Origin of the sequence: Phocaeicola coprocola, assembly GCF_041333015.1 — a bacterium.
GTDB classification, from domain to species: Bacteria; Bacteroidota; Bacteroidia; order Bacteroidales; family Bacteroidaceae; genus Phocaeicola; species Phocaeicola coprocola.
This window is the reverse complement of sequence record NZ_JBGKGM010000001.1, coordinates 1,384,114-1,499,456: the sequence shown is the minus strand read 5'-3', so window position 1 is coordinate 1,499,456 and position 115,343 is coordinate 1,384,114. Positions and strand designations below refer to the sequence as shown.

At 40.4% G+C, this 115,343-nt stretch carries 83 protein-coding genes, 6 tRNA genes and 3 pseudogenes (2 of these 92 only partly in view); 42 read left to right on the top strand and 50 right to left on the bottom strand.

Annotated features, from left to right (window positions below):
• The 3 genes in view from ACDG22_RS06235 to ACDG22_RS06225 are tightly spaced (at most 47 nt apart) and all read right to left on the bottom strand, a layout consistent with a single transcriptional unit that may run on beyond the window.
• Positions 1-225 carry the beginning of a TolC family protein gene (locus ACDG22_RS06235; RefSeq protein ID WP_177593106.1) on the bottom strand. It extends 1,158 nt beyond the left edge of the window, so the window shows 225 of its 1,383 coding nt (coding positions 1-225); the start codon lies at positions 223-225; the stop codon falls past the left edge of the window.
• Between the two features lie 11 nt (positions 226-236).
• The gene (locus ACDG22_RS06230; RefSeq protein ID WP_270230565.1) at positions 237-3,470 is read right to left on the bottom strand and encodes an efflux RND transporter permease subunit; all 3,234 of its coding nucleotides are present in this window, start codon (positions 3,468-3,470) and stop codon (positions 237-239) included.
• Positions 3,471-3,517: 47 nt separating this feature from the next.
• Positions 3,518-4,675 carry an efflux RND transporter periplasmic adaptor subunit gene (locus ACDG22_RS06225; protein ID WP_007565375.1) on the bottom strand — a complete coding sequence of 386 codons (1,158 nt, stop codon included), beginning with the start codon at positions 4,673-4,675 and terminating at the stop codon, positions 3,518-3,520.
• A gap of 373 nt (positions 4,676-5,048) precedes the next feature.
• Here ACDG22_RS06225 and ACDG22_RS06220 point away from each other — a divergent pair, with 373 nt between their 5' ends.
• The 3 genes from ACDG22_RS06220 (at position 5,049) to ACDG22_RS06210 (ending at position 9,122) form a co-directional block, all read left to right on the top strand.
• Positions 5,049-7,334, top strand: coding sequence for an NADP-dependent malic enzyme (locus tag ACDG22_RS06220; protein ID WP_007565373.1), 2,286 nt, complete (start codon positions 5,049-5,051; stop codon positions 7,332-7,334).
• Between the two features lie 112 nt (positions 7,335-7,446).
• On the top strand, positions 7,447-7,623 hold the full coding sequence (locus tag ACDG22_RS06215) for a hypothetical protein (RefSeq protein ID WP_007565371.1): 177 nt from the start codon (positions 7,447-7,449) through the stop codon (positions 7,621-7,623).
• A gap of 164 nt (positions 7,624-7,787) precedes the next feature.
• The gene (locus ACDG22_RS06210; RefSeq protein ID WP_007565369.1) at positions 7,788-9,122 is read left to right on the top strand and encodes an NADP-specific glutamate dehydrogenase; all 1,335 of its coding nucleotides are present in this window, start codon (positions 7,788-7,790) and stop codon (positions 9,120-9,122) included.
• Between the two features lie 149 nt (positions 9,123-9,271).
• Here ACDG22_RS06210 and ACDG22_RS06205 read toward each other — a convergent pair whose 3' ends face one another.
• From ACDG22_RS06205 to ACDG22_RS06175, 7 genes are read right to left on the bottom strand one after another with little or no spacing between them, the layout of a single operon-like run.
• Positions 9,272-9,967, bottom strand: coding sequence for a DUF4493 domain-containing protein (locus tag ACDG22_RS06205; protein ID WP_270230566.1), 696 nt, complete (start codon positions 9,965-9,967; stop codon positions 9,272-9,274).
• Between the two features lie 11 nt (positions 9,968-9,978).
• Positions 9,979-12,174: a DUF4493 domain-containing protein gene (locus tag ACDG22_RS06200; RefSeq protein ID WP_270230567.1), complete on the bottom strand. Its 2,196-nt coding sequence runs from the start codon at positions 12,172-12,174 to the stop codon at positions 9,979-9,981.
• Positions 12,167-13,786 carry a PCMD domain-containing protein gene (locus ACDG22_RS06195; RefSeq protein WP_270230568.1) on the bottom strand — a complete coding sequence of 540 codons (1,620 nt, stop codon included), beginning with the start codon at positions 13,784-13,786 and terminating at the stop codon, positions 12,167-12,169. The genes ACDG22_RS06200 and ACDG22_RS06195 overlap by 8 nt, the downstream gene beginning before the upstream one ends.
• A gap of 11 nt (positions 13,787-13,797) precedes the next feature.
• Positions 13,798-14,526, bottom strand: coding sequence for a hypothetical protein (locus ACDG22_RS06190; RefSeq protein ID WP_177593100.1), 729 nt, complete (start codon positions 14,524-14,526; stop codon positions 13,798-13,800).
• A gap of 7 nt (positions 14,527-14,533) precedes the next feature.
• The gene (locus ACDG22_RS06185; RefSeq protein WP_270230569.1) at positions 14,534-16,198 is read right to left on the bottom strand and encodes a DUF4493 domain-containing protein; all 1,665 of its coding nucleotides are present in this window, start codon (positions 16,196-16,198) and stop codon (positions 14,534-14,536) included.
• A gap of 41 nt (positions 16,199-16,239) precedes the next feature.
• Positions 16,240-17,592 (bottom strand): DUF4493 domain-containing protein, encoded by a 1,353-nt coding sequence (locus ACDG22_RS06180; protein WP_270230570.1) that lies wholly within the window; start codon positions 17,590-17,592, stop codon positions 16,240-16,242.
• Positions 17,593-17,609: 17 nt separating this feature from the next.
• Positions 17,610-18,416 carry a DUF4493 domain-containing protein gene (locus tag ACDG22_RS06175; RefSeq protein WP_270211948.1) on the bottom strand — a complete coding sequence of 269 codons (807 nt, stop codon included), beginning with the start codon at positions 18,414-18,416 and terminating at the stop codon, positions 17,610-17,612.
• 265 nt (positions 18,417-18,681) lie between these two features.
• Here ACDG22_RS06175 and ACDG22_RS06170 point away from each other — a divergent pair, with 265 nt between their 5' ends.
• A complete protein-coding gene (locus ACDG22_RS06170; RefSeq protein WP_302558955.1) occupies positions 18,682-19,797 on the top strand; it encodes a PCMD domain-containing protein in 1,116 nt (371 codons plus the stop codon).
• Positions 19,798-19,832: 35 nt separating this feature from the next.
• Entirely contained in the window at positions 19,833-20,615 is a 783-nt protein-coding gene (locus tag ACDG22_RS06165; RefSeq protein ID WP_022125249.1) for a porin family protein, read from the top strand.
• A gap of 435 nt (positions 20,616-21,050) precedes the next feature.
• Here the strand turns inward: ACDG22_RS06165 and ACDG22_RS06160 are convergent, their stop codons facing one another.
• Complete coding sequence (locus ACDG22_RS06160) at positions 21,051-22,634, bottom strand: PCMD domain-containing protein (RefSeq protein WP_270244599.1); 1,584 nt, start codon at positions 22,632-22,634, stop codon at positions 21,051-21,053.
• A gap of 218 nt (positions 22,635-22,852) precedes the next feature.
• On the opposite strand from ACDG22_RS06160, the gene ACDG22_RS06155 reads away from it, so the two are divergent.
• On the top strand, positions 22,853-23,701 hold the full coding sequence (locus ACDG22_RS06155) for a helix-turn-helix domain-containing protein (protein WP_270230572.1): 849 nt from the start codon (positions 22,853-22,855) through the stop codon (positions 23,699-23,701).
• 177 nt (positions 23,702-23,878) lie between these two features.
• Positions 23,879-24,167, top strand: a pseudogene (locus ACDG22_RS06150) (DDE transposase); the annotation flags it as partial.
• A 376-nt stretch (positions 24,168-24,543) separates the two neighbouring features.
• On the opposite strand, the gene ACDG22_RS06145 reads toward ACDG22_RS06150, so the two are convergent.
• Both ACDG22_RS06145 and ACDG22_RS06140 read right to left on the bottom strand, forming a co-directional pair.
• Entirely contained in the window at positions 24,544-25,299 is a 756-nt protein-coding gene (locus tag ACDG22_RS06145; protein WP_177593018.1) for a hypothetical protein, read from the bottom strand.
• 524 nt (positions 25,300-25,823) lie between these two features.
• Positions 25,824-26,681, bottom strand: coding sequence for a hypothetical protein (locus ACDG22_RS06140; RefSeq protein WP_177593019.1), 858 nt, complete (start codon positions 26,679-26,681; stop codon positions 25,824-25,826).
• Between the two features lie 159 nt (positions 26,682-26,840).
• Between ACDG22_RS06140 and ACDG22_RS06135 the strand changes: the two are divergent.
• Positions 26,841-27,710 (top strand): annotated as a pseudogene (locus ACDG22_RS06135) (IS982 family transposase).
• A 126-nt stretch (positions 27,711-27,836) separates the two neighbouring features.
• Here the strand turns inward: ACDG22_RS06135 and ACDG22_RS06130 are convergent.
• On the bottom strand, positions 27,837-30,791 hold the full coding sequence (locus tag ACDG22_RS06130) for a PEP/pyruvate-binding domain-containing protein (RefSeq protein ID WP_177593020.1): 2,955 nt from the start codon (positions 30,789-30,791) through the stop codon (positions 27,837-27,839).
• A gap of 232 nt (positions 30,792-31,023) precedes the next feature.
• Between ACDG22_RS06130 and gdhA the strand changes: the two genes are divergently transcribed.
• The 8 genes from gdhA (at position 31,024) to ACDG22_RS06090 (ending at position 41,715) form a co-directional block, all read left to right on the top strand.
• Positions 31,024-32,361, top strand: coding sequence for an NADP-specific glutamate dehydrogenase (gene gdhA, locus ACDG22_RS06125; RefSeq protein ID WP_007565341.1), 1,338 nt, complete (start codon positions 31,024-31,026; stop codon positions 32,359-32,361).
• Between the two features lie 232 nt (positions 32,362-32,593).
• Positions 32,594-34,330, top strand: coding sequence for a fimbrillin family protein (locus tag ACDG22_RS06120; protein WP_270668810.1), 1,737 nt, complete (start codon positions 32,594-32,596; stop codon positions 34,328-34,330).
• Between the two features lie 73 nt (positions 34,331-34,403).
• Positions 34,404-35,273, top strand: coding sequence for a hypothetical protein (locus ACDG22_RS06115; RefSeq protein WP_007565337.1), 870 nt, complete (start codon positions 34,404-34,406; stop codon positions 35,271-35,273).
• Positions 35,274-35,279: 6 nt separating this feature from the next.
• Positions 35,280-36,656, top strand: coding sequence for a S41 family peptidase (locus tag ACDG22_RS06110; protein WP_270230163.1), 1,377 nt, complete (start codon positions 35,280-35,282; stop codon positions 36,654-36,656).
• 143 nt (positions 36,657-36,799) lie between these two features.
• Positions 36,800-38,272: a TolC family protein gene (locus tag ACDG22_RS06105; RefSeq protein ID WP_007565334.1), complete on the top strand. Its 1,473-nt coding sequence runs from the start codon at positions 36,800-36,802 to the stop codon at positions 38,270-38,272.
• Between the two features lie 9 nt (positions 38,273-38,281).
• Complete coding sequence (locus tag ACDG22_RS06100; RefSeq protein WP_007565332.1) at positions 38,282-39,268, top strand: HlyD family secretion protein; 987 nt, start codon at positions 38,282-38,284, stop codon at positions 39,266-39,268.
• A 10-nt stretch (positions 39,269-39,278) separates the two neighbouring features.
• Entirely contained in the window at positions 39,279-40,454 is a 1,176-nt protein-coding gene (locus tag ACDG22_RS06095) for an ABC transporter permease (RefSeq protein WP_022124946.1), read from the top strand.
• A gap of 10 nt (positions 40,455-40,464) precedes the next feature.
• Positions 40,465-41,715 carry an ABC transporter permease gene (locus ACDG22_RS06090; RefSeq protein ID WP_007565328.1) on the top strand — a complete coding sequence of 417 codons (1,251 nt, stop codon included), beginning with the start codon at positions 40,465-40,467 and terminating at the stop codon, positions 41,713-41,715.
• A 117-nt stretch (positions 41,716-41,832) separates the two neighbouring features.
• Here ACDG22_RS06090 and ACDG22_RS06085 read toward each other — a convergent pair whose 3' ends face one another.
• Complete coding sequence (locus tag ACDG22_RS06085; RefSeq protein ID WP_177593023.1) at positions 41,833-43,722, bottom strand: AAA domain-containing protein; 1,890 nt, start codon at positions 43,720-43,722, stop codon at positions 41,833-41,835.
• A gap of 11 nt (positions 43,723-43,733) precedes the next feature.
• Positions 43,734-44,666 carry a DMT family transporter gene (locus ACDG22_RS06080; protein WP_007565325.1) on the bottom strand — a complete coding sequence of 311 codons (933 nt, stop codon included), beginning with the start codon at positions 44,664-44,666 and terminating at the stop codon, positions 43,734-43,736.
• A gap of 109 nt (positions 44,667-44,775) precedes the next feature.
• On the opposite strand from ACDG22_RS06080, the gene ACDG22_RS06075 reads away from it, so the two are divergent.
• Both ACDG22_RS06075 and ACDG22_RS06070 read left to right on the top strand, forming a co-directional pair.
• Positions 44,776-45,600, top strand: a complete 825-nt coding sequence (locus ACDG22_RS06075) for an AAA family ATPase (protein ID WP_270212483.1) — start codon at positions 44,776-44,778, stop codon at positions 45,598-45,600.
• 12 nt (positions 45,601-45,612) lie between these two features.
• Entirely contained in the window at positions 45,613-46,611 is a 999-nt protein-coding gene (locus ACDG22_RS06070) for a DUF4435 domain-containing protein (RefSeq protein WP_007565321.1), read from the top strand.
• A 50-nt stretch (positions 46,612-46,661) separates the two neighbouring features.
• On the opposite strand, the gene ACDG22_RS06065 is transcribed toward ACDG22_RS06070, so the two are convergent.
• Both ACDG22_RS06065 and ACDG22_RS06060 read right to left on the bottom strand, forming a co-directional pair.
• The gene (locus tag ACDG22_RS06065) at positions 46,662-47,699 is read right to left on the bottom strand and encodes a hypothetical protein (RefSeq protein WP_270230162.1); all 1,038 of its coding nucleotides are present in this window, start codon (positions 47,697-47,699) and stop codon (positions 46,662-46,664) included.
• A 3-nt stretch (positions 47,700-47,702) separates the two neighbouring features.
• A pseudogene (locus tag ACDG22_RS06060) lies at positions 47,703-48,553 on the bottom strand (HAD-IC family P-type ATPase); the annotation flags it as partial.
• Positions 48,554-48,660: 107 nt separating this feature from the next.
• Here ACDG22_RS06060 and ACDG22_RS06055 point away from each other — a divergent pair.
• Both ACDG22_RS06055 and ACDG22_RS06050 read left to right on the top strand, forming a co-directional pair.
• Positions 48,661-49,803 (top strand): outer membrane beta-barrel protein, encoded by a 1,143-nt coding sequence (locus tag ACDG22_RS06055; protein ID WP_270230161.1) that lies wholly within the window; start codon positions 48,661-48,663, stop codon positions 49,801-49,803.
• A gap of 23 nt (positions 49,804-49,826) precedes the next feature.
• Positions 49,827-50,201 carry an outer membrane beta-barrel protein gene (locus ACDG22_RS06050; protein WP_270230160.1) on the top strand — a complete coding sequence of 125 codons (375 nt, stop codon included), beginning with the start codon at positions 49,827-49,829 and terminating at the stop codon, positions 50,199-50,201.
• A gap of 348 nt (positions 50,202-50,549) precedes the next feature.
• Here the strand turns inward: ACDG22_RS06050 and ACDG22_RS06045 are convergent, their stop codons facing one another.
• Together ACDG22_RS06045 and ACDG22_RS06040 are read right to left on the bottom strand one after the other, a co-directional pair.
• The gene (locus tag ACDG22_RS06045) at positions 50,550-52,007 is read right to left on the bottom strand and encodes an aminoacyl-histidine dipeptidase (protein ID WP_270230159.1); all 1,458 of its coding nucleotides are present in this window, start codon (positions 52,005-52,007) and stop codon (positions 50,550-50,552) included.
• Positions 52,000-53,013, bottom strand: a complete 1,014-nt coding sequence (locus tag ACDG22_RS06040) for a lysylphosphatidylglycerol synthase transmembrane domain-containing protein (protein WP_118483913.1) — start codon at positions 53,011-53,013, stop codon at positions 52,000-52,002. Before ACDG22_RS06040 ends, ACDG22_RS06045 begins: the two co-directional genes overlap by 8 nt.
• 101 nt (positions 53,014-53,114) lie before the next feature.
• Here ACDG22_RS06040 and rsmA point away from each other — a divergent pair, with 101 nt between their 5' ends.
• From rsmA to ACDG22_RS06025, 3 genes are all read left to right on the top strand, one after another.
• A complete protein-coding gene (gene rsmA, locus ACDG22_RS06035; protein WP_007565308.1) occupies positions 53,115-53,903 on the top strand; it encodes a 16S rRNA (adenine(1518)-N(6)/adenine(1519)-N(6))-dimethyltransferase RsmA in 789 nt (262 codons plus the stop codon).
• A gap of 3 nt (positions 53,904-53,906) precedes the next feature.
• Positions 53,907-55,247, top strand: coding sequence for a magnesium transporter (gene mgtE, locus ACDG22_RS06030; RefSeq protein WP_007565306.1), 1,341 nt, complete (start codon positions 53,907-53,909; stop codon positions 55,245-55,247).
• A 194-nt stretch (positions 55,248-55,441) separates the two neighbouring features.
• A complete protein-coding gene (locus ACDG22_RS06025) occupies positions 55,442-57,244 on the top strand; it encodes a DUF349 domain-containing protein (protein ID WP_007565304.1) in 1,803 nt (600 codons plus the stop codon).
• 175 nt (positions 57,245-57,419) lie between these two features.
• Here the strand turns inward: ACDG22_RS06025 and ACDG22_RS06020 are convergent, their stop codons facing one another.
• From ACDG22_RS06020 to ACDG22_RS06010, 3 genes are read right to left on the bottom strand one after another with little or no spacing between them, the layout of a single operon-like run.
• Entirely contained in the window at positions 57,420-57,731 is a 312-nt protein-coding gene (locus tag ACDG22_RS06020) for a hypothetical protein (protein WP_007565303.1), read from the bottom strand.
• 22 nt (positions 57,732-57,753) lie between these two features.
• On the bottom strand, positions 57,754-58,662 hold the full coding sequence (locus tag ACDG22_RS06015; RefSeq protein ID WP_270230156.1) for an outer membrane beta-barrel protein: 909 nt from the start codon (positions 58,660-58,662) through the stop codon (positions 57,754-57,756).
• Positions 58,565-60,409, bottom strand: coding sequence for a carboxypeptidase-like regulatory domain-containing protein (locus tag ACDG22_RS06010; protein ID WP_270230155.1), 1,845 nt, complete (start codon positions 60,407-60,409; stop codon positions 58,565-58,567). Before ACDG22_RS06010 ends, ACDG22_RS06015 begins: the two co-directional genes overlap by 98 nt.
• A 266-nt stretch (positions 60,410-60,675) precedes the next feature.
• Here ACDG22_RS06010 and ACDG22_RS06005 point away from each other — a divergent pair, with 266 nt between their 5' ends.
• The 7 genes from ACDG22_RS06005 (at position 60,676) to ACDG22_RS05975 (ending at position 68,018) form a co-directional block, all read left to right on the top strand.
• Positions 60,676-61,707 carry a sensor histidine kinase gene (locus ACDG22_RS06005; RefSeq protein WP_270230154.1) on the top strand — a complete coding sequence of 344 codons (1,032 nt, stop codon included), beginning with the start codon at positions 60,676-60,678 and terminating at the stop codon, positions 61,705-61,707.
• A complete protein-coding gene (locus ACDG22_RS06000) occupies positions 61,704-62,411 on the top strand; it encodes a LytR/AlgR family response regulator transcription factor (protein ID WP_007565297.1) in 708 nt (235 codons plus the stop codon). Before ACDG22_RS06005 ends, ACDG22_RS06000 begins: the two co-directional genes overlap by 4 nt.
• Positions 62,412-62,575: 164 nt before the next feature.
• Positions 62,576-63,871 (top strand): cardiolipin synthase, encoded by a 1,296-nt coding sequence (gene cls, locus ACDG22_RS05995; protein WP_270230153.1) that lies wholly within the window; start codon positions 62,576-62,578, stop codon positions 63,869-63,871.
• A 110-nt stretch (positions 63,872-63,981) separates the two neighbouring features.
• On the top strand, positions 63,982-64,935 hold the full coding sequence (gene metF, locus ACDG22_RS05990) for a methylenetetrahydrofolate reductase [NAD(P)H] (protein WP_007565293.1): 954 nt from the start codon (positions 63,982-63,984) through the stop codon (positions 64,933-64,935).
• 2 nt (positions 64,936-64,937) lie between these two features.
• Complete coding sequence (locus ACDG22_RS05985) at positions 64,938-66,062, top strand: DNA polymerase III subunit (RefSeq protein WP_007565291.1); 1,125 nt, start codon at positions 64,938-64,940, stop codon at positions 66,060-66,062.
• A 4-nt stretch (positions 66,063-66,066) separates the two neighbouring features.
• Complete coding sequence (locus ACDG22_RS05980; RefSeq protein ID WP_007565290.1) at positions 66,067-67,512, top strand: PSP1 domain-containing protein; 1,446 nt, start codon at positions 66,067-66,069, stop codon at positions 67,510-67,512.
• A complete protein-coding gene (locus tag ACDG22_RS05975) occupies positions 67,509-68,018 on the top strand; it encodes a gliding motility lipoprotein GldH (protein ID WP_007565288.1) in 510 nt (169 codons plus the stop codon). The genes ACDG22_RS05980 and ACDG22_RS05975 overlap by 4 nt, the downstream gene beginning before the upstream one ends.
• Here ACDG22_RS05975 and rodA read toward each other — a convergent pair.
• The 6 genes from rodA to purH all read right to left on the bottom strand — a co-directional run bounded on the left by rodA (position 67,977) and on the right by purH (position 75,403).
• Positions 67,977-69,431, bottom strand: a complete 1,455-nt coding sequence (rodA, locus tag ACDG22_RS05970) for a rod shape-determining protein RodA (RefSeq protein WP_007565287.1) — start codon at positions 69,429-69,431, stop codon at positions 67,977-67,979. The genes ACDG22_RS05975 and rodA overlap by 42 nt on opposite strands.
• Positions 69,412-71,262 (bottom strand): penicillin-binding protein 2, encoded by a 1,851-nt coding sequence (gene mrdA, locus ACDG22_RS05965; protein ID WP_270230151.1) that lies wholly within the window; start codon positions 71,260-71,262, stop codon positions 69,412-69,414. The genes rodA and mrdA overlap by 20 nt, the downstream gene beginning before the upstream one ends.
• Positions 71,262-71,762 carry a rod shape-determining protein MreD gene (mreD, locus tag ACDG22_RS05960; protein ID WP_007565282.1) on the bottom strand — a complete coding sequence of 167 codons (501 nt, stop codon included), beginning with the start codon at positions 71,760-71,762 and terminating at the stop codon, positions 71,262-71,264. The genes mrdA and mreD overlap by 1 nt, the downstream gene beginning before the upstream one ends.
• Before the next feature lie 5 nt (positions 71,763-71,767).
• Positions 71,768-72,607 (bottom strand): rod shape-determining protein MreC, encoded by an 840-nt coding sequence (mreC, locus tag ACDG22_RS05955; RefSeq protein WP_270230150.1) that lies wholly within the window; start codon positions 72,605-72,607, stop codon positions 71,768-71,770.
• Between the two features lie 98 nt (positions 72,608-72,705).
• Positions 72,706-73,728, bottom strand: a complete 1,023-nt coding sequence (locus ACDG22_RS05950) for a rod shape-determining protein (RefSeq protein WP_007565278.1) — start codon at positions 73,726-73,728, stop codon at positions 72,706-72,708.
• A gap of 148 nt (positions 73,729-73,876) precedes the next feature.
• Positions 73,877-75,403, bottom strand: coding sequence for a bifunctional phosphoribosylaminoimidazolecarboxamide formyltransferase/IMP cyclohydrolase (purH, locus tag ACDG22_RS05945; protein WP_007565276.1), 1,527 nt, complete (start codon positions 75,401-75,403; stop codon positions 73,877-73,879).
• Positions 75,404-75,601: 198 nt separating this feature from the next.
• On the opposite strand from purH, the gene ACDG22_RS05940 reads away from it, so the two are divergent.
• The gene (locus ACDG22_RS05940) at positions 75,602-77,890 is read left to right on the top strand and encodes an inorganic phosphate transporter (RefSeq protein ID WP_270230149.1); all 2,289 of its coding nucleotides are present in this window, start codon (positions 75,602-75,604) and stop codon (positions 77,888-77,890) included.
• A 1,288-nt stretch (positions 77,891-79,178) separates the two neighbouring features.
• On the opposite strand, the gene ACDG22_RS05935 is transcribed toward ACDG22_RS05940, so the two are convergent.
• The 5 genes from ACDG22_RS05935 to ACDG22_RS05915 form a co-directional block, all read right to left on the bottom strand.
• Entirely contained in the window at positions 79,179-80,633 is a 1,455-nt protein-coding gene (locus tag ACDG22_RS05935) for a hypothetical protein (protein WP_370858807.1), read from the bottom strand.
• A 1,114-nt stretch (positions 80,634-81,747) separates the two neighbouring features.
• The gene (locus ACDG22_RS05930; protein WP_370858806.1) at positions 81,748-82,122 is read right to left on the bottom strand and encodes a hypothetical protein; all 375 of its coding nucleotides are present in this window, start codon (positions 82,120-82,122) and stop codon (positions 81,748-81,750) included.
• 198 nt (positions 82,123-82,320) lie between these two features.
• Entirely contained in the window at positions 82,321-84,129 is a 1,809-nt protein-coding gene (ltrA, locus tag ACDG22_RS05925) for a group II intron reverse transcriptase/maturase (protein ID WP_118047455.1), read from the bottom strand.
• Between the two features lie 686 nt (positions 84,130-84,815).
• A complete protein-coding gene (ltrA, locus tag ACDG22_RS05920; RefSeq protein ID WP_118047455.1) occupies positions 84,816-86,624 on the bottom strand; it encodes a group II intron reverse transcriptase/maturase in 1,809 nt (602 codons plus the stop codon).
• A 550-nt stretch (positions 86,625-87,174) separates the two neighbouring features.
• Positions 87,175-88,344 (bottom strand): site-specific integrase, encoded by a 1,170-nt coding sequence (locus ACDG22_RS05915; RefSeq protein WP_004336895.1) that lies wholly within the window; start codon positions 88,342-88,344, stop codon positions 87,175-87,177.
• Positions 88,345-88,691: 347 nt separating this feature from the next.
• Here ACDG22_RS05915 and ACDG22_RS05910 point away from each other — a divergent pair, with 347 nt between their 5' ends.
• From ACDG22_RS05910 to ACDG22_RS05890, 5 genes are all read left to right on the top strand, one after another.
• Positions 88,692-89,549, top strand: a complete 858-nt coding sequence (locus tag ACDG22_RS05910; protein WP_040311692.1) for a peptidylprolyl isomerase — start codon at positions 88,692-88,694, stop codon at positions 89,547-89,549.
• Positions 89,546-90,784, top strand: a complete 1,239-nt coding sequence (locus ACDG22_RS05905; protein WP_007565267.1) for a M16 family metallopeptidase — start codon at positions 89,546-89,548, stop codon at positions 90,782-90,784. Before ACDG22_RS05910 ends, ACDG22_RS05905 begins: the two co-directional genes overlap by 4 nt.
• Positions 90,781-92,106 (top strand): MATE family efflux transporter, encoded by a 1,326-nt coding sequence (locus tag ACDG22_RS05900; protein ID WP_022125183.1) that lies wholly within the window; start codon positions 90,781-90,783, stop codon positions 92,104-92,106. Before ACDG22_RS05905 ends, ACDG22_RS05900 begins: the two co-directional genes overlap by 4 nt.
• A gap of 2 nt (positions 92,107-92,108) precedes the next feature.
• Positions 92,109-94,613, top strand: a complete 2,505-nt coding sequence (locus tag ACDG22_RS05895; protein ID WP_177593032.1) for a hybrid sensor histidine kinase/response regulator — start codon at positions 92,109-92,111, stop codon at positions 94,611-94,613.
• Positions 94,614-94,920: 307 nt separating this feature from the next.
• Entirely contained in the window at positions 94,921-96,258 is a 1,338-nt protein-coding gene (locus ACDG22_RS05890) for a sigma-54-dependent transcriptional regulator (RefSeq protein ID WP_177593033.1), read from the top strand.
• 379 nt (positions 96,259-96,637) lie between these two features.
• Here ACDG22_RS05890 and ACDG22_RS05885 read toward each other — a convergent pair whose 3' ends face one another.
• The 3 genes from ACDG22_RS05885 to ACDG22_RS05875 all read right to left on the bottom strand — a co-directional run bounded on the left by ACDG22_RS05885 (position 96,638) and on the right by ACDG22_RS05875 (position 98,784).
• Positions 96,638-97,312: an RluA family pseudouridine synthase gene (locus ACDG22_RS05885; RefSeq protein ID WP_007565255.1), complete on the bottom strand. Its 675-nt coding sequence runs from the start codon at positions 97,310-97,312 to the stop codon at positions 96,638-96,640.
• Positions 97,313-97,417: 105 nt separating this feature from the next.
• Positions 97,418-98,164: a 3-oxoacyl-[acyl-carrier-protein] reductase gene (gene fabG / locus ACDG22_RS05880; protein WP_007565253.1), complete on the bottom strand. Its 747-nt coding sequence runs from the start codon at positions 98,162-98,164 to the stop codon at positions 97,418-97,420.
• A gap of 26 nt (positions 98,165-98,190) precedes the next feature.
• Complete coding sequence (locus ACDG22_RS05875) at positions 98,191-98,784, bottom strand: TetR/AcrR family transcriptional regulator (RefSeq protein WP_022125187.1); 594 nt, start codon at positions 98,782-98,784, stop codon at positions 98,191-98,193.
• A 439-nt stretch (positions 98,785-99,223) separates the two neighbouring features.
• Here ACDG22_RS05875 and ACDG22_RS05870 point away from each other — a divergent pair.
• From ACDG22_RS05870 to ACDG22_RS05855, 4 genes are all read left to right on the top strand, one after another.
• A tRNA-Met gene (locus tag ACDG22_RS05870) sits at positions 99,224-99,296 on the top strand.
• A 17-nt stretch (positions 99,297-99,313) separates the two neighbouring features.
• Positions 99,314-99,386: transfer RNA gene (locus ACDG22_RS05865), tRNA-Met, on the top strand.
• A 131-nt stretch (positions 99,387-99,517) separates the two neighbouring features.
• Positions 99,518-100,465, top strand: coding sequence for a cysteine synthase A (cysK, locus tag ACDG22_RS05860; protein ID WP_177593034.1), 948 nt, complete (start codon positions 99,518-99,520; stop codon positions 100,463-100,465).
• Positions 100,466-100,501: 36 nt separating this feature from the next.
• Complete coding sequence (locus ACDG22_RS05855; RefSeq protein WP_007565247.1) at positions 100,502-101,788, top strand: O-acetylhomoserine aminocarboxypropyltransferase/cysteine synthase family protein; 1,287 nt, start codon at positions 100,502-100,504, stop codon at positions 101,786-101,788.
• Between the two features lie 210 nt (positions 101,789-101,998).
• On the opposite strand, the gene ACDG22_RS05850 is transcribed toward ACDG22_RS05855, so the two are convergent.
• The 7 genes from ACDG22_RS05850 to trpS form a co-directional block, all read right to left on the bottom strand.
• Positions 101,999-102,646, bottom strand: a complete 648-nt coding sequence (locus tag ACDG22_RS05850) for a helix-turn-helix transcriptional regulator (protein WP_177593035.1) — start codon at positions 102,644-102,646, stop codon at positions 101,999-102,001.
• 103 nt (positions 102,647-102,749) lie between these two features.
• Positions 102,750-102,824: transfer RNA gene (locus ACDG22_RS05845), tRNA-Val, on the bottom strand.
• A 20-nt stretch (positions 102,825-102,844) separates the two neighbouring features.
• A tRNA-Val gene (locus ACDG22_RS05840) sits at positions 102,845-102,919 on the bottom strand.
• A gap of 37 nt (positions 102,920-102,956) precedes the next feature.
• Positions 102,957-103,031, bottom strand: a tRNA-Val gene (locus ACDG22_RS05835).
• A 35-nt stretch (positions 103,032-103,066) separates the two neighbouring features.
• A tRNA-Val gene (locus ACDG22_RS05830) sits at positions 103,067-103,141 on the bottom strand.
• 149 nt (positions 103,142-103,290) lie between these two features.
• Positions 103,291-103,701 (bottom strand): hydroxyisourate hydrolase, encoded by a 411-nt coding sequence (gene uraH / locus ACDG22_RS05825; RefSeq protein ID WP_007570069.1) that lies wholly within the window; start codon positions 103,699-103,701, stop codon positions 103,291-103,293.
• A 166-nt stretch (positions 103,702-103,867) separates the two neighbouring features.
• The gene (gene trpS, locus ACDG22_RS05820; RefSeq protein ID WP_022125987.1) at positions 103,868-104,962 is read right to left on the bottom strand and encodes a tryptophan--tRNA ligase; all 1,095 of its coding nucleotides are present in this window, start codon (positions 104,960-104,962) and stop codon (positions 103,868-103,870) included.
• Between the two features lie 128 nt (positions 104,963-105,090).
• Here trpS and carB point away from each other — a divergent pair, with 128 nt between their 5' ends.
• Complete coding sequence (carB, locus tag ACDG22_RS05815; RefSeq protein WP_270230148.1) at positions 105,091-108,315, top strand: carbamoyl-phosphate synthase (glutamine-hydrolyzing) large subunit; 3,225 nt, start codon at positions 105,091-105,093, stop codon at positions 108,313-108,315.
• Positions 108,316-108,444: 129 nt separating this feature from the next.
• Here carB and ACDG22_RS05810 read toward each other — a convergent pair whose 3' ends face one another.
• Complete coding sequence (locus ACDG22_RS05810) at positions 108,445-109,005, bottom strand: sugar O-acetyltransferase (RefSeq protein ID WP_007570062.1); 561 nt, start codon at positions 109,003-109,005, stop codon at positions 108,445-108,447.
• 18 nt (positions 109,006-109,023) lie between these two features.
• Positions 109,024-109,539 carry a TlpA family protein disulfide reductase gene (locus ACDG22_RS05805; RefSeq protein WP_177593673.1) on the bottom strand — a complete coding sequence of 172 codons (516 nt, stop codon included), beginning with the start codon at positions 109,537-109,539 and terminating at the stop codon, positions 109,024-109,026.
• A gap of 124 nt (positions 109,540-109,663) precedes the next feature.
• Here ACDG22_RS05805 and yaaA point away from each other — a divergent pair, with 124 nt between their 5' ends.
• Entirely contained in the window at positions 109,664-110,428 is a 765-nt protein-coding gene (yaaA, locus tag ACDG22_RS05800; protein ID WP_007570059.1) for a peroxide stress protein YaaA, read from the top strand.
• An 85-nt stretch (positions 110,429-110,513) separates the two neighbouring features.
• Here the strand turns inward: yaaA and mutL are convergent, their stop codons facing one another.
• The 4 genes in view from mutL to ACDG22_RS05780 are tightly spaced (at most 15 nt apart) and all read right to left on the bottom strand, a layout consistent with a single transcriptional unit that may run on beyond the window.
• On the bottom strand, positions 110,514-112,400 hold the full coding sequence (gene mutL / locus ACDG22_RS05795) for a DNA mismatch repair endonuclease MutL (RefSeq protein WP_022125990.1): 1,887 nt from the start codon (positions 112,398-112,400) through the stop codon (positions 110,514-110,516).
• 12 nt (positions 112,401-112,412) lie between these two features.
• A complete protein-coding gene (locus ACDG22_RS05790; RefSeq protein ID WP_007570054.1) occupies positions 112,413-112,709 on the bottom strand; it encodes a hypothetical protein in 297 nt (98 codons plus the stop codon).
• Positions 112,710-112,713: 4 nt separating this feature from the next.
• On the bottom strand, positions 112,714-114,429 hold the full coding sequence (locus ACDG22_RS05785) for an OstA-like protein (protein WP_007570052.1): 1,716 nt from the start codon (positions 114,427-114,429) through the stop codon (positions 112,714-112,716).
• A 15-nt stretch (positions 114,430-114,444) separates the two neighbouring features.
• On the bottom strand, positions 114,445-115,343 hold the 3' portion of the coding sequence (locus ACDG22_RS05780) for a peptidylprolyl isomerase (RefSeq protein ID WP_270230147.1). It continues 475 nt past the right edge of the window; 899 of the gene's 1,374 nt are visible here — the last part of the coding sequence; the start codon falls outside the window, past its right edge — the gene reads right to left on this strand; the stop codon is at positions 114,445-114,447.

The following is a 115,343-nucleotide window of genomic DNA, read 5'->3' as shown; positions in this document are numbered from 1 at the left end:
CAATCCCTCTTCAATTAAAGCCTGCAATTTTGCATCGCGAAAGACTTCTTTCCATGGCAAGTTTCCCATATTTGAAGTATCGGCAACCAACGTATCGGTAGCCGACGCCGGGTCACGATAGATGCCTGAGGCATCTATCGATTCCGGACGATCGTAAGCTTTATAGATGTGACAACTACTCATCATGGCAGCCAGACACATCGCACCTAATATTTGTTTTTTCATTATCGTCTTTATCATTTATGAGTTTTAGCAGTAGGAGAATATTGTTCGATTTCAGCCTCTACTTCACTTTCGTCAAGGCTATCCCATTCCATCGGCTTAATCTTCTCCTGTAGCCATTGGAATATAACAAACAGTACCGGAACAATGAAGATTTGCAGAATCATACCAATCAACATACCACCGATAGCTGAAGAACCCAGAGTACGGTTACCGTGAGCACCTACGCCAAACGCAAACATCAACGGAAGCAATCCGACAATCATAGCCAAAGAGGTCATCAAGATCGGTCGCAAACGAGCTGCCGCACCCAGCACAGCTGCCCAGGAAATACTCATACCTTGCTTACGACGGTCGAGGGCAAACTCTACAATCAAAATTGCATTCTTAGCCAACAGACCCATCAACATAATCAATGCAATCTGCATGTAGATGTCATTTGACATAGTTCCCAGAATCATCTTCAATGCTGGTATATTTCCTAATGCACCGAATCCGTTAACGAAAATAAAGCTACCCATCAAACCGAACGGAACTGAAAGCAATACAGCCAACGGAAGAATATAACTTTCGTACTGAGCACTCAGCAACAAGTAAACGAATACAAAACACAACACAAAGATAATACCTGTTGTACTACCACTTGTAGATGCCTCTTCACGTGCCATACCTCCTAATTCGTAACCAAATCCAGCAGGTAAGTTTTCCTTAGCAACTTCGGCAATAGCCTGCAATGCCTGACCTGAAGTGTATCCTGAAGCCGGAGCAACCATGACTTTCATAGAAGTATACAGGTTGAAACGGTTGATGATATCCGGACCATACACTTTCTTCATGCTGACAAACTGTGTAATAGGAGCCATTTCGTTACCACTACGAACTTTGATACTGTTCAGAGATTCCATGTTTTTAGTAGCATCCGGCTCAGCCTGAATCATTACACGGTACATCTTACCGAAACGGTTGAAGTTTGATGCATATAAACCTCCGAAGTATCCCTGCATAGTAGAAAGAATATCGCTCGGGCTGATACCTGCTTTCTTACAAGCTGCGGCATCGATATCCAGCTGATACTGCGGAAAGCTAGGGTTAAATGTTGTTTTTGCTGAGTTAATTTCAGGACGTGCTTCAAGCGCAGCTCTATAGTTATTGACTACTTCGAAGAAGTGATCCAAACTACCACCGGTCTTATCCTGCATATTTAACTCGATATCACTTGATACAGAGTAACCCGGAATCATAGGAGGAGCGAAGAACAATACCTGTGCATCTTTGATGATTTTCTGCGCACGCATGAACAATGTTGCATAAATAATATCAGAGTTCTGCATCATAGAACGTTCTTCCCAGTCTTTCAACTTGATAATGACAGAACCGTAAGAAGGTCCCTGACCACCAATGAAGCTATATCCGGAAATAATAGTACGAGATTCAACAGCAGGTTCGGCTGCAACCAAACTATCTACTTTAGCCAAAACTTCCATTGCACGTTCCTGAGATGTTCCAGGAGGTAAAGTTACAGCACCCATGATAGTACCTGTATCTTCATTAGGAACCATACCTGTAGGAGTGATCTTCATAAAGAATACCAGCAAAACAATAGAAGCAGCTACCAAACCTAATGATAACCATTTCTTATGGATAAAGAATACAACACGTTTCTTGTAACTCTTCAACAATGAATCGTAAGCAGCGTTGAATGAAGTATGGAAACGATCGATAACACTCATTTTCTTTGGCTTGTGTTCTGAATCATGTGGTTTCAGGAAGATAGCACACAAAGCCGGAGACAGTGTCAACGCGTTCAGTGCAGAGAATGCAATAGAGATAGCCATGGTAATACCGAACTGACGGTAGAATGTACCTGCTGTACCTCCCATGAAACTTACCGGAATGAACACAGACATCATGACCAATGTAATTGAAACCAATGCTCCACCCAGTTCGCTCATGGCATCAATAGAAGCCTCACGAGATGATTTATATCCCTGATCCAATTTTGCATGGACACCTTCTACCACCACTATGGCATCATCGACCACAATCGCAATGGCAAGCACCATCGCCGACAGAGTCAACAAGTTCACACTAAATCCAATCAGCTTCAATACGAAGAATGTAGCAATCAAAGCTACCGGGATAGCAATAGCCGGAATCAATGTAGAACGCATATCCTGCAAGAATACATATACAACAATGAACACCAGGATAAATGCTTCGATCAAAGTCTTGATTACTTCATGGATTGATGCATACAAGAAGTCGTTTGCATTTTGAGCAACGTTGATCTTCAGACCGGCAGGCAAACTTTCTTCTGCCTTGCTGATAACATCAAGCAGGTTATTAATAGTTTCAGTAGCATTAGTACCTGCCATCTGGAACACAATACAAGTTACAGCCTTATGTCCGTTTACTGTATTATTAAAGGTATAAGCCAAACGTCCGAGTTCGATACGAGCAACATCACCTAAACGAAGAACTTCTCCATTTGGCAATGCTTTAATAACGATATCTTCAAATTCTTCTGTCTGCTGCAAACGTCCCTTATAACGAATAGTATATTGGAATGTCTGATTTCCACGTTCACCAAACTGTCCGGGAGCAGCTTCAATATTCTGTTCGGCCAATACACCAGAAATATCAGATGGGACCAAATTATATTGCGCCATTACATCCGGCTTCAGCCAAATACGCATAGAGTAGTCCTGACCCATCACGTTGGCATCACCCACACCCTTTACACGCTGAACTTCCGGAATCAAGTTAATCTTGGCATAGTTTTCAATAAACTCGATGTTATACTTATCTTCTGCATCGTACAAAGAGAAAATCAACAACATAGAGTTCTGACGCTTCTGAGTTGTCACACCGACTCTTGTTACTTCGGCTGGCAGCAAACCCTGCGCCATAGAAACACGGTTCTGTACATTGACCGCAGCCATATCCGGGTCAGTACCCTGGTTAAAATAAATACTGATATCGGCCGAGCCGTTGTTTGACGCACTAGACTGAATATACATCATGTTTTCTACACCATTGATCTGGTCTTCCAGCGGTGCAATAACTGAGTTCAATACAGTTTGCGCATTGGCACCCGTATAGGCAGCTTCTACCGATACGGTAGGAGGCGCAATATCCGGATACTGTGTTACCGGCAATGTAGCAAGGCCGATTATACCCAGGATAACCATCAAGATAGATATTACCGTTGACAGTACCGGACGATTAATAAATTTATCTAGTTTCATTCTATTCCTTAATAATATTATACGAATACATTATTCTCCCCACACAATCAATTGAAAGCAGTCTGGATATTTCCATCACGCTGATCCTGGAGGGCTTTTTGATATTTAGCTTCTTTTTGAGCAACAGTAATAGGAACGATCTTCTGTCCATCCTGTAAAGTTTGAACACCTTCCACTACTACCTTATCTCCTTCCTTCAAACCGCCGGTTACGATATAATTCTTACCGTCGTTCAAGTTAGAAACCTGTATTTCCGTATGTTTCAGTGTACTGTCTGCCTGCAATACATAAACGAATTTCTTATCCTGAATTTCCTGTGTAGCTGTCTGAGGTATCAAAATAATATTATCCATTGCATAAGGGAATACAACATTTGCCATACCTCCACTACGTAAAATATTTTGCTTGTTCGGGAAAATAGCACGCATGCTAACAGAACCTGTAGTCTGATCGATAACTCCACTTACAGCATCAATTTTACCTTCTGCATCATACATAGTACCATCAGAAAGTTGCAGTTTTACTGCCGGCATTTTTTCCAGCTGTTCTTTCAATGTACCACCAGCTTTTGTCAAAGCCAACAACTGTTTTTCTGTCATAGAGAAATATACATACATATCACCAATCTGAGAAACAGTTGTCAATGGTTGAGCTACCGATGCACTAACCAAAGCACCTACACGGTACGGGAAAGTTCCGATAACACCATCAGACGGACTTGTAACTGTACAGAAGCCAAAATTTTGTTTTGCAGCAGCATAAGCAGCTTCAGCCTGCGCCAGATTAGCCTTAGCTGTCAGCAAATTATTTACAGCTGTCTGATATTCAAAATCGCTGATAATCTTCTGTTCATGCAGCATTTTCTTATTTGCTTCTGTTTCTGTAACAGTCTTTAAATTAGCTTTAGCAGATTCTACACCAGCCTTAGCCTGGTCGTAAGCAGCTTTATACTGAGTTGGGTCTATCTGAAATAGAGCCTGACCCTTACGAACTGTAGCTCCTTCATCTACGCATAATTTCACTATGAATCCTGACACCTGAGGACGAATTTCAATATCCTGCAAACCTTTGATTGTAGCCGGATACTGAGTGGTCTGGCTACTAGAAGTTACTGTAACCGATTGCACAGCAAACTCGTTGTCACCCATTTTCATGCCGCCTTGGCCCCCACCACAGGCAGTCAAAACCGATAACCCTAAAGCCATAAGGGAAATTCGGCTAGAAAAAAAACTTCTGTTTCTTTTTACACTCATATTCATATTATAAAAAAATTAATGTTTTTCTTACCCTCGTTTTATCGTTTTAATAGAAAACTTTTTCAACCCGATTAGTTTTTAACCGTGCAAATATAATGAAAAAATCACTCACAAAACCAACTGTTTAACTAACAATAACCATAAAACTAGGATAGTTATTACATATAGCCAAATTAAAACGACTAATTGACAAATATTATCGACAGAAACTTCTGCATATTATACAAATTACAGTTTTTTAAAAGAAAAAATCTTCCATTTGTTATTTTATTCCTACATTTGCGCTACACATTAATTGATAATTCATAAAACCAATAAAATTATGGTCAAAATAACAAAAGAAGCCGCTTTGCTCTATCACTCACAGGGCAAACCGGGTAAAATTGAGGTCGTTCCGACCAAACCTTATCAAACACAAAGAGACTTGTCATTAGCATATTCGCCGGGAGTTGCAGAACCATGTCTTGAAATCCAGAAAAGTCCTGAAACAGCATACGACTATACTGCTAAAGGTAATTTGGTTGCTGTCATTTCAAACGGAACAGCTGTTCTGGGATTGGGTGACATAGGTGCCATGAGCGGAAAACCCGTAATGGAAGGAAAAGGATTATTGTTTAAAATATATGCCGGCATCGATGTATTCGACATAGAAGTAAACGAAAAGGATCCTGACAAATTTATCGAAGCTGTAAAAGCTATCGCTCCTACATTTGGAGGTATTAACCTGGAAGATATCAAAGCACCCGAATGCTTTAAGATAGAACAACGCCTGAAAGAAGAACTTGACATTCCTGTCATGCATGATGACCAGCACGGAACAGCAATCATCTCAAGTGCCGGTCTGATCAATGCTCTGGAAGTAGCAGGAAAGAAAATAGAAGATGTAAAAATCGTCGTAAACGGTGCTGGAGCTTCTGCTGTATCATGTACCAAGCTGTATGTATCGCTGGGTGCACGCCTGGAAAATATCGTCATGTTGGATAGTAAAGGGGTTATTTCCAAGCAGCGTACCGACCTGAACGAACAAAAGAAATATTTCGCTACCGATCGTACTGACGTACATACATTGGAAGAAGCGATCAAGGGAGCTGATGTTTTCCTCGGGCTGTCAAAAGGAAACGTGCTTACTCAAGATATGGTAAGAAGCATGGCAGACCATCCGATTGTTTTTGCTTTGGCAAACCCAACTCCAGAAATATCTTACGAAGATGCTATGGCATCACGCCCTGATGTACTGATGTCAACCGGACGTTCAGACTATCCTAACCAGATTAATAACGTTATCGGATTCCCGTATATATTCCGTGGAGCATTGGATACACGTGCTACTGCTATCAACGAAGAAATGAAACTGGCAGCTGTACGAGCTATCGCCGGCCTTGCTAAAAAGCCTGTACCCGATGTAGTAAATGAAGCATATCATGTCAACAACCTGACATTTGGTCCCGAATATTTTATACCGAAGCCAGTAGACCCACGACTGATAACAGAAGTTTCCATGGCTGTAGCTAAGGCTGCAATGGAATCGGGAGTCGCACGTAAGCAGATTACCGACTGGGAAGCATACAAGAATCACCTGCGTGAACTGATGGGTCAGGAAAACAAACTGACTCGCCAGTTATATGAAACAGCACGTCGCTGCCCGCAACGCGTTGTATTTGCCGAAGGAACTCACCCCAACATGCTGAAAGCTGCAGTAGAAGCCAAGGCCGAAGGTATCTGTAACCCAATCCTATTAGGTAATGAAGAAAGAATAGCTAAGCTTGCCAAAGAACTCGACCTGAATCTGGATGGAATAGAAATCGTAAATCTCCGTCACGACCGTGAAGCAGAACGCCGCGAACGTTACGCACGCATACTGTGTGAAAAACGTGCCCGCGAAGGAGCAAACTTTGCCGAAGCAAACGACAAGATGTTCGAACGTAACTATTTCGGTATGATGATGGTGGAAACAGGAGAAGCCGATGCATTTGTTACAGGTCTGTACACCAAATATTCAAATACTATCAAAGTAGCCAAGGAAGTTATCGGTATACAGCCGGGATACAACCATTTCGGAACAATGCACATCCTGAATTCCAAGAAAGGAACATATTTCATCGCTGATACATTGATCAACCGTCATCCGGATACCGATACACTCATCGACATAGCAAAATTGTCAGTAAAGGCAGTACGTTTCTTCAATCAGGAACCGGTTATGGCCATGCTTTCATACTCCAACTTCGGTTCAGATACTGAAGGAAGTCCGGCAAAAGTACACGAAGCAATAAACTACATGCACAACGAATATCCGGAACTAGCTATCGACGGAGAAATGCAGGTAAAATTTGCCTTGAACAATGCATTGCGTGATGAAAAATATCCTTTCACACGCCTGAAAGGAAAAGAAGTCAATACGCTTGTATTCCCTAACTTAAGTTCGGCAAATGCAACTTATCAGCTTATACAAAATATGAGTGAGACAGAGGTTATCGGTCCGATTCAGATGGGATTGAACAAACCTATCCACTTTACCGATATAGAAAGTTCTGTACGTGATATCGTGAATATCACCGCTATTGCCTGTATCGATGCAATAGTAGATAAGAAAAAGAAACAATGTTAAACCCTTTATAAAAGGAAAAGCTGAAATCGGGAAAATGACGAATTAAAATTCACAGAAGAATTACTTCATTTTCTGATTTCAGCTTTTCCTTTTTTATCCATAAACAAAAGCTATGAGAAAACCACTAACAAAAACCCAAAGTGTCATACTTACCCTGTTTTGGGCAGCTCTTTGTTTTGTAGTCCTGACTTCTTCTCCACGTATTGACGGACCGCTTATCACAATGCTTCTCATTTCAGGAGCTTTGGTATTTATTCCTATCGCTAAATCTATGAAAGACAATAAATAATAAGCATTTACACATATTTAATTCACAAAATCAAATATTTTGATATTTTTTCTTTGATTTTATTTATCAAATGTTGCACAAATAAATTTTTATCTATATTTTTGTCACATCAAAAATTGATCAATTTAGAAAATCAAATAATCCAACAACTAAATAGATAATTTATGAATGCAGCTAAAGTATTGGAAGATCTGAAAAGAAGATTTCCTAATGAGCCTGAATATCACCAGGCAGTAGAAGAAGTGTTAGGCACTATCGAAGAGGAATACAACAAACACCCAGAATTCGACAAAGTAAATTTGATTGAACGCTTGTGCATTCCTGATAGAGTTTATCAGTTCCGTGTAACTTGGATGGATGATAAAGGCAATATCCAGACTAATATGGGTTATCGCGTTCAGCACAACAATGCAATCGGCCCGTACAAAGGCGGTATCCGTTTCCATAGTTCTGTAAACTTAGGTATCTTGAAATTCCTTGCTTTCGAGCAGACATTCAAAAACTCTCTGACAACACTTCCTATGGGTGGTGGTAAGGGTGGTTCTGACTTCTCTCCACGTGGTAAGTCAAATGCAGAAGTAATGCGTTTCTGCCAGGCGTTTATGTTGGAGTTATGGCGTCATATCGGTCCTGAAACAGACGTTCCAGCCGGAGATATCGGTGTTGGTGGTCGTGAAGTAGGTTTCATGTTCGGTATGTACAAAAAGCTGGCTCACGAATTTACCGGTGTATTGACAGGTAAAGGTCGTGAATTTGGTGGCTCATTGATTCGTCCTGAAGCAACTGGTTACGGAAATATTTATTTCTTGCTGGAAATGCTTAAGACACGTAACATAGATATTAAAGGTAAAACTTGTCTTGTATCAGGTTCAGGTAACGTAGCTCAGTACACAGTAGAAAAACTGATCCAACTGGGAGCAAAAGTTGTTACAATGTCTGATTCAGACGGTTATATTTATGATCCGGACGGTATCGACCGTGAAAAGCTGGATTACATCATGGAACTGAAGAACTTGTACCGTGGCCGTATCCGCGAATACGCTGAAAAGTATGGCTGTAAATATGTAGCAGGTGCTCGTCCATGGAACGAAAAAGCAGATATCGCTCTTCCTTCTGCAACTCAGAATGAAATCAATGGCGATGATGCAAAAGCATTGGTTGCAAACGGTGTAATCGCTGTTTCGGAAGGAGCAAACATGCCTTCTACTCCAGAAGCTATCCGTGTATTCCAGGAAGCTAAAATTCTTTATGCTCCGGGTAAAGCTGCTAATGCTGGTGGTGTTTCTGTTTCTGGTTTGGAAATGACTCAGAATTCTATCAAACTGAGCTGGAGTCAGGAAGAAGTAGACGAAAAACTGAAGAGCATCATGAAGAACATTCACGAAGCTTGTGTACAGTATGGTACAGAACCAGACGGTTATATCAACTACGTGAAAGGTGCAAACGTTGCCGGCTTCATGAAAGTTGCCAAAGCTATGATGGCTCAGGGTATTGTATAAACAGATTATCCCTAACATAAAAACAGAAACGGGTGGAATGCAAATAACGTTCCACCCGTTTTTTATATCAGTAAATACTGTTCACAACAACAAAAAATCCTCCTTTATTCATGAAGAACAAGAAGGATTTTGTGAATGTTATCAATCCTTTACTCTTTCAAAGACAAAGAATGAGTATCCCAGTTGTAAACAACAGTATATATCGTATTTGTGTTTATGACTTCTCCTTCATCTTTTCCCCAATCACCATTTAATGTATTCGTTTCTGAATCAGAGTTTGTCAAAGTCAACTGATAACTGAAAGAAACACCTTCAGAATAGGGAAAATAAACAATATCTCCATTGTCTAAAGCTACAGTTCTATCTCCAGCAGTCACTGTAAAATCATATCCCTGTAACCAATCCCCGATCACCTCCGACAGATTTAGGCTTACAGCAAATGTAATCGTAGTAACCTTAACTTTCAATCCAGTAGTTTCTCCCAGTTTTACGACAAAAGGAACTTCCGTATAATAAACAGGCTCGCCTTTCTCATCGTTAGTCCAGCCTTTTTCCACTCCATAATTCGGACTATACACTTTCAACATATAATCATCTGCAGCATCCAATTCGATTTTATTCTGCATTTCTTCAGTAGAAAGTGTGCGAAGCTTCTCACCCCCCTTCCACAATTCAACAGTCCAGATTATATCATCAGTTGAACGCGAAGCGACTTCTGCCACAGTTTGCGATTGGACTTCTATACCAGAAACAGACATATAACCTGCCCCAGATAAAACTTCTTTTTGCTGACAACCAATCAGCAAAAAGATTCCACACAATATATAAAGTATATTTCGTTTCATGACTTCATCTTTTATTTATCAAATGCCAAGGAAATATCATCTATCTTCAAAATACTTCCCATATGCACAGTCCAATCGCCAATCACTGGATAAGTTATAGTTGTTCCTAAATCAAAATCACTCTGAGAAAGTGAAGTTTTATTCGAGGCCAAAAACTGCACACATATAGAAGTTGCTTTCTCAAAAGGTTCAGTATAATTAAAATCAACTGTGGCGTGTCCATATTCACCATTTTCTTCCGAAGAGGCAGCAGGTTCATACGTTCCAGTTGCAATTTCCCGATCTCCATTCTTTAAAGACACAACAACCTTGAAAGCATCAGAATTATAGGGCTTATATTTATACCAAAAAGACATCGAAGTTGGACGAGAACCAAAATCATGCCCTTGTATAATACCAGAGTCATAAGTTCCAATAAACAAGCTACCTACCATAGCACCACCGACATAAGTACCCGCAGTATTGGCATAGCCATCACCACATCCCGAAAGATACATCAACGCAGCTTTTGTGCCTCCATGAGCATCTTCTGTATAACTGACACAGGATGCAAAGCAACCTTCATACCAAATTCCAAAAGCATACGTTCCTCCTTGAGCTTTATCGTTGTTTGTTGCCCACCAAGACGAGCTGGCATTACCTTCTGCATAAGGATGGAAAGTGTAATAAGTTTTATCCTTAGAGGGCCATGTACCCGATTTTTTCTTTTCCTCAATATACCATTCTTCCATATCCGAATTCGGTAACTGTTGCGGAGTTTCCAGCACCACATCCACTGGCTCTGTTTCGATACCCTCACGATAAACAGCACGTATCTGATATTGCTTATCCACAGGATAGTCGTCAAACTGTACCAAGCGATCACAGTCTATCCATTGCTCGTCGCCTTTCTTACGATATTGATATTGAATTTTCTGCGAAATCGTTTCGATATCTCCAGTCTTTATATCACAGCTGTCTACACTAAATTCCTTACACCAGAAGTTTCCCGGATTAGTTACGATAGAGAACTCCGGCTTATTACACTTAAGTGTATAAACCCGATTTACTGTTGCATCTTCACTAGCCCAGCGGTTATTGGCCTTCACATCCACTTCTATTGTTGACGTAACAGTTGCTCCCTTATTCGTCATCAGCTGTGGTAATAAAGAAGTAAAATCCAAAACAGCCTCCGTTGCTCCAACTTCCGGTAAGGAAATACCTAATGCATTTTCAATCGCAGACTTATCTTCAGCACTAGACAACAAATATTCTTTTCCTTGTTCCAATCCAGCAAACTTAGTATCTGCCGAATTAAATTTCAACTTCAACTCCTGCAAGGCAGATGAAAGTTTCAAACGAATAGTTGCCGATTTTTTTTCTGTTTCAGCGAACGAGAGCTCGTTATTCAGAAAACCATCCGATTCCAATTTCGGCTTAGGCATAAACTCTGAAGGTATCGTTTCAGCAATAGAAACCGTTTCCGTTTCAAGTTTCTCAATAGAAATACCTACTCCCGATGAAATTTCTGAATCATCCAGACCTAATGTAACCTTTACATGAGTCTTTACTGCAATATTTGCAAACTGCTCCTGATCCGGAATATCATATACGACCTCTTTTCCCGTACCAGATAAACGGCCATGGAAAACCAGCTTCACTGACGAACCTGCACGAAAATAAGCACTCTTTCCTGAATCAGCATCCAGATCGACAGACTCACTGCCTACAGATACTGTTACGAAATAGGATTCATACATCTTGTTCAGACTCTCTCTGTTATAAATGACAGACAACAGAGAATTGGCTACAGAGCAAGATATAGAAGCTGAAGTCATTTCTCCTTTTATCACTTCCCGTGCATTCAAACTTCCTACATAATAGGGAGCATCCAATGCAATCACTGGATTATCACCATACGTAGCAGTCAAATCGTACAGGCCTTCCTGTAATAAAACATATTCCTTACAAGTTCCCTTATAGGCAGATTTATCGGTACCACTATATAGAATCTTCAACTGAAACATTTCTGTCAGCGGATCTTCCAACTCAGAAGGAGCTTTACGTGAATATGCTTTATTATCCTCATCAGTCAAGGTAACAAGCAATCCCGTTTTGCCAGATAAATCAGTTTCCTCATTCTCCTGACACCCTCCCAGTAGCATACATAGCAGCAGCGAGCACAAGCCTCCTATCCACTTCATATATTCAATAACTAATTTATTCATAACCTAATTCAAATTCATCTACCCACAACGTACTGCCGTCGCCAACCTGTCCGATTACTTTCTTTCCATTCTCATCAAAATCACCGCCATACTTACTGGAAGTAGCAACAATCGCGATTTTCGCAGGTTTCGATTCAGTATTACTATACTTAATATCAAACTCAAATTTCGTATATTCAGTAACAGTCTCTGTACCAATAAACTCACCATAAGCTATTTCCTGTCCGGCATCATCCCATAATCTTAAATAAATATGGCATTGATCTGTTTTCAGATTTCCGGGAACAGTACCAGCGTATGTAACAGGCATTGATTTATATTTATAATACCCACTCAGTTTTGTAGGACGGGCTCCAGAATAAGCACGTCCAAACGACGGACTCGACTCAGGTTTTCCTACATTCGTTTTATAAGTCCCGATAAACAAATTACCGGCAGCAGCACCGACCAATAAAATATCTCCGTACGTATACATTTTGGCAGACTTTCCTTTATAAGCATCACTACCTGTAACAGGTACGGTACTCGACTCCTTATAAATAGTCACTCCCTCATTACCTGTAGCCCAATAAGCCTGTGGATCATCCAGATTATCGGCAACAGGGTTCGGATACCATGTTTTTCCATCTTGTGTCCAAGTTTCGAAATTCATGTTGGGAAGAGTCACAATCGTTTCTGTCTGGAAAGAATATACATCGCCTTCACTACCTCCGGCCAGTGCCCGTACTTCATAATCCGTACCACTCTGCAACCCCGTAAGTTCAGCAGAATAAGAAGTGCTTCCTGTTTCAGTAATAGCCGAATTATCCAATTTCGTCCATTCCTCATTACCTTTCACACGATATTCCACAGAAATATCAGTTCCAGCACGAAAACTTCCACTGATATAAGCCTTAGTAGCCCATGCATTTACTTTTTCTACAGAAGCGGCTACCGATGATTTCTGTACATCCACCGTCCAGTCGCATATATATCTGCCATTACGGTAAGCCTTAAACACACGTGGACGAGTAAAATCCGTTACTGTTGCCGGATCTGGATCTAATACTGTTTTTGAGCCCTCCAGATTTAATTTTTTAATCTTGATATTCCGGTAATCAGCATCTTCCGTGACATAAATAATAGCAACATGATTATATAAGTCCAATGAAGGAGCAGTACCCGACTGATTCTCCACCTCAATCACACGTTCAATTTCTTGCTTTACAGTCACCCTCCACTGATAATCCTGATAAGTTTTCAACAAGATTCTAACTGGATTCGTAAAATCAATAGCCGTATTGGCATTAGCAGGAAGTTCTGACAGCGAACTAAAACTGAAATTAGGAAAACCATTCGGTTTAATACATGCTGCAACATCCGGATAGATTGAAGCTTCCGTATTGGCAATCAGTTTCGTAACAGGTAAACTGTCAATAAAAGCATCCTCCCCTATAGTAAGCTCAATAGTACGAGCCTGATTATTGAACACAGCCTCCCCTTGCATTCCTTCCACCTGAAATTCCTGAATTACTCCCTCAATATAAGGGTAAGGAATATCATTTTCTATACACGAAGACATGTTCAGCAATAAAAGAAAAGCAAAGCTATATTTCAAAGCCTTCATTATCATAATCCATCAGTTTAAAAATAGGTACAGATACCTATATTTATCGAAAATATATTAATCTTAAAATCAGCCGAGCTCTGACGGTACGAACCATGTTCTACCTGATTGGTAGTCTGTTCAATCCACTTGAAGTCCAGACCAACGACATTAATCGACACCTCGACTGCCATATTGTTCGTAACGAAAGCCGTCAAGCCCGGCGCCGCACCAATCTGTAAACGATGAGAGGTCTGATAGGTACCCGTAGCTTTCTCATCCGACCCGGACAACGTTTTTCCCTGACCATATCCATACGTCAGACGAAGCTCATTGAAAAAGCCAAAAACTTTACTGTTTCCCAGCCCCATATATGTGCGTAAAAATCCGGCAGCAGTATATTCATGCTCCAGATATTTATAATCGCTGATATCGAATGTCAGGTCATCTCCCAAATCCAGATTAATACTACCTATATCCGCATAGGTACGGTTATAATTCAAACGCACACCGGCAGCCATATTATCACGGAAAAAATATCCGGCATATGGACTTACCTTAAAGGTATACCCTTCACCGTTTACATCATCCAATATCAGAAGCTTATAATTATCACCGGTCAATTCTGTATAAGAGAATGTGACACCTCCCATCCACGATCCTTTCGGAACAAATAAGGAGGGCTTTATATTACGATCATAACCTTTTCGTGCGTAGACCGAAGTTACGCACAAAAAGGTTAATAATAAAATGAAATATTTCTTCATGCAAACATTAATAGTATGACAATTCAAAATCATCTACCCAAAGGGTACTGCCGGCTCCAATCTGACCAACTACTTTCTTACCACTAAAATTACCACCATAACGACTGGAAGTAGCAACGATTGTTAACTTAGCAGGACGTTTCTGAGTATTACTATAATTAATAGTAACTTCAAACGGAGTATATGTACCAACAGATTCAGAACTCACGAACTCACCAAAACCTATTTCTGCCCCACTTGCATCCCATAAGCGAATATAAATATTACATTCATCAGTTGTAAGTGTACCTGGTTGAGAACCATAATTGATTGCACAAGAAGTATATTTATAATAACCTGAAAGTTTTACAGGACGAGCCCCTGCATAATCACGACCAAAATTTACACTCGTTGATGGATTCGTCATATTGGTTTTGTAAGTTCCAATAAACAAATTACCAGCAGCAGCTCCAACCAGCATTACACCATCAACAGTAGTCATCTTAGCAGCTTTTCCGCTATGCGCTTCACTCCCCTCAACAGGAACAGTTGTAGCATCCTTGATAAGAGTCACTCCAGAATTACCGGTAGCCCAATAACTATCTGAAGCATCAGCATTGGCATACCAGTTCTTTCCGTTCTGACTCCAAGTATCAAAGTTCAGATTCGGAATTTCCACATACGATTCTGTAGTAAACGTACAAGTTTCGCCTGTTTTATCTCCACATACAATATAATATTCGTACTCCGTACCGAAATCTAGCGGGGCAACCTTTACAGAGTAGTTCTTAGTGCCTTCTTCCTGAACAGCTTCAATTGTAGTCCATTCAGCATCGGCTTTCTTCTTGTAACGGAACTGTACCGGAGAAGTAATTTCCGCTAAATTACAAGAACCCGACAAATAAGCAAACTGTCCCCAAACCTTAGAAGCATCGTTCTTAATATCGCTGGTTACCATATCAGCACTTTCCTGCTTGGTAGGTACTTTTACTGTTACGTCGTACTGATGAATAGTCTGGTCTACAGATATATCGAATCCGGCATTACCTTCCGTAATATCCAGATTTACTTTATAGTGATAAGCAGCTTCCGCTTTCGAAGTGATTTCCTGAGAGAAAGACTTTCCATTACCGAAATCAACTTTTACAGTCAAAGGCTGACCAGCTTTTACATAAGCAGCACGTGCTTCATCTTCTACAAATGGAATGCTCAGCGCATCAGCACCTTCTATATAACATGTATAACCAGCAAAAGTAGATTTAAAAGTTTCCGAACAATTTACAGAAACCATTGTCTGAGCCAGTTTACAAGCTACCTTCACACTTTTTGCCTTATTAGCCTCAATAAGCACACTGCTTTGTCCTTCATAATATGGCAATGCATCAAACCCTTGAGTTTCCACAACCTTATCGGCTGAGTATGCCTTGATGGTATAAGTTGCTACTCGCAGTAATACATCATCCAAGTTTCTCCAGTCATCGGCATGCTGTACAACAGTATTCGATTCATCCAATATATCAACAGCTATTGCTTCCGATTCGGTTATATCGGCACGAGTAGTTACACTCTTATTGATATCAACAGCAGACAGCTGGAGATAGCCATATCCTTTGGTCTCATCTATTTCTGACTGACAGGAAGAAATCAATCCTGCCAAAAGAAATAAACTAGTAACTAATATATTTGTTTTCATTTACCTCTATGTTTTATTATTATCCTTTTAAAGCAGGATTATTATTCTGTTACATTCACGGTTAAAGCTCCCTCCTTAGTTTCGTTACCATCAGAAATGGTCAAATTAAACACATGAGAACCTGTAAGATTACTTGCAGGTAACATCCCTACTAATGAAGTTACCTCAAATTTATAAGATGTTAATGTTCCAGCATGCAACTGGGTATAAACTTTTTCTGATATTAATCCTAAGTTAAGTAAATTATCCTTAGCAGTAGGTCTTTCTTCTAAATTACATAAATCAAAAGGTTCCGCCAGGTCCAAACCCTCCAATAAAACAGGAAACTCTTTATTATCACTGCTTATTGAAACAACTAATGACTTAATGCCTTTCTCCGATGCCATATCGACTTTAACCGTAGGAACTTCTCCTGTAAGAGTCAAATCATATATCTTTGGGATACCTGTAACAGACAAAGTTCCGGTAGTCGGTTCTTCCGGTTCTTCACCACCACCTTCACCCGGGTTTTCCGGACCTTCATAAATAATATTACCTACAGGGATTTTAATTGTTTCACCCACTTCAGTGAATGTCAGGTCAACTATAATACCGATAGAAATATAAGAATCTGTAGAACCGTCTTCTGTCAGTTGAATATTAAAAGAATCTCCACCAGCCAAATAAGATTCGCTACCCTCTGCATCAGAAGGCTTCTGAATAGTTACTTTCAATTCAATAAAATTACCTTCTACAGAAGTTGCCTTGATAGAAGCATTCAGGCTGTTCTGGCGTTCAGGAACCTGAAAATAATATTTCTTACCAAGAGAACTCTTATCGAATATTCGGGTGGCACCATCTCTATTATCAACTATTACTGAATAATCATCTTTAAAAGCTTCTTCAAACGAGCTTGTCAAACCTATTGATACTTCAACACATGCCAACTTACAAGTCAGATCAACATTTGTAGCAATACCCTTCTTTACAGAGAAAGTCTGTTCCCCTTTAAAATAAGGACGCTCGGATACTGTTACATTTTCACCTTCGTAATTGTAAGCAGTTACAGCATAGCTTCCTTCACCCAAAGGAAGAACTACCTTACCGTTTTCGTTCTTCAATTCACTGACTTTACCTCTGGCTGCTTCTTCCTGAGTTTCAGTATTCGTAACAACCAGTGTATAATTGTCTACATTTACATCTTCTTCATTAAAACTTCCGGTAGTAGTTCCGCCGTCTACAGTTTCTCCGGCACGACTTATTGTTACTCCGTTATAAATAGATGCCAGGTCAAGCTCCAGTGTACCGGCATTTTCTCCGGCTCCTCCTTTACCCAAAAGTTCGTCACGCATTTCGCAAGATGACAAACTTACAATAAGGCCTAAAAGCCATATTAAACTCTTATATTTTTTCATTTTATTCGTATTTTATCTTAATTTGGAATGTAATCACCCGGGATATTAACAGTAACATCTTCTTCTGTTACCCCACCATCAACAGTAATAGTCAAGCCCAGCTTACCTCCTGCAATAGCTGCTTTATTCGGCTTGATAGTCAAAGTATAAGAATAGCAAGGTTTCAAATCGATTACCTTAGAAGTATCGAAACCATCAACAGATACAGGTTCACCATTTTTATCGATTAAAGAGAAGGACAAAGTAGCATTTGTACCTTCATCACCGGTTTTCAGATAAAGCTGCTGACCTTCATTCGACTTGTTCATAGTCCAAGCCTCATCCATATAGTCGGTCTTTACAGTAACGGTACAATCCTGGAAGTAATCTTCGAATGCATCGTTATCACCATTTCCTTTATAAACCAAAGTAATTCTGGCATTGGCAGGTTTACAAAGAATAGAAACAGTTTTTTTATCACCTTGAGATACCGTAAATGTCTGACTACCCTTTACGTACAGTTTGTCGTAACCAGCAGCAACATCCTCTCCATAATAAGCGGTCAGTGTATAAGAAACACCAAAATCAACTTTCTGTTCTACATCCAAATCTCCATAAAGCTGATCTGTATAAACAGGTTCTTCTCCTTTATATAGAGATACCTTATAATTGTTTACGTTACGGTAAGCGCTCTCATCTACAGCGCGACTATAAGACAGATTGGTCGACAAATCAACCATGATACTGCCTTGCCCTGAAACACTCTCTTTTCCTTCTTCACCCGAGCAACTGCCTAAAAAAGCCAGTAACATTACAGAAGAAAGAACTTTTAAATAGTTTTTCATTTTCAGTCAATTAGTAATTTTATTTTTTCGGAGCACAAAGTAATAGAATTTTCAGCTTATCGAAAAGGTCTGTTTTTTCTATTTTTGTTCTATTTTTTATCTTTCCATACTTATACCATATCATAAAGTATCGAAACTCATATATTTTACTAATATTGTTTTAGTCTATTTTTCATAAATATAGTATAAAAATTAAGATGGAATTAGCTTCCAGCCTGCTTTTTTTGTTGTATATTTGCCACGTCAACGATAATTAAAAAGAAACATGAATTTTAAAAACATTTTAATCGGAATCACCTTATCCTTATCCACAATATCCTGCATTCAGGATGAAGCATTAAATGTAGAAGCGGCAATAGACGGATGCAGTGGAGCAAATATCCAATTAATAAACATCAATGAAATAAGCAGAGAAATCGAGATTTTCGTTTTCGAAGGCTCTAATATAGCAGCTCAGGAATTGAATTTCACTCTCCCTGACGGAGCTACCATCAGTCCAGACCAATCTCAAAGCAAGGACAATCCACCTTACTACGATTTCAGCACTGAAAAAGAGCGTACCTTCACTGTCACATCCGAAGATGGAAGTAACAAGGCAACTTACACAGTTAATCTATACACAATAGAGCTGCCTTTAAAATATTCATTCGAAAACTTAAGAGAAATCAATCCATATCATGTATTATACCTGACTGATGTAAATGGTATCATGCAATGGGCAAGTGGTAATCAGGGATATAATTTATGCGGCATGGCAACCAATGCCATACAATATCCGACATCACAGGCTGACGGAGGAGTAGAAGGCAAATGTGTAAAACTAGTTACTCAGTCAACAGGAACCTTCGGTATGAATACCAATCCTAAAATGCCGATTGCAGCCGGAAATCTCTTTATCGGCTCTTTCAACATGACTTATGCTATCATTGCTCCACGACAAGCAACTCAGTTCGGCTTCCCCTTCACACGGAAACCTCTGAAAATGTCGGGATACTACAAATATAAACCGGGAGCAACATTGACAGACCAGAACGGAAATGTCATTTCAGGAAAAACCGATACCGGTGATATCTATGCCGTGCTTTATGAAGCACCCAACAGTGACTTCTCGCTGGATGGTGACTTATTTACAGAAGGCAACGAGAAGGCAAAGAACATTGTTTCAATGGCACGTATAGACAAAACAGAAGCAACCGACCAGTGGGCCAGATTTGATCTGGACTTCAAGCTCCAAAATGGTAAAACCATTAATGAAGATAATCTGAAAGCTGGTAAATATAAACTTGCCATTGTCTTCTCTTCCAGCATTCAGGGAGCCTATTTCGAAGGGGCTATAGGAAGTGAGCTTTGCATTGACGAAGTAGAAATAACTTGTGAATAATACAATTCAATCATCTAGATATTCGAAACAGGAATATGAAAAAATATATATTTATATTAGCCGCGGCACTTACCGCAGGAGCAAATTTGTTACATGCACAGTCTACCGAACATAAAGGTTTGCTATGGTCATCCCTACATGGACTGGATTACGAATTCAAGGCAGGAGTAAATATCGGAGGAACTTCACCGCTTCCTCTTCCAAAAGAGATCAGAAGTTTGGACAGTTACTCACCGGGACTTGCCATAACAATTGAAGGAAACGCAACAAAATGGGTTGATGCTGCCCAGAAATGGGGAATAAGTCTTGGAGTAAGACTTGACAGCAAAGACATGACCACACGTGCTACAGTAAAAAATTACGGAATGGCTATCTTCAACGAGGTAGGCGGAAAAGTAGAAGGACTCTGGACCGGAGGTGTCAAAACCAAAGTCAAGATGTCGTATATCACTATTCCATTGTTGGCAAACTATAAAATCAATAACCGCTGGAAAGTTGTAGCCGGCCCTTATTTCTCATACATGATGGATGGAGATTTTTCAGGAGAAGTTTATGAAGGACATTTGCGCACTCCCGATGCAACGGGAAGCCGCATTGATTTTGAAGGTGACAACTCAGCTGCATATGACTTTTCTGATGAATTACGTCGTTTCCAATGGGGTATTCAGGCTGGAGGAAGTTGGAAAGCTTACAAACACCTCACTGTACACGCCGATTTGACATGGGGACTCAATGACATATTCAAGAAAGACTTCAATACTATTTCTTTTGCCATGTACCCCATTTATCTGAATTTCGGATTTGGCTACGAGTTTTAACCTCGCATAATGGAAATGCATATTTTTCAAGCCTCTCATCAAGTTTTCAGCTATTGAAGAAAACGTGAGGGCAAACCAAAGATCAGGCTCTTCCCAAAAGAGTTTATTACATTAAGAATCAACCACTTTACTTACTATAAAAAAGGCTCTGTCATTCTCCCAAATACGATTGATAGAGCCTTTTTAGTTTATATCAGATATCTATATTTTAGGAATCACTGCATACTAAAAAAAACATGAGCATAAATTCAAGAAAACTTGCCCAAGAATTGGATAAAACATCAGCATGTTTTTTTATAATTTGTACAAATTCTTTTTGTACAAAAAAGTTATATATTCTATCAGATAAATACATAAAAAAATAAAAGACAAGTATCAAAACATAACACTGATACTCGTCTTTTATTTTTATAAAAACAAGAATTAATCTCTATTTCATTCAGCGACCAATTCAAAGTCGTCTACAATCAGCGTACTTCCCGGAGCTCCCCAAAATTTATCACCATCTTTACTAGCAGAACAGATAATAGCCATACGATATTTTGTATCAGCATTGTATTCTTTCTTCCAGTCAAGAGTCAAATTAAATTCTTTCCATTCTGTCTGTTCACCACCAGTCAACTGCGCAATAGCAGCAACACGACTAGAAGTATAAATATTCTTTTCAGTATCAGCAACTCCTGTTAAACAATCTGACCAATTCTTTGTATCATACTCCTCAGTTTCATACAAAACAACACTAATCATAAATTCATCAGTTTTTGTTTTGTCCAAAACAGCCTCATGACAATGCTGATCGTATGGTTGTTCATTTACCACGTAAAAGTCCGGTCCCGGAGTATACTTATACCAGCCTTTCAATGAAACTGGTTTTGCAGAATAGGGAATACCAAACTTAGTACTATTCAATGTATTAAATATATCTGTAATAAAAGTACCCAAGAACAAAGATCCGGTTGTAACTTTAGGTGCTTTAGCAAAATACATATCTTTTCCTTTAGTATCAACAGAAGTTATTAAAGCAGCTTTCTCACCAGAATGTGCATCATTGGTAGCTTCAACAGCATAATGATCTGCCAGTTCCATTCCCTTTAGCATCTGAACTCCAGCATTACTTGAACACCATCCATCCGGATTATAGAAAGTCATATCAGGTTCCTGACCTTCTACACCAGCAACCCAAGTTTCAAAACCATAAACTGTAACCTGAGAAGAAACAGAAGCCACATATTCTGCAGTTGAACCGTTTTCAGCAGTAACTATGTAAGTTACAGTCTTACCATTCGAAAAGTCTCCAACTTCACCACTTGCAGGAGTAACCGTTGCTTTTTCAGAAACTTCAATAGTCGGAACTAAAGCAGCCAGTTCTTCTGCTGTAGCTTCTGAATTTACAGTAAATTTAATAGTCTTAGACGTTTCATCGATAACAGGTTCTCCCATTACTACAGCATTAGCAGCTGCAACTTCTTTGTCGAAAACAAAAGAAAGGATCTTAGCTTCACTGCTTTCTGTACCAGAAAGTTTAGTACCAGAATAAGCTACTTTTACAGTATAAGGTACTGGAGATCCCATCAGTTTGACATCATCTATATCCAAATCGAGTGTAAGAGTTTTATCTTCAAAAACTCCATTTGCTTTGATTCCAGCAGACAGCAGCCCTGTTACGTCCATCGAAGAAGTTGCTGTAAAAGTATATTTACCATTTCCAGCATCAGTCAACTGGCAACCACTTACTTCAATATCACCTAGTTGCATTCCACTGAAAGAAAAGTTACTGATTTTTAAATCTACAGTATTTTCTCCAGCATTAGTCACAGAAACAAGCTGAGCAGGAACATTACCAGCAGGAACATCTCCAGTTTCCATTTTCAACGTAACATTCAATGCTCCTTTATAATTACCTGCAACATTAGCACTGACCGGTACTGTTACAGCAGGTTCATCATTATCACTACAAGAAGTGAACAAGCTCACTGTACACAATACAGCAAACAAGTAAAAAAACAAATTCTTTTTCATTTGATACCTTAAAATTTTATTTTTATTAATCGATGCAAAGTAATAACCTTTCAGACGAACTGACAAGGTCTAATTTTATTATTTTTGTTCTATTTTTTAATATCACATTGATAGCTCACATGTAAATCATTAATTTATAAAGTAAAACAGATTATTTAGTCTGCTTATGAATAGTCTATATTTCAAAAAACATATAACTTTGTAGAAAGTTTTAAACGATGGAAAAAGAATTACCCAAAATAGATTTACCGGAAGAATGGATTGTAGGAACAGGCATAAGCAAGGAACTTTTAAGCTTATACACCAATTTTCCCTGCCGGATAAAATCGGAAATTTTCGTTCTGTGTATGAGCGGTGAGGTAGAAGCATCGGTCAACCTGAACCGTATAATTGTACGCGCCAACGATTTTGTGACAATCATGCCCGGAACAATTCTTCAGATACATAGTGTAAAAGGAGAAATGGAGCTATACTTCGGAGGGTTTTCATCGAAATATGTAGAACAGGCTAACTTAAACCGTTCTACAATGAATACTTTATACATCACTTTAGGACGCCCGCTCATTACCCTCCGTCAGGAAGGTGCTGCACTGCTGAAAGATTATCTCTGTTTTTTGATAAAGCTGTATGAATTCTTTAACGAGAATACCCGAAAGTTCATAACTCCACACCTCTATAATAATATACATATAGGTATAGCAGCCATGTACAGCAACCGGGCAAATGAAAACAAAAGTAATTTGTCGAAGAGCGAAATATTATGCAAAAACTTCACTCAGCTGGTCATGCAGAATTACAATAAAACACGTAATGTAGCATGGTATGCCGAAAAGTTAGGAATAACTCAAACACACCTCTGCACTACGGTAAAACAGGCAACGGGAAATACCTGCATGGAAATTATTTCGCGCATGGTTATCATGGATGCAAAGTCGCAACTAAAATCAACAAATCTTTCGATTCAGGAGATTTCAGACTCGCTCAACTTTGCTAACATGTCCTTTTTCGGAAAATATTTTAAAAGATATGTGGGGATGAGCCCGCTGGATTACCGGAATAACGGATAAAATCAAGTAAACTTCTAACTCATTTAATATAAGAAGGGACATTCAGTAAATAGTATAAAATTAGCCAACTAATTCATACACAAAGTGTTGCAAATTAGTTGGCTTTTTTGTATCTTTAGGTATTCCCCCGAAAATAAGGTTTGACGGCCAAAACAGGGGAAATCCTCCAACAAAGATATGGCTAAGATACAAAATATTTCGGATATTCACCCTACCTTGGGTTTTACAGAATTTGATATTCTGGAAAAATATCGCAAGAGTTTTAATGAGAGTGAACTGGGCAGGCTTCATTCAGTGTTTCCTTTTGAAGTTATGGCAAAAAACATGGGGCTGTCTGAAAATCGTCGGCCGCAGGAACATATTCAGTCCTTCCGCAAAGATTGCCATTATGGTCCTAAAAGCCTATACCGGACTCTCTGACAGACATCTTGTGGAACATCTTAACGGCAACCTACATTACTGTGGATTTTTTTCGGAATACATACGGCAAATGCCGTACTGATGATAGACAAAATCAGGACCAGAACAGCTAAAACGGCATGACATGATTTTCATAACCAGAATCTGAAGAGGGCATCAGACTTCTTCCGGAGAGCCATGTCTTAACGGTTAGAATCAAGAGAGAAAATACAGAAAAACTACAAGAAAAATGGCATATGGAGGATTATGTTATATCATCTTCATATGCCATCATATATTTTAAGGACATTTACTGAATATCCCTAAGAAATAATACTTTTTAATGCCTCAGGAATCACTGGAACTTTAATACTTAATATCTAATTAATAGTGTTCCTGAAGCAAAAACTATTATATCTTATAATGATAAATTACAGAGTTTATTATTTTGAATTAAAAAACTCAACAAAATCAGATCCAGCTTGAACGGCATACTTTTGCAAAACTTCAGATATTTCAAAATCATCACCACAATACAATTTTATATCTTTCTTAAAATTTATATCCACCAGACTCTTCTTGGATTCTGCTGAGAGAATCTCCCAATCTGCCACATAAGTAACTGTGACATCACCCGAATAGGTTTTAGGCAAGTTATCTAAAGCCGCTTGACTAACATCATTCATTAAATAATCCCTACGAGTAGAATTTGAAGCAATTCGAATATCTCTAGATCCTTCTACATACATCGTCAAACTTTTCAAATTCACAATATAATCTCCCTCAGTACAAGGAAATTTCTCGTTTTTCAAGCCATTAACTTCATCACTCAAAACGCATACATTATTCTTTCCTTTTTTTATTCCTCGGAAAACCTGAGAGATTGCAGCATCCGACAAAATACTACTTGTAACCAACGTATCAACCTTAAAAAGACTTCCACCTGCTCCCTGATATTGCTCACCCTGTTTTAAATTAATCAACTTCCGACTTTCTGCTTTCAAAAAGACCCCATTATCCGGCAAATAGTTCGGATATTGTGTTGTACTTATGAAATAAGACTTTCCTTTTTCCATCAAAGTCTTTATTTCAGACAAAGATTGTCCAGATTCATGTACCAATGCAGGTTGTTGTTTTGCAGTTTTACATCCCAATAAACATACAGAAACTAAAATAGACAAATAAAGTGGCACTTTCATACGCATAGACTTTTAGTTTAACTATAAATATTTTTCAATCTTATTCTGTGTAATAAACACAAAATTACAATTTTGTCCTGCTCCGTCAATAAAATAAAGAGTTCCTTAATATTAATTGAAATACAACCTTTTTATGAGTTTTAAATAAGATAATTTGATTTTCAATAAATTGATAAACAAAGACAAGTAATTTTTTCCAATAAATTAGAATACTTCAATAAAATAAACTAAACACCCAGTTGATAAATATGATAAAAAACAAAATGTTAGCCACTCCATCCACTGACTAAAAATCAATTGTCGACTTTTATGTTTAATTAATTCTGATAAAAGTAGTTTGTAGGATATTATAAAACTTTAGAAATATCAATAAATAGAACATATCAAATAATAAAAGCTATCTTAGAAGTCTATTTGAAAAGATTAATTTCAACAATAACAAAAAAATTTCCTTTTCTCTATTTTAACAATACACTAATGATGTAATACAATTAAGAATAAAGAAGCCATTTCAATAAAATTGTTTAATAGACAAAATCTTCCAAAGTAAAATTTACATAGATATGTTTTGTACTTTTATTATATTCACCCGTTTTTTCTGCACTTCTATACTCCGTACTTCCACCTTGGTGTATTTGCATAAAAGCTGAAACCGTATAAGTTCCATTTTCCTTCTTTCGCTCATAAACGTAAATATTATTCGTATTTTTATAAATTTGATTATCATCAATAAAAACAGAACAAGTAAACATAGCCATTGTTTGAGGAAATGAAACATGAATAAACAATTGCTCCACAAATGAACCACCCTCATTCATGATAACCATTCCAGAACGTGATACCATAGTCCATTCTGTATACATAATATTATCATAACCAGGATCATAATATTGACCTGGGTATGCCATATGTAATAATCTATACCGTATTCCAATTTTACCTTTAGGTAAACAAGCCGCATCAATATCCACACATCGACTCGGTGATTTTTCTTCTATTATACCATTTTGATATTTCCCTTTTCCATCCCCTAGCCACTTCCACTCAGATTCCGGTATAAACTGAAGATATTCATCCCCATCAGAAATTTTTCTATATTGAACTTGCAATCTATGGTAATACTGCCAATCATAAGAAAATCCCCATGAGTAAACCAAACTAACATATCCTGCACATGTATCAATCGTAGCTACATCATATGGAGTATCTCTATATCCACTCCAATATTCACTGGGGGCAGGCAATCGCTCTGTAGAATTCCACCAAGTTGGTTCATAACCAATGGACCTTGATTTGGGTATACTTTGTACCTCCTCTAAAATATTAGAGGAACAAGAAGAAATAAAAGCAAATAAGCACAAATAGATAAACGATTTTTTCATAATATATATAATTAACGTGAATTCGAAATAACAATAAATATATTTCACTGATAATTAAAAATATATCAATAAAAGCATTAAATTTATAGTGCTGAATCATTACATTTAAACGATTGCCGTCATGTTTCTAAGTGACTTAAATTTACAAAAAATTATTGTATATCCAAAGATTTTTATAAGGAATTTACATTGCAACAGGAAAAATATATGATTTAAGGATAATAAGACCAATCACCGTAATAAGCCCAACCGTATAGTAATGTTGATATTATGGTTATTCTTATCCTATTTCATTCTGGTAGTTTCCGCTGTTTCAAGCATTACTACAAGGAATATGTGTGCAAATATCTGAAAAAACTTTTTCCACGTTTGGTATCCTATAACCGTTTAGTAGAATTAGAGAAGGAGGTATGCTTTCCTTGACCATTTTTATCAAGAAAGCATTGCTGGGACCTGTACAGGCATCAGTTTTGTTGATTCAACTCTCTTACATGTGTGTCGTAACCCAAAAATCTTGATTCATAAGATATTTGAAGGGCTTGCCGAGCGTGAAAAATGTTCTATGGAATGGTTCTTCGGATTCAAACTGCATCTAATAATCAATGATAAAGGAGAGTCCTCAATTTCATGTTCACTCTTGGAAACGTGGATGACCGAGAACCTTTGAGGCTGGGAAAGCTCCTAGAGAACATCAAAGGAAAATTATGTGCTGACAAAGGATATATCGGTCAGGCTCTGTTTGAGAACCTTTTCCTTAATGGCATACAGCTTGTCACTAAAGTTAAAAAACAATAGTATGAAGAATTCACTGATGAGTATTGCCGACAAAATTCTACTCAGAAAAAGAACCTTGATTGAAACAGTCAATGATGAACTGAAGAACATAGCACAGATAGAACACTCCAAACATCGTTCATTCAATAACTTTATAGCCAACTCCTTTCGGCTATAGCAACATACTGCTTGTTTGAAAAGAAGCCCGCCATTGAAGTAAACTTTGTTAATGACAGGCAACTGTCTATTTTCTAATTTTATTTCACGTTATATTAGTTATTAAATCTAGAAATAGCCGTATCACAGACTTTGTTTTTAAGTTATGATACGGCTATTATTTTTATTACGTCACAGAACACCTGTATTACACTTCTCGTCCGATCAGTCAAAACTAACCACTCCTATTTTCTTCTTACCATTCATCTTGACAGCAAGCGGCTTATCGAAATGTACCCAGCGTAAATACTTGGTTTCTTCCACAGCCGGCATACTGTTCAGCAATTCCTGATTATACAGTCCGTCGTTCATATAAGCATTTATCGTAAAATAACCGACACCGAAGGATGTCAGATTCTGGAAGAAATGAGTACCCTGACTCGGATCGACACGATAATTGGTGAGTCCAGCCTCTACAATGACACGTGCAGCCGATATATTAGGCCATTTTACCGGAATACCCAGCCATGTATCACTGCTTCCCCAGCGTCCCGGACCAATAAGAATATAATGCTTTCCTTCATCCAGGAAGCGTTTGTTAAGTTTCTCTATATCATAGGCAATCAGCTGATTATTGGAAGCGGAATATCCTTCGGTCTTTACATATATTACGTCTTGAATATCGTCCATAATACCTTGTCCGAGAGAATTTACACTCTTCAGCAGGAGCTGGTCTTCGGGGATAGCATCCAAATCTTCATTCAAATCGGCTTTCATATCTACCATCGGACGTATCTGTAACAAATAGAATACTCCTTTCTTCTCTGCTGCATTCAGATTTACGGCAAACTCAATCTCTACGGGACGACGCATTTCTCCCTGTCCATATTTTTGAACCAATTGAAGAATACGTGCCAATGGAAAGACATCGTGCTGAAGAATATTGGCAAAAGTTATCACTTTACGTCCACCCGGATAGATTCCGTCGCGTATTACCATATCATACGGATCGTATGTTGAAGCTATATAATTCAAAGAGCCATCGTTTTCGGCTTCCTTCACAGGAAGCTTTAACAGGTTAAAACCATCATCGAGTGAAAAATTTTGCCCCATATTTTTCAAATCGAGGGCATAAAAACGCGTCTGAGTTTCACGCAAAGCCATTTCCATCTCACTTGTCTGGAGCACTTTATCGGGATGGTAAGGACAAACTCTCAACGTAAGTCCTCCATCGACAATATATTTTCCTAATCCCAGAGCAAGACTTACAGTTCCCTCTTCTGCCAGTTCATCGTTAATCGGATAATAATTGATAGAACGTGCTACTCCTGAAATAGAAGGATAAAAACGGTCACCGTATTGAGTACCTACCACTTCCTGTAAAATAACAGCCATCTTTTCCTGATCGATAACGTTGCTGGTAGCTTGCATATATGACTTACTGTCTTTGTAGTAAACCGATGCATAAACACCTTTTATCGCATCACTCAGCATGCGCAGCATCTCATATTTATCTGTAAGGTAAGGAATCATATAAGTAGAATAGATTCCAGCAAATGGCTGATAATGAGAATCCTCTAGCAAGCTGGACGAACGGATAGCAATAGGTGACTTCACAACATCGAAGAAGGCGAAAAAGTCTTCAACCAGTTTGTCGGGCAACTTGGCTCTTAAAAAAGCACGTAATATGGTTTCATCATCAGCATCACTCAGTGCCACCTGATACAGCTGGTTCATATCCATGAATTCATCGAATATATCTGTACAAAGTACCACCGTCTTGGGAATCACAACCGAAGCATTTTCAAACTCTTCGAATTCGGCATGCCTCTTTACCATATTATCAATAAAGGCAAGTCCTCGTCCCTTTCCTCCCAGCGAACCGTCACCGATACGGGCAAAGTTAGAATAACGGTCAAAACGGTCACGCTGGAAAACAGCTACAACTCCCTGATTTTTCATTTTGCGGTACTTCACAATCGCCTCGAATATAATCTGGCGATGAGCATCGATGTCTTGCAAAGACTCCCAGGTTATTTGTTTCAAGAACTCTGCAACGGGGAATATGGCGCGCGAATATAACCAACGCGATATATGATTACGACTGATGTGATAAAGGAATGATTCGGCCGGTATAGAGAAAATGGCATTTTGAAGTTCCTTCAAATTATGCACACGTACCACTTCCTCCATCGTATTCGGATTGCGGAAAATGAAATCACCAAAACCAAAATTTTCGGAAACAGCTTCGCGCAGGTCGATATTCATTTTCTTCGAGTTCTTATCGATAAACTGAGCACCGCAACTAAGGGCAAACTCTTTGTTGCTGACTTCTGCCGATTGAAGAATCAATGGAATAAATGGATCACGACTTCTAACTTCGGTAAGAAAACGAATACCTGCATGCGGATCAATTTTATCCTCACGCGGATAACGGGCATCCGATATGATACCCAACGTATTATTCTGGTATTTATTGTATAAGTCCATCGCCTCTTCGTAAGAGCGGGCCAGTACTATTTTAGGACGCCCGCGCATACGCAACGTACGCTGGTGCTCATTCAATGCTTCGGTGGCAAACTCCTGACTTTGGCGAAGCACGAACTTATACAGATTAGGTAGTACAGACGAATAAAAACGGATGGAATCTTCTACAAGTAATATCATCTGTACACCCACCTCTTTTATATCGTGTTCCAGATTCATCTTGTCTTCTATCAACTTTATGATAGATACCAGCAAATCTGTATTTCCCAACCAGCAGAACACGTACTCGAAAATACTCAGGTCTTCATGTTCCATTCGTTCTTTAATACCATGAGAGAAAGGTGTCAGAACAACTAATGGTATATGAGGATATTTTTCCTTTATCTGACGAGCAATGTCGAACGTATCACTATTGTCCGATCCGGGCATACAGATAACCAGGTCGAACATTGTATTTCCCAGTTGCTTCCATGCATCTTCCTCAGTAGACACTTGTGTAAAGCGAGGAGGATAACGAAGACTGAGATTCATGTATTCGATAAATATCTTTTCATCAATGCGACCGTCATCCTCGAGCATGAAAGCATCATACGGATTTGCCACAAGAAGTACATTAAAGATGCGTTTAGTCATTAAACTGACAAACTGGGTATCTTTAAAATAAAGTTGGTTTAATTTTAACTTACTGAGCATAGCTTCAAGGTTTAAGCTTTATTTGTTTAACAAATAACGTGATTTCTATTGATTTGTGCAACTTAGCAGCAGATAAAAATTACTTTCAGACAAATGTAGCACCTTTCAGGCTTTAACTTTTTATCACTTTTCACCCGCAAAAACATTCTGAAATATTTTGATGTTCTACATAAAAACCTATCTTTGCAGTAACAAACAATTTCATTTTGTCAGACCTTAAATTAAAAATGTCATGAACATTAACCAGATTATGTCATCTCTGGAAGCTAAGCATCCGGGTGAATCAGAGTACTTGCAGGCGGTTAGAGAAGTTCTACTTTCTATTGAAGATATTTACAATCAACATCCCGAATTTGAAAAAGCATCACTGATAGAGCGTTTGGTTGAGCCAGACCGTATCATAACATTCCGTGTACCTTGGGTGGACGACAAAGGCAAAGTACAAGTAAATTTAGGTTATCGTGTACAGTTTAATAATGCCATCGGCCCGTATAAAGGTGGTATCCGTTTCCATGCATCTGTAAATCTTTCTATCCTGAAATTCTTAGGTTTCGAACAGACATTTAAGAACGCATTGACAACTCTTCCGATGGGTGGTGGTAAAGGTGGTTCTGATTTCTCACCACGTGGCAAGAGTGATGCTGAAGTTATGCGCTTCTGCCAGGCATTCATGCTTGAATTATGGCGTCATGTAGGTCCAGACATGGATGTTCCTGCCGGTGATATCGGTGTAGGCGGCCGTGAAGTTGGATATATGTTCGGTATGTACAAAAAGTTAACACATGAATTTACAGGTACATTCACTGGTAAAGGTTTGGAATTCGGCGGTTCATTAATCCGCCCAGAAGCTACTGGATTTGGTGGTTTGTACTTTGTAAAACACATGCTCGATAAGAAAGGTATAGATATAAAAGGAAAGACTGTGGCTATTTCCGGTTTTGGAAACGTCGCATGGGGAGCAGCAACCAAAGCTACTCAATTAGGCGCTAAGGTAGTTACTATCTCTGGTCCGGACGGATACATTTATGATCCAGATGGTATCAGCGGAGAAAAGATTGACTATATGCTTGAACTGCGTGCTTCTGGCAACGATATCGTAGCACCGTATGCCGACAAGTTCCCTGGCTCTACTTTCGTAGAAGGACGTCGTCCATGGGAAGTAAAAGTAGATATTGCTCTGCCTTGTGCAACCCAAAACGAATTGAACGGAGAAGATGCCATGAACTTGATAAATAATTCCGTACTTTGCGTTGGAGAAATTTCTAATATGGGATGTACTCCAGAAGCTATCGATGCATTCATCGAACATAAGCTAATGTATGCTCCGGGTAAAGCTGTAAATGCCGGTGGTGTTGCAACTTCAGGACTGGAAATGAGCCAGAATGCAATGCATCTGAGCTGGACTGCTCAAGAAGTGGACGAAAAATTGCACCAAATTATGCATAACATCCATGAACAATGTGTAAAATACGGAACTGAACCTGACGGATATATCAATTACGTAAAAGGTGCCAACATTGCAGGATTTATGAAAGTAGCACATGCTATGATGGCTCAAGGTATTGTCTAAAGAACTAAAAAACAAAAGAAAGAATAGAAATTGCAATTTTCTTGTCCTCAAATTTTTATTTGCAGTTTCTATTTCTTAATTTTACAATATATCTCGTTTAGTTGTATTTGTATTTTGTATTGTAGCTTGCGCTGCCTGCCTGAGAAGGTTCGGCAGCGTATTTTTTTCCAAAAAAGTACATAAATTTTAAATATGGCGTTATTCTTATAAAAAGTCAAGTTGAAATAATGCCATGAAATATATATCAACAATCATAATCTTATTTACAATATTAAACGGATGTACATCCGAAAAGCTTTCCGAACAGAAATTGAAGCAGGTAATCATCACAGGAAAAGAATATGCCACTTTTGGAGAAAAAGAATCAAGAAACAATATTTCCGGACAATTGGAAGAAAACTGTATAATCTCTTTTTACAGCAGAGGAGGTATAAGTGCAGAAAATATACCACTTACTTACACGCACGGAGTATGGAATTATACTTCCGAACTACAATGGAATACTGATCAGTCGGACGCGGTTGTCAGTGCCTATTACCCTTACATGGAGAGTGACAATTTTACGATATATGAACCTGACGGAAAATTAAAAGACATTTTATATTATACAGGAAATACCCGATACGGTTTTCCTATTTTTTTAAAATTCAGTCATTTATTCTCTCAACTTGTCTTTCATGTTGATCCGCTTCTAAACAAGCAGCTCCAAGAAATACAGTTTACTCCTTCTGTTTCAGTACACACATTCAATCCTTTTTCTGCTGAAATGGAATACACAGAGGAGCACCCTTATCCCCAAGTATTTACAAAACAAGAAAATGGTATATATACGCTGCTTGTTCCTCCAGCTCCAGAGATACGGGTAGATATAAGTATCACAACTGAGGAGGAAACATACACAGCATCCGTTCATTCTTCAGCCTTTCAAAGCGGATATCGATATAATTATAACATAAAATCATCAAACGACGGATGCGGAATCAGTACAGCTGAAGATTTTATCGCTTTTACTTATCTTATCAATGGAGAAGCGTATGGCGACAGATGTTTAGAAGAGTTCGGAACATCTGTCAATGGAAAAATGACTTATTATCTATTAAATGACATTCATTTTACTCCCGAAGAGTGTGCACGTTTGCAAAGTATCGGACATTATAACCAATCAGGTTTCGAAAACTCAGGATTTATAGATTGCCTGGACGGACAAAATCATACACTGTACGAACTAAAATTAGAGCCTAAAAGCAATATGGATTCATATGCTTTGTTTTCTTTTGTTGATACAGCTGGCATTATCAAGGATTTAAATATTGAGAACGTATCATACTCCAATGCCGGATATACCTGTAAATATGAAGCTATTCTTACAGGTAGAAACAATGGTACAATAACAGGATGTCATATCAAAGGGAACAATTCTTTTACAGGAGAATCGGTTAAGCAGGCTGGCGGTATTGCCGGAATCAATAAAGGATGCGTCATTAACAGCTCTGCAGAGAACATTGATTTTCAACTGCCAAACGCTCAGGCTTCCGGTATTTCTTTCAGTAATTTCGGACAACTGTTAAACTGCTATATGGCAAGTTGTGATTTTACTTATACACTGAGCAGTGGAGGTATCTGCTATACCATGGAACCAAGAAGTGAAATGAAAAATTGCTACACATACAAAACGATAGGATATCCATCAAAAAAGAAATATGGATCACTGGTATATAAAAGCAACAACTGTACGATAGAAAGCGGACTTTACTGCGATGTAGATGTCAGAGGAGTATACGACACCTACCAAACTACCCCGAAACAGATATACACATACGATGAAAACACGATGACGGCAGAAAATGATATACCAGTTATCGACATACTTAACAACTGGATATCAGATAATGCACAGCTTTATCCGGAAAAGATCTTTTACCAATGGATTAAAGGAGATATTCCTCCTATAATACTGGAACTCCGCTAGATTTTGTTTTTTTTAGGCTAAAGGACGATGCTTATGAGTAAAATATTGTATTTTTGCCACAAAATCAGTTTTCATGGAAAAAAATAAGAAATTAATCATCGTTATAGCAGCATTGATTGTTGTAATTGCTGGAGTTTCATTTTTAGCGTTCAATGAATTTCGCAAAAATAAAGAAATGACTGAAGTATTCGCCGTCGAAAAAGAAGAGATGGAAAACGAATACAGCACTTTTGCCACTCAATATGACGAGCTTCAGGTACAAATAAATAATGACTCTCTACGCGAAAAGCTGGAAAGTGAAAAGTTAAAGACTCAACGTTTGCTCGAAGAACTCCGTCAGGTAAAAAGTAGCAATGCCGCTGAAATCATACGCTTGAAAAAAGAACTGAAAACTGTTCGTGCCGTATTGAGAAGTTATGTCATGCAAATCGACTCACTGAATCGAATCAATGCTGCACTGATGGAAGAAAATCAGGAAGTGAAAAGTAAATATACAGCAGCTACTGCACAAATCAATACCCTAGCCGCTGAAAAGAAAAATCTTAATGAGCGAGTATCACTGGCAGCCCAGCTTGATGCAACGAATATATCTGCTCTTCCAATGAATAAACGAGGTAAAAAAGCACGTAAAGTAAAGGACGTGAAGAAAATTGCTATCTCGTTCACCATCGTCAAGAATATTACAGCCAAAACGGGTAATAAAACTCTATATATCCGTATTGCCAAACCTAACAACGAAATCTTATCAAAAGGTGATACAACATTCCCATACGAAGATCGTCAGATTACATATTCCATTAAGAAATATATTGAATATACTGGTGAGGAACAAAGCGTTACTGTATATTGGGATGTAGAAGAATTCCTCCCTGCGGGAACATATACTGTATACATCTTTGCTGATGGCAATATGATCGGTCAGAACTCATTCGAAATGAAATAAAACTTTATGAGAAAATACTTAATTTATTTCATACTCAGTTCCATTTTTCCAACGTTTTTTCTATCGTCATGCGGAGAAGACCGTTCTGGTGAATACTATGCCTTAATTGCAAGTAAGACATGGATGTATGAAACCATGCAACAGAATTATCTGTTCCATGAGGATCTTCCTGCTGAAGACGGACTGGATTTTTTCGATAAGCCGGCAGATTTTTTAACATCGGTGGCATCTGATCGTGACCAGAAAAATGGTGTTCTTTTCTCTCACATCGATTCTGTTAAAATATCCCGTGTGCAAAGCAGTTATCCTACATTCGGCATCGAAGGAAGTTTGGTTCGCGGTGTAAGCGGAGACTATTATTATACAATATTATATACTCAACCGGATTCTCCGGCCAGTGAAATGGGATTGAAGCGTGGCGATCATATTTTTATGGTCGACAGTCAGAAAATTACGAGCAGCAATTATACAGAATACTTCCAACGCCCAAGCAAAACTTACCGCTATCAGGTTGCAAGAATGAATGACAACGGAGCTCCGGACAGTCTGGAATTTACGACACCTGCTCCACGAATCGTTGAGGAACCAAGTGTATACTTAACACGCAATTTTACAACATCGGGCGGAAAAAAAGTTTTCTATATCATGTATAACAGTTTCGAAATAACAGAGGAAACTGAGCTGAAAAGCAAATTTGCAGAAGGGCTAGCCTCATCACCCAATGAGATTGTTCTGGATTTAAGATACAACCCCGGTGGCTACGTTTCTACAGCTTTGCTGTTGAGTACCATACTTGCTCCTGCTGATGCAATGGGAAAAACATGTTTCAACCTGATATTTAATGATAAACTGAATAAAACAGAAAATTATGTGTTCGACCCAGCTCTTCTGCAAGGAGTATCCAATGCTTCGTTCGACCATCTTTATGTGCTGACAACAGGAAATACAGCTTCAGCTTCAGAAATCATAATCAACTGCCTGCGCCCATATTTAGGTGACAAATTAATTCAGGTAGGAGAAAATACATTTGGTAAAAATGTAGCTCAAAGTTTATTCACCAATGCAGCTCATCCGCAACTAGAATTCTGGCTAACAACTTCGTACATAAGTAATTCAGAAAATTATTACGATTATTATACAGATGGCCTGAAGCCCGATTATGAAGAAAGTGAGGACCTTACCGGATATTTGGGAGAACTGGGAACAGAACAAGATTCCTTGATGGTCCCTGTATTGTATCACATAGAGCATGGCAATTTCCCATCAACAACTCCTAGTGAAACTAGAATAATGACACGTTGGTTTGGTGTAAACTCTACCCCACAAGTGGTTTCTAATTCTGTCGCCAATAAACCCAAACGTTCAAAACTGACAAGTTTCTAATTTTTCAAAAAGACAGTTAAGCTAAAAAAGCAAAAAAGACACAGAAACGCTCTTCCTTTTCAACCTTTTTACTTGGTGATTTGTTTTTATTATAATACATTTGCAATGTTGCATAAGCAACTAAACACTAAAGAAAATTGGTAATGAAAAGAATTTTAAGTTTCATTTTATTGTTCGGGCTGGTTCTAAATGGTTATGCCCAACGAATCTTAAATTTGGACAGTTGCCGTGCACTGGCTCTCGCGAACAACAAAGAACTACGCATCGCGCAAGAAAAAATAAATGCTGCTCACTACCAGCAAAAAGCAGCATTTACGAATTATCTCCCAAAGATAGATGTGACGGGAAGCTATATGCGTACCCAAAAAGAAATATCTTTACTAAGCAATGACCAGAAACAAGTCATTGGCAATATGGGAACCAGCGTAGGAAACGAATTACAGCATTTTGGACAAGAATTGCAACAAATAGCAATGCAACATCCTGAATTGCTTCCCCTCCTTACTCCTTTAAGTAATGCTATGGGAAAAATTCCAGGAGCATTAAACAATGCAGGACAAAGTATTATTGATGCATTTCGTACTGATACCAGAAATTTATATGTAGGAGCTGCTACCCTTACCCAGCCTATTTTTATGGGAGGAAAAATCGTAGCATATAATAAAATAACGAAGTATGCAGAGCAGTTGGCACAATCACAACATGCTACAGGCATGCAGGATGTAATATTAAGTACGGATCAAGCCTACTGGCAAGTCATCTCTCTGGTCAATAAAAAGAAATTGGCAGAAAGCTTCCTGAAACTTGTTCAAAAGTTAGACTCTGACGTGAGTAAAATGGTTGCCGAAGGAGTTGCCACGACTGCAGATGAACTCAGTGTAAAAGTAAAAGTAAATGAAGCAGAAATAACACTTACTCAGGTAGAAGATGGGTTAAGTCTATCTAAAATGGTACTATGCCAGCTCTGTGGCATCCCATTGGATACAGAAATACGACTGGCAGATGAAGAAATTAAAGATTTGACATTACCCAATACATACACGGAAAGCAATGTAAATACCGCATTTGCAAACCGTCAGGAACTTAAATCGCTAGAACTTGCCGAAAAAATTTACAGACAGAAGGTAAATGTTGCTCGTGCCGAGTTTCTTCCTTCAGTCGGATTAACAGCAAACTACTTGTTCACAAATCCTTCACTGACTAATGGATTTGAAAATAAATTCCGAGGAATGTGGGGAATCGGTGTTGTCGTAAAGATACCGGTATTCCATTGGGGAGAAGGTATATACAAAGTCAAAGCTGCCAAAGCTGAAGCCAATATAGCACGCTACCAACTGGAAGATATAAAAGAAAAGGTAGAACTTCAGGTCACACAAAGCTCGTATAAAGTTAATGAAGCTGTGAAAAAGCTGACCATGGCAGAAAAAAACATGGAAAAAGCCGAAGAAAATTTGCGATATGCTAATCTGGGATTTAAAGAAGGAGTCATACCTGCAAGCAATGTGTTAGAAGCACAAACGGCTTGGTTGTCAGCACAATCTGGCAAGATTGATGCACAAATCGATCTAAAAATGAGTGAAATATATTTGAACAAATCAATGGGAACATTAAAATAATAAATCAATATGACTGAAAAATCTCAACACAGCAATATCATGCTGGCATTTTTTACACTTGCTGCAGTAATTGTCATTGTAAGTATCATCGGATTCTTTACTCTCGGAAAAGGTCCTGAAATTATTCAAGGTCAGGCAGAAGCAACTGAATATCGCGTTTCGAGCAAAGTGCCAGGACGTATACTTAAATTTTTAGTAGATGAAGGAGAAAAAGTAAAGGCTGGAGATACACTTGCTATACTTGAAGCTCCGGATGTACAGGCTAAATTATCTCAGGCACAGGCAGCAGAACAAGCTGCACAGGCTTTAAATGAAAAAGCAATCCGTGGCACTCGTTCAGAACAGTTGCAAGCAGCATTCGAAATGTGGCAAAAGGCAAAAGCTGGTCTGGACATCGCAGAAAAATCATATAACCGTGTAAACAGATTGTATGAAGAAGGAGTTATGTCTGCTCAAAAAAGAGATGAAGCAAAAGCTCAATATGATGCTATGGCCGCAACAGAACGGGCTGCCAAAGCACAATACACAATGGCTAAAAATGGTGCACAACGTGAAGACAAAGCAATGGCAGCAGCTCAGGTAGAGCGTGCGAAAGGTGCTGTGGCCGAAGTTACTTCGTATATAAACGAAACTTATCTGATAGCGTCTGCCGATGGAGAAGTTACAGAAATATTCCCTAAAGTAGGTGAACTGGTAGGTACTGGAGCTCCAATCATGAATGTTGCTCAGCTAGACGATATGTGGGTAACCTTTAATGTACGAGAAGATTTCTTGAAAGATTTTACCGTAGGAGGGGAAATTACAGCTTATATACCTGCATTAGAAAAAAATGCAACTTTCAAGGTCACATACATGAAAGATTTGGGAACTTATGCAGCATGGAAAGCAACCAAGACAACCGGACAATTCGATTTAAAAACTTTTGAGGTAAAAGCCAAACCCGTACAAACAGTAGAAAATTTACGCCCCGGCATGTCGGCTATTATTGAAAAATAAAGAATAAACTATGTCAATTACTGTCCATAAACGCCTGTTACAAATTGCGAAACGAGAAGTTATACGCATCGCAACCAAGCCGATGTATCTCTTTTGCATGGTAATAGCTCCGATTTTCAGTTATATTTTCTTTACTACGCTAATGAGCAGCGGGCTACCTACCAATATGCCTGCAGGCGTAGTGGACCTTGACAATACTTCAACTACACGTACAATCATACGTAATCTGGATGCTTTTCAGCAGACTAAAATCGTAGCCCACTACGGTAGTTTCAACGAAGCAAGGGAAGCCATCCAGCGCGGAGAAATTTATTCATTCTATTACATTCCGGAAGGGACTACAGAAAAAGCAATAGCAGGCAGACAACCTAAAGTGTCTTTTTACACAAACTATTCATACCTGATAGCCGGTTCTCTACTTTACAGAGATCAACGTACGATGAGTGAGCTTGCTTCTGCTGCCATAGGTCAGAGTACCTTATTGGCCAAGGGAGCTACAGAAGATCAGGCTGTAGCATTCTTACAACCAATTGTCATTGATACTCATCCACTGAATAATCCCTGGCTAAACTATTCCGTATATCTGTGTAACACACTATTTCCCGGAATATTGATGCTACTGATTTTTCTAATTACAGCATATACAATAGGAGTTGAAATAAAAGAAAATACGGCAAAGGAATTACTTCATTTAGCAGATAATTCCATTGTCACAGCATTGGTCGGCAAATTATTGCCACAAACAATTCTGTTTTTTATCATAGCTGTATTCTACAATGTATATCTCTATGGATTTTTACATTACCCATGTAACAGTGGTATCTTCCCAATGTTATTGTCAGGACTCTTATTAGTACTGGCTTCACAAGCTGTAGGTCTGTTTTTCTTTGGCCTATTTGGCACGCTTCGTCTGGCTCTTAGTGCAGCCTCACTTTGGGGAGTTTTATCTTTTTCCATTTCAGGATTTACATTTCCGGTTATGGCCATGCACCCGACTCTTCAGGCACTCAGTGTGCTATTCCCATTGAGGCATTACTTTCTACTATATGCCAACCTTGCACTCAACGGTTATCCACTTATTTATGCCTGGCATTCTGTAGTGGCATTACTCATATTTATGCTGCTGCCATTCTTTGTATTGAAGAAACTGCGTACAATCATGTTACACTATACATATATTCCTTAAAAGGTCAATCATGGAAAAATATTCACTCCGACATATTATACGGCAAGGGCTGAATGGACTGTTCTATATATTCAGAAAGGAACTTAAAGCTACGATAAAAGATCAGGGAGTCCTGATATTTTTCCTGCTGGTTCCATTAGCTTACCCGTTGATATATGCTTTCATCTATACAAACGAGGTTGTTCGTGAAGTTCCCACAGCAGTGGTAGACGCGAATAACAGTTCTCAAAGCAGAAAATACATACGTATGGTAGATGGAAGTCCCGATGTACATATACAGTCTTATTGTGCCGATATGGAAGAAGCAAGGCTATTGCTTAAGGACCAAAAGGTATATGGCATTATATATATCCCTGAAAGCTTCAGTCAAGATCTGGCCGAAGGTAAACAAGCTCACGTAAGCATTTATTGCGACATGAGCGGAATGCTTTATTACAAAGCAATTTTGCTGGCAAATACAGAAACCTCCTTGAAAATGAATAAGGAGATTCAGGTAAAGAGATTAGGTAATACAACAGAACGACAAGATGAAATCAGTACAACTCCAATAGAATATGAGTCTGTTTCTTTGTTCAATCCACAAGATGGTTTTGCCAGCTTCCTTATTCCAGCTGTTTTAATACTTATTATCCAACAAACTCTATTGCTGGGAGTAGGTTTGTCTGCTGGAACAGCACGCGAAAACAATCGATTCCGCGACCTTGTACCTATCAGCCGGCAATATCAAGGGACATTACGCATTGTATTAGGAAAATCGCTTGCATACCTGATGATCTATACTGTTATGTCGACATATATTCTCTGTCTGGTTCCTAAAATATTCAGCCTGGTACAGATAGCTCAACCAGCTACTTTATTCTGGTTTACTTTACCTTATCTGCTGGCATGTATTTTCTTTGCCATGACCTGCTCTATATTCGTTCATCACAGAGAATCGTGCATGCTGATATTTGTATTTACCTCTGTACCTTTACTGTTTATATCAGGTATATCATGGCCAGGCGCAGCTATTCCTAAATTTTGGGAAATATTCTCATGGCTCTTCCCTTCTACGTTTGGAATAAACGGTTATGTACGCATCAATACCATGGGAGCAACACTACATGATGTCTTACCTATAATCAGGGGATTATGGATACAAGCCGTAGTGTATTTTATTACAACCTGTATCGTATACCGACGCCAAATCATGTTAAGTCGTAAACACGCGTTAGAACGATTAAAAACTTACCGGAATAAAAAGCGTCTTCAAGCAGGATAAATCCATATCCATATTTTAAAAAGCATTATAAAAAAACTCTTCTTTTATCATCTGTAAATGATTGTTTCCAGAAATAAAAGAAGAGTTTTTGTTTATCAGTGTATCAATATCCTCGAACTATTCATGCAGACTTTCTATGTAAGTATATAGCTTCTTGTAAAAAGCATGCCGGGTTAATGTTGAAGCATCTCCCAATATAATCAGTTTCATACGAGCTCGGGTAATCGCAACATTCATACGTCGTAAATCATTCAGGAAACCAATCTGTCCTTCCTCGTTAGCACGTACCAAACTAATCAGAATCACATCACGTTCCTGTCCCTGAAATCCATCCACAGTATTAATCGTGATAGCCTGCCGGTAAGGCTTAAAAAAAGCATCATTTCGGACAAGACGGCGCAAATATTGTACCTGTGCCTTATATGGCGAAATCATACCCACATCAATCCGTTCATCCAAGAAACGTTCCCGCCCTATTTTGGTAATATAACCTTTCAGCTGCTCGATAGATAATTCAGCTTCCGACTTATTTATTCTTCCATAATTTTCACCAATAAACTCCTCATTACAATCTAATCCTTCAGTATTGATCCATTCAATAGGAGTATCAAAATCGAGAATGCTACGATATTTTACTTCAGGAGCAGACTGCAACATCCCTCCGTAAAACCATTCCGATGAAAAACGCATAATCTCATCATTCATACGATACTGGAGCTTCAGCAGTGAAACAGTATCGGGTTTATTCTTTACAATAGTCTGCATCAGCGTATGTCCCAGTCCTGCACGAAGAGCTTCCGGTGCCTTTACCGTCGGAGGAAGCTGACAATGATCTCCTGCCAATATCACCCGGTCGGCTTTCCGTATCGGAATCCAGCAGGCAGCTTCAAGTGCCTGAGCGGCCTCATCAATAAACAATGTTCCGAATTTCTGCCCTGTCAACAAGCGATTGGCACTGCCAACCAATGTGCAGGCAATTACACGAGCCTCAGAAAATAAAGATTCATTGATACGAATCTCCAATTCTGTTGCACGGTCTTTCAGCGAATTAATCTTTTGCCGGACAGCTTCTCGTTCAGCGCCTTTTCTGCTCCTGGCATACAATTCGCGTATCGCTTTACGAATACTCCATAGCTGCGGATAATCAGGATGAGATTCAAAACGGCGTTCATAAGTGAACGATAACATCTTATCATTCACCCGACTAGGATTTCCTATACGTAATACACTTACTCCCCTGTCGACTAGTTTTTCACTTATCCAGTCGACGGCCATATTACTCTGTGCACAAACCAATACCTGATTTTCCCGATGAAGAGTTTCGTATACAGCCTCTACCAAAGTAGTAGTTTTTCCCGTTCCGGGAGGCCCATGTACGATTGCTACATCCTTAGCATGAAGTACTTTATTCACAGCTTCCTCCTGCGTAGCATTTAACCAAGGAAAGCGCAAAGGATGAAACGAAAAAGTAGAAGCAGGCTGAGTTCCATGAAAGATATCACGCAACTCTGCCAAACGATTATTTTTTGCTCCGATAACTTGCTTTAAAGCCTCAAACATCAGGCGATAACTTGTTTCATCAAAATAAAGTTGTACACCTACGACTTCTTTACTTTGCAAGGCAAGCAAAGCATCAACGGAAGGAAGAATCACAACCATCCGATCTTCATCCACGTAGTTTACTGTTGCGACAAAGTTCAGATAATTCAATTTACCCGAAACATCTTGCGTAAAGAAACATACCGGACGTCCATATTCAAACTGATGTTCGATATCCTTGTCTTCACGCCGCTCAACTTCTATCACCAGCTGATTTAAGGCGTTATAATAATTTCGTCCCAGATTTAACGGATACCAGCACATACCGCGCTTGATTTTCCGTCCAATGCCCATCAGCTCTGTTTGCTGCTTAAACTGTTCCTTTTCGTATTCATATTCTATCTGCAACAATTCATATTGATGTTGCAAATAAAGTACAGGAGATTTTATACACGGATCTTCTCTCATAGGCTAAACATTTATTCCTTCTCACCTTCAGCCAGCATCTGTGCCCGCGACTTACTCTGGGTTACAACATAAACACCTACAAAAATCAATACCGCTGCCAATGCTTTGGTCCAGCCAAAGACTCCCATTCCTAAAAAGACTGATACTGTAGTTCCGACAATGGGCTGTATATAGTTATACATACTTACGACGGTAGGACGAAGTGTCTTCTGACCTACGAGCATCAAAATATAGGCAAAGAATGTTCCGAATAAGACAACATAACCAACTTCCATCCATACCGTAGCAGAGAAAGACATAGTCGTCATTGCTGAAAAATCACGGTAGGAAAAAGGAATGAAACAGATAGCCGCATAAGTAAACATCCATTTCATCAGTGTAAACACATTGTAGCGCGAAATAAGTTTCTTAAATATAGTCAGATAACAGGCAAAACTTACCTGAGCCGTTATGCACAATGCATCTCCCAAAATGCTGCCTCCTCCATCTACCGATCCGCCCTGATTGCTTAAAATCAGCATAAGCGCACCGATTGAGCCTAGAAATATACCAATAACCTTCTTGGGTGTAACAGGTTCTTTCAAAAAAAGTGCAGCCAATATCATAGTTACTATCGGCATGGTAGTAGTTACAATAGAAGCATCTATAGGAGATGTAAGCGACAAACCAAATGTAAAACATCCCTGATTGCACACAATACCCAACAGTCCGGCAAAGAAAAGTAACATCAAATCATGCGAACTAACTTTCTCCTTCGGAGCAAACAATGACGCAATCCAAAAACAAACCGCACCACCTATCATACGCATTGTAGCCAACGACAATCCGGTTATACCAGCTTCCATGGCCGCCTTTCCCATTGGCGACATCAATCCCCACATACTTGCCGCACCCAGCAAAGCAAGATGTGCTCTTATAACTTTTACATTCATGTTTTCTATCATATTTTTTACGATGCAAAGGTAAGAGTTATCCGAAAAAAGAGAGCTGTAAACATTGATTTATTCCAAGATTATCCGTATTTTTGTTTAAAGCGTATAAACAAATACAACCATGAAGAAGCAAGCCGACTACATTAAACGTATCGAAATTAAAGGTCTATGGGGAAGAAAGAATATCTCATGGGACTTACGTGCTGATGTCAACATTTTAAGCGGAGTAAATGGTATTGGTAAAAGTACAATTTTGAACAATTCCGTACGATATCTTAACGAACTGGAAGGGCATGCATTGACTAATGGCGTACAGCCGGGAGTTTCTTTCGTATTCTCTCCTGAAGATGCTAATTTCATCCGATTTGACGTAATCCGTAGTTTCGACCGTCCGCTAATCAATTCCGGACTGCTTGAAAAGATAGGAAACTCAAGTGTAAAAACAGAACTCGACTGGCAATTATATCTGCTTCAGCGTCGCTATCTGGATTATCAGGTAAATATCGGAAACAGAATTATCGAACTGCTTACAAGCGGAGTTATAGAAGATCAGGCTCGTGCTGCTGAAGTTTCACGTCCCAAAACAAAATTCCAGGACTTAATGGATGATCTTTTCAGCGAAACCGGGAAAAAAATAAACCGCAGAAGCAACGAAATCTTATTCGAGCAAGATGGTGATATATTAACTCCTTACCAGCTGTCATCAGGAGAAAAACAAATGCTTGTCATTTTGCTTACCGTACTGGTACAAGACAATCAGCCATTTGCACTATTTATGGATGAGCCCGAAATATCTCTTCATGTAGAATGGCAACAACGGTTGATTTCACTCATCCGAAGCTTAAACCCTAATGTACAGATCATACTTACCACCCACTCTCCTGCCTTAATTATGAACGGATGGATAGATGCAGTGACAGAAGTAAGTGATATAACTACTCATTAAACAATTACGGCTATGGGAAAAAGACTTACAGAAAACCTTTCTTCACTCTATATTGGAGCAGCCAACAGTCTGAAGCCAAAACAAGCAAAAAGAAAAATCGTCGCATATGTAGAAAGTTACGATGACATATCTTTTTGGCGTTCCCTTCTGGTCGAATATGAGAATGACAAACGTTACTTTGAAGTCATGTTGCCATCCCGAAGTTCACTTGCCAAGGGAAAGAAATCAGTTTTGATGAACGAACTGGGAAGTCGTCTGGGAGAAAATATGATAGCCTGTGTTGACAGTGATTACGATTATCTTCTTCAAGGAAGGACTCAAACGTCACGGTATATCATCAACAGCCCCTACGTATTACAGACGTACGCCTATGCCATAGAAAATTACCACTGCTATGCCGAAGGCTTACACGAAGCGTGTGTTACAGCTACGCTAAACGACCATAAACTGATTGACTTTCCTGCCTTCATGAAACTCTATTCAGAAATAGCCTATCCGCTTTTCATCTGGTCTGTATGGTTTTACCGCCAACATAATTTATCAGAATTTTCCTTACTGGATTTCTGCTCTTTCGTAAAGTTAGACCAAGTCAGCACACGCCATCCTGAAAAAAGTCTGGAAATCATGTCCAAAAAAGTCAACCGTAAACTTCATGAGTTAGAAAGACGGCATGTAGAAGCTCTGGAAGAGATCGAAGATATGAAAAAAGAGTTCCGTACATTGGGAGTGTACCCGGACAATACTTACATGTTCATTCAAGGGCATCACATTATGGACAATGTCATACTGCGTCTGCTGATTCCGGTATGCACAGTACTCCGTCGCGAACGTGAACAACAAATACACGATTTAGCTTTACACGACATTCAGTTACATAATGAGCTCACAGCCTATCAGCGTAGTCAGGTTGATATAGAAGTGGTTATCCGTAAAAATCCTCATTACCAGTCATCACCTCTTTATCAGATGATCCGGCGAGATATAGAAGCATTTCTGAAAATAGCCAAATAAATATCTGAGAGTGTGCCCCGAAAGACATCACGACACACTCTCAGAAAAAATTATATCTCATACCCTAACCTGATTAGTCCGACCCAATTACATTCACGAGTGTTGGCTATCAGATGGAAGGCAGGCTGTACATATCCACTTTTCCCAAACAAGAACTTACAAGTCAACTCACTTGCCCATTCATGTTCAGTTGTAAAATCTGCATAATCAGCAAACACACCTCCTTCTATTTTCTTATAACGCATTACAAGTCCACCACCTACATAACTACGGCATCCTTGTTTCTCTGTCGGATTTATGGAATATTGAAACAAAGTATACAGACCAGAAGAAAGTTTTTGTTCCGCATATCCCCAAAGTACTGTATTCAACTTTTTCTTTTCTTCCGTTTCATCATTTCCACTTTCATCACCAGCAGACATCCCGCTATGTAAAGCAATGCCCATATAATAACCGCTATCATTGTTTTGATAATTTAATGATGTAATACTCAATATTCCATCCGTTTTCGGACAAAAACGAAAAACATTTTCCTTTCCGACAAACATGTTATAGCCGGTTCCATTATAAATGGAAGTTTCCACATGCCAGTTTCCCAACTTCAACTTATAATCCATACCTACTGAAGCCACCGGATAATTTGCAATCGGATAATTAGCCGACAAAGTAGGAAATATACCGCATGAGCTATTGGTAAACAAAGATGTACACGGTGAATTAAAATAATCTTCATTCAGATTCCGTATTCCAACAAAAAGAGAAGAAGCCCTTACATGCCAGTTTATCCCTAATATGGCTAAAGCCAGAGGCAAATTTTCTTCTTCAATATTCGAATATACTTGCAAATCATCAACCAGCTTCTTATCACTCGTTCGTGCCACACCGATAGAAGCAACCTCAATGTTAACCGAATTGCCTAAGGATTGCAGGAAATCAGTACGAAGTAAATTCACCCATTTTGCTCCTTTACGAAAATCAGTTTGAAATTCAGTAGTGTAGGTCAGATTAAAATCCTGAGCCGCAAGGTAATGGTTTGTAAATGCAACCATTACCATAGCAGCACATAAAACAAATCTCTTCACAATCATTTATCACAACCATTTTACAAATCGCTTGATATACCAGTTTTTTATCATTTGAGTCAGTACACAGTATGAAAGCAGAATACCGACAAGCCAGGGGAAATAGCTTAATGGCAAAGATTCAAGTCCGATTGAAGTTCCGAAAGGAGAGAAAGGAATGATAATTCCAATAACCATTATCAGCACAGTCAGTCCGGTAACCTGCCACGAAGCACAACTTTGTATAAATGGTATTTTCTGCGTACGAATCATATGAACAATCAATGTCTGCGACAGTAAACCTTCTATAAACCAGCCCGACTGAAATAACGTCTGATGTTCCACAGAATTACAGCTGAACACATACCACATCACCAGATAAGTAACAATATCAAAAATAGAACTTATCGGTCCGATAAATATCATAAAACGGCTAATATCAGAAGCATCCCATTTACGAGGCTTACGGAGATAATCAACATCCATACGGTCAAAAGGAATGGTAGTCTGCGAAATATCATAAAGCAAATTCTGAATCAGCAGATGAATCGGCAACATCGGAAGGAAAGGCAAAAATGCACTTGCAGCCATTACACTAAACATATTTCCAAAATTCGAACTTGCTGTCATCTTTATATACTTAGTGATATTTCCAAATGTTTTTTTACCCTCAAGTACACCATCTTCCAACACCGTCAAGTCCTTTTCCAGTAGAATAATATCTATTTGGCTATATCTACAGCAGAATCAACCGAAATGCCGATATCCGACTGACGCAAAGCAGCAGCATCATTAATACCGCCACCCAAGAATCCTACAGTATTCTGCAGCTCTTGAAGCAACATAATGATCTGTGTCTTCTGAATAGGAGTTAATTTACTTACGGTCCAGCTATTATCAGTCGAAAAATACAGACTGGATCGAACAGGCCAACCTGAATTATCGTCATCACGACCTGGATATTTTCGGCTCCATTTACTTTAGTAATATGAAGTATATACAGGATTATACCGTTATTCTTAAGAAAAGAGGAACGCAGGAATGGACCCATAACATGAATAGTTTCAACGATAATTTATCCAAGATACTGGAAGGCAATATCAGATTCAATTATCAAATAAACGACAAGCATACATTGGGAATGAAATATCAACCTAACAAACAGCTTTCTCCAGATGGATCCAGAGAAACCTATACACATGTAACCACCGACAATCAGCTTTACGACGAAATATATTCTACCGCCAACAATTATACCAACGATGATTGGGGACATGAAATCAATGCATATTATAACGGTATAGTCGGTACTGCAAATATTGATTTCAATATAGACTATTTCCAAAATGGTAGCCGGGAATACTCCAATGTAAAAGAGTTGAGTGAAAAGTATGAAAATCGCAATGTACATTCAATAGGAGATGTAAAGAACCGTCTGGTTGCCGGAAAACTCATAGTTTCCTTGCCTTTAGGAAAAGGAACACTTGCCGTAGGAAGTGAGGTAACCTATACACATCGAAATGATGATTATCTTAATGAAGAAAATTATGTACCCACTTCATACAGCAAGCTTGAAGAAATAAATGCTGCCGGATTCGCAGAATATAGCCAGAACTTCCCGTGGGGTGACTGGTCTGTTGGAGTAAGATACGAACAGGATAAATTCGGCCATTTCGAGAATAACCAACATATAGATGAACAGAGCCGGACATTCGACAATGTATTTCCTCATCTGTCGTTCTCTACCAAATGGGGAAATATACAGACCCAGTTAAGTTACACAGCAAAAACAGTCAGACCTTCTTATCAACAACTTAGTAACAATGTTTCCTACTCAGACCGTTTCACCCAGCAAAAGGGAACTCCGACACTTCGCCCAACCATTATACACGACCTGTCATTGGCTGCCGTATGGAAATGGTTACAGCTCAGTCTGTCTTACAGTCAGACTAAAAACTGGATATTATATTGGGGTGAATTGACAGAAGAAGATGGTTCACAGACCATGTTAAGCTATCGTAACTGGAATAAATCCATTCCAACTTTCTCAGCTTTTCTTTCGGTCTCACCTAAAATAGGCTGCTGGTCACCAATGATTGGAATAGGTGTAAAAAACAATGGCTTACAGTAGAATCCTTTAGCAAACCTTTCGATATGAAAACTCCAGTTTATGTAGCAAACTTCAATAATACCATCGAATTGCCAAAAGAATTTATTATCGGACTGGATACCAATATCCAAAGTAAAGGTGCTTATCAGAATATTTACATAGAACATCCGACAGGCAGCATAAATCTGTCTGTCAGAAAAAGTTTCTTGAAAGATGCTCTCAGTGTTGAATTGAAAGGCAGTGACTTACTCGATACAAACAAAGATTATTATCACTTATATTCTGGAGATTATAATATTTATCAAAAAAATTCTTACGATAATCGTGAGTTTTCTGTAACAATAAGATACAAGTTAAATACAGCCAAGAGCAAATACAAAGGTACCGGAGCCGGTGAAAGCCAGAAAAACCGTATGTAATTTGTAGATATTATCAGTAAAAACACACATAATTTTGCTTCAATCCAGGTAATAAATTGATAAACCGATAATGGAGCAATAAAGGAAATTTGTAACAATTAGAGGTCTACAAAAAAACATGCTGATAAATGCAGAAAAACATCTCGATATTTTCAAAAAAATTGTAGAAATTTCCAGATGTTTTGTACAAAAAATCTAGCTATTCTGCTGAGCTTTTTAAAAGAGTTCACAGAGAGTAAGAAAAGAGAAAAGAACGTTTTTCCCATAATACAAGGAAAGACAAAAAATAGCCTGCCCGGACAACGATTTCCTCGTCGTTCAGGCAGGATATTATATGTATCTCAAGAATTATTTTTCAGGAGTATTTTCCAACGTTGCAGTCAGGAAGTCATAGAACTTCGAAACTGAAGGAATGTGACAACGTTCTTCCGGAGTATGCGGGCACTGCAAAGTAGGACCGAAAGAAATCATATCAAGTCCCGGAACTACTGCTCCGATAATACCACATTCCAGTCCGGCATGTATAACCTTCACTTCAGGAAGTTCGCCAAACTGTGCCTTATACGATTCCTTCATGGCGTGAAGGATAGGAGAATTAACATTTGGTTCCCATCCTGAATAGCTGCCTGAACGTTCTACATGCATACCAGCCATAGAGAAGCAGCTTTCGATAGCTGTATTACGGTAATCTTTCATTGATTCACGAGAACTACGTGTCAAAACTTTAACAGCTGCCTTTCCATTGGCAATTTCAACAATGGCAAGGTTAGAAGATGTTTCTACTGTATCAGGAATAGTCGGGATGAAACGTTCCACTCCGTTAGGACATGCATAGATAGCATCTACCAAGTTATCGCGGATTTCTTCAGGAACCATGTACTTCGGCAATTCCACACGTTCTGCCTTAAAGCTCAGTCCTTCTTCGATTGTAGCAAATTCATCACGCCATACTTGTTCACACTCACCAACGAATGCCAGTACATCTTCTACTTCTGTTTCGGGTACAGTAATCACAACTTCGCATTCACGAGGAATAGCATTACGCATGTTTCCACCTTCCCACGATACCAGACAAGCTTCATCGTATGCAATAACCTGATTCAGGAAGCGAGCCATAAGCTTGTTTGCATTGGCATGTCCCCAGCCAATCTGTATACCAGAGTGACCACCACGCAGACCTTTCAGAGTAACTTTCAAAGCTACATCTTCCGGATCGGTTTCTTCTTCCTTATATTCCAGTGTAGCTGTCAGATCTTCACCACCGGCACAACCGATATACAGCTCACCTTCTTCTTCAGAATCGAGGTTCAGCAAAATATCGCCTTCTATTTCTCCAGGTTTCAAGCCGAAAGCGCCATACATACCAGTTTCTTCATCGGCAGTGATCAGTGCAACCAATGGGCCGTGTTTTAATGTTTTATCTTCCATTACAGCCATGATTGCAGCTACCCCCATACCGTTGTCCGAACCAAGTGTAGTGCCTTTTGCCTTCACCCATTCACCGTCTACATAAACCTGAATAGGATCGTTTTCGAAATCATGCTGTGTATCTCTGTTCTTTTGTGGAACCATATCCATGTGTGCCTGCAAGATAACCGTCTTACGGTTTTCCATGCCCGGAGTGGCAGGCTTGCGGTAAATGATGTTTCCAGCCTCATCCTGAAAAGCTTCAATACCAGCATTCTTACCGAACTCCAGTAAAAATGACTGAACTTTTGCCAAATGTCCTGACGGGCGAGGCACTTGAGTTAACGAATAAAAATGCTTCCACACATTCTGTGGAGCCAGAGAAAGAATTTCATTCATAGGTTTTAGTTTTATTTTTATTTGTAAGCGGCAAAGCCACCAGTCCATATATTCCTAACAAAATTAATAAAAAGGTTTGAATACCATGCACTAAAAGCGCAAATATTCCTGCATCTTCCTTACTTACTCCGTACATCATCATCATGGTGATGACAGCAAAGTGCCACGGACCCGCTCCATTTGGTGTAGGAACAATAACGGCAATACTCCCTACCACAAACAATACCAGTCCGGCAACCCAGCCTAGTCCGGCAGAAAAGTCGAAACAGTAAAACGTCAGATAAAAATGCAGATAATAACATAACCAGATAGCGACAGTATAAATGATATACAATACCGGACGGTGTACCTGACGGATGGAAAGACATCCTAGCCAGACATTTTTAATCAGTCCCCTGACCTTAGCAAAAATTGTCAGATTACGTATCAGCCAGAAAAGCAGAACCAAAGCCGCTACTATACAGATTAACGTTATATAAAAATTAGTCGACGAAAACAAATGCAGAAAAAAAGCTCCGTCAGTACCTGTTATACGAAAGAAACGGGCAAAGACTCCCGACTGAAGCAACAGCGTACCTGCGGTAATAAGCAGTACACAGACAGAATCAACTAAACGTTCGGAAACGACCGTTCCAAGAGATTTGGAAAAAGAAACATTGTCATATTTTGCAAGTATGCCGCAGCGCGAAACCTCTCCTACCCGAGGTAAAACCAGATTGGCCGCATAAGCAATAAATATGGCATACACACTATTCGAAATTTTAGGATGTTCACCAAGAGGAGCCAATGCCAGGTTCCAGCGCCACCCGCGAAACAGATGACCGAAGACGCCAAAAACCAGTGAAAAAAGCATCCAGCCATAATTCATACCTCCGTCCATCACCTCATAAACATGCCGGAAGTTGAATCCATGATACGTCCATAGCAAAATAACCGCCCCTAACACCAAAGGCAAAGCTACCTGAAAGACTTTATTTATGAGTTTTTTTATATCAGTTCGTTCCAAAACCTAATCATTTATTAAAGATTAATGCTTACATTTGCACGATGCAAAGATAATATCTTGCTAGAATAAATCTTTATTTATATCGAGAAAATACATACGGAATGAAATTAGTTAAACCGAAAAAGTTCTTAGGACAGCACTTTCTGAAAGACTTGCAAGTGGCAAAAGACATAGCCGATACAGTAGATACCTGCCCTGACCTGCCGATATTGGAAGTAGGACCTGGTATGGGAGTGTTGACGCAATTTCTCATCCCGAAAGGAAGACCGGTAAAGGTAGTAGAACTGGATTTTGAATCAGTTGCTTACCTACGGGAGAATTTTGCAGAGCTGGGTGACAATATTATTGAACAGGACTTTCTGAAAATGGATTTATCTGCTCTGTTCAATGGAAACCCTTTTGTCCTGACAGGTAACTATCCGTATAATATCTCCAGCCAGATATTTTTTAAAATGCTCGATTACAAAGATCTGATACCTTGCTGTACAGGCATGATACAGAAAGAAGTAGCCGAACGTATCGCCGCTTGTCCGGGAAACAAGACATACGGTATTCTGAGCGTACTGATTCAGGCTTGGTATAAAGTAGAATATCTGTTTACCGTACACGAGCATGTGTTTAATCCTCCTCCCAAGGTTAAAAGTGCCGTAATACGCATGACACGCAACGAAACCAAGGAGCTGGGATGTAACGAGAAGCTGTTCAAGCAAATAGTAAAAACTACGTTCAACCAACGTCGCAAGACATTGCGTAACTCCATTTCTCCGATACTGGAAAAAGGAAACCCACTCAGTGCAGATCCTATATTCAACAAACGTCCGGAACAGTTATCGGTAGAAGACTTCATAGAATTGACCAACCGGGTGGAACAGGCACTCGCAACTGAGTAAGGTATGGAAAGCGAAGAAATTAAAAAGGTATCAGAACTGATCGAAAATAAAAAATCGGAGGAACTAAAAGAGTTTCTGCAAGAACTGCATCCAGCCGATATTGCCGAATTGTGCGATGAACTTGATGCAGAAGAAGCGCGCTCCATTTATCTGTTACTCGACAATGAAAAAGCTGCCGACGTACTGATTGAAATGGATGAAGACGCGCGTAAGAAATTCCTCGAAATATTGCCTTCGGAAACTATTGCCAAACGTTTTGTCGACTACATGGACTCTGATGATGCTGTAGACATCATCCGTGACATGGACGAGGACAAGCAGGAGGAAATTCTTTCGCACATCGAAGACATCGAACAGGCAGGCGACATTGTAGATCTGTTGAAATACGATGAAGATACAGCCGGTGGTTTGATGGGTACAGAAATGGTTATCGTAAATGAAAACTGGAGTATGCCCGAATGCCTTCGCGAAATGAGAATTCAGGCCGAGGAAATGGACGAAATCTACTATGTGTATGTAGTAGATGACGATGAACGGTTGCGTGGAGTATTTCCTTTAAAGAAAATGATCACCAGCCCATCGGTTTCGAAAGTAAAGCATGTAATGAAAAAAGATCCGATATCGGTACATGTAGATACCCCGCTGGAAGAAGTAGTACAAGTCATCGAGAAATACGACTTAGTGGCTGTTCCGGTAGTAGACAGTATCGGACGCCTGGTAGGACGTATTACAGTAGACGACGTAATGGATGAAGTTCGCGAACAGGCCGAAAGAGATTACCAGTTGGCTTCCGGTTTGTCACAGGACGTAGAATCGCACGATAATGTATTCCGTCAGACAACGGCACGTCTCCCCTGGCTGCTCATTGGTATGCTGGGAGGTATCGGAAACTCCATGATATTGGGTAATTTTGATACAACTTTTGCGGCACATCCCGAAATGGCCCTGTATATTCCGCTTATCGGTGGAACAGGAGGAAATGTAGGAACACAATCGTCTGCTCTTGTCGTTCAGGGACTTGCCAACAGTTCGCTCGACTCTGGAAATACTTTTCAGCAAATATTAAAGGAATCGGTCGTTGCTCTTATTAATGCAACAATCATTTCCATGCTGGTATATATTTACAACTTTATCCGTTTTGGAGCGACCGCTACAGTCAGTTATTCTGTTTCCATCAGCCTGTTTGCCGTAGTTATGTTTGCTTCTATTTTCGGTACACTCGTTCCCATGACACTGGAAAAACTGAAAATTGATCCGGCAATTGCTACCGGACCGTTTATATCAATCACCAATGACATTATAGGTATGATGATGTACATGGGAATCACCGTATTGCTTTCTTAAATATTTTCATACATGGAGGCTTGTTCTTATAAATACTGAAACAGCCTCCATGCCTTTTATTCTTAATAAGGAATCCCCAAAACTTATTTAATGCAAAAAAATTTAGAAAAAAATATTGAAAATCAGATTTTATTCTTTTAATTTGTAACTACGGATTAAGATAAGCCGACATAATTCTTTAAAATCTATATACGATGGAAGTAAATGAAACAACCCGTCCACTAACTGAAGTTCCGGCAGAAAACACTCCCGAAACTCCGGTTTCTACTGTTGAGAATGATGAAAAGACGTTGTATTCTCCAAAACAAACGCAAGAAGAAGTAATAGAACGCTTAACAGAAATCAACAATAATACCTGCGATGCAGACAAACAAGAAATAGACTACCTGAAACAAACGTTCTACAAATTGCACAAAAGCGAGCAAGATACAGCGAGAAAGAACTTTATCGAGCAAGGCGGAAACCCTGAAGATTTCACTCCGGCCCCCGACCCGCTGGAAGCTAAATTCAAGGAAATCATGAGTTCCATCAAAGAGAAACGTAGTGTTATGGCAGCAGAACAGGAACAGGAAAAAGAAGAAAACCTGCAAAAGAAGCTCGAAATCCTGGAAAAAATGAAAGCGCTTACCGAAAATACGGAAGATACAGGAAAGATCTATAACGAATTTAAGCAGCTTCAGCAGAAATGGAATGAAATCAAACAGATTCCTGTTGGTAAAATAAACGAATTGTGGAAAACATATCAGCTTTACACTGAAAAGTTCTATGACATGGTAAAGCTTAACAATGAATTCCGTGAATATGATTTCAAAAAGAATCTGGAACAGAAAACTTATCTGTGTGAAGCAGCCGAAAAACTGGCAGAAGAACCAGATGTTGTATCAGCTTTCCATCAATTACAAAAATTACATCAGGAATTCCGCAGTATCGGTCCTGTTGCCAAAGAACTGCGTGAAAGTATCTGGGCACGGTTTAAAGCCGCTTCTTCAGCAGTAAACCGCCGCCATCAGCAACACTTTGAAGCTCTGAAGGAAAAAGAACAGAATAACCTGGACCAGAAGACTGTTATCTGCGAAATTGTAGAGTCAATGGAATATGATACATTCAAGACTTTCGCCGACTGGGAAGACAAAACTCAGGAAATTCTCGCTTTGCAAGCTAAATGGAAAACTATCGGATATGCTCCGCAAAAGATGAATGTGAAAATATTCGAACGTTTCCGTGCTGCCTGCGATGAGTTTTTCAAACGAAAAGCTGCTTTCTTCAAGTCTGTAAAAGAAAGCATGGTCGAAAATCTTGAAAAGAAAAAAGCTTTATGCGAAAAGGCAGAAGCTCTGAAAGACAGCACTGACTGGAAAGAAACTGCAGAAATTCTGACTAAATTGCAGAAAGAATGGAAAAACATCGGTCCTGTTGCCAAAAAGCATTCAGACGCTGTATGGAAACGCTTTATCGGAGCTTGCGATTATTTCTTTGCACAAAAGAATAAAGCTACTTCTTCACAACGCTCGGTAGAGTTTGAAAACATGGCAAAGAAAGAGGAAATCATCAAACAGCTGGCTGCACTTGACGCATCGGGAACAACAGATGAAACAACATCGGAACAAACACGTGCTTTAATGAAAGAATGGAACAGCATAGGTCATGTTCCGTTCAAAGAAAAAGACCGTTTATACAATGAGTTCCACGGCTTGATAGACAAACTGTTTGACAAACTGAATATTTCAGCTTCTGAAAAGAAATTAAGTAATTTCAAATCGGGTTTGAATAAAGGTGATAACTTATACCGTGACCGTGAAAAACTGGTACGTACATACGAAGGGTTGAAAAATGACATTCAGACTTATGAAAATAATTTAGGATTTTTATCGTCTGCTTCGAAAAAAGGTAATACCCTTGTAACTGAAATTACCCGTAAGATTGAACGCTTGAAAGGTGAAATGGAACTGGTTTTGAAAAAAATACAAGCTATCGATGAAAAGCTGAACGAAGAATAAACCAAACGAAATTCATATTTTAGAATAAGAGTACCGATTTACCCAAAAAGTCGGTACTTTTTATTTATTAGCCCTAAACTGAAGAATACAAATTTCCAGACTATTATCTACAAAAAATTCCTTCAGACAATCCAGTGAAGATATCTGAAGGAATAGATAACAGGAGTTTTTACTATCAGGAACGTTTACGTTGCGGACGTTCCTTTTTCATCTGTTCGAAAGCTTCTTTCTGTTCATCTGTCAGCAAAGAAGTGATTTTCTCATTTAGCTTTTCCATTTCACTTCTCCGCTCCTCACGTGAAAGTTCTTTCTTGAAAAATTCCGTATAAAGTTCAGTAATCTGCTTTTCCTGCTCATCAGTCAGGTTCAGCTTCTTGCCAAGCTTTTCTACTATCTGTTCTGGAGTACGAGTTCCTCCTCTGCGCTGAGCATCAACTGTATGTATGCCCAGTAAGGCTACTAAAGCCAGAAAAATAATTTTCTTCATGACAATTGTCTTTTAGTAATATTTATCGAATCGTATATACAAAACTTATCATAGCATAAGGTTTCGGTACATTGCTGTTGATATAATCGTAATAGTTGCTTCCGATACTATGAGTAAAAGCCTGATTCTGCTTCAGCACATCAAAAGCTTCCACCCTGATTTCGGCTGCATTGTTTTTCAGGAATTTTTTACCTAGTGACAGATTCCATAAGAAATAATCTTCTGCACCTGTATCCAGACCAGTATATCCGATATAATCGAACGTACTGCGGAAAGTAAGTCCCCAGAAGAATGTCCATCCCAACTTTGCCGAAGCTGTATGAGTAACATAATCACTACCTGTAGCAGTATCCAAAGAGCTGAACATCTTATTGATACCAGCTGAATAAGACGCAGTAAAATCAAGGTTATTACTTATATTGCTACCAATAATAATCTTCGGTATCAGATTCAGTTCACGCGTCTTACTTTCTATTCCGTCGAAAATAGTAGGTACATTGGCATAATTAGCCGAAAGACTGAGGTTGATATTACTCCGAATAAAATCAATAGGGAAACCATAAGTCAGCATCGACTGCAAACTATAGTAACCATCCATATTTACCGGACGAGTAAACTGTGCTCCCTTACTCAGTGTGACCGACGGAGTAAGCTCCATATCTTCTTTTGCAACGAAAGTACTGTCGGCTACATAATCTTGTTGTATGGTAGCCCCAACCATGGCAATAAACGTATGTCCAGACTTTGTCGTACGCAAATAACGCAGATTTGCCGTATGTGACAACTGCTGGTCGAGGTCCGGATTTCCCGCAGAAAGAAAAAGCGGATTGGAATTATCTATAACATTCTGCAAGCTCGTAACCGAAGGAGCAGATGATTTGCTGCGATAACGTAACTGTAGCGAATTGGTCCGATCTAAAGAATAACGCATGGTAAACGATGGCAATATAGAAAAATACCTGTGCGACAAATTGTCTGCCTGCGGATAGACCTCTCAAATCTGCCCATTGTGCATCAACTCCCAGCATAGCATTGAATTTACCGGCACGATAACGAAGTCCTACACTTCCTGCCTGAGTTAGATAGCCCGACTGATACTCATTCGACAGGCTTTCATCCAACTGATCGTAAAGATCGCTCACCGCAGACTTCTTATACGTCTTACGGTCATTTTCTGAATCGGTATAACTCAACTTATATCCTAGCTGCAACTGCATATAGTCGGTTAACCTTTCCGTATAACTCAGATTAGAGCGCAAGGTATATTGACGGTTCAATGTCTGCTTCCACTGACTGTAGCTGTCTGTTTCCGACAAGCCGTCGGCACTATACAATGTATTAAGATAATCTGTATATGTATTTCCATCGGTATTGCTCATTTTCCCACTGAGCATCAACGACAGGGTACGTCCTTCCTTCAGGAAACGATGACGCAAGATAAGGTCAGCTCCAACATTGTAAGCATCATTTTCTCCCAACGTAGCAGTTTCAGTTTCATTATCAGACATGCCATTCAACAGATTCAGTCCCTGAAGCAATCCATGCCTGTCATTATTCTGAAAGCTCAGTGTTGGACGAAACTGTAACGAGGTTCTATTACTTATCTGATAATCCAGTTTCATATTAAAACGATGGTTCCAGTTCTTCATAGAGCTTTCCTGATACTCACTGTAAGTCATTCCAGGAAGAGATGAGTCGAAATATTCACGTTCGGTCTGCTGCTGTGTCAGATTGTCCGACTGATTAAAAAAGTAACTGCCTGTCACCTTCCATTTTTCTCCCCACTGATCCACATAGTTTATACCAAGTCCGTTCGACGAAGTAACACCTCCTGTACTGCCTACCATAAAATCAGAAGCATTTCCACCGAAAGCACCTCCACGTCCTCCGTTACGACCACCTCCACGCCGCTTGCCACTTGCTCCAGAAGACATAACTCCCGCTAAATCCTCCTGCGAGAAGTTCTGCTGGTTCACATTGTTCGACATACCCAACAATGAAATACGACGATCTTCATTGAAGAAATTTACAGTACCGTATCCTGCCGACACTTCACCAAAAGTTCCCTGGCGGAATCCTCCCTTCGTCACAATATTGATAGTTTTTATTTCTTCGCCATCATCGAACCCGGTAAATTCTGCCTGCTCACTTTTTTTATCGAAGACCTTGATACCTGCAATAATATCAGAAGGTAAATTCTTAATGGCGAGATTCACATCTCCATCGAAAAATTCCTTCCCATCTACTAGCACCTTTTTCACTTCCTCTCCTTGAGCCTGAATACTTCCACCTTCTACAACAATCCCCGGCATCTTAGCCAATAAATCTTCGGCTGAACTTCCTTGCATTACTTTAAAGGCCTCAGCATTATACAGCAAACTGTCGCCTTTCTGCTCGGCACGTGTAGCACGCGCATTAACAGATACCTCATCCAGCAGATTTACATCCTCGCGCATCGTTACATTAACCTTTTTTTCTCCAGAGGAAGGAATAATCACGGCTTCCTTATATGTTTTATATCCTACATATGAAATCTGTAGCGTATAAGTACCTGCCGGAAGTTTCTTAAATTGAAACATTCCTTTCAGATCGGTAGATGTATAATTGATTTTTCCATCCCCAGCTATCAGTTGAACCGTAGCCGAAATCAATCTCTCTCTACTCTTCTGATCTGTCACAACTCCCGAAAGTGTCTGTGCAAAAACAGAGAGTGAACATAATAAAGCAACTCCTAAAAAACAAATCTTACCCTCGTAAACATACTCACTTTATATAATTTTTTCCTATTCGATTTCTTTACTTCAACAAAAATAATCTACTTGCAAATACAAAATATGTTCTCTCAACAAAGTAGTGGTAAACAACATCAATGTAGTGGTGAACACCACTTTGCTTATTTCTTCAAACCGGCAGAAACTTTTATTTTTGCAAAAAAGAACAAGTTATGTGGCAAATTAAAAAGTTACCGTTTTACATCGATCTGATATTCTGTCTGGTGTTATTACCGGCTATGATGACCTTGCTGCCTATCGAACGATGGCTGATAAACAATTCACTATTCGTATACCTGTTGGTTTCATGGTTGTATATCGTATATATCCTGAACCGCCGCTTTATCATGCCTTTTATGTTTGCCGGGAAAAAACGTTTTTGGATGGCTGTTTCTCTTATTTTACTTACAGCTGTTGGTACTTACCTCATAACTCGCTATCAAATGGAAGTCCCGTTACACCACATGAAACGTACCCGACTTTTACAACATATCCCCAAAATCAAACTTCAGCAACAAGCTGTATGGTTTCTGTATGTAGTTGTGATTGCCTTTAGTGCAGCTGTAGGACTACTGACTCAACTTTATCACCAAATAATGGAACGACAAGCTGTAGAATTTGAGAAGAAAAAAGCCGAACTGGCACTTTACAAAGCACAGATTAATCCTCATTTTCTTTTCAATAATCTGAATACTCTATATGCTATGGTAGTAACAGGATCTCCTAAAACGGAAGATGCCTTTATTCAATTTATCAATCTGATGAAATATATGTATGCCAATAATACAAAAGATAAAATTCCTCTACACATTGAAGTAGAATACATTCGTCAGTATATAGAACTCCAAAAATATCGAATAGCAGAAAACTTTGATGTTCATTTTTCTTATGTACACGATGAAACGGAACAAATGAATATAGTCCCTATGATTCTGATTACCTTTGTCGAAAATGTATTTAAACACGGTGTATCTTCTCATAAAAAAGGAGAGGCGTATATTACCATTCGCGCAGAAAAAGGAGAATTATTATTGGCAACAAACAATCCTTTATTAAACCATCCGGACTCAAAAGCATCCAAAGGAATAGGAATAGAAAACTGCAAAAAGCGCCTCGATCTTCTTTATCCGAACAGGTATAGTTTGTTTACAGGAGAAAGAGAGGGGAAATATGCCGTCACACTGAGTATCAATTTAAGACAATGAACATAAAATGTATAGCAATCGATGATGAACCAATGGCGCTGGAAATCATATCCAGCTTCTGCCAGCGCCATGGAAATATAGAACTGACAGTCTTTACCAATCCGATTGCAGGCATTGAACAGGTCAAGAAAATAAAACCCAATATTCTTTTCCTTGACATAGAGATGGAAGACATCAATGGAAGAGATCTGGCTCGTGACCTCCCTCACGAAGTAATGTTGATTTTTACAACAGCCTATGCACAATACGCTCTCGATGGCTTTGAATTGAATGCTATAGATTTTCTTCACAAACCATTCTCGTATGCTCGTTTTGAAAAAGCAGTACAAAAAGCTATAGAGCTACAAACACTACAACAACTTTCCGCTCAACCAACATTTACAGACGAGTATATCACACTAAAAGTGGAATACAAAAATACAAATATCCAACTGAAAGATATTCTATATATAGAATCGATGGATAACTATGTGCGTATTCATCTCACCAGTCAGCCGACTCTAACTTCACAAATGAGTTTGAAAACGCTACAGGAACTTTTGCCCGAAGAAAAATTTATACGAGTACACAAATCCTTCGTTGTTCCAATCTATCGGATTGCCAGTTATACTTCGAAAGAGATTCTTTTATATAATGGAATCAAAATTCCTGTAGGCAGAAGTTATAGTAAATATCTGAAAGATAAAAATTCAAAAATGGCATAAGATACAAGATATCAATAAAATTAAGCAGAAGAAAAGAAGTGCAGAAAAGTCATTTCATCTGATTTTACAGTCAAATAGTAACAATTTGGAGAAAAGCAAATAAAGTCATGACGGTTTCTTGATTAAAATCCATATTTTTGCACCTCACAAAAACTACCAAATGCATGAATGACTACAAATTTCACAAAAAATTTCTTTGTTTAATTTTACTGATTGTGAAATTCGGCTTACCTTGCCATGCGCAATCATCCATCATTGCGGAAAAAGATTCTACTTATCTGCCAGCTGATTCGCTATTTGCCAGATATCTGCATAGCCAGAATGTAGCAATCATAAATAACAATGACCTGAAGCTGCTGCCCAGTGGCAGAGAAAAATTTAACGACCTTTTTGAAGAAATCAAAAAGGCAAAGCATCATATACATCTGGAATACTTCAATTTCAGAAATGACTCTATCGGAAATGCATTGTTTGACTTGCTTGCGGAGAAAGTAAAAGACGGAGTGAAGGTACGAGCTATGTTCGATGCCTTCGGAAATATGTCAAACAACCGTCCGCTTCGTAAAAGACTACTTAAAGATTTAAGTAAAAGAGGGATAGAGATTATTACATTCGACCCTATTACTTTCCCGTATGTCAATCATGCAGCTAGTCGTGACCACCAAAAAATTATAGTCATAGACGGTAAAGTAGGATATACAGGAGGTATGAACATTGCCGATTATTATATAAACGGACTTCCCAAAATCGGCGCATGGAGAGATATGCATATCCGTATCAAAGGACCTGCCGTTGAAAAATTGCAGGAAGTTTTCCTCACAATGTGGAATAAGGAAACCAAACAGCAAATCGGAGGAGACGAATATTTTCCATTCGGGGAAGATTCATTGAATGCAGCTCCTGTACATGCGGGACATCAGGTAGCAATCGTACAGCGGGCTCCCAAAATATCTCCTGAAGCAATGAGACATGCATATATTGCAGCCATCAATTCGGCCGAACGGAAAATACAGATTATCAATCCTTATTTCACCCCGACATCCAGCATTCGCCGTGCCATTGAAAAAGCTGTCGACCGTGGAGTCAGAATAGAAATCATGATTCCCGGAAAGTCGGATATCAGCTTCACACCCGATGCAGGATTTTATCTTGCTAACCAACTAAGAAAGAAGGGAGCGCATATTTATGTTTACAACGGAGGATTCCATCATTCTAAAGTCATGATGGTAGACGAACGATTCTGTACCGTAGGTAGTACAAACCTGAACAGCCGGAGTTTACGATATGATTACGAGATAAATGCATTCGTTTTCGATTTGCCTGTTACAGCACAACTGACTGATATATTCAGTGCCGACAAACAGAACAGTACGATCATGACTAAAGAGGTTTACAAAAAACGAACTCCATGGAAACGATTTGTCGGATGGTTCGCTCATTTGTTTACTCCTGTACTCTGATTATCGGTCAGTAAATTAAAAAAATTAAGAAACATTCTCCCATTAAGTACAATATTTTTCTTATTTTTGCCAAATATGTAACACGCCTGACAAGGCGCAAAAAAAGCAAAATGAGAGTAATCGACTTAATAAAATCACCTGAAAAGACAGCCTTTTCATTCGAGATTCTTCCTCCGCTGAAAGGCACTGGGATAGAGAAATTATATGAAACAATCGATTCGTTGCGCGAATTCGATCCTAAATACATAAACATCACTACCCATCGAAGCGAATATATATATCGCGAACTGGGTAATGGTCTTTATGAGCGCAAACGAATCCGTCGTCGTCCCGGTACAGTAGCGGTAGCAGCTGCCATACAGAACAAATACAATATTACGGTAGTTCCACACATATTATGTAGCGGATTTACACGTGAAGATACAGAGTATGTATTATTAGATTTACAGTTTTTGGGAATCACTGATTTATTGATTCTGCGTGGTGATAAAGCCAAACATGAACAAGTATTCACTCCTGAGCCAGGAGGGTATGCACATGCCATAGAACTGGAACATCAAATCAATGATTTTAATCAAGGTGTATTCGTCGACGGATCACCAATCAAGGCTCCTGTACATCCATTCAGCTATGGAGTAGCCTGTTATCCGGAGAAACACGAGGAAGCTCCCAATATGGAACAAGATATCTACTGGCTGAAAAAGAAAGTAGAAGCTGGAGCCGAGTACGCTGTAACTCAATTATTCTATGACAACCGGAAATTTTTCGAATTTGTAGATCGTGTCCGTCAGGAAGGTATTGATATTCCTATTATTCCGGGAATTAAACCGTTCAGTAAGTTGTCACAGCTGTCCGTTGTTCCCAAAACATTTAAAGTTGATTTACCTCAGGAACTGGCATTGGAAGCTTTAAAATGTCAAACAGATGAAGAAGCTCGCCAGCTGGGAGTAGAATGGTGCATCAATCAATGTCGTGAGTTGATAGCTCATGGTGTACCTAGTATTCATTTTTACACCGTAGGGGCAACAGAAAGCGTACGCCGTGTAGCTAAAGAAATTTATTAACTGTGTTTTTCAAAGACGTCATAGGACAAACCGAGGCAAAACGCCATTTGTTGACACTCGTACACGAAGGACGAGTGCCCCATGCCATATTGTTTTGCGGAGCAGAAGGTACAGGGAAATTACCTCTGGCATTAGCGTTAACTCGCTATCTGTGTTGTGAAAATCCGGGTGAAGAAGATGCCTGCGGAAAATGTCCTTCATGCATAAAAATGAACAAACTGGTTCATCCTGACGTACATTTTGCTTTTCCGGTAATAAAGAAAAAAGCAGGACGCGACACCGTTTCTGACGATTTTATAGATGTCTGGCGACAACAGTTGATTGACTCTCCTTATTTTTCACTGGCAAACTGGCTGGCACGTATGGGAGCCGAAAATCAGCAAGCGCAGATCTTTGTCCGCGAAAGCGATGAAATACAACGCAAGCTTTCACTGAAAGCCGGAGAAGGCAGTTACAAAATCATGATTATATGGCTTCCGGAAAAGATGAATGCAGAGTGTGGAAACAAATTGCTCAAATTGTTGGAAGAACCACCAGCCTACACAATCTTTTTATTGGTTAGCGAGGCTCCCGAAAGCATTTTGCCAACACTTACGAGCCGTATGCAGCGCTTTAACCTGCCTCCACTTAACGAAGAAGATATTGCCGGACTATTACGTACACGTTATATGCTTCAGCCAGAAGATGCTTCCGACATTGCACATTTATCTGCCGGGAGTGTACTGCGGGCTATAGAAAACATACACTTAGGAGAAGAGAACCGACTTTTCTTTGAATTGTTCACTTCACTGATGAGATTAGCTTATGCACGTCGGCTCAAGGAAATGAAAGCCTGGAGTGAACAAGTTGCAGCTTTAGGCAGAGAAAGGCAGAAAAATCTGCTAGCCTATTGCCAACGTATGATACGAGAAAACTTTATATATAACTTCCACCACTCGGAAATGAACTATTTAGGACGTGAAGAAGCACAATTTGCCTCACGATTCGCTCCTTTTGTAAACGAAAGAAATGTGATAGGTATCATGGAAGAATTGGAGGAAGCCGGACGACACATCGAACAAAACGTAAATCCCAAATTTGTTTTTTTCGATTTCGCCCTGAAAATGATTGTACTATTAAAGAATTGAAACTATGAGCAAATTTATATTGAAAAACGGAAGCGGTTCTTTATGCTGCAAGGGCTGCGGACGACAAGATAACAAGCTGAACACTTACGACTGGATGGCAGATATCCCTGGCAACAGTGAAGAGCAGGATATGGTAGAGGTTCAATTCAAAAATACCCGCAAAGGATATTTCAAGAACAGTAACCATCTGAAACTGGAAAAGGGAGATATCGTAGCAGTAGAAGCCAGCCCCGGACACGATATCGGCACAGTTACACTGACTGGCCGACTCGTACCTTTACAAATGCGTAAAGCAAACATCAAGCCTGATGCTGAGATACGCCGAGTATACCGTAAGGCTAAGCCTGTCGACATGGAAAAATATGAAGAAGCTAAAAGTCGTGAACATGCAACAATGATTCGTTCACGCCAGATTGCTGCGGACTTAGGGCTTCAAATGAAAATCGGTGACGTAGAGTATCAAGGTGACGGAAATAAAGCTATTTTCTACTACATTGCTGATGAGCGTGTCGACTTCCGCCAGCTAATCAAAGTCTTGGCAGAAGCTTTTCGTGTGCGTATCGAGATGAAACAGATTGGTGCACGTCAGGAAGCCGGACGCATCGGGGGTATTGGCCCATGCGGACGTGAATTATGCTGTGCTACATGGATGACAAACTTTATCTCTGTATCTACAGGAGCAGCACGTTATCAGGATATATCACTTAATCCTCAAAAACTGGCAGGACAGTGCGCAAAACTGAAATGTTGCCTCAACTACGAAGTAGATGCCTATGTAGAATGCCAGAAACGACTCCCGAGTAAAGAAATCACACTCGAAACACTGGATGCTACATATTATTACTTCAAAGCAGATATTTTAAAAGGAGAAATCATTTATTCTACCGATAAGAGTTTCCTTGCCAATGAAGTAACGCTTACAGCACGCCGTGCTTTTGAGGTTATCAATATGAACCGTAGAGGTGAGAAACCTGAAAAGCTTAATGACAACGGAATGCATGAACCTGCACGTCCGAAAGATTTGCTGGAACAAGAAAGCGTAACCCGCTTCGATAAAAGCCGGAACAGCAAGAACCGTAAAAAGAAGAAAAACGGAGAAAACCGTCAACAACCGGTTCAGGAAAATAATTCTCAGAAGGCTTTACCCAACAATGCTGCCGGTCAGGAAAAAGGAGAAAATACAGCTAAAATAGCAGTTAATGCTACAACTGCTAATAATGTTCCATCCAATTCAGGCAAAGATAACAGACGAAAAGAAGAACGTCAAGGAGAAAAACGCAGAGAAAAAGGAAATCGTCCGCCTAAACAACAAGGAGCAGCTCCAAATCCTTCCGATAAACAAGCTAACCAACCAGAAGCTCGTGCTCAGCAACCGCAGCCGGAAGGAAACAAGCAAGCCAACAATCGCCCGCGCCGACAGGGACGAAAGAATAACAATGAGATAGTATGACCACACGAAAAACTTCATCATATATTCGCATCGCAGGGGGAATAATCTGTTTACTATTCTCCCTTGCGGCATGCGATAACCAAACCATTTACCATACTTATCAAAACCTGAGTATTGAGGGCTGGAAAAAGACAGATACCCTGAAATACCAGTTACCTGCTCAATTGGCAGGAAAACAATACGACTTAGAAGTAGGACTACGACATACAGAAAACTATCCTTATCAAGATATATGGATGGAAATATTATATCCGCTTAGTCCCGACAGACATCCCGATACCCTCCATATCACACTGGCAGACAAACAAGGCAACTGGAAAGGAAATGGAACTTCCAGCAATTTATACCAGTATACCTCCCCTCACCACCCTGTCACTTTTTCTCCATCCGACAGTATGGTTCAGATAATACACATCATGCGAGATGAGCCTTTAAAAGGTATCAGTGATGTAGGCATACGCTTATTACCGTTCACGAGCAGCATCAATACGCAGAAAGACAAATAATAAAATTGTAAAGCCCCAAAGCGAAGATCCTCCGTAACTAAAGAAAGGAAGCGGTATACCGATGACTGGAGTTAACCCTAACACCATGCCTACATTAACAAACAGGTGAAAAAAGAAAATACTTAACACACTATATCCATATACTCTTCCAAAACGGGTACTCTGACGTTCAGCCAAATAAATCAAACGCCATATTAATGAAGCAAACAAAAGAATAACGAAAGTAGAACCCACAAATCCTTTTTCTTCTCCTACCGTACAAAAAATAAAATCAGTATCCTGTTCAGGGACATACTTCAGTTTTGTCTGAGTACCGTTCAGAAAGCCTTTACCAAGAAAACCTCCAGATCCAATGGCGATTTTACTTTGATTTACATTATATCCAGCTCCCGTCGGATCGTCTTCCATACCCAATAATACCTTTATACGAATCTGCTGGTGAGGTTCCAGTACTTCATTGAACACATAATCGGCAGAAAAAAGGAAACCTACCGAACCAATGGTAAAAACCAATATATACAGATAATTACGAATACGTTCATGCAGGAATAAATAGACCAGATAAATACATAAGGCTGCACAAACACCTCCCTGCAAATAAACGACATCAAACGGAATGACATAAAGCGAAAAAAGCCATCCCAATAACATCGATCCCAATCCAAATGAAAGTATATAGACTACAGTTCGATCGCTATTCTTACAATATGCTTTGACCAATAAGGCAGAAAACAATATAATTAACCCCAATACGGCAAATTCTCCCAATGAAGTGAGTCCATCTGCCATCAGTTCATTGCTGAAACGAATACCGACAATAAAATAAATAATGGCACATACACCAGCAAACAAGATGGAACCGGTCATACCTTCTCTATAGAGAACAAGAAAAAATGATAAGTAAACCAATGCCGAACCCGTTTCTTTCTGACAGACTATCAGCACCATAGGGATAAGAATTATAGCAAGACATACCAGCATGTTTCTACCCCGCTCGATAGAAAAGGTATACTCGCCCATATATTTTGCCAAAGCTAAAGCTGTTGCAAACTTCGCAAACTCTGCGGGCTGTAAACTCACAGGTCCCAATACAATCCACGAACGTGATCCTTTTATCTCATGTGGATTAAATATTGTTCCAAAAAGCAACAACAACAAAATACCGTATATCAGATAAGCATAAGTATCATACAAACGTTCTTCAAGCATCAACAAAACAAAACCTAAAGTCAAGGAACATCCAATCCACATCAACTGCTTTCCGGCACGTGTAGTAAAGTTCAGAAAATCAGGATCACCATAATCATAACTGGCTCCGCACACACTGAACCATCCACATACGATCAGCACCATGTAAAGAGCTATCGTCCACCAGTCAACTGTTTTCCATAAACTATCTTTCCTGTAAGCCATAATCAATTCTTCGGTTTTGAATATCGGTTGCCAACGCCTCGTCTTCCGCAGTCAGCTTACCAGTCAAATACTTTTCTATCACCAATTTTCCGATAGGAACCCCATATGTGGCTCCCCATCCTCCATTCTCTACATAAACAGCAATTGCTATCTTCGGATTATTCATCGGAGCAAATCCCATAAATGCAGAATGGTCCTTTCCATGATTTTGCGCTGTACCCGTTTTTCCGCAGATTTCCAGTTCTGGAATATTTGCCGTACGGCATGTACCTCCAAGCACAGCCGAACGCATGCCTTGTACAACTTCTTCATAATGCCCTTTATCTACTTTCGTATACCGGCGAGTTGTATAAATCGAATCAATAGACTCTCCTTCTATTTCCTTTACGACATGAGGAGTTACAAAATATCCCCGATTGGCTATAGTAGCACCCAAGTTGGCAATCTGTAATGGAGTAGCAGTAACTTCTCCCTGTCCGATTGAAATACTAATAATAGTCAAACCATTCCATGAACGGCGGTATGCCTTATCATAATACTGTGCATTAGGAATCATTCCACGTTTTTCTCCCGGCAAGTCAATTCCCAACTGATAGCCAAATCCCATTGAAACCATGTAATCACGCCAGGTATTCATGGCCTTCTGCACAGAACCATATTTCTGTCGTGCACCAATCATATAATACAATCCCCAGCAAAAATAACCATTACAAGAAGTTGCAATGGCAGGAATCAAAGACAGAGGCGAGGGATGAGCATGACATCCCACATGAAGTCCACGGTAAGAGAATCCTCCAGAGCATGGATACATGGTTCCTGTATTAATAATTCCTTCCTGAAGAAAAGTCAAGGCCTGAGTAGTTTTAAAAGTAGATCCCGGAGGGTAAGCTCCCATTATAGCACGGTTCAGCAAGGGTTTCCAAGGGTCCTTTGACATAGCTAAATGATTCTTTCCTCTGTCACGTCCAATCATCAGACTGGGATCATAAGTTGGCGATGAAACAAGGCATAGTACCTCACCCGTAGAAGGCTCAATAGCAACAATACTTCCAATTTTCCCTTCCAGCAGCCTTTCACCCAACATCTGAAGCTCAATATCCAGACTTAATGTCAGGTTCTTGCCAGGAACAGGAGCTTTATCAAATTTTCCTTCCATATAATTGCCCTGAATGCGGCCATGCGCATCACGAAGCAGTACTTCAACTCCCTTTTCTCCTCGAAGTTGTTTCTCATAAGAGCGTTCCACTCCCAGCTTTCCAATAAAATCACCGGGCAGATAATATTCATCGTCCTCCATTTCCTGTTTGGAAACTTCCCCTATATCTCCTAATATATGTGCCCCCGAATTGTAATTATACTGACGAATAGTACGTCTTTGAATATAAAAACCGGGAAATTTAAAAAGCTTCTCTTGAAAAACCCCACAGTCTTCAGCTGAAAGTTGGGTAAGAAAGACTTGATTGGTATAAGGCGAATAACCAGGATTTAAACGACGATCTTTCAGATCGCGAAACTTACGCCGTAAAAATTCAGGGGTAATCCTCAGCGTACGACACAAGTCCAGCGTATCCAGTGAAGTAATTTCCTTCATTACCACCGTAATATCATAAGCAGGCTGATTATAAACCAACAGCTTACCCGTACGGTCGTATATTACTCCACGACTCGGATATTGGATTTTTTTCAGAAAGGCATTACTGTCTGCATTCTTTCTATAATCGTCACTCAATATTTGTAAGGCAAACAAGCGAATGATAAAAAGAACAACTACCGTCAGCACGACGCCACCTATTACATATCTTCTTTTTGCCAGCTTATAATTTCTATCCACTACTTCTTCCTCCTTATAGTGTCTATACAAATAATACCGACAATCGTCATCAATGTATCTGTCAGAATTTTCCACATCAGCTCACTCATGCGGAAAAAGGTAAAAGCATCGATAACCTGCAAAGTCACAATAAATACCACCGTTTCACTCAGAACATACCTGAAAAACGGATAGAATCCCATTGAGCGAATACCGGGAACATAATCGTCAGTCACATCACGAAGCATCTGCATACGCAGTAACGGACGACGGGTAAAAGCCATCATTGTAGCCGCTGCCGCATTCATGCCAGGAGTATTACTAAATATATCAATGCAAAGTCCAATAAAGAATGCCTGCAACAACAACGATTTACGCGGAGTTTCAGCATTCAATATCAATATATAATAGATATAAAGCATAGGAGTTGCATAGCCTAAGATATGCACATGGTTCAGTACCAGTACCTGAAGCAGTACCAGAAACACAAACCAGCCCAGTCTATGTAAGAACAATACCATATCCTTTATTTTATATTATCTTCGAGTACAGCCTGTTCTGACTGTCCACGAGCACTAATCACATTTACATCGTTCAGACGAGCAAAATCGGTAAACAGTTTTACTTTCAACACATACGACAACCCGTCATGACTATCCATTATATCATCTACCACTCCCACAGGAATACCTTCCGGAAATACAGCACTATGCCCGCTAGTCACGACTGTATCGCCTAACGAGAACTCAGAATGTCGCGGAATATCCCTAAGCCAGGCATAAAGTGAAGAACCTCCACTCCATTTTAAAGAACCGAAATAATCTGTCCGACGTATTTTACAACTGATACTGCTTTTCGAATTCAAGACTGGTAAAACAATGGCATAATGAGCCGAAGTCTGATATACAATGCCAACAATTCCATTTCCGCTCACTACCCCCATTTCAGCACAAATACTATCAGCAGAACCCTTATTGATTGTTATGTAATTATCAACGTGTGTCAAACTGTTATTCACCACCTGAGCCGGATAGATAGAATAATCAGCCAGCACATCTTTATAATTCTTTTCTACTTCGGTAGTATCGCGTGTATAAGCTTTAAGTGCTTTACTCAAAGACTCAACTTGCAATTCCAGTTCTACATTACGGCGTACCAAATCACGGTTTACCGTATGCAACCCGAAATAAGAAGTAATTTCGCTGGCTACTTCATAAATGTTTCCGGCAATACGATTGGCTGAAGTAAAAAAGACACTCCCCTGATAGCTGTTGAAACGAAACAGCAAAATGAAGCTCACTACCTCTAAGAAGACAAAGAGCAGCCAATAATCATATTTCAATAAAAAGTTTAGCAGATTTCGCATACCTACAACCTATCAGAGAAGAGAAATATCAAGATTAACGCGGAGCCATAATCTTTCAAGGCCCCGCAACTTCCATAAATAATGCTTCAATGGAAGTTTTATCTCATCAAGAATGAAAAACGATCGACGTTCTTCAGTGCAATACCTGTACCTTTAGCTACACTCAGCAAGGGGTCTTCGGCTATATGGAACGGAATATTGATCTTGTCAGTCAAACGTTTATCGAGTCCACGCAACAATGCGCCACCACCAGCCAGATAAATACCGTTGCTCACGATATCAGCATACAATTCTGGAGGAGTATTTTCCAATGCGCTCAGAATTGCAGTCTCTATCTTAGCAATGCTCTTTTCCAGACAATGAGCAATTTCCTGGTAACAAACCGGAACTTCCATCGGCAATGCAGTAATTCGGTTAGGTCCACGCACGATATAGTCTTCCGGAGCATCCTCTCCCAAATCTGTCAAGGCAGCTCCCACATGAATCTTGATACGTTCTGCCATACGTTCACTCACCTTCACATTATGCTGACGGCTCATATATTCCTGAATATCGGCTGTCAAATCATCTCCGGCGATACGGATAGAATTGTTCGACACAATACCTCCCAATGAAATAACCGCAATTTCGGTAGAACCACCACCTATATCTACAATCATATTACCTTCCGGAGCTTCTACATCCAATCCGATACCGATAGCAGCTGCCATTGGCTCAAAAATCAGATATACATCACGTCCGCCCGCATGTTCAGCACTATCGCGTACTGCTCTCAGCTCTACTTCAGTAGAACCAGAAGGAACACCAATCACCATACGAAGTGAAGGAGTAAACAAACGGCGCCCCGTATTCACTTTCTTTATCAAACCACGCATCATCTGCTCGCACGCATTAAAGTCGGCAATCACACCATCACGAAGCGGGCGCACAGTGCGGATGTTTGGGTTTTCCTTTTCATACATCAGTTTTGCACGTTCACCGACAGCAATCATTTTGTCAGTGCGACGGTCGAGTGCTACCACCGATGGCTCATCCACTACAATCTTGTCATTGCTCAATATAATGGTATTGGCAGTTCCAAGATCCATTGCTATTTCTTGTGTAAAAGAAAATAATCCCATAATCTTTCTTCTCTGTAATAAAAGGATCTTATTAAATTAATATGGAAAATATAAATATATAATGAAGAATAAAGACTTATACAGCCTCGCCTCATGCAATTCCCCACGGAAAGCCTTTATTCCTCATTATTTATATTCCTTGTAAATATTAATGCTTGAAATGACGCACTCCAGTAATGACCATAGCTACACCATGTTCATTGCAATACTGGAAAGTGAGTTCATCTTTCACTGAGCCACCCGGCTGGATGACAGCTTTAATACCTTCCTTATCTGCAAGTTCTACACAGTCGGGGAAGGGGAAGAAAGCATCACTGGCCATAACAGCACCATTCAGGTCGAATCCGAAAGACTTAGCTTTTTCGATAGCCTGCTTCAATGCATCAACGCGTGAAGTCTGACCAACTCCACTAGCTACAAGCTGTTTTCCTTTAGCCAGTACAATTGCATTGCTCTTACTTTGTTTTACAATCTTGTTAGCAAAAAGCATATCGTCTATTTCAGCATCCGAAGGAGCTTTTTCAGAAACCTGTTTCAAATCGTCACGAGTTTCAGTCTTCAAATCACGATCCTGAACCAATACACCGTTCAACAAAGAACGGAACTGTTTTTTCGGAGTTTCAGCTTCTTTGCGAACCAGAATGATGCGATTCTTCTTTTGAGTAAGAATCTGTAAAGCATCTACATCGTAATCAGGAGCAATAATAACTTCGAAGAACAAACCATTGATTTCTTCGGCTGTAGCACGGTCTACTACAGTATTTGTTACAAGCACACCACCGAAAGCAGAAACAGGATCTCCTGCCAATGCAGCACGCCAGGCATCTACCAATACAGGACGAGAAGCCAGACCACAAGCATTATTGTGCTTCAGGATAGCAAATGTTGTTTCTCCCTTGAACTCATCAATCAAATCAACTGCTGCATTGATGTCAAGCAGATTGTTGTATGAAATTTCTTTTCCATGAATCTGATCGAACATCTTGTTCAAATCGCCGAAGAAAACACCTTTCTGATGAGGATTTTCACCATAGCGCAATACTTTCGGTTCTTCAGCAGCACAACGGAATGCAGAATCTTCACCTCCATCGAACCATCCGAAGATAGCTGAATCATAATGAGAAGAAACGGCAAATGCTTCTTTAGCAAACCAGCGACGTTCTTCACGAGTAGTAACCGCACCGTTTTCTGTAATGATATCAAGGAACGGCTTATACTGAGCTTTACTTGCTACGATAACTACATCATTGAAGTTTTTCGCTGCTGCACGAATCAATGAGATACCACCTATGTCAATCTTTTCGATAATAGACTGAGCATCGGCTCCTGAAGCAACTGTATCTTCAAACGGATAAAGATCGACAATCACCAGATCTATTTCAGGTATTTCATACTGAGTAACCTGCTGACGGTCTTCTTCCAGTTCACGACGGCATAAAATACCACCAAACACTTTCGGATGAAGTGTCTTTACGCGACCACCCAGAATAGAAGGATATCCAGTCAGATCTTCCACTGCATGACAGGGATAACCCAAACTTTCAATAAAATGACGTGTACCGCCGGTAGACAAAAATTCTACACCTTCTTCCGCCAAACGACGAATGATTGCATCTAAACCATCCTTATGGTATACCGATACCAAGGCAGTTTTTATTCTCTTTGACTCTGACATTGCTATAATATTTTAGTAATTACTATAATAATTCTATGTTTAGGGCACAAAGTTACGAATTTCCAGTAGATAAACATGCGAAGAAATTCTAAAAAATCCCTTTTTCATTTTGTAACACGATTGTAACATTTATGACATTTCAATATAATACCCCCTGCATACCTTTGCGACACTGAAAAATTCATTTTATAGTAGTATATGGAAACTCTTTACTTGGGAATTGTAATTTTCCTTTTTATGCTGGCAATATTCGACCTTCTGGTAGGTGTCAGCAATGATGCAGTTAACTTCATGAACTCCGCCGTAGGTGCAAAGGTTGCCCGGTACAGGACAATTATCATTGTAGCGGCAGTCGGCGTTTTTGCCGGAGCTATTTTGAGTAACGGCATGATGGACATCGCCCGGCACGGCATTTTCCAACCCGCCAATTTCAGTTTCTATGAAATTATGTGTATCCTGCTTGCCGTCATGGTAACGGATGTTGTGCTGCTGGACGTATTTAACACGCTGGGGTTACCTACCTCAACCACCGTTTCAATGGTATTCGAATTATTGGGAGGTACATTTATTCTGGCTATTCTGAAAATTATCGGCGATGAAACCGGTCTTCTTTCATTGGGAGATATGATGAACACCGAAAAAGCATTGTCCGTTATCATGGGTATCTTCCTCTCTGTCGCTATCGCATTTATTGCCGGAACTCTTGTTCAGTATATATCCCGAATCATTTTCAGTTTCAACTATAAAAAACATCTTTCCTGGACAATTGGTATATTCGGAGGAATTTCAGTCACATCACTTTCATATTTCGTTCTGATCAAAGGCTTGAAAAGTGCACCGTTTATGAGTGCTGAATCACTTGCCTGGATAGATCAAAACACGACATTACTTGTAGCCGGATGCTTTGTTTTCTTTACATTGCTAATGCAGATTCTTCACTGGTGTAAGGTAAACGTATTCCGCATCATCGTATTACTCGGTACTTTCGCACTGGCTCTGGCTTTTGCTGGAAACGACCTTGTAAACTTTATCGGTGTACCTCTTGCCGGTTTCTCAGCTTATACCGACTACGTTGCCAATTCGAACGGTGCAGGTATACACGACTTCATGATGAGTTCTCTTATGTCATCTGCCAAGACTCCGGCCATCTTCCTGCTTGCTTCGGGTATCATCATGGTATATGCACTTGCTACCTCTAAGAAAGCTAAAAACGTAATCAAGACATCTGTCGACCTGGCACGTCAGGAAGAGGGTGACGAAATGTTCGGCTCATCTGCTCTGGCACGTACCATCGTACGCCGCGCCACAACGATTAATGAATTCATGGTAAAAGTAATTCCGGTAGGAATGCGCCGCTGGATAGACAGCCGTTTCAACAAGGATGAAGTTATCCTGGAAAATGGAGCAGCATTCGATATGGTTCGTGCAGCAGTCAATCTGGTACTTTCTGGTTTGTTGATCATTATCGGTACAACAATGAAGTTGCCGCTTTCTACTACATACGTTACCTTTATCGTAGCTATGGGTTCTTCACTTGCCGACCGTGCTTGGGGACGTGAAAGCGCTGTATACCGTATCACTGGAATGCTGTCAGTTATCGGCGGATGGTTCATTACAGCTTTCGTAGCCTTTACTATCTGTGCACTGGTTACTGCCATCATGTTCTACACTAGCTTTGTTGGAATGTTTATCTTCATCTGTGTTGCAGTATTCTTGCTGGTTCGCAGTAACATTAAATACAGCAAGAAAGAAAAGGCAGAACAGCAGGACGATACGTTCAAACGTATGATGGCAAGCAAAGACAAAGCAGAAGTCTTGTCACTGCTCCGTCTGCACGTGAAAGAAACATTGACCGACTACATCAACTATACCGAACAGGCTTATATGCAAGTAACCGACGGATTCATCAACGAAGACTTGAAACAGTTGAAGAAAGTAATGAGTTCAACCGACGATCAAAAGAAAATGTTGAAAAAACGTCGTCGTAAAGAAATTCTCGGTTTACGTCGTATACCTATTCCTATTGCTATCGAAAAGAATACATGGTTCCACCTGGGAAGTAACAGCTGCGAACAGATGTTATACTGCTTGAAGCGTATTTGTGAACCTTGTAAGGAACACGTAGACAACAACTTCAACCCGATATCAAAAGATTGCATCGCAGAATTCTTACCAATACGTGAAGAACTCTGTCAGCTGATGGATCGTACTCAAACAGTCATCGAAAACAACAACTATGCCGAAGCCGATGATATTTTAGTAAAAGGTGATGCTTTGAAGAATAAGATATCAGCATTGCGCAAACAGCAGATGAACCGCATGCAGGAAGCAGACAGCACAAGCCTGAAAGCTTCGATGGTATATCTGAACATTCTTCAGGAATCACAAGAGTTGGTAAGTATCTGGCGACACCTGCTTCGTGCCAGCCGTTTCTTCCAGGGAGATTATGTTCCTCAGGAAGCACAGATGCTTAGCTTAACAGAATAAGATCCTGATTATAAGAATGCTAGAAGTCTCAAAATAAATCGTACAAAAGCTTCTGTATTTTGTACAAAAAATAAAAAAACATCAGCATGTTTTCCCCAAAATATGCTGATGTTTTTTTTATTCTTCCCGATAAATTGAAAAGACAGCCATATCGGGTAGCTACAAAAACAAAAACAATATCCTGAAATGATACGGCTTTTTTGTAACTTTGCAGACAGAAGTTACGAAAAGAGTGTAATTTATTGGAAATGAGCATTGGGTAATCGCTCATAATAGTAATAGGTTACGAATTAGTTAGTTATCTACTGCATTATTCTTCTGTGCGTTGCGTAACCTTCAAAGAACTCTTCGTATGCAAAAGTAACAATAAAACGGGAGATTTAGAAATGAATCTCCTGATTTTTTCTTCTCACACAAGTTTTTCCGTAAAAGCGATTTTATCCGTCAGCACACCATCGCCCAAAAAGATTTTGAACGAACGTGTGCCGACTGCCGCATAAGCGGAGAAAAGGGCTTTGCCTCACGCCTAAACAATAGTTTAGACTGATGAGACAAGGCCCCTTTCTTTTGTGCTTATGCCAAAGAGGTGCTTTTACGGGGTTTTGACGATTTTTCTTTTTTCGTTGTCCTTTTGAGCCGGAAGCGGAAAGCCGTGTATGACCGCACATTCCATAAATGGAACAAGCCGTCACTCACGGCAGACAAACCGGGAAGAATGATTTTATCCATCCGACCAAACACGTTTGGCCAAACAGATAAAAACATACTTCCTTGCCGATGGTTTGCTCGGTTTCACGCTACCGGCTATGTTCTTTTCTGTTGGGGATGTCTTTTTCACGGATTTCTCTTTTGAAGTTTTCCTGTCTAATCTGCCTCCACTTCCGTTTACCTCCATTTTCGCGCCTTTCAGTGAGCCGCATCAGGCAGTCATTTTCGTGCTGGGTGCAAAGGTAACTCCGGGATTGTACGGGAAAGCAAGGTCAAGCCTCCTGTTTTCTGGAAAAATCTCCAGCCTTTCGGGTAGTATTTTTCCGAAAAATTCTTCTATAATCTGCTGAATAGCTTAAAATGAGCGATTTATAAGTGTTCAACCTCAATAGAGGTAATGATTTGGCAATAGTCACAACTTCTGCAATATGCATATGTTTGCTTTGCCTAACAACTCTTTACAGTTGCAAAAATACAAAATAAAAATGAAACCACACTATGTTGGTGCAAAAAAACAATAGTCATAAAACAAAGATTAACTTCGCCTTATGACTATTGTTGTCCACATTAAACTTATTTATCATTTAATTGGTTCCGCATGCACATAGTATTCACTGTTTATAGGGTCTTCCCCGTCAGTTTTAAGTATCAGTACCATGCGAGAATGTTTTGTACGCCAATATGCTTTAATATCAGCATCTTCGGGTAGTGCCTTAAACGTTTTACACAGCGAAGCCTTTTCTGTTTCTTTTATAGTACTATGTGCTTCATAGTACTGGTCCATAATCTTCAACAGACCTTCTCTTTCACGTTCAAGCACGCCTAACATATATTCCTTGTCGTTTTTGTCTTTTGCTCCTTTCAGTACAATACGTAACTCTGCATACGGTTTTGTAATGTCTTCTTTGTAGGCAGTAGGTGGAGTTAGGATAAACTCACGGCTCTTGTCCAGCAAGCAATATTCTGTTAGTTCGGGGTTCTTGGAATTATACCTTACGTTATCCCAATCGTAACCAAAGAATCCATCATTCACCAAATAGAGCCTCTTTCGGGCTTGATAGACAATACGGCCATCTTTATAGCCATTGGCATAGACAATAGTATTGTCATGAGGCGTGAAGAAGTATGTGCTCCACCAATAGGAAGTATTCAAACAGTTTGTCTTACGTTCCATGATTCCAAAGCTATCTGGCATATCACGACAATCACTCGTCCAAGTAATTGAATCGTAGTAGTTGTAATAGGCATTATCTGAAGAGTTGAAACCATATTCATCGGTAAGCTCAAATGTTACAAGGCAGAAGGTCTGAAACACAGGGTCTGTGTTGTCTTTGTCGTCTTCTGCACAGTATGCCTTAATCTTAAACTTGCAGTTGTCGGGAACAGAACGGTCAATATCCGTATCATACGTGTAACTTTTCTTCATCATTTCCAAATCGGTTTCGGTCATGCGTTTATATACAATCATGCCATATATAGACTTGTAACCATTGCTGCCATCACTCGTCGCTCCCAATTTTTGTATGGTGTACATTAAGGTCTTGCCATTCGACTCGTCAAGCTTAAGAATCTGCATGTATCTGCTGTCTGTTGTCTGCTTGTTGCTGCCAAACAGTATGAAGCCTTTGTCCATGTCATAAGTCCATGATACACGACTGAAACAAAAGGCTGGCAAGGCATCACTATAAAAATAACTAAAAGCTTGCTGTGATGTCTCAAACCAAAAGTGTGTAGGGCTGCCACCAAATCTGTCTTTCCAAAATTCCTCCTTGCTCAACTTTCCGTTTTCCTGTACCTCATAAGTGGCAATACTCTCCCAACCATAGCCCTTGACCTTACTCTGTATTTCTTCTGCTGCTATTGGCTTTCTCCCTTTTAGCACACAGCACCCCTCATCATTAACAGTATAGGTTTGGTTGAATAGATTCATATCCAACTTACATTGCTCAACACTCAATTCCTCAGACTTATCGCAACTGCCAAATACAACAGTGCAAGCTACGATGAGTGCTATTAACCAAAACTTCTTAGTCATAATAGTCCAAATTTAAAGATTTTACATATAGACAGATTACGGATTTTCAGTGTTTCAAATTCTGCTGTCCAAGATAACTGAGTGCAAAAATACAAAAGTATCAACGTAATAGTGCATTTTTTTATTTTTTATAACACTCAAAACATACTTTTGTGCAAATAAAGGAAGAATAAACTACACCTGACAAATCTATTTACATATTTCTATGCACTGCCTACAGTTGGTACACTCACTTTCTGCAACCGTTGGGAGCAAAATTTCTCCGCCCTCATGGTGGAGCGAGGCGTTTTGGGGTTCCCAAAACATAACCTCGCTCCCTCCTCTAAGAACAAAAGACGAAATATTTGCCTTTCGGCTTTCCATGCCCAAGGTTGCAGACCTTAATTCTCTCAATTTACGCCAAACATCAAAGCTGCCACATTGAAAGAACAAGGTCACAGACACAAGCTACTTTGTACATGGAGTTTGCAAAGGAAAAGGTGATATTTTCTGTGTGAAACTTGCCAAGTGTTTCAGTTGTGTGTTGTTGATTTCCTTTGTGAACTATGCCGAGTGTGCTGTGTGTCTTCGGTATAGTCTGCATAAATCTAATGCCATGCTAAAACACTGCGGAGGTTCGCCCAAGTGGCTGGAGGCGCAAAGCCTCCAAGGAACGTTGCTGCAACCATTTCGGAGAATAGAGCGGTTGCCAATTAATCCACAAGCACATTTTACAGCGTACCAAGTGAGGGCATGTAAAACGTTGAATTGTTGAAGATAGGTGTTATCTTTATGAGAACCAACCACTTATACCCTCAACAAACTCTCAACAAATAGCTCTACACAACAAATTACTGGGCAAAAAAGAAAGAAAGGAATGGTGTTCATGGTTTTTTCTTTTCAACATTATCTTTCTTTTGTTGAGAGATTTGTTGAGAATATGTTGAGCCGTAAATGCCTGATGTTCAATACTTCTTTCATCATATTCAACAATTCAACAAAAATAAGGGGTGTTTTGTCCGTCATTTTTATGAACAGAACTCATCCCCCTACAAGTAAGAATGTCATGCTTATGCTTCAGTACTTATTCACGACAGTACGACAGCGCCAAGCCAACAAACAAGCAAGAGGACATTCAACTAAAGGCGGTTGTTCTTCTATTGAGTTGTAGGATAATGACACTACTTTTCTCTTTTGCCCCGTACAATCTCTTGAAGATGGTGGCACGAAACCGAGCTGCCCCGTATGAGTTTATACGGAAGCAAAGGGCAACAATCATCGGAAAGCCATACAACGTTTGCCAAATGCCATTGGAAGTTTCCTGTTTCTGTTGGACTTTCGACACCGTCAATAAACCATCCTTGTATATTGACCTTATCACAGCATGGAGTTTCATGGCGGTGACATGAAGCATATCAACCAATTCACCCTCACTCATCCACAAGTCTTGCAAGTTGGACGGAATGGATAACATTCCATTTCCGTCCACGGTGATTACAGTCCTTTTCATGCCATTCCCCCCATTGTCGGCATATGCCCCTTGATTCGACTTTCAAAAGCTGATATGTCATGCTCCAATTTAGTACTTGTCACCTGTAGGCTCGGCAAACAACGCCTTTCCGCTTTACAGCGGTAGGTTTTCGTTTGCCTGCCCCCGAACCGTACTTACACGTCTCCATGTATACGGCTCTCCATCTGTAACATCATCTTACTTGACACATCTCTGGATTTTTGCGTTACACTCCGCACATACAACCAAAGTCTTTCTGTGCATGTAGAGCATTTTGCGTTCCCAGTCATTTTTACCTTTTAACTCTTTGAGTGTGCGGACATGGTGCATTACCACTTCTCCGTGCTTGCCACATAGTTCGCACGTTTTTGTTGTAAGCCTTTCTATCAGACTCAACGATGGCGTTTTGAACATGTACGGCAGATTGTCACTTGGGGCTGTTTCACAATCCGTTTTACGGGCATACCCCTCATTATAGAATACCCTGTACTTGGTTTCTCCTCCCTTGTTTACAAAAGGCACTGCAAAGAGATTGTCCTTGCGGTATCTTTCAATGACTTTTCTCACTGACATATTCAGCTTTTGAGCAAGAGTTTTGTACATGGAGAACTTCATAATACAGCCGAAAGAGCGTCCCAAAGCCGATGCATTGTTTGCTATTGAGTAATAGTTGTAGAACCCTCGTATTTCGGTATTAAACTGAGATACAATCTCGTGCGCTTCATTGTCAATCATATAAGTCCTGCCTTTTGACACCCATGTCTCCTTGCCGTGTTTGGTGACAACTTTCATGGCTTCGAGGCTGAGCAGCTTGTTCTTGATTACTTCTCTTGAAACGTGCAATATCACGTTCCCATTGAAGTATCTGCGCACTGTTCCGTTACTGTTTCTCTTTGTGGCATAGTCTTTACGGACATATATTTCGTAACCCAAAAATTTTGCGCTGTCTTGTGCATTTGTAATCAAAGTCTTTTCCTGTGACATCTCCAGTCTTAACTTTTCCTGCATAAACTTAGTGATGTCAGCTTTGATTCTCTCACATTCGTTTTTCGTTCCGATAACTCCGATAAGGAAATCATCGGCATAGCGCACGTATTTCAACCTGCGAAAGTTTACATCCATATCATTGCCACTTGGCATTGTAAGTATCAGCTTCTGCTTTTCGTGCAGTTCTTCTACCATCCTTGTTCTTACGTTTACATCCTCTACTTCATTTATCCTACGTTTTAGGTAGTGTACTCTGCTGTTGAGTTTGCAAATATCCTTGTTGCGGCTTCTTGCTGTCCCTTTATTGAATTTGTTGGCATATTCATCCATGTACTTATCGAACTTGTCTAGGTATATGTTTGCCAAAATAGGGCTTATGATACCACCTTGCGGTGTCCCTGAATAAGTCTTGTTGAATTGCCACTCTTCCATGTACCCTGCATTGAGGAATTTCCGTATCAGACGAAGAAATCTGTCGTCTGCTATTCTGCCTTTCATTATTTCTATCAGCACATTATGGTCTATGTTGTCAAAGAAGCCTTTTATATCTCCCTCAATGAACCATTTTGCACCGTTGAAATTGTTTTGTAGACTTTTCAGTGCTGTGTGGCAGCTTCGGTTGGGTCTGAAACCGTGCGATGTCCACTCAAAGTGTCCCTCATATATGGCTTCAAGCACCATTCTTACTACCTCTTGAACCAATTTGTCTTCAAAAGACGGTATTCCTAGCGGACGCATCTTCCCATTCTTTTTCGGAATGTAAGTTCTCTTTGCAGGATTGGGACTATAAGTCTCATCCTTTATACTCTCTATGAGTTTGTTTATCCTGTCAATGCTCATTTCATCCTCAGTTTTGCCATCTGTGCCGGGTGTCATGTTGCCCGGCTTTGCACACATACGTTGGTAGGCGACAAAGAACATCTGTTCATTGAATAGAATACGGTAAAGCCTTTCGTATTTATACTCGGGCTCATTGCTGTGTCCAGCTAAAATGTTTAATACTTGCTCTGGATTTCTCATACGTCTCTCACGTTTTCCGTTGTTTGTATTAAAGTTACAGACTACTTCCCTTCGCCATGTACAAGGCTTTCCCTTGCTCGGACTACTACGGAAGTTCCGTTACCATATCGGATATTCAAAAGCTTTCTTTATAGCTGTTTGTTCCAGCGTTCCGACTTAGGTAATCCCCAGTTAGTTCTCTTAATAACTATTAGCACGACATACTGTCGGATGCGACTTTCGTTCTTGTCCGCTTATTGCGGCTGTGTCATAGTCGGTTCTTTATGCTCTGCACTAACGCACAAAATAGGCAGAGTACTATGAAACAACGTATGTATAATAGTCTTCCGTTGTTGCAAGATTTGGTACCACTGAACTATCATTCAACCAATCAAGGCTTCATCCTTATGTATGTCTTTTCGTCTTGCCCCTCAGTCGCCACCTGACTATTAGTGGACTTGGAGCTTTAATCAGTATGCTACACTCCCCATCGGGTTTCCCCTTTGGATAAACTGATTGACGATAGGATTATATCGAACCCAATCCTAACTTCTTGCTAAAGAAGTATTTATTAAGCGACCATTCTGGGCGCACGTAGGCTCGGCAAACAACGCCTTTCCGCTTTACAGCGGTAGGTTTTCGTTTGCCTGCCCCCGAACCGTACTTACACGTCTCCATGTATACGGCTCTCCATCTGTAACATCATCTTACTTGACACATCTCTGGATTTTTGCGTTACACTCCGCACATACAACCAAAGTCTTTCTGTGCATGTAGAGCATTTTGCGTTCCCAGTCATTTTTACCTTTTAACTCTTTGAGTGTGCGGACATGGTGCATTACCACTTCTCCGTGCTTGCCACATAGTTCGCACGTTTTTGTTGTAAGCCTTTCTATCAGACTCAACGATGGCGTTTTGAACATGTACGGCAGATTGTCACTTGGGGCTGTTTCACAATCCGTTTTACGGGCATACCCCTCATTATAGAATACCCTGTACTTGGTTTCTCCTCCCTTGTTTACAAAAGGCACTGCAAAGAGATTGTCCTTGCGGTATCTTTCAATGACTTTTCTCACTGACATATTCAGCTTTTGAGCAAGAGTTTTGTACATGGAGAACTTCATAATACAGCCGAAAGAGCGTCCCAAAGCCGATGCATTGTTTGCTATTGAGTAATAGTTGTAGAACCCTCGTATTTCGGTATTAAACTGAGATACAATCTCGTGCGCTTCATTGTCAATCATATAAGTCCTGCCTTTTGACACCCATGTCTCCTTGCCGTGTTTGGTGACAACTTTCATGGCTTCGAGGCTGAGCAGCTTGTTCTTGATTACTTCTCTTGAAACGTGCAATATCACGTTCCCATTGAAGTATCTGCGCACTGTTCCGTTACTGTTTCTCTTTGTGGCATAGTCTTTACGGACATATATTTCGTAACCCAAAAATTTTGCGCTGTCTTGTGCATTTGTAATCAAAGTCTTTTCCTGTGACATCTCCAGTCTTAACTTTTCCTGCATAAACTTAGTGATGTCAGCTTTGATTCTCTCACATTCGTTTTTCGTTCCGATAACTCCGATAAGGAAATCATCGGCATAGCGCACGTATTTCAACCTGCGAAAGTTTACATCCATATCATTGCCACTTGGCATTGTAAGTATCAGCTTCTGCTTTTCGTGCAGTTCTTCTACCATCCTTGTTCTTACGTTTACATCCTCTACTTCATTTATCCTACGTTTTAGGTAGTGTACTCTGCTGTTGAGTTTGCAAATATCCTTGTTGCGGCTTCTTGCTGTCCCTTTATTGAATTTGTTGGCATATTCATCCATGTACTTATCGAACTTGTCTAGGTATATGTTTGCCAAAATAGGGCTTATGATACCACCTTGCGGTGTCCCTGAATAAGTCTTGTTGAATTGCCACTCTTCCATGTACCCTGCATTGAGGAATTTCCGTATCAGACGAAGAAATCTGTCGTCTGCTATTCTGCCTTTCATTATTTCTATCAGCACATTATGGTCTATGTTGTCAAAGAAGCCTTTTATATCTCCCTCAATGAACCATTTTGCACCGTTGAAATTGTTTTGTAGACTTTTCAGTGCTGTGTGGCAGCTTCGGTTGGGTCTGAAACCGTGCGATGTCCACTCAAAGTGTCCCTCATATATGGCTTCAAGCACCATTCTTACTACCTCTTGAACCAATTTGTCTTCAAAAGACGGTATTCCTAGCGGACGCATCTTCCCATTCTTTTTCGGAATGTAAGTTCTCTTTGCAGGATTGGGACTATAAGTCTCATCCTTTATACTCTCTATGAGTTTGTTTATCCTGTCAATGCTCATTTCATCCTCAGTTTTGCCATCTGTGCCGGGTGTCATGTTGCCCGGCTTTGCACACATACGTTGGTAGGCGACAAAGAACATCTGTTCATTGAATAGAATACGGTAAAGCCTTTCGTATTTATACTCGGGCTCATTGCTGTGTCCAGCTAAAATGTTTAATACTTGCTCTGGATTTCTCATACGTCTCTCACGTTTTCCGTTGTTTGTATTAAAGTTACAGACTACTTCCCTTCGCCATGTACAAGGCTTTCCCTTGCTCGGACTACTACGGAAGTTCCGTTACCATATCGGATATTCAAAAGCTTTCTTTATAGCTGTTTGTTCCAGCGTTCCGACTTAGGTAATCCCCAGTTAGTTCTCTTAATAACTATTAGCACGACATACTGTCGGATGCGACTTTCGTTCTTGTCCGCTTATTGCGGCTGTGTCATAGTCGGTTCTTTATGCTCTGCACTAACGCACAAAATAGGCAGAGTACTATGAAACAACGTATGTATAATAGTCTTCCGTTGTTGCAAGATTTGGTACCACTGAACTATCATTCAACCAATCAAGGCTTCATCCTTATGTATGTCTTTTCGTCTTGCCCCTCAGTCGCCACCTGACTATTAGTGGACTTGGAGCTTTAATCAGTATGCTACACTCCCCATCGGGTTTCCCCTTTGGATAAACTGATTGACGATAGGATTATATCGAACCCAATCCTAACTTCTTGCTAAAGAAGTATTTATTAAGCGACCATTCTGGGCGCACTTGCGTAAATCTGCGTCGTCTTTATGCTCTTGTGTCCGAGCATGGAGCTGACCGTTTCGATGGGAACACCGTTGGAGAGGAATATCGTCGTGGCTGCCGTGTGGCGGCTCTGATGCCACGTGATATGCTTGGTGATGCCGCAACGCTTGGCGACGGCACGGATACCGGCAAGGCACGTGTTATAATGCGGAACGGGAAATATCCTGCCGTCCCCGCACAGTCCCCGGTATTTGCCGATTATGCGGTTGGCGATGTCGAGCAGGCGGATGTTGGACACCACGCCCGTTTTCTGGCGGTTGATGTTTATCCACTCGTGTTCGTCGAAGTAGGTGCGGATATTCTCTTCCGTAAGGTTGCGCATATCCGCGAACGACAGCCCCGTGAAGGCGCAGAACAGGTAGAGGTCGCGGTACAATTCCTGTTTGGCGTTTTTCAGTTTCCCCTCCATCAGCAGGCGGATCTCATCTTTGGTCAGGAAACTGCGTGTTGTTTCCTCCTTCTTGATTTCATACTCGCGGAACGGGTCGCGCGTCAGCCACTCGTTGTTGATGGCGATGAATACCATCGTCCGTAACGGGCAGACGTACAGCCACACGGTATTGGTGCAGCAGTGCTTGTCCGTGCGCAGGAACATCTCGAAGTCGGAGATGAAAGCCGGGGTAAGCTCTTTTAGGGCGATGTCCTTCACATGGTAGCGGATGTCGAGGAACTCTTGCATGTGCTTGTAAACGGTGCGGTACTTCAGCAGCGTGCCTTTGGCTTTCATGCCTGCCTCCACCTGCTTCTCGTAGTCCTCGTTGTGCTGGCGGAACACCTGCATCAGCGTGTGGTAGCGGTGTTCCAGTCCGAGAAAGGCGTTCTTCACCTTCTCCGCCGTGACGAAGTTGTCACGCTCCATGATTTCCTGATAATGCCTGTTGATGCGTACCCGCATCTTGTCAAGCATACGGTTCGTTTCGAGTGCCGCCGTGCTTCTGCCCGTGACACGTCCACCTTTGGTGTCCCACAGTTTCGGATCGACAGTCAGTTTGCAGCTGAACTGTGTCTGGCTGCCGTCCACCGTGATGCGTCCCATGACGGGAACTGTCCCGTCCTTTTTCACTACCTGACGCTTGAGGTAGTAGATTACTGAAAATGTACTCTTCATTGTCCTTAATTTTTGGGTTTCAAAATTAGTTGGTGAAGAGTCCGGTGTTGGTACGCAAAACGGGGAGGAACGGCGCAATCTTTTTCCGTAACCTGATTTTTCGCATGAGTTATGGATAACTCACTATTCCTTAGAGCCTTGTTTCGCTATTCGTACCCGTTTGTCGCATTTTCGGGCATGGTTACGAACAAGTAACGTAGCGGCGTCAGGATTTGGCTTCGGCAGGGATTGTAATGGCTTCACGGATTATCGCCACTTCAACCAAAACCCTTGTAACTCAATTCTATCACTATATCTTTCCGCATTTCACTTTTTTGTAGTAACTTTGCTTCTAAAACACACACTGTATGAAGAAAACAATCATTTTATTCACCCTGATTCTCTGTTGCATGGCCGCATGCACCGGAAGTCAAAAAAAAGAAAAATCTATGATGACTGGAAACGAAACACTTGTATGTCTGGAAACCACGATGGGAAATATTATTGTAAAGTTGTATGACGAAACGCCTAAGCACCGTGACAATTTCATAAAACTGGTGAAAGAAGGGGTATACGACAGTACACTTTTCCACCGCGTTATCAAAAACTTCATGATTCAGGCAGGTGATCCGCAAAGCAAGACTGCTACCGACACCACAACAACTTTAGGAACCGGTGATGTAGGCTATACTATTCCTGCAGAAATCAATCCGAAATTTTTCCACAAAAGAGGTGTACTTGCTGCTGCACGTCAGGGCGATGAAGTCAATCCCAACAGAGAATCATCAGGCTGCCAGTTTTATATTGTAACCGGAAGAAAATTCTCTGAAGCACAGATGATCAATATGGAGAACCAGCTGAACGAAGCCAGACTAGACACCGTATTTCAGGCTTTGGCACGCAAGCACATGAAAGAAATCTATAAGATGCGTAAAGCAAACGATATGGAAGGCCTGATGGCACTGCAAGATACACTGGAAGCACAAGCACGTGCTGAGGTTAAGAAAGAACCTGCTCTGAAATTTACCCGTGAACAGATTCAGGCATATACTACAGTAGGCGGAGCTCCACATCTTGACGGCAGCTATACCATATTTGGAGAGGTAGTAGACGGAATGGATGTTGTAGCACGTATCGAAGCTGTAAAAACCAACCGTACAGACCGTCCGGAAAAGGATGTACGTATACTGAAAGCTTCTGTAATAGAGAAATCGGATAAAGAATGATACAAGTAAACCATCATACATTGCCCAACGGGCTGCGTATCGTACACAATGAGGACAACTCAACCCAAATGGTTGCCCTCAATTTGCTGTACGATGTAGGAGCACGCGACGAAGATCCGGAGCATACCGGTTTTGCTCACCTGTTTGAGCATCTGATGTTCGGCGGTTCAGTGAATATTCCCGATTACGATGCACCGGTACAAAATGCCGGTGGGGAAAACAATGCATGGACCAACAATGACATTACTAATTATTACATTACCCTTCCCTATCAGAACGTAGAAACAGGATTCTGGCTGGAAAGCGACCGCATGCTGAGCCTCGACTTCAGCCCGCAAAGCCTGGAAGTACAGCGACAGGTAGTAATTGAAGAGTTCAAGCAACGGAATCTGAACCAGCCTTATGGCGACGCATCACATTTGCTGCGCGAAATGGCTTACCAGGATCATCCATACCGCTGGCCGACCATCGGTAAGGAAATCAGCCACATAGCCAATGCTACACTAGATGAAGTCAAGAACTTTTTCTATCGTTTCTATGCTCCTAACAATGCGATTCTGGCAGTTACAGGTCATATTTCATTTGAAGAAACTGTCCGTCTGGCTGAGAAATGGTTCGGTCCGATACCTTCACGCAATATACCCAAACGTGAATTGCCGGCAGAAAAGCCTCAAACAGCGATACGCCGACGCAGCGTAGAACGAAAAGTTCCGGTAGATGCTTTATATATGGCCTTTCATATGTGTAACCGGTTCCATGCCGAATATCACGTATTCGACATCATAACCGACTTGCTTTCAAACGGACGTTCATCGCGATTCATACAGACATTGGTACAAGAGAAAAAACTCTTTACCTCCATCGACGCCTATATTTCGGGAAGCCTCGACGAGGGTTTGCTGCATATTACAGGAAAACCAGCTTCGGGCATCACCCTGGAGCAGGCAGAAGAGGCTGTATGGCAGGAGCTCGACAAACTGAAAACGATTCCGGTAGCCGAAGAAGAACTGGAGAAGGTAAAGAACCGCTACGAAAGCGAACAAATTTTCAACAACATCAATTACCTGAATGTAGCAACCAACCTTGCATTCTTTGAATTGCTTGGACACGCGGAAGATATAAATCTGGAAGTAGGAAAATACCGTTCGGTAACGGTCGGACAGATACAAGATACGGCATGCCGTACTTTTGTACCCGAGAATTGTAACATTCTATATTATAAAGCTATCAAATGAGTCAGTCACATTACCGCGCATTATTATCATTAGGCCTTCCTATTGTCATCGGGCAGATAGGAGTTATCGTATTGGGATTTGCTGATACGCTGATGATCGGACATCACAGTACGACAGAACTGGCTGCTGCCAGCTTCGTCAATAACATGTTCAATCTTGCCATTATCTTCAGTACAGGATTTGCCTATGGACTGACGCCTGTTGTGGGCAGTCTGTTCGGACAGCACAAAGTAAGCGAGGTAGGAAGAACGCTTAAAAACAGCCTTGCAGCCAATACTGTACTGGCAGCGATCGTATGCCTGGTAATGACTATACTTTATCTGAACCTTGACCGTATGGGGCAGCCTGATGAGCTGATACCGCATATGCGTCCTTACTTTATGGTATTGCTGGTTTCTCTGCCATTCGTATTATGGTTCAACGGATTCAAACAGTTCTCCGATGGAATTACCGATACCAAAGTATCCATGTGGATATTATTAAGTGGTAACATTCTGAATATTATCGGCAACTATATCCTTATTTACGGTAAGCTTGGTATGCCCGAACTAGGCCTTCTAGGTGCAGGTATATCTACAATGGTATCACGTATTCTTATGGTCATAGCTTATCTGGTTCTGTTTTTCGGTACCCGTCGTTACCAGAGTTTCAGAGAAGGTTTCCGACTGGGAAAAATCAACAGAACAGATTTTAGCTTGCTGAACAGACTAGGATGGCCCATTGCAGCACAAATGGGAATGGAAACAGCTTCCTTCAGCCTGAGTGCGATCATGGTTGGTTGGCTGGGAAGTGCAGAGCTTGCCAGCTATCAGATTATGATTGCTGTTTCACAAATATGCTTCATGATGTATTATGGCATGGGAGCTGCTGTATCTGTACGCATCAGTAACTTTCTAGGACAGAGGGATATAGTCAATGTAAGACGTACAGCAAACATTGGTTTTCACATCATTCTGATTATGATAGTCTGTACATCCATACCTATTTACCTGCTGCGTAACCACTTGGGCGGATGGTTTACGGATGACGCAACTGTTGCTGCCATGGTAGCCCAGGTTATTATTCCGTTCCTTCTTTACCAGTTTGGCGACGGACTGCAAATCAATTTTGCCAATTCCTTGCGAGGCATTGCCGATGTACGCCTGATGATGTTGTTCTCATTTATTGCTTATTTCATTATATCACTTCCTTTGGGATACTTGTTCGGCTTTGTTTTCGACTGGGGAATCACCGGTATATGGATGGCTTTCCCGTTCGGCTTGACCAGTGCCGGAATTATGTATTATCTCAGATTCAGATATAAAACGGGAAAAGGAGTCTGACTATGTTTTCTACTTCAACGAAAATTGCCTTCGGATATATTTTACTCATTTGCTTGCTTTTCGGAGCTATCGGATACATTCACCAGCAAATGACATTGCTCACTACGCCTACGGGACTGGAAGAAACAATCAGTAACCGGAGGAAAACAACGCACCAGATTGTAACCCAACTATACGAAGCAGAAATTATCGGACAGACATTACGTATCGGACGACTTAATGAATATCCTAAATACAAAAGGGCGATGAAAGAAGCCAGCGCCCTTATAGACTCTCTTCAGCAACTTCTGACTGATACATTGCAACAGATGCGTCTGGATACAGTACGTTCATTGCTGCGGAATAAAGAGCAAAACATGGTACTGGTGCTCGAAGCCATGAAGCAAAGCCCCACAGACGAATTGTACCGGCAGCAGCTGGATAGTCTGATTATGCAGCAAGACTCCATATTGAGCAGTACACACGTACGCCGACGCGCGGTTACCCACCGTAACTCATATACTATTCATCATAAGCCCAAAAAGTTTTTCCGCAGACTTGCCGATGTATTTTCTCCCGGTAAGCCCGACTCAACCCAAGTGGACAATATCATCCAGGAAGAATATACAGATACAATAGACGAAGCTTACAATCCGGTTGATACCATTGCTACTATGCTGACTTCTATACAGCACAAGGTTTTCCAGACAAGACAAGAAAGTATGCGGACGCTTGACGCACGCATCAACCAGCTGCGTATTGCAGGAGGAAGGGTGAGCCAGCGTGTAAATCAGCTGCTGGATAATATAGAGGATGATGAACAAAAGGCAATGGAAGTCCGCATAGCGCACGAACAAGACATCCGCCAGCAGGCTGCATGGACAATGGCAACGATTGCTATTCTGGCTGTATTGCTTGTGCTTATTTTCTTTACCATTATCTGGCGAGATATAACACGAAGTAACCATTACCGTAAAGAACTGGAAAAAGCTAAACTATATGCTGAAAATCTACTTGTGGCACGAGAGAAACTGATGCTTACCATCACGCACGACATCAAAGCTCCTGCCGGATCCATTATCGGATATATAGATTTGTTAATCAGACTGGTACAGGACCGTCGTCAGCAGTTTTACTTACATAATATGAAAAGTTCGGCAAATCATCTGCTGGACCTGATTACTTCACTTCTTGACTACCACCGACTGGAAGCAGGAAAAATGGATATTCACCCCGTAACGTTCAATCCACATGAACTGTTCGAAAGTATCTATACCAGCTTCTTGCCCGGAGCAGAAAAGAAACAACTAACCCTCAACTTCGAAGAGAACATACCACGTACGCTTAATCTTGAAGGTGATCCTTTCCGCATACGCCAGATTGCAGAAAACCTGATATCGAATGCACTGAAATTTACTTCACAAGGAAGTATCACAATTCAAGTAGATTATGAGCAAAACCGGTTTACTTTCCGCGTAGAAGATACCGGTTGCGGTATGAGTATTCAAGAGCAGCAACGTGTATTCCAAGCTTTTACTCGTTTACAAAGTGCGCAGGGACAAGAGGGATTCGGACTTGGTCTGTCTATTACAAAGAAACTGGTTGAACTACTTAACGGCGAAATAACCATAGAAAGTGCTCCCGGAAAAGGAAGTATGTTTCAGGTTGTACTATTCTTACCCAAAGTAACGAAAGCACCAATAACTCAAGTCGAAACACTGTCGGACGACAAAAAGCAATGGCGTATTCTGTTAATAGATGACGACCGTATCCAGCTCAATCTGACAGAAGTCATGATTTATGACCTGTTCAATCATGCCCAACATAACATTCCTCCTGTCATAAAATGCTGTACACAGCCGGAGGAACTCTTCAAGCTGATAGCTTCAGAAACATTTGATATTGTTTTTACTGATATACAAATGCCTGCAATGAACGGCTTTGAGCTACTCCAGAAACTGAGAAGCCTCGATGTTCCACAGGCTAAAAACATTCCCGCCATAGCCATCACCGCCCGAAGCGATATGGATGAAACTGATTTTTGCACACAGGGCTTTGCCGGATGTCTGCATAAACCTTTCAATCAGACTGAGCTGTTGAAAATTTTCAAAACTCACATGCAAGAAGACTGGAAAGGAAATACAGTACAAACAGACAGTAAACTGTCTGATACAGAATGTACATATAATTTTTCACCCCTCACAGCTTTTTCGGGTGATGACCCTGCCGCTGCACATGAGATTCTGGAAACTTTCATCGGAGAAAGTACGAAGAATTATGAACGTATGAAACAGGCTCTAAGCAATAAGGACATGGCAGATTTGTGTAACGTAGCCCACAAAATGCTTCCTACTTTCACCATGATTGAAGCTAGAAAAGCTATACCGGCCTTACAATGGCTGGAGTTTCATCGGGGAAACACAGATCTAAGTGATGAAGCCAGACAACATGCAGACGAAGCATTAAGTTGCATAGCTGACGTAATTAAGGAAGCCAAGAAGGTTTTAAACGACGGGAAGGACAACTAAAATAGTAAAAAAACTTCCAAAAGAAAACTTAAAAAACAATCTGAGGTACTCTGTTTACTGGAAAATTTAAATATGGTCTGAGTACTATACTGAAAAAATATTATCTTTGTATCAGATTACAGCCTTGGAATACCAGAAAAATGAATTAAAGAATGAAGTAAAACTCCGAAAAAGGAGCAGAATATTTGCGAAAAAACAAAGTGTTTCTGTAAAAGAGGCCACTGTTTCTCCACGTATTACCACAAACTAAATCCATTAGGACAACAAGGCTTTTTTTATTTGTAACATACCGGATAAAAAGAAATATATGACTCCGTCTATTCTCATAATCGAAGATGATTTAACTTTTGCTACCATGCTGAAAACATGGTTGGGGAAAAAAGGTTTCGAAGTTGATACGGCAGGTAGTAGTTCACGTGCCAAGAAACAACTCTCAGCACGTTCTTACGACCTCATATTGTCTGACTTACGGCTTCCTGACCAAGACGGAATACATTTGCTGGTATGGCTTCGCAGCCAGTCGTGCACTACTCCTTTTATTATTATGACGAGTTATGCCGAAATACAGACTGCCGTACAGGCCATAAAACAAGGAGCAAGCGACTATATAGCGAAACCAGTTCAGCCTGACGAATTGCTGAAAAAGATAAAAGAAGCTATCCAAAAATCTGAAGTTCCTGCTACGCCTAGTGAAGCGCATATTGAAAAAAATACTCCGCAAAGTTTTCTGGAAGGTGAAAGTGAAGCAGCTCACCAATTATTCAGTTATGTCCGTCTGGTTGCCCCTACTCAAATGTCTGTTCTCATAAATGGAGCAAGTGGTACGGGAAAAGAATATGTAGCACACCGAATCCATGAACTAAGTAAACGAAATGGAAAGCCTTTCATAGCAATAGACTGTGGATCGATACCCAAGGACTTGGCTGCATCTGAGTTTTTCGGACATATAAAAGGTTCATTTACCGGAGCGCTAAATGATAAAGTAGGTGCATTTGAAGAAGCCAACGGAGGTACTTTATTTCTCGATGAAATAGGAAACCTGAGTTACGAGGTACAGGTTCAGCTGCTGCGTGCTTTACAGGAACGCCGTATTCGCAGAATAGGTTCGACCAAGGAAATAGAGGTGGATGTACGACTTGTAAGTGCCACCAACGAAAACCTGAAGGAAGCTATAGCTAAAGGTACATTCCGCGAAGATTTATATCATCGTATTAATGAATTTACCCTACGAATGCCCGACCTGAAAGAGCGTCCCGAAGATATTCTGCTCTTTGCTAATTTCTTTCTGGACCAGGCAAACCGAGAACTGGAACGTACGTTGATCGGTTTTGACGCTGCTGCAAGTGAAGCACTTCAACGCTATTCGTGGCCAGGCAACTTGCGTCAACTAAAAAATATTGTCAAACGTGCTACGTTGCTGGCACGAGGAGAATTTATTACTGTACACGATTTAGGAGAAGAGATTCTCGCACAGCCCGTAAGTCCTGCTACATCATCATTTGCTTTACACGATGAAGAAGCAGAAAAGAAACGGATAATGAATGCTTTGCAACAAACGGGAAATAATAAAACCAAAGCAGCACTGTTGCTGGGGATAGACCGTAAAACATTATACAATAAAATGAAACTGTATAATATCGGGTAATATTTCTCCTGAAAATTTATTCATTGAAGAAAAAATTCCACAAAACTATGGATTTATTCCACAGTTTTTTCTACACATTCCACACTTTCCCCAATCTACAGGAAGTCACAGTTTTGCCCAAACATTTATAAATCAAAGAATTAAATAAAACCCTTTTTTCTGGCACGATGATTGCAATATATCTCTTACGAGAGAATTGGATACACACACTCTATACAACATAAAAAAAGGCAAAAACTAAACTATAAACCCAACCCCATAAAAACAAAAGAGAGAAAGGTTGATTTCCCCCTGAAATACAACCTTTTGACAAGAAAATGAAGATGCCTATGTGTTTTTAACAAACGAGGACGCTGTGAAGCGTCCTCGTTTTCTCTTTTTATTTGTTCATTTCGAAGCCATTCCATAAATTACCGGAAGGAACAGGTGCTGTTATATCAATCGGTTCTTTCGATACCGGATGAATAAACCGTACCCTACGCGCATGCAGGCAAATACTTCCGTCAGGATTCGACCGTGGAAAGCCATATTTCAGATCACCTTTAATGGGACATCCCATCTTTGCAAGCTGACAACGAATCTGATGATGCCGTCCGGTTTTTAAATCCACTTCCAGCAAATAATAATTTTGTGAATGCCCTATCAGTCTGTAGTTAAGAACAGCTTTCTTCGAGTTCTTCACTTCTTTATCGTAAGCATACGATTTATTTTGCTTTTCATTGCGTACCAAATAATGTACCAGCTCCCCTTCTTCAGCAGGAGGACACTGCTTCACGATGGCCCAATAAGTTTTCTTCACTTCACTGTTGCGAAACATATCGTTCAGACGAGCCAAAGCTTTACTGGTTTTAGCAAAAACCACCAGTCCGCTTACAGGTCGGTCCAGACGATGTGCTACGCCTAAAAACACATTACCAGGCTTGGAATACTTTTCCTTCAGATATTGTTTTACAGTTTCAGACAAAGGTATATCTCCAGTCTTGTCACCCTGCACAATTTCGGAAGCCGTTTTATTTACTATAATAATATGGTTGTCTTCGTATACTACGGTCATAATGCCATAAAATAAAAAAGATGAAGAATGAAGAATACGATGCAGAGACAAATATTGACTGCATGTAGGTTCCTCATTCTTCACCTACAAATTATTTACTAAATATTACATGTTCATACCACCGTCTACCTGAATTACCTGACCTGATACATAAGCAGACAAGTCAGAAGCCAGGAACAATGCGATGTTTGCAACATCTTCCGGAGTACCTCCACGACGCAAAGGAATCTTCTTAGCCCATTCAGCTTTTACTTCGTCAGACAATTTTGCTGTCATATCAGTAATGATGAATCCCGGAGCAATAGCATTTGCACGGATACCACGAGAACCAAGTTCCTGAGCAATAGACTTAGCCAAACCAATCATACCTGCCTTTGATGCAGAGTAGTTACACTGTCCGGCGTTACCATGTACACCTACAACAGAAGCCATGTTGATGATGTTACCACTCTTCTGACGCATCATGATTGGAGTACAAGCGTGAATAAAGTTGAAAGCAGATTTCAAGTTAACACCGATTACGGCATCCCACTGTGCTTCACTCATTCTCATCATCAAACCGTCTTTTGTGATACCTGCATTGTTAACCAGAATATCGATAGTACCAAAGTCTTCTTTAATCTGTTCAACAACTTTTGCAGTATCTTCAAAGCTGGCAGCATTTGAAGCGTAACCTTTAACCTTTACTCCCAATGCAGCAATTTCAGCTTCTGTATTCTTTCCGTTTTCATCAATTACCAAGTCTGTAAATGCAATATTTGCACCTTCGGCAGCAAATTTCATTGCAATAGCTTTACCGATACCACGAGCAGCACCGGTTACGATAGCTGTTTTTCCTGTTAATAATCCCATGATTTGTTATATTTAAAAGATTAAACTTATTTTTCTTTCCGACATCCCAAAGCACCATACACGATTTTAGACACATACCGCCAGCCGGTTTCGTCGTCCAGATCCTCTCCTATCTGTCCACGAATGTATGGTACCTCGATTCCTTTGATGCAGTAATGCAATATATCGGCGGTTATCTCTACATTATCTATATCGAACAGCCCTTGTTCTTTTCCTTCTCTCAAGACTTCACGAAAAAGCTTTATTTCGTTGTTGTCGAAATACTTTCTCATTGCTTCTACACGCCAAATATCACGGAAGAAATCAGCACGGAGCGTACCATTACGATAAACCGCCATTTTAATAATATCAAGATGTGTAGTAATCAGCTCCAGGATTTTCTCATCGGGTACAGTCGGTTTCTTGGCAACCTTATCCATTGTATCCGAAAGCATCTTGAGTTCCGACTCTACCACAGCCATATAAATCTGATCTTTACTTTTAAAATAAGTATATAGAGTACGACGGCCTTTTTTAGATGCCACGGCAATATCATTCATTGTCGTAGCCTCAACTCCTTTCTTGGCGAATAGCTGTCGGGCAACGTCTACTAACTTGGCTCTGGTCTTCAATACAGTCATTCTAACTCTCCTATTGCACAATCTACATTATTGTGAGCAAAATTACTGTTTTTCTTTTATCTACACAAATTCAGACCAGATTTTCCACTGTAAGCGACAGAGTTTATGAGTTCTTTTGCCTTTATCCTCCCCAAAATGAATCTTACAAGCTCTTGTCGCCGAGAGATTTTTTCAGCTAAAGGATAAAAAAACATCAAAGTTTAACCTAATACGGCAGTAAATCTATCTATCAAACTTTTCTTCCAGCGTCAGATATTCTAAGAAAAAACAAAAAAATCTACTTAATAGATTTTAATATTTACGGCAAGAAAAAGTAAAAAAAGATGCATAGATCTACATTTTTCACGAAGAAATACACAAAAAAGATCAAATAATTCGTCCAAAAATTTGTTTTTCAAAATAAAACCCTTACCTTTGCACCACAATTAAGAAATAACATCGCGGAGTGGAGCAGTTGGTAGCTCGTTGGGCTCATAACCCAAAGGTCGTCTGTTCGAGTCAGGCCTCCGCAACTACAAAAAAATAACATCGCGGAGTGGAGCAGTTGGTAGCTCGTTGGGCTCATAACCCAAAGGTCGTCTGTTCGAGTCAGGCCTCCGCAACTACCGAGAGAAGCAAATGCTTCTCTTTTTTTTATTTCCCCATTTTCTACAATATACCCTAAATGGTGTATTGCTATTCCCCAAATAATCTCTTAACTTTGCCATAAAGCAACCCCCAAAAACAAAGACCTATGGCAAAAATATACCAAAATCTTACAGAATTGATAGGAAACACCCCTTTACTAAAGTTGCAACACCTAAGCCAAACGCATAAAGCAAAGGCAAATATTATTGCAAAACTGGAATTTTTCAATCCCGGAGGGAGTGTTAAAGACCGCATTGCACTTGCTATGATAGAAGATGCTGAACAAAAAGGCATCCTGCGACCTGGCTCAGTTATCATCGAACCGACAAGCGGCAACACAGGTGTAGGTCTTGCATGGGTAGCGTCCGTAAAAGGCTATAAAGCCGTACTCACCATGCCTGAAACAATGAGTTCGGAGCGCCAAAACCTATTAAAAGCCATGGGAGCAGAGCTAGTCCTAACTCCCGGCAACGAAGGAATGAGCGGAGCCATAAAGAAAGCAGAAGAACTTCGCGACAACACACCAGGAACAGTCATTCTGCAGCAATTTGAAAATCCAGCAAACCCTAGAGCCCATTCTCTGACTACAGCAAAAGAGATCTGGCAGGATACTGACGGAAAAGTAGACGTATTCATAGCAGGAATCGGAACTGGAGGAACATTAAGCGGTGTAGGTGAAGGACTGAAATCATACAATCCCAATATCGAAATCGTAGCAGTAGAACCAGACAGCTCAGCTGTCCTTTCTGGTGAAAAACCGGGTATGCATAAGATACAAGGTATAGGAGCCGGATTTATCCCCAGCACCTACAACACACAAGTAGTAGATAAGATAATAAGAGTCAAGGACGACGATGCCATCCGAACAGGAAGAGAACTTTCCCTCCAAGAAGGACTCTTGGTCGGTATTTCTTCGGGAGCTGCAACATTTGCAGCCCTGCAACTTTCCCAAATGACAGAATATAAAGATAAAAACATCGTCGTATTGCTGCCCGATACCGGAGAACGATATTTATCAACCGTACTTTATGCCTTTGAGGAATATCCGCTTTAAAACAGAATTACAGTAACATACAAAATCATTGCAACTATGGACATCAAAAAACTTCATTTCGAAACACTCCAACTCCACGTAGGACAAGAACAGGCAGACCCAGCTACAGACGCACGAGCCGTCCCTATCTATCAGACAACTTCGTACGTTTTTCATAATTCAGCTCATGCAGCTGCACGCTTCGCCTTACAAGATCCAGGAAACATCTACGGAAGACTTTCCAACCCAACACAAGATGTCTTCGAAAAACGTATGGCTGCACTAGAAGGAGGTGTTGCTGCTCTTGCTGTTGCTTCCGGAGCAGCGGCCATCACATATGCGTTTCAAAACATCACTCGTACCGGCGACCATATCGTAGCCGCCAATACAATTTATGGTGGGACATACAACTTGCTGGCACATACACTGCCTGCATCAGGAGTAACCACAACCTTCGTAGATCCATGTCAAGTGAAAAATTTCGAACAAGCCATACAAGAGAACACCAAACTTATTTTTATCGAAACACTGGGTAACCCTAACTCGAATATCATCGACATAGCAGCTGTTGCCCAAATAGCTCATGCACATAAAATACCTCTGATAATAGACAACACCTTCGGTACTCCCTATCTGATTCGTCCAATAGAACACGGAGCAGATATTGTAATACACTCTGCGACTAAATTTATCGGGGGACACGGAACTAGCCTCGGAGGAGTTATCATCGATTCCGGAAACTTTGACTGGAAAGCATCTGGAAAATTTCCACAACTAACGGAACCAGACCCTTGCTATCATGGAATACGTTTCTGCGACGTAGCCGGAAACGCATCCTATATAATCCGTATCCGAGCTATTCTGTTACGTGACACAGGAGCAGCAATCAGCCCGTTCAACGCTTTCCTTTTATTACAGGGCCTAGAAACTCTTTCACTTCGTGTTGAACGACACGTAGCTAATGCCCTGCAAGTAGTAGATTATCTAAGCAAACATCCCAAGGTAGAAGCCGTGCATCATCCATCCCTACCTCAGCATCCAGACAACAAGCTATATAAACGTTATTTTCCAAAAGGCGGAGGATCTATATTTACGATTGACATCAAAGGCGGAATAAAAGAAGCTCAACGTTTTATCGACAGCTTAGAAATATTTTCCCTACTTGCTAATGTGGCCGACATGAAATCACTAGTTATTCATCCTGCAACTACCACACATTCACAATTAAATGAAAAGGAGCTGGAAGAGCAGCATATCAAACCAGGTACAGTACGTTTGTCCATAGGAACTGAGCATATAGACGATTTAATAGCAGACTTAGCTCAGGCATTGGAGAAAGTATAAGCATCATAATTTATCGAAAAGACTACGTTCTTAATTTGAAAGAGACAACCCTTAAGCAATTGCTTCAAAAGAGAAAAATTGAATAGATTTACTTATAATCATAAGTTACAAAATGAAAATCTCCTGCTATTGGTCACATAAATAAACAAAGACCAAAAGCAGGAGTTTTTTCAAAGGCTAGTAGTATTAAAGACACTACACCTGTTTATATCAGATACAATACTCTGCAACATTAACTATTCCTGCCCTTAAGGCATACCGTATCGCTTCCTGAGCGTTATTCACATTCAACTTCCTGAAAATATTTTTGCGATGCGTCATTACTGTATAAACACTTAAAAAGCGTTCCGCTGCTATTTCTTTAGTAGTCTTACCCAACGTCAAAGAACGCAGAACTTCTTTTTCTGTCATTGTCAGCTGTGGCATATCAGAAACAGCATCCCGCTCTTTTTCATACAACCAACTTTTTGCTTTCATACAAATATACTGCCGCCCTTGCTCAGCCTCATCCAGGCAAGCAGCAGCCTCGTGCACATCTGAATCTTTAAACAATAAACTAAACTGAATGCCTCCCAAAACCATCCGCCTGATAAAGCTCTCACTTAAAGCATCACTAAACAGTACAAAAACAGATTGAGGAAAACGCTCTTTCAGTATCCAAAGCTGATCAGCCGTACAATCGAACAAAGTATAGTCAATAATGACAACCGAATCCGGATAAGACGAAAGCATCATCGACAATTCCTGCAAACCGACAGCCTCCTTAATCGAGGAAAGCTCTCTACCAGCCTCCAAAGCCAAATATTTCACTCCCAAACGAGTTATTGCCTGATTATCTGCCAATATTAAATGCCTCATATTCTTGTATTATTACTTAATAAACAAGAATTTCCAAGAAAAGGTTCATTAAAAAAAAAAAAACATAAAAAAAGAGTTTCACTTTTCATGTGAAACTCCTCAGTGGACGTTGACGGATTCGAACCGCCGACCCTCTGCTTGTAAGGCAGATGCTCTGAACCAGCTGAGCTAAACGTCCGAAATCAATATTTAATTTAGTGGGCGTTGACGGATTCGAACCGCCGACCCTCTGCTTGTAAGGCAGATGCTCTGAACCAGCTGAGCTAAACGCCCCAAAGGGGAAAATTTGACCATTTATGCTTTTGGGAAGTGGGCGTTGACGGATTCGAACCGCCGACCCTCTGCTTGTAAGGCAGATGCTCTGAACCAGCTGAGCTAAACGCCCCAAAAGCCAATTAAAGAACGAGAAAAAATTCGGAGTGGGCGTTGACGGATTCGAACCGCCGACCCTCTGCTTGTAAGGCAGATGCTCTGAACCAGCTGAGCTAAACGCCCGAGATCTCGTTCTCAATTGCGGTTGCAAAGGTACGGCTTTATTTTGAATATGCAAATATTTGCCTCATTTTTTTCACTAAAACTGCCATAAAGTACACAAAACAGTATTATTTCAAAGCTTCAAACCTCTATCTATCCCCCTTTTCAGGTCAGTTTCCTCTATAAGTTGAGTAACCATAAGTCGACAAAGTTATAGGCACATGATAGTGAGTTCTTCCTTTCAACTCAAAAACAACTTCAATAAAAGGGTAAAATGTTTCCTGACCCAACAAGTCAAAATATAGCTTTACGTGATAAACCAATTTATATATTCCATCATGTTCCGTACCATCTTCTTTCAGGAAATCTTTTACACGACCATTTTCATCAGTCAGTTTCTCCTCCACCATCAACCATTTTCCATCTGTATGCTGCTTGTACAGGCTGATCTTCACATTAGGAGCCGGTTTTCCCTGAGTTATATCCAAGATATGGCTAGACAACTGGTAAGAAGACTCTTGAGCCAGTCCAACGCCCAAAAACAGAAACATAAACGTGCAGATTAATGTAAATTTTTTCATAAGCGATATAATTAAGATAAACAAATAGATATATAGATAGAATAAAAACAGAAAAAATATTCATTTTGTTCGAAAAGTACATAATAAAAATCGCCATCCAGTATGTATACCTTAAATATATACAATGCTGAATGGCGATTTCTGATTTATAAATATAACCGGATTTTTATTCCTGTCCAAAGCGTTTTGCCTGCTCTTCAATTAAAGCAGCATCATCAAAATAATTGATTTTCATAGCACGGCGGACTTCATCCATTGTCTGAGCAGCAGTTTCACGAGCAACTTCACATCCTTTTTTCAACATATCATAGACAGCCGGAATATCTTTCTCAAACATTTTACGACGTTCGCGTATCGGAGTCAGTTCTTCCTGCATAATAGCAGCCAGGAACTTCTTCACCTTCATATCTCCCAGTCCTCCACGAGTGTAATGAGCTTTCAGTTCATCCAAGTTCGGATAATCGGGCAGGTAACGTTCAAAATGTTCAGGACGGCAAAAAGCATCCAGATAAGTAAATACGCAGTTTCCTTCGAGTTTTCCCGGATCGCTGACTTTAATATGAGTAGGATCTGTATACATACTTTTTACCTTCTTTTCTACTTCATCGGCCGAATCTGAAAGATAAATGCAGTTTCCTAATGATTTACTCATCTTAGCCTTACCATCCGTTCCCGGCAAACGCATACAAGCAGCATTATCCGGCAGAAGAATTTCCGGTTCAACCAATGTTTCTCCGTAAATATGATTGAATCGACGAACGATTTCTCTTGTTTGTTCAATCATCGGTTCCTGATCTTCACCAACAGGCACTGTAGTAGCCTTGAAAGCAGCAATATCAGCAGCCTGACTGATAGGATAAGTAAAGAAACCTACCGGAATGCTTGTTTCAAAATTACGCATCTGAATTTCAGTCTTTACTGTAGGATTACGCTGCAATCGAGAAACAGTCACCAAATCCATAAAATAGAAACTCAATTCATAAAGTTCCGGAATTTGCGACTGAATAAAAATAGTCGACTTAGCCGGATCAAGTCCCGCAGCAAGATAATCCAAAGCCACTTCGATTACATTCTGACGTACTTTTTCCGGATTATCAATATTATCAGTCAAAGCCTGTCCGTCAGCTTCGAAAACAAATATTTTATCGTAGAGTCCCGAATTCTGAAGTTCCACACGACGACGTAATGAACCTACATAATGTCCGATATGCAGTTTCCCGGTAGGACGGTCGCCGGTAAGTATAATTTTCTCCTTTTTCATTATTAAATTTTTGATAATTATTAATTAGCAGCAAAGATAAGCAAATCCTTTGTTTTCTTCAAAATTAATTGTTTCTTTGCATATATAAGATATTGAGAGAACAACCAATAAATCTATTAATAAACACCATGAAGAAAGAATTAAAGAAAGTCCTGGTACTCGGATCAGGCGCACTTAAAATCGGCCAAGCCGGAGAATTCGACTATTCAGGCTCGCAGGCATTGAAAGCCTTGCGTGAAGAAGGCATCAGCTCTGTATTAGTAAATCCTAATATTGCTACTATCCAAACTTCGGAAGGCATTGCCGACCAAGTATATTTTCTACCGGTTACTCCCTACTTTGTAACTGAAATCATCAAAAAAGAACGTCCCGACGGTATTCTGCTTGCTTTTGGAGGTCAAACAGCCTTGAACTGCGGTACAGAATTATACCAGACAGGAGTATTGAAAGAATATGGCGTACAGGTACTGGGAACATCGGTAGAAGCTATCATGTATACCGAAGACCGTGATTTGTTCGTCAAAAAACTGGATGAAATAGAAATGAAAACTCCAGTCAGCCAGGCCGTAGAAAATATGGAAGATGCGCTGGCCGCAGCACGCAGAATCGGTTATCCGGTTATGATCCGTTCGGCATACGCATTGGGCGGACTGGGTAGCGGTATTTGCCCGGACGAAACTAAATTTATTGAATTAGCAGAAAGTGCTTTCACATTCTCTCCACAAATATTGGTAGAAGAATCACTGAAGGGATGGAAAGAGATAGAATTTGAAGTAATCCGTGATGCAAACGACCACTGCTTTACAGTTGCAAGCATGGAAAACTTCGACCCGCTGGGTATTCATACAGGCGAATCTATCGTAGTCGCTCCTACTTGTTCACTGACTCAAGAGCAGGTGACTATGTTACAGGATTTGTCTAAGCAATGTATCCGACACCTGGGAATTGTTGGAGAATGTAATATCCAATATGCTTTCAATGCCGATACAAACGACTACCGTGTAATTGAAGTAAATGCCCGCCTCAGCCGTTCTTCTGCTTTGGCATCAAAAGCCACAGGATACCCGCTGGCATTCGTCGCAGCCAAAATAGCATTGGGATATACACTCGACGAAATCGGTGAAATGGGTACCCCGAACTCAGCGTACGTAGCTCCTTCACTCGATTATTTAATCTGCAAGATTCCACGTTGGGATTTAGCCAAATTTGTCGGTGTATCACGCCGCATCGGCTCCAGTATGAAATCTGTAGGTGAAATCATGTCAATCGGACGCTCATTCGAAGAAATCATCCAGAAAGGACTTCGTATGATCGGACAAGGCATGCATGGCTTTGTAGGCAACGACCACACACGTTTCGACAATCTGGACGACGAGCTTGCCAACCCGACCGACTTGAGAATCTTCGCCATTGCTCAGGCTTTGGAAGAAGGGTATGATATCCAGCGTATTTACGACCTGACCAAAATAGATCCTTGGTTCATCGGAAAATTAAAAAACATTGTTGATTACAAAGTTAAACTGCAATCATACAATTCATTGGAAGAACTTCCAGCAGAAGTCTTGAAAGAAGCAAAAGCGCTGGGATTCTCTGACTTCCAGATCGCACGTTTCGTATTGAAACCAACCAGCGGCAACATGGAAAAAGAAAACCTTGCCGTACGTGCATATCGTAAAAAACTAGGCATCCTGCCTGCCGTGAAACGCATCAATACTGTTGCATCCGAACATCCGGAACTGACAAACTACCTCTATATGACGTATGGAGCAGACGGATATGATGTAAACTATTACAAGAATGAAAAGTCAGTTGTAGTACTTGGCTCTGGTGCTTACCGCATCGGTTCATCTGTAGAATTCGACTGGTGTTCGGTCAATGCTATCCAGACAGCACGCAAGCTGGGATATAAGTCCATCATGATCAACTATAATCCGGAAACAGTTTCTACCGACTACGATATGTGCGACCGTCTATACTTCGATGAACTTTCGTTCGAACGTGTACTCGATGTAATAGATCTGGAACAGCCTCGTGGCGTTATTGTATCTGTAGGAGGACAAATTCCGAACAACCTTGCCATGAAGCTTTATCGCCAGTCTGTTCCTATCCTGGGAACTTCTCCGATTTCCATCGACCGTGCCGAAAACCGTAACAAATTCTCCGCTATGCTCGACCAGCTGGGTATTGACCAGCCTGCATGGCAGGAATTGACAAGCCTGGACGATGTTAAGACATTTGTTGCAAAAGTCGGTTATCCGGTATTGGTTCGTCCATCGTACGTACTGAGTGGAGCTGCCATGAATGTATGTTATGACGAAGAAGAACTGACTCGTTTCTTGCAAATGGCAAGTGAAGTATCGAAAGAATATCCTGTAGTTGTTTCACAGTTCATGCAGGAAACCAAAGAAATCGAATTCGATGCAGTTGCACAAAACGGTGAAGTTGTAGAATACGCCATTTCTGAACACATCGAATATGCCGGTGTACATTCTGGTGATGCTACACTTGTATTCCCTGCCCAGCAGATCTATTTCTCTACGGCACGACAAATCAAAAAGATAAGCCGTCGTATTGCCCAAGAACTTAATATATCCGGACCATTCAACATTCAGTTCTTGGCACGTAAGAACGAAGTGAAAGTAATCGAGTGTAACCTGCGTGCATCTCGTAGCTTCCCGTTTGTATCCAAGGTTCTGAAACGCAACTTCATCGAGACTGCTACCCGTATCATGCTGGATGCACCGTATACCCGTCCGGACAAATCGGCATTCGATATCGACCGCATCGGAGTTAAGGCTTCTCAATTCTCATTCGCACGCTTGCAAAATGCCGACCCTGTACTAGGAGTAGACATGTCGTCTACCGGAGAAGTGGGATGCTTGGGTGACGATTTCAACGAAGCATTGCTCAATTCTCTGATAGCAACCGGATACAAGATTCCAAAACAATCTATCCTGTTGTCTTCGGGAGCAACCAAATCGAAAGTAGATTTACTGGATGCAAGCCATATGTTAAGCAAAAACGGTTATCACATTTATGCTACAGCGGGAACTGCAACCTTCCTCAATTCACACGGAATCCCTACCACACCAGTATTCTGGCCAGATGAACGTCCGCATGCAGAAAACAACGTGATGAAAATGATAGCCGAACATAAGTTTGACCTGATAGTCAACATTCCGAAAAATCACTCTAAACGTGAGCTGACAAACGGTTATCGTATCCGTCGTGGTGCAATAGACCACAATATTCCGTTGATGACCAATGCACGTCTTGCTAAGGCATTCATCGAAGCCTTCTGCCAGATGAAGCAGGAAGATATCCAGATAAAGAGCTGGCAAGAATACAAATAAAATTAAGTTGTGCAGCCATTGAATATGCTCTGAAAAGTTATATACACTATAACTGACAAATAAAAAACAGCCATATCAGACTCATAATTCCATTGAGTGATGACATGGCTGTTTTTATTGATTGTACTATTATTCTTTGCTATCCAATCTCCTCTTCACTATTGCCGGATTACCTACCGCTAAGCTATCAGATGGAACATCCTTTGTCACCACACTGCCAGCCCCGATGATACAGCGGTCTCCGATAGTTACTCCTGGAAGAATTATGGCTCCTCCACCTATCCAGCAATCCTTACCAATCGTAACCGGATATGAATACTCTTTCGAAGCACGACGCTCACGATAATCGATAGGATGATGCGGAGTGTATATTTGTACGTTAGGGGCAATCAGGGTATAGTCACCTATCGTAATATAAGCCCCGTCCAGAAAAGTACATCCGGCATTCACAAATACATGTTCGCCCAGCCGTATTCCATGCCCATGGTCGCAATGGAAAGGAGGCATAATGACAGATGTTTCAGGAATACCCGGTATTAAATCCTCCAAAACCGTACGATAATCATCGTCGTAAGTCGACATGGTACGGAACTTAGCCAACAGTTTCTTACAATGACGGAAGCTGTCTTGCACTTCGGGAGCACTGAAATCGGCAAGCAGGCCGCTACGCATTTTCTCTATCTCATTCATGGCATCTTGGCAAATAAATTATTTCAAAGCTTCTTCGATAGTATCCATCAGTTTCTGAAACTCTTCCGGAGTATACCCGGTAGAAGTATAAATCAGTTTACCATCCTTACCAAACAGATAAGCGCGGGGAATACTCTGGTCGGCAAACAGCGAGAATACTTCACGTTTCGGATCAGGATAAAGCGGGAAAGTAAACTTTTTACGCGCATTGTATTTGGTCAGGTCTGCATCTGTATGTTCACGTCCAATTACCAACAAACGGAAATTCTCGTTATCTTTATATTTCGGATAAAGCGTGCTTTGCACTTCTGCAAGCTCTTTCTGGCACGGTCCGCACCAAGTAGCAAACAGACTTACCAGCACCACCTTCCCTTTCAAATCGGAAGGAGTCACTTGTCCGTATACATCCGAGTTTAATGTAAACTGAGGCATTGTATCGCCTATCTTTACCTTTTCCACACTATTTTGAGCATGAGCTCCCACAAAAAACAGCATCAGAGCCATTATCAGGCCACCGATTTTCAACGATTTCATCATATATTATCAGAATTAAATAAAACAATCCTATCTATCGTCAACAAATATATGTCTTTTCCGAACAAAAACCCTTGCAGAAATGTATCTTTGTAATGAGATTTAACAAAAACAGCAACAGCTTATGATGATTTATATTTCGTGTGCCAAGACAATGACTGCACGCAGCCGCCAGCAAGTTCCCTATACGACTGTTCCCTATTTCGAAAAAGAAGCTCACGAAAATGCCATGCACATGGCACAGTTCAGTACCGAAGAGTTGACCCGCTTACTGCGCATAAACAATAAGCTGGCAGCCGAAAACGTGCTCCGCTATCATGACTTTTTATCTCCCGATGCCCCTTCGCTTCCGGCACTGCTGGCTTATACAGGGATTGTATTCAAACGCCTCAATCCAAAAGATTTCACAGAAGAAGACTGGAAGTATGCGCAGCAGCATCTGTTTATCACTTCTTTTCTCTATGGATTATTGCGACCACTGGATTTAATCAAGAATTACCGACTGGAAGGCGACGTACGCATGCCCGAACACGGAGATATCACGATGTTCGAATACTGGCGACCTTTGCTGACAGAATATTTCATAACCGAAATAAAAAAACAGGGAAATCTCCTGATAAATCTGGCAAGCGCCGAAATGAAGGATCTGTTCCATTGGAAAGAGGTTACTCGAGCTGTAGAAGTTGTAACACCGGAGTTCATGGTATACAAGAATGGCAAACCTACGACAGTAGTTATTTATGCTAAAATGTGCAGAGGAGAAATGACCCGTTTCATTCTAAAAAACCGCATAGAAGATATAGAATCACTGAAAAGTTTCGAATGGGAAGGCTTTACGTTCGACGAAGCGTTAAGTCAGGATAATCGTCTGATTTTCACTTTAAAATAAAGCAATAAAAAAACTTGCGCATATTTTATAAAAAACATGCGCAAGTTTTATCTAAAACATCCTGAAGTTTTTCAAAAACATCAGGTTATTTGAAAAGTTTCTCCAGATCATCTTCTTTCAATACAGAAAGTACCACTTTGCCATCAGGTGTATAGTTAGGTGTAGAAACAGCAAAAAGCTCATCTACCAGATTATTCATTTCTTCATTTGTCAATACCTGTCCCGGCACGATAGCCGCAGCTTTTGCCAGTGACAGAGCCAACATACTTTGTACTTCTTCCTTTACTTTACAACCTTTCTCGATTGCCGTTTGTACCATATTTGTTACCAATGTTTCCGGATTCAGTCCTTCAATACCAGCCGGAATTCCATTAATAGCATACGAACCTCCTCCAAGATTGCTAAGTTCAAAGCCCAATGCTGTCAGGTCATCCATAATCTCCTCCAATACAGGTATTTCTGCCGGAGAAAAATGTACCATATCTGGAAACAACATACGCTGTGATACGTTTCTCCGATTTGCGATCTGATTCATGTACTGATCGTACAAGATACGGATATGCGCACGCTGCTGATCAATGATCATCAGCCCGGATTTGACAGATGTCAGAATATAGCTTCCCTTATACTGATAGTGTTGCGCCGACTTTTCGGCTATCGCTCCCTCAGCATGTTCATCATACAGCATTGGTTCCGGCTGTTGTTCAGGTTCACTCCAAGTTTCATCAGGTATAGGAGAAGCAGGCATATCCCACGAAGATGAACCCTTTTTCTCCAGTCCTTGAAACAGAGGCTCCCATTCTACATGCTGCTTCTGATAAGAAGAAGGTGAATATTGTGAAGGAGGAACCGATGAAACATTAAACGGATTATACGACGGATCGTACGATGTAGAAGGAGGACGAACTCCCGAAACCGGAGCAGCATCGAAAGCCGGAATATCAGGCATACCTTCCGTATCAAAATCAATAGAAGGAACTGCATTAAACCGACCTAGGGTTTCCTTTACTGCCGCCGACAGGATCTGCCAGATAGGCTGCTCGTTCTCAAATTTTATTTCAGTTTTTGTAGGATGAATATTTACATCAATATTTGCCGGATCGACATCAAAATAAATGAAATAAGAAACTTGTTCCCCTACAGGAATAAGGTTTTCATAAGCATCGACTACCGCCTTATGGAAATAAGGATGACGCATGTATCGGCCGTTGACAAAAAAGAACTGACGGGCTCCTTTCTTACGTGCCGTTTCTGGCTTTCCGATAAATCCATGTATCTTCACCATGCTGGTTTCGATATCAAGCGACAGCAAATCCTGATTCAGCTTCTTCCCGAATACTCCCATAATACGCTGGCGTAACTGAATAGCCGGAAGGTTTAACATCTCCGTATCATTATGATGAAGTGTAAACGATACTTCAGGATTGACTAAAGCAATACGTTCAAATTCCGTAATGATATTGCTCAGTTCTGTCTGATTGGATTTCAGGAACTTACGGCGGGCTGGAATATTGAAGAAAAGGTTTTTAACTGAAAAATTACTTCCGTGCGGACATGCCACCGCTTCCTGGCTCTCTACTTTGGAACCAGAAATGCAAATACGAGTACCCAGTTGCTCTCCTTCCTGACAGGTACGAAGTTCAACCTGAGCTACTGCTGCGATAGAAGCAAGCGCCTCTCCACGAAATCCCATGGTATGAAGAGCAAACAAATCGGCTGCCTGACGTATTTTTGACGTAGCATGACGCTCAAAAGCCAGACGTGCATCTGTTTCCGACATACCCTTTCCATCGTCTATCACCTGAATACAAGTCTTGCCTGCATCAGTTATCAAAACGTCTATGTGATGTGCTCCGGCGTCGATGGCATTTTCAACCAACTCCTTTACCACAGAAGCCGGGCGCTGTATCACTTCGCCCGCCGCAATCTGGTTGGCTACGGAATCGGGCAACAAACGGATTACATCGCTCATAACATGAAAAGTTTAAAAAGTAAATTCTCCAGTCACCAAATAGTGCAAAATATATGCAAGTACAGCTATTGCCACAAATATGGTAGCATAACTCAAAGGCTTACGTCCGCTTTCTTTACGGCGTTTCAGATAAGTTGTACCTTCGATAAACTTACCCCGTATATCTTCGGGAGAAAATTCCTTAGGGGGAAGCATACCCAGGTCACGCTTTGCGTTTTCCTCTATCTTCTGTAATTTTTCTTTTCGTTCGTCCACGTAAATATACTCATGGTGATATGCACGTGGTTTTCTCATCGTAAACATTCCCATAGCGCTACTCCTTTTTGGTTTCAAATAAATGCTGGTTTGGCAATTCTACCGGTCCACGTACGTTCTTCTTCAACTGGTCTTCCACTTTCTTGCTTCTCCAGTTGAATATATCTTCCTTGTTCAGCGGACGTATATAGTCGAACCATACAAAATTCTGCAACTTATCAGTTCCCGAAGGAATCTGAGTGATAGGATAAAGTGTACCGTTCGATTTTGGACTCATCACCATTTTCTCCAGTTTCTGATTCTCCAGATAGATATCCAGCTTACTTGTTTCGGATACATTCATACCAATCAGCGTACTGTCCGAGTCCATCGGATAATAAACCACACGTACCGATCCGATCACTTCTGTTTTGTACATCTGGCGGTCACGGAAATATGCCTTCATTTCCTTTCCTGTTACCTGATTGTATTTCGTCGTATCCAACTGTTCTACAGATAAAGCCTGATTGATGATATGTGCCCAGTCGATAGTACTGTCATTCATATAAATACATATTTTCTCTCCTACCAGCTGCTGACTTTCATTCCATAAAATCGGATCACGATACATTGTCAGACAACTGTCTTTTGACGAGAAGACCAATGAATCGGCCACTCCTTGTACATCGGTACGGTAAAAACGAACTTTATGGAAAGCACGCATTTCGCGGAACATTGAATCAGTATCCAGATGGAAAGTTTCCATCAGCAGTGTATCTCCATGCAAGAACAAACTATCTCCCTGAGAATAGTCGATGGCAACGGCCTTATCGGTAGCAAACGCATATCCTCTTTTTTCATTATAAAAGCCGTATTCTCCCGTCATCATATTCTTGTTAATGGTATCGGTCAGTACCATATTACGGAATGCTTCACCCAATCCTTCGTTACGGTCATAAAACAAAGAGTCACCCGTCAGTTGTTTTCCCTCGTTTGTAAGAACTGAACGATCCAGCAGATATGCTTTTCCCGTCATCGTATTGTAAGTACCACGTTCTGAGTAGATATGGTTATTGTCACTCAGAATATCCGAAGGACCGACAATATTTGCCACCTTACTTGCCGTATTATATTCCAGTGTATCAGAAGTCAGTGTAAACTGAGGGTTTACCAGTTTCACATTATAATTGAAGACAGACTGCTTAGTACCGGGATTATACTCTCCCCACTCCGAAGTCAGCACATTTTGCTCATCCATCAAGGTTCCTCCGTCGAAGAAATATCCCAGATTATACACACGGTCATAATTCAAGCTATCTGTCAGCAAGGTCGTATTACGATTCTCCATACGCACATTCATACGTACTTCAGCTATCTGTGTATTACCATCGTAATACAAGCGGTCGCCATACAAGAAAAGCGTATCTCCCTGATTCATCTTCACATTGCTGAATGCCTCAAACGAACTGATCTTATCGTAATAATAAGCACTGTCGCAATACATATACACACTGTCGTGACGGAAAACAACATTTCCCACCACAACCTGAGCATCCGGATTTCGGGAATCCTTACGCAACAAATCGGAATGTATCAGATAAACTTTACTTTTCGCCGGCTGTTTTTGAGGAGTGGCCTCTCTCTTTCGTACTTTAGTCGTATCTTCCGAAGTCTTCTTCACACGACTCTGTACAGGTTTTTGTGCCAGCAAACAAAAGCCGAACAGGCATAGGATACCTGCTAAAAGCATCCTATGCCCGCCAAATATATTTCTTTTACTTTTCTGTTTCTGCATATATGAATGTAAGTATCAGTTCTTAATCCATCCCGAATATTTGAAATCACAGTTTCTCCAGTCAGGATTAATACGTACATAAGTATTCTTCTGTTTTTCAACGATCCATTTCTGAAGCTTTTCTTCACTTCGTTTGGCAGTTACCATAGCCTTCAGGCGCTGATAGTCTTCAGTTATAGTAGCCTTATGTCCGTCAATACGATTTTTCAGTTTTACGATTGCACAGACTTGTTTTCCTTTAGAATTGATCATAGTAAAAGGTTTCGAGATTTCACCAATCTGCATATTCTCTACCACCTTTGCCACATCCTGTGAAATCAAGCCGGCCAACTGCTGCATTTCGAAACGTGAAGTGCTGCTCTGCGGATTGGCCAGCAATCCATGGTTATTACGTGTATCTTTATCTTGAGAAATCCATGTTGCAGCATCATCAAAAGTAAATTTATTTTTACGGATATCATCTGCAATAGAATCCAGACGTGCCAGCGCAGCATCAATATCTTTCTGGTCTACCTTCGGACGCAACAAAATATGGCGATAGTTTACACGGTCACCTCGCTTTTCTATCAACTGAGCAATGTGATAACCAAATTCTGTTTCGAACACCTTCGATACTTTCTTTGTATCAGTCAAGTTAAAGACCACATTCGCAAACTCCGGCACCAATTCACCACGTCCGGTAAATCCACCTTCTCCTCCACGACGTGCTGTTCCAGGGTCTTCTGAATAAAAACGTGCCAATGTAGAAAATGAGGTTTCTCCCTTGTTCACACGGTCGGCATATTCACGCAACTGTGATTTTACACGTTCTATTTCTTCTTCTGAAATTTTAGGTTCCTGAGTAATAATCTGTACCTCTACCTGAGTAGGAATAAACGGAATACTATCTTGGGGCAACTTGCTGAAATAGTTGC

What these genes read in the sequence shown, in the direction of transcription:
- ACDG22_RS06230 (WP_270230565.1), bottom strand. Translation starts at nt 3,470, where the DNA reads ATGAAACTAGATAAATTTATTAATCGTCCGGTACTGTCAACGGTAATA.
- ACDG22_RS06225 (WP_007565375.1), bottom strand. Translation starts at nt 4,675, where the DNA reads ATGGCTTTAGGGTTATCGGTTTTGACTGCCTGTGGTGGGGGCCAAGGC.
- ACDG22_RS06220 (WP_007565373.1), top strand. Translation starts at nt 5,049, where the DNA reads ATGGTCAAAATAACAAAAGAAGCCGCTTTGCTCTATCACTCACAGGGC.
- ACDG22_RS06215 (WP_007565371.1), top strand. Translation starts at nt 7,447, where the DNA reads ATGAGAAAACCACTAACAAAAACCCAAAGTGTCATACTTACCCTGTTT.
- ACDG22_RS06210 (WP_007565369.1), top strand. Translation starts at nt 7,788, where the DNA reads ATGAATGCAGCTAAAGTATTGGAAGATCTGAAAAGAAGATTTCCTAAT.
- ACDG22_RS06205 (WP_270230566.1), bottom strand. Translation starts at nt 9,967, where the DNA reads ATGAAACGAAATATACTTTATATATTGTGTGGAATCTTTTTGCTGATT.
- ACDG22_RS06200 (WP_270230567.1), bottom strand. Translation starts at nt 12,174, where the DNA reads ATGAATAAATTAGTTATTGAATATATGAAGTGGATAGGAGGCTTGTGC.
- ACDG22_RS06195 (WP_270230568.1), bottom strand. Translation starts at nt 13,786, where the DNA reads ATGATAATGAAGGCTTTGAAATATAGCTTTGCTTTTCTTTTATTGCTG.
- ACDG22_RS06190 (WP_177593100.1), bottom strand. Translation starts at nt 14,526, where the DNA reads ATGAAGAAATATTTCATTTTATTATTAACCTTTTTGTGCGTAACTTCG.
- ACDG22_RS06185 (WP_270230569.1), bottom strand. Translation starts at nt 16,198, where the DNA reads ATGAAAACAAATATATTAGTTACTAGTTTATTTCTTTTGGCAGGATTG.
- ACDG22_RS06180 (WP_270230570.1), bottom strand. Translation starts at nt 17,592, where the DNA reads ATGAAAAAATATAAGAGTTTAATATGGCTTTTAGGCCTTATTGTAAGT.
- ACDG22_RS06175 (WP_270211948.1), bottom strand. Translation starts at nt 18,416, where the DNA reads ATGAAAAACTATTTAAAAGTTCTTTCTTCTGTAATGTTACTGGCTTTT.
- ACDG22_RS06170 (WP_302558955.1), top strand. Translation starts at nt 18,682, where the DNA reads ATGAATTTTAAAAACATTTTAATCGGAATCACCTTATCCTTATCCACA.
- ACDG22_RS06165 (WP_022125249.1), top strand. Translation starts at nt 19,833, where the DNA reads ATGAAAAAATATATATTTATATTAGCCGCGGCACTTACCGCAGGAGCA.
- ACDG22_RS06160 (WP_270244599.1), bottom strand. Translation starts at nt 22,634, where the DNA reads ATGAAAAAGAATTTGTTTTTTTACTTGTTTGCTGTATTGTGTACAGTG.
- ACDG22_RS06155 (WP_270230572.1), top strand. Translation starts at nt 22,853, where the DNA reads ATGGAAAAAGAATTACCCAAAATAGATTTACCGGAAGAATGGATTGTA.
- ACDG22_RS06145 (WP_177593018.1), bottom strand. Translation starts at nt 25,299, where the DNA reads ATGAAAGTGCCACTTTATTTGTCTATTTTAGTTTCTGTATGTTTATTG.
- ACDG22_RS06140 (WP_177593019.1), bottom strand. Translation starts at nt 26,681, where the DNA reads ATGAAAAAATCGTTTATCTATTTGTGCTTATTTGCTTTTATTTCTTCT.
- ACDG22_RS06130 (WP_177593020.1), bottom strand. Translation starts at nt 30,791, where the DNA reads ATGCTCAGTAAGTTAAAATTAAACCAACTTTATTTTAAAGATACCCAG.
- gdhA (WP_007565341.1), top strand. Translation starts at nt 31,024, where the DNA reads ATGAACATTAACCAGATTATGTCATCTCTGGAAGCTAAGCATCCGGGT.
- ACDG22_RS06120 (WP_270668810.1), top strand. Translation starts at nt 32,594, where the DNA reads ATGAAATATATATCAACAATCATAATCTTATTTACAATATTAAACGGA.
- ACDG22_RS06115 (WP_007565337.1), top strand. Translation starts at nt 34,404, where the DNA reads ATGGAAAAAAATAAGAAATTAATCATCGTTATAGCAGCATTGATTGTT.
- ACDG22_RS06110 (WP_270230163.1), top strand. Translation starts at nt 35,280, where the DNA reads ATGAGAAAATACTTAATTTATTTCATACTCAGTTCCATTTTTCCAACG.
- ACDG22_RS06105 (WP_007565334.1), top strand. Translation starts at nt 36,800, where the DNA reads ATGAAAAGAATTTTAAGTTTCATTTTATTGTTCGGGCTGGTTCTAAAT.
- ACDG22_RS06100 (WP_007565332.1), top strand. Translation starts at nt 38,282, where the DNA reads ATGACTGAAAAATCTCAACACAGCAATATCATGCTGGCATTTTTTACA.
- ACDG22_RS06095 (WP_022124946.1), top strand. Translation starts at nt 39,279, where the DNA reads ATGTCAATTACTGTCCATAAACGCCTGTTACAAATTGCGAAACGAGAA.
- ACDG22_RS06090 (WP_007565328.1), top strand. Translation starts at nt 40,465, where the DNA reads ATGGAAAAATATTCACTCCGACATATTATACGGCAAGGGCTGAATGGA.
- ACDG22_RS06085 (WP_177593023.1), bottom strand. Translation starts at nt 43,722, where the DNA reads ATGAGAGAAGATCCGTGTATAAAATCTCCTGTACTTTATTTGCAACAT.
- ACDG22_RS06080 (WP_007565325.1), bottom strand. Translation starts at nt 44,666, where the DNA reads ATGATAGAAAACATGAATGTAAAAGTTATAAGAGCACATCTTGCTTTG.
- ACDG22_RS06075 (WP_270212483.1), top strand. Translation starts at nt 44,776, where the DNA reads ATGAAGAAGCAAGCCGACTACATTAAACGTATCGAAATTAAAGGTCTA.
- ACDG22_RS06070 (WP_007565321.1), top strand. Translation starts at nt 45,613, where the DNA reads ATGGGAAAAAGACTTACAGAAAACCTTTCTTCACTCTATATTGGAGCA.
- ACDG22_RS06065 (WP_270230162.1), bottom strand. Translation starts at nt 47,699, where the DNA reads ATGATTGTGAAGAGATTTGTTTTATGTGCTGCTATGGTAATGGTTGCA.
- ACDG22_RS06055 (WP_270230161.1), top strand. Translation starts at nt 48,661, where the DNA reads ATGAAGTATATACAGGATTATACCGTTATTCTTAAGAAAAGAGGAACG.
- ACDG22_RS06050 (WP_270230160.1), top strand. Translation starts at nt 49,827, where the DNA reads ATGAAAACTCCAGTTTATGTAGCAAACTTCAATAATACCATCGAATTG.
- ACDG22_RS06045 (WP_270230159.1), bottom strand. Translation starts at nt 52,007, where the DNA reads ATGAATGAAATTCTTTCTCTGGCTCCACAGAATGTGTGGAAGCATTTT.
- rsmA (WP_007565308.1), top strand. Translation starts at nt 53,115, where the DNA reads ATGAAATTAGTTAAACCGAAAAAGTTCTTAGGACAGCACTTTCTGAAA.
- mgtE (WP_007565306.1), top strand. Translation starts at nt 53,907, where the DNA reads ATGGAAAGCGAAGAAATTAAAAAGGTATCAGAACTGATCGAAAATAAA.
- ACDG22_RS06025 (WP_007565304.1), top strand. Translation starts at nt 55,442, where the DNA reads ATGGAAGTAAATGAAACAACCCGTCCACTAACTGAAGTTCCGGCAGAA.
- ACDG22_RS06020 (WP_007565303.1), bottom strand. Translation starts at nt 57,731, where the DNA reads ATGAAGAAAATTATTTTTCTGGCTTTAGTAGCCTTACTGGGCATACAT.
- ACDG22_RS06015 (WP_270230156.1), bottom strand. Translation starts at nt 58,662, where the DNA reads ATGCGTTATTCTTTAGATCGGACCAATTCGCTACAGTTACGTTATCGC.
- ACDG22_RS06005 (WP_270230154.1), top strand. Translation starts at nt 60,676, where the DNA reads ATGTGGCAAATTAAAAAGTTACCGTTTTACATCGATCTGATATTCTGT.
- ACDG22_RS06000 (WP_007565297.1), top strand. Translation starts at nt 61,704, where the DNA reads ATGAACATAAAATGTATAGCAATCGATGATGAACCAATGGCGCTGGAA.
- cls (WP_270230153.1), top strand. Translation starts at nt 62,576, where the DNA reads ATGAATGACTACAAATTTCACAAAAAATTTCTTTGTTTAATTTTACTG.
- metF (WP_007565293.1), top strand. Translation starts at nt 63,982, where the DNA reads ATGAGAGTAATCGACTTAATAAAATCACCTGAAAAGACAGCCTTTTCA.
- ACDG22_RS05980 (WP_007565290.1), top strand. Translation starts at nt 66,067, where the DNA reads ATGAGCAAATTTATATTGAAAAACGGAAGCGGTTCTTTATGCTGCAAG.
- ACDG22_RS05975 (WP_007565288.1), top strand. Translation starts at nt 67,509, where the DNA reads ATGACCACACGAAAAACTTCATCATATATTCGCATCGCAGGGGGAATA.
- rodA (WP_007565287.1), bottom strand. Translation starts at nt 69,431, where the DNA reads ATGGCTTACAGGAAAGATAGTTTATGGAAAACAGTTGACTGGTGGACG.
- mreD (WP_007565282.1), bottom strand. Translation starts at nt 71,762, where the DNA reads ATGGTATTGTTCTTACATAGACTGGGCTGGTTTGTGTTTCTGGTACTG.
- mreC (WP_270230150.1), bottom strand. Translation starts at nt 72,607, where the DNA reads ATGCGAAATCTGCTAAACTTTTTATTGAAATATGATTATTGGCTGCTC.
- ACDG22_RS05950 (WP_007565278.1), bottom strand. Translation starts at nt 73,728, where the DNA reads ATGGGATTATTTTCTTTTACACAAGAAATAGCAATGGATCTTGGAACT.
- purH (WP_007565276.1), bottom strand. Translation starts at nt 75,403, where the DNA reads ATGTCAGAGTCAAAGAGAATAAAAACTGCCTTGGTATCGGTATACCAT.
- ACDG22_RS05940 (WP_270230149.1), top strand. Translation starts at nt 75,602, where the DNA reads ATGGAAACTCTTTACTTGGGAATTGTAATTTTCCTTTTTATGCTGGCA.
- ACDG22_RS05935 (WP_370858807.1), bottom strand. Translation starts at nt 80,633, where the DNA reads ATGACTAAGAAGTTTTGGTTAATAGCACTCATCGTAGCTTGCACTGTT.
- ACDG22_RS05930 (WP_370858806.1), bottom strand. Translation starts at nt 82,122, where the DNA reads ATGAAAAGGACTGTAATCACCGTGGACGGAAATGGAATGTTATCCATT.
- ltrA (WP_118047455.1), bottom strand. Translation starts at nt 84,129, where the DNA reads ATGAGAAATCCAGAGCAAGTATTAAACATTTTAGCTGGACACAGCAAT.
- ltrA (WP_118047455.1), bottom strand. Translation starts at nt 86,624, where the DNA reads ATGAGAAATCCAGAGCAAGTATTAAACATTTTAGCTGGACACAGCAAT.
- ACDG22_RS05915 (WP_004336895.1), bottom strand. Translation starts at nt 88,344, where the DNA reads ATGAAGAGTACATTTTCAGTAATCTACTACCTCAAGCGTCAGGTAGTG.
- ACDG22_RS05910 (WP_040311692.1), top strand. Translation starts at nt 88,692, where the DNA reads ATGAAGAAAACAATCATTTTATTCACCCTGATTCTCTGTTGCATGGCC.
- ACDG22_RS05905 (WP_007565267.1), top strand. Translation starts at nt 89,546, where the DNA reads ATGATACAAGTAAACCATCATACATTGCCCAACGGGCTGCGTATCGTA.
- ACDG22_RS05900 (WP_022125183.1), top strand. Translation starts at nt 90,781, where the DNA reads ATGAGTCAGTCACATTACCGCGCATTATTATCATTAGGCCTTCCTATT.
- ACDG22_RS05895 (WP_177593032.1), top strand. Translation starts at nt 92,109, where the DNA reads ATGTTTTCTACTTCAACGAAAATTGCCTTCGGATATATTTTACTCATT.
- ACDG22_RS05890 (WP_177593033.1), top strand. Translation starts at nt 94,921, where the DNA reads ATGACTCCGTCTATTCTCATAATCGAAGATGATTTAACTTTTGCTACC.
- ACDG22_RS05885 (WP_007565255.1), bottom strand. Translation starts at nt 97,312, where the DNA reads ATGACCGTAGTATACGAAGACAACCATATTATTATAGTAAATAAAACG.
- fabG (WP_007565253.1), bottom strand. Translation starts at nt 98,164, where the DNA reads ATGGGATTATTAACAGGAAAAACAGCTATCGTAACCGGTGCTGCTCGT.
- ACDG22_RS05875 (WP_022125187.1), bottom strand. Translation starts at nt 98,784, where the DNA reads ATGACTGTATTGAAGACCAGAGCCAAGTTAGTAGACGTTGCCCGACAG.
- cysK (WP_177593034.1), top strand. Translation starts at nt 99,518, where the DNA reads ATGGCAAAAATATACCAAAATCTTACAGAATTGATAGGAAACACCCCT.
- ACDG22_RS05855 (WP_007565247.1), top strand. Translation starts at nt 100,502, where the DNA reads ATGGACATCAAAAAACTTCATTTCGAAACACTCCAACTCCACGTAGGA.
- ACDG22_RS05850 (WP_177593035.1), bottom strand. Translation starts at nt 102,646, where the DNA reads ATGAGGCATTTAATATTGGCAGATAATCAGGCAATAACTCGTTTGGGA.
- uraH (WP_007570069.1), bottom strand. Translation starts at nt 103,701, where the DNA reads ATGAAAAAATTTACATTAATCTGCACGTTTATGTTTCTGTTTTTGGGC.
- trpS (WP_022125987.1), bottom strand. Translation starts at nt 104,962, where the DNA reads ATGAAAAAGGAGAAAATTATACTTACCGGCGACCGTCCTACCGGGAAA.
- carB (WP_270230148.1), top strand. Translation starts at nt 105,091, where the DNA reads ATGAAGAAAGAATTAAAGAAAGTCCTGGTACTCGGATCAGGCGCACTT.
- ACDG22_RS05810 (WP_007570062.1), bottom strand. Translation starts at nt 109,005, where the DNA reads ATGAATGAGATAGAGAAAATGCGTAGCGGCCTGCTTGCCGATTTCAGT.
- ACDG22_RS05805 (WP_177593673.1), bottom strand. Translation starts at nt 109,539, where the DNA reads ATGAAATCGTTGAAAATCGGTGGCCTGATAATGGCTCTGATGCTGTTT.
- yaaA (WP_007570059.1), top strand. Translation starts at nt 109,664, where the DNA reads ATGATGATTTATATTTCGTGTGCCAAGACAATGACTGCACGCAGCCGC.
- mutL (WP_022125990.1), bottom strand. Translation starts at nt 112,400, where the DNA reads ATGAGCGATGTAATCCGTTTGTTGCCCGATTCCGTAGCCAACCAGATT.
- ACDG22_RS05790 (WP_007570054.1), bottom strand. Translation starts at nt 112,709, where the DNA reads ATGGGAATGTTTACGATGAGAAAACCACGTGCATATCACCATGAGTAT.
- ACDG22_RS05785 (WP_007570052.1), bottom strand. Translation starts at nt 114,429, where the DNA reads ATGCAGAAACAGAAAAGTAAAAGAAATATATTTGGCGGGCATAGGATG.